The organism is Flavobacterium sp. (assembly GCF_052437795.1).
GTDB lineage: Bacteria > Bacteroidota > Bacteroidia > Flavobacteriales > Flavobacteriaceae > Flavobacterium.
In genome coordinates, this window is the sequence record NZ_JBQVPA010000001.1 from 900239 (window position 1) to 1014223 (window position 113985).

Annotated in this window: 119 protein-coding genes and 2 pseudogenes (2 of these 121 only partly in view); 66 read left to right on the forward strand and 55 right to left on the reverse strand. The window is 42.5% G+C overall.

Going from position 1 to position 113985, the window contains the following annotated elements:
• Positions 1-175, forward strand: the 3' end of a protein-coding gene (locus ACT6R0_RS04380) for a DUF6155 family protein (protein WP_444651647.1). 338 nt of this gene lie to the left of the window's left edge; the window shows 175 of its 513 coding nt (coding positions 339-513); the start codon falls outside the window, past its left edge; the stop codon is at positions 173-175.
• Between the two features lie 80 nt (positions 176-255).
• On the opposite strand, the gene nfi is transcribed toward ACT6R0_RS04380, so the two are convergent.
• Complete coding sequence (nfi, locus tag ACT6R0_RS04385) at positions 256-978, reverse strand: deoxyribonuclease V (RefSeq protein ID WP_444651649.1); 723 nt, start codon at positions 976-978, stop codon at positions 256-258.
• Between the two features lie 141 nt (positions 979-1119).
• On the opposite strand from nfi, the gene ACT6R0_RS04390 reads away from it, so the two are divergent.
• Positions 1120-2676, forward strand: a complete 1557-nt coding sequence (locus ACT6R0_RS04390) for a DEAD/DEAH box helicase (protein WP_444651651.1) — start codon at positions 1120-1122, stop codon at positions 2674-2676.
• Here ACT6R0_RS04390 and ACT6R0_RS04395 read toward each other — a convergent pair.
• Complete coding sequence (locus ACT6R0_RS04395; protein ID WP_444651652.1) at positions 2662-3873, reverse strand: DUF763 domain-containing protein; 1212 nt, start codon at positions 3871-3873, stop codon at positions 2662-2664. The genes ACT6R0_RS04390 and ACT6R0_RS04395 overlap by 15 nt on opposite strands.
• A 234-nt stretch (positions 3874-4107) precedes the next feature.
• On the opposite strand from ACT6R0_RS04395, the gene ACT6R0_RS04400 reads away from it, so the two are divergent.
• From ACT6R0_RS04400 to ACT6R0_RS04415, 4 genes are all read left to right on the forward strand, one after another.
• Positions 4108-4299, forward strand: a complete 192-nt coding sequence (locus ACT6R0_RS04400) for a hypothetical protein (RefSeq protein WP_444651654.1) — start codon at positions 4108-4110, stop codon at positions 4297-4299.
• 20 nt (positions 4300-4319) lie between these two features.
• Entirely contained in the window at positions 4320-4727 is a 408-nt protein-coding gene (locus ACT6R0_RS04405) for a hypothetical protein (protein WP_444651656.1), read from the forward strand.
• Positions 4728-4793: 66 nt separating this feature from the next.
• Positions 4794-5735 (forward strand): cation diffusion facilitator family transporter, encoded by a 942-nt coding sequence (locus ACT6R0_RS04410; protein ID WP_444651658.1) that lies wholly within the window; start codon positions 4794-4796, stop codon positions 5733-5735.
• A 128-nt stretch (positions 5736-5863) separates the two neighbouring features.
• A complete protein-coding gene (locus ACT6R0_RS04415; RefSeq protein WP_444651660.1) occupies positions 5864-7054 on the forward strand; it encodes a cytochrome-c peroxidase in 1191 nt (396 codons plus the stop codon).
• Here the strand turns inward: ACT6R0_RS04415 and ACT6R0_RS04420 are convergent.
• A complete protein-coding gene (locus tag ACT6R0_RS04420; protein WP_444651661.1) occupies positions 7038-8360 on the reverse strand; it encodes a GAF domain-containing sensor histidine kinase in 1323 nt (440 codons plus the stop codon). The genes ACT6R0_RS04415 and ACT6R0_RS04420 overlap by 17 nt on opposite strands.
• Positions 8361-8538: 178 nt before the next feature.
• Between ACT6R0_RS04420 and ACT6R0_RS04425 the strand changes: the two genes are divergently transcribed.
• The 3 genes from ACT6R0_RS04425 (at position 8539) to ACT6R0_RS04435 (ending at position 11423) form a co-directional block, all read left to right on the forward strand.
• Positions 8539-8817 (forward strand): hypothetical protein, encoded by a 279-nt coding sequence (locus ACT6R0_RS04425; protein ID WP_444651662.1) that lies wholly within the window; start codon positions 8539-8541, stop codon positions 8815-8817.
• 478 nt (positions 8818-9295) lie between these two features.
• Positions 9296-10744 (forward strand): glycoside hydrolase family 30 protein, encoded by a 1449-nt coding sequence (locus tag ACT6R0_RS04430; protein WP_444651664.1) that lies wholly within the window; start codon positions 9296-9298, stop codon positions 10742-10744.
• A 205-nt stretch (positions 10745-10949) separates the two neighbouring features.
• Positions 10950-11423 (forward strand): hypothetical protein, encoded by a 474-nt coding sequence (locus tag ACT6R0_RS04435; protein WP_444651666.1) that lies wholly within the window; start codon positions 10950-10952, stop codon positions 11421-11423.
• A gap of 53 nt (positions 11424-11476) precedes the next feature.
• On the opposite strand, the gene ACT6R0_RS04440 is transcribed toward ACT6R0_RS04435, so the two are convergent.
• From ACT6R0_RS04440 to ACT6R0_RS04455, 4 genes are all read right to left on the reverse strand, one after another.
• Complete coding sequence (locus ACT6R0_RS04440) at positions 11477-12853, reverse strand: glycoside hydrolase family 16 protein (protein ID WP_444651668.1); 1377 nt, start codon at positions 12851-12853, stop codon at positions 11477-11479.
• A gap of 48 nt (positions 12854-12901) precedes the next feature.
• On the reverse strand, positions 12902-13555 hold the full coding sequence (locus ACT6R0_RS04445; protein WP_444651670.1) for a hypothetical protein: 654 nt from the start codon (positions 13553-13555) through the stop codon (positions 12902-12904).
• Between the two features lie 113 nt (positions 13556-13668).
• Positions 13669-14133 (reverse strand): acyl-CoA thioesterase, encoded by a 465-nt coding sequence (locus ACT6R0_RS04450; protein ID WP_444651671.1) that lies wholly within the window; start codon positions 14131-14133, stop codon positions 13669-13671.
• 87 nt (positions 14134-14220) lie between these two features.
• Positions 14221-14808 carry a Crp/Fnr family transcriptional regulator gene (locus tag ACT6R0_RS04455; RefSeq protein WP_444651673.1) on the reverse strand — a complete coding sequence of 196 codons (588 nt, stop codon included), beginning with the start codon at positions 14806-14808 and terminating at the stop codon, positions 14221-14223.
• A gap of 77 nt (positions 14809-14885) precedes the next feature.
• On the opposite strand from ACT6R0_RS04455, the gene ACT6R0_RS04460 reads away from it, so the two are divergent.
• Genes ACT6R0_RS04460 through ACT6R0_RS04470 form a run of 3 tightly spaced genes read left to right on the forward strand, consistent with a single transcriptional unit; the run spans position 14886 to position 19508 of the window.
• Positions 14886-16184 carry an anthranilate synthase component I family protein gene (locus ACT6R0_RS04460; RefSeq protein ID WP_444651675.1) on the forward strand — a complete coding sequence of 433 codons (1299 nt, stop codon included), beginning with the start codon at positions 14886-14888 and terminating at the stop codon, positions 16182-16184.
• A 28-nt stretch (positions 16185-16212) separates the two neighbouring features.
• The gene (gene tilS / locus ACT6R0_RS04465) at positions 16213-17523 is read left to right on the forward strand and encodes a tRNA lysidine(34) synthetase TilS (protein WP_444651677.1); all 1311 of its coding nucleotides are present in this window, start codon (positions 16213-16215) and stop codon (positions 17521-17523) included.
• A gap of 2 nt (positions 17524-17525) precedes the next feature.
• Positions 17526-19508 carry a cytochrome c biogenesis protein CcdA gene (locus tag ACT6R0_RS04470; protein WP_444651678.1) on the forward strand — a complete coding sequence of 661 codons (1983 nt, stop codon included), beginning with the start codon at positions 17526-17528 and terminating at the stop codon, positions 19506-19508.
• A 28-nt stretch (positions 19509-19536) separates the two neighbouring features.
• Here the strand turns inward: ACT6R0_RS04470 and ACT6R0_RS04475 are convergent, their stop codons facing one another.
• The 3 genes from ACT6R0_RS04475 to ACT6R0_RS04485 form a co-directional block, all read right to left on the reverse strand.
• Positions 19537-20898 (reverse strand): FAD-dependent oxidoreductase, encoded by a 1362-nt coding sequence (locus ACT6R0_RS04475; protein ID WP_444651679.1) that lies wholly within the window; start codon positions 20896-20898, stop codon positions 19537-19539.
• Between the two features lie 76 nt (positions 20899-20974).
• Complete coding sequence (locus tag ACT6R0_RS04480) at positions 20975-21352, reverse strand: PH domain-containing protein (protein ID WP_444651680.1); 378 nt, start codon at positions 21350-21352, stop codon at positions 20975-20977.
• Between the two features lie 79 nt (positions 21353-21431).
• Entirely contained in the window at positions 21432-22451 is a 1020-nt protein-coding gene (locus tag ACT6R0_RS04485; RefSeq protein WP_444651682.1) for a T9SS type A sorting domain-containing protein, read from the reverse strand.
• A 98-nt stretch (positions 22452-22549) separates the two neighbouring features.
• Here ACT6R0_RS04485 and ACT6R0_RS04490 point away from each other — a divergent pair.
• Positions 22550-23398: pseudogene (locus ACT6R0_RS04490) on the forward strand (YifB family Mg chelatase-like AAA ATPase); the annotation flags it as partial.
• Positions 23399-23498: 100 nt separating this feature from the next.
• On the opposite strand, the gene ACT6R0_RS04495 reads toward ACT6R0_RS04490, so the two are convergent.
• From ACT6R0_RS04495 to ACT6R0_RS04510, 4 genes are all read right to left on the reverse strand, one after another.
• Positions 23499-24158 (reverse strand): hypothetical protein, encoded by a 660-nt coding sequence (locus ACT6R0_RS04495; RefSeq protein WP_444651684.1) that lies wholly within the window; start codon positions 24156-24158, stop codon positions 23499-23501.
• Positions 24159-25196 carry a hypothetical protein gene (locus tag ACT6R0_RS04500; RefSeq protein ID WP_444651686.1) on the reverse strand — a complete coding sequence of 346 codons (1038 nt, stop codon included), beginning with the start codon at positions 25194-25196 and terminating at the stop codon, positions 24159-24161. It lies immediately after the preceding gene.
• 63 nt (positions 25197-25259) lie between these two features.
• A complete protein-coding gene (locus tag ACT6R0_RS04505; RefSeq protein ID WP_444651688.1) occupies positions 25260-25538 on the reverse strand; it encodes a hypothetical protein in 279 nt (92 codons plus the stop codon).
• Between the two features lie 17 nt (positions 25539-25555).
• Positions 25556-25771, reverse strand: a complete 216-nt coding sequence (locus tag ACT6R0_RS04510; protein ID WP_444651689.1) for a hypothetical protein — start codon at positions 25769-25771, stop codon at positions 25556-25558.
• A 162-nt stretch (positions 25772-25933) separates the two neighbouring features.
• On the opposite strand from ACT6R0_RS04510, the gene ACT6R0_RS04515 reads away from it, so the two are divergent.
• From ACT6R0_RS04515 to ACT6R0_RS04525, 3 genes are read left to right on the forward strand one after another with little or no spacing between them, the layout of a single operon-like run.
• Positions 25934-26410 carry a LexA family protein gene (locus ACT6R0_RS04515; RefSeq protein WP_444651690.1) on the forward strand — a complete coding sequence of 159 codons (477 nt, stop codon included), beginning with the start codon at positions 25934-25936 and terminating at the stop codon, positions 26408-26410.
• Positions 26410-27855: a Y-family DNA polymerase gene (locus tag ACT6R0_RS04520; protein WP_444651692.1), complete on the forward strand. Its 1446-nt coding sequence runs from the start codon at positions 26410-26412 to the stop codon at positions 27853-27855. The genes ACT6R0_RS04515 and ACT6R0_RS04520 overlap by 1 nt, the downstream gene beginning before the upstream one ends.
• A gap of 47 nt (positions 27856-27902) precedes the next feature.
• A complete protein-coding gene (locus tag ACT6R0_RS04525) occupies positions 27903-28577 on the forward strand; it encodes an SOS response-associated peptidase (RefSeq protein ID WP_444651693.1) in 675 nt (224 codons plus the stop codon).
• Positions 28578-28618: 41 nt separating this feature from the next.
• Here ACT6R0_RS04525 and ACT6R0_RS04530 read toward each other — a convergent pair whose 3' ends face one another.
• From ACT6R0_RS04530 to ACT6R0_RS04540, 3 genes are all read right to left on the reverse strand, one after another.
• Positions 28619-28930 carry a hypothetical protein gene (locus ACT6R0_RS04530; RefSeq protein ID WP_444651695.1) on the reverse strand — a complete coding sequence of 104 codons (312 nt, stop codon included), beginning with the start codon at positions 28928-28930 and terminating at the stop codon, positions 28619-28621.
• A 68-nt stretch (positions 28931-28998) separates the two neighbouring features.
• Positions 28999-29850 (reverse strand): hypothetical protein, encoded by an 852-nt coding sequence (locus ACT6R0_RS04535; protein ID WP_444651697.1) that lies wholly within the window; start codon positions 29848-29850, stop codon positions 28999-29001.
• Complete coding sequence (locus ACT6R0_RS04540) at positions 29831-31312, reverse strand: hypothetical protein (protein WP_444651699.1); 1482 nt, start codon at positions 31310-31312, stop codon at positions 29831-29833. The genes ACT6R0_RS04535 and ACT6R0_RS04540 overlap by 20 nt, the downstream gene beginning before the upstream one ends.
• A 632-nt stretch (positions 31313-31944) precedes the next feature.
• Between ACT6R0_RS04540 and ACT6R0_RS04545 the strand changes: the two genes are divergently transcribed.
• The 21 genes from ACT6R0_RS04545 (at position 31945) to ACT6R0_RS04645 (ending at position 51819) form a co-directional block, all read left to right on the forward strand.
• Complete coding sequence (locus tag ACT6R0_RS04545) at positions 31945-32211, forward strand: hypothetical protein (RefSeq protein WP_444651700.1); 267 nt, start codon at positions 31945-31947, stop codon at positions 32209-32211.
• 36 nt (positions 32212-32247) lie between these two features.
• Entirely contained in the window at positions 32248-32802 is a 555-nt protein-coding gene (locus ACT6R0_RS04550) for a M15 family metallopeptidase (protein ID WP_444651702.1), read from the forward strand.
• A 55-nt stretch (positions 32803-32857) separates the two neighbouring features.
• A complete protein-coding gene (locus ACT6R0_RS04555) occupies positions 32858-34021 on the forward strand; it encodes an ATP-dependent Clp protease proteolytic subunit (RefSeq protein ID WP_444651704.1) in 1164 nt (387 codons plus the stop codon).
• 31 nt (positions 34022-34052) lie between these two features.
• A complete protein-coding gene (locus ACT6R0_RS04560) occupies positions 34053-34973 on the forward strand; it encodes a hypothetical protein (RefSeq protein WP_444651706.1) in 921 nt (306 codons plus the stop codon).
• 79 nt (positions 34974-35052) lie between these two features.
• Positions 35053-35622: a hypothetical protein gene (locus ACT6R0_RS04565; protein ID WP_444651708.1), complete on the forward strand. Its 570-nt coding sequence runs from the start codon at positions 35053-35055 to the stop codon at positions 35620-35622.
• A 75-nt stretch (positions 35623-35697) separates the two neighbouring features.
• Positions 35698-35946 carry a hypothetical protein gene (locus ACT6R0_RS04570; protein WP_444651710.1) on the forward strand — a complete coding sequence of 83 codons (249 nt, stop codon included), beginning with the start codon at positions 35698-35700 and terminating at the stop codon, positions 35944-35946.
• Complete coding sequence (locus tag ACT6R0_RS04575; RefSeq protein ID WP_444651711.1) at positions 35946-37082, forward strand: hypothetical protein; 1137 nt, start codon at positions 35946-35948, stop codon at positions 37080-37082. Before ACT6R0_RS04570 ends, ACT6R0_RS04575 begins: the two co-directional genes overlap by 1 nt.
• A complete protein-coding gene (locus tag ACT6R0_RS04580) occupies positions 37066-37593 on the forward strand; it encodes a DUF6712 family protein (RefSeq protein ID WP_444651713.1) in 528 nt (175 codons plus the stop codon). Before ACT6R0_RS04575 ends, ACT6R0_RS04580 begins: the two co-directional genes overlap by 17 nt.
• On the forward strand, positions 37593-39455 hold the full coding sequence (locus tag ACT6R0_RS04585) for a phage upper tail fiber protein (RefSeq protein ID WP_444651714.1): 1863 nt from the start codon (positions 37593-37595) through the stop codon (positions 39453-39455). Before ACT6R0_RS04580 ends, ACT6R0_RS04585 begins: the two co-directional genes overlap by 1 nt.
• A 2-nt stretch (positions 39456-39457) precedes the next feature.
• Positions 39458-40294 carry a hypothetical protein gene (locus ACT6R0_RS04590; protein ID WP_444651715.1) on the forward strand — a complete coding sequence of 279 codons (837 nt, stop codon included), beginning with the start codon at positions 39458-39460 and terminating at the stop codon, positions 40292-40294.
• Between the two features lie 238 nt (positions 40295-40532).
• Positions 40533-40766, forward strand: a complete 234-nt coding sequence (locus ACT6R0_RS04595) for a hypothetical protein (RefSeq protein WP_444651716.1) — start codon at positions 40533-40535, stop codon at positions 40764-40766.
• Positions 40767-41009: 243 nt separating this feature from the next.
• Positions 41010-41564 (forward strand): hypothetical protein, encoded by a 555-nt coding sequence (locus tag ACT6R0_RS04600; protein ID WP_444651718.1) that lies wholly within the window; start codon positions 41010-41012, stop codon positions 41562-41564.
• Entirely contained in the window at positions 41564-42751 is a 1188-nt protein-coding gene (locus tag ACT6R0_RS04605) for a terminase large subunit (protein ID WP_444651720.1), read from the forward strand. Before ACT6R0_RS04600 ends, ACT6R0_RS04605 begins: the two co-directional genes overlap by 1 nt.
• The gene (locus tag ACT6R0_RS04610; RefSeq protein ID WP_444651721.1) at positions 42739-43335 is read left to right on the forward strand and encodes a hypothetical protein; all 597 of its coding nucleotides are present in this window, start codon (positions 42739-42741) and stop codon (positions 43333-43335) included. Before ACT6R0_RS04605 ends, ACT6R0_RS04610 begins: the two co-directional genes overlap by 13 nt.
• On the forward strand, positions 43335-43736 hold the full coding sequence (locus ACT6R0_RS04615) for a hypothetical protein (RefSeq protein WP_444651723.1): 402 nt from the start codon (positions 43335-43337) through the stop codon (positions 43734-43736). Before ACT6R0_RS04610 ends, ACT6R0_RS04615 begins: the two co-directional genes overlap by 1 nt.
• A 2-nt stretch (positions 43737-43738) precedes the next feature.
• Positions 43739-44206 carry a hypothetical protein gene (locus ACT6R0_RS04620; RefSeq protein WP_444651725.1) on the forward strand — a complete coding sequence of 156 codons (468 nt, stop codon included), beginning with the start codon at positions 43739-43741 and terminating at the stop codon, positions 44204-44206.
• The gene (locus ACT6R0_RS04625) at positions 44203-45321 is read left to right on the forward strand and encodes a hypothetical protein (protein ID WP_444651726.1); all 1119 of its coding nucleotides are present in this window, start codon (positions 44203-44205) and stop codon (positions 45319-45321) included. The genes ACT6R0_RS04620 and ACT6R0_RS04625 overlap by 4 nt, the downstream gene beginning before the upstream one ends.
• A complete protein-coding gene (locus ACT6R0_RS04630) occupies positions 45321-46877 on the forward strand; it encodes a hypothetical protein (protein ID WP_444651728.1) in 1557 nt (518 codons plus the stop codon). Before ACT6R0_RS04625 ends, ACT6R0_RS04630 begins: the two co-directional genes overlap by 1 nt.
• Positions 46878-46899: 22 nt before the next feature.
• Positions 46900-50295, forward strand: coding sequence for a hypothetical protein (locus ACT6R0_RS04635; RefSeq protein WP_444651729.1), 3396 nt, complete (start codon positions 46900-46902; stop codon positions 50293-50295).
• 331 nt (positions 50296-50626) lie between these two features.
• Complete coding sequence (locus ACT6R0_RS04640) at positions 50627-51112, forward strand: HNH endonuclease (protein ID WP_444651730.1); 486 nt, start codon at positions 50627-50629, stop codon at positions 51110-51112.
• Complete coding sequence (locus ACT6R0_RS04645) at positions 51112-51819, forward strand: sigma-70 family RNA polymerase sigma factor (protein WP_444651732.1); 708 nt, start codon at positions 51112-51114, stop codon at positions 51817-51819. The genes ACT6R0_RS04640 and ACT6R0_RS04645 overlap by 1 nt, the downstream gene beginning before the upstream one ends.
• Position 51820: 1 nt before the next feature.
• Here ACT6R0_RS04645 and ACT6R0_RS04650 read toward each other — a convergent pair whose 3' ends face one another.
• Complete coding sequence (locus ACT6R0_RS04650; protein ID WP_444651734.1) at positions 51821-52906, reverse strand: hypothetical protein; 1086 nt, start codon at positions 52904-52906, stop codon at positions 51821-51823.
• Between the two features lie 376 nt (positions 52907-53282).
• Between ACT6R0_RS04650 and ACT6R0_RS04655 the strand changes: the two genes are divergently transcribed.
• The 3 genes from ACT6R0_RS04655 (at position 53283) to ACT6R0_RS04665 (ending at position 54506) form a co-directional block, all read left to right on the forward strand.
• Positions 53283-53630, forward strand: coding sequence for a hypothetical protein (locus ACT6R0_RS04655; protein ID WP_444651736.1), 348 nt, complete (start codon positions 53283-53285; stop codon positions 53628-53630).
• Between the two features lie 72 nt (positions 53631-53702).
• Positions 53703-53879: a hypothetical protein gene (locus ACT6R0_RS04660; protein WP_444651738.1), complete on the forward strand. Its 177-nt coding sequence runs from the start codon at positions 53703-53705 to the stop codon at positions 53877-53879.
• A 3-nt stretch (positions 53880-53882) separates the two neighbouring features.
• Positions 53883-54506: a recombinase family protein gene (locus ACT6R0_RS04665; protein ID WP_444651740.1), complete on the forward strand. Its 624-nt coding sequence runs from the start codon at positions 53883-53885 to the stop codon at positions 54504-54506.
• A gap of 21 nt (positions 54507-54527) precedes the next feature.
• On the opposite strand, the gene ACT6R0_RS04670 is transcribed toward ACT6R0_RS04665, so the two are convergent.
• From ACT6R0_RS04670 to ACT6R0_RS04690, 5 genes are all read right to left on the reverse strand, one after another.
• Positions 54528-54851, reverse strand: coding sequence for a helix-turn-helix domain-containing protein (locus ACT6R0_RS04670; protein ID WP_444651742.1), 324 nt, complete (start codon positions 54849-54851; stop codon positions 54528-54530).
• 4 nt (positions 54852-54855) lie between these two features.
• A complete protein-coding gene (locus ACT6R0_RS04675) occupies positions 54856-55056 on the reverse strand; it encodes a hypothetical protein (protein WP_444651744.1) in 201 nt (66 codons plus the stop codon).
• Positions 55057-55128: 72 nt separating this feature from the next.
• A complete protein-coding gene (locus tag ACT6R0_RS04680; RefSeq protein ID WP_444651746.1) occupies positions 55129-56037 on the reverse strand; it encodes a hypothetical protein in 909 nt (302 codons plus the stop codon).
• A 149-nt stretch (positions 56038-56186) separates the two neighbouring features.
• The gene (locus tag ACT6R0_RS04685) at positions 56187-56636 is read right to left on the reverse strand and encodes a hypothetical protein (RefSeq protein ID WP_444651748.1); all 450 of its coding nucleotides are present in this window, start codon (positions 56634-56636) and stop codon (positions 56187-56189) included.
• 23 nt (positions 56637-56659) lie between these two features.
• On the reverse strand, positions 56660-57076 hold the full coding sequence (locus ACT6R0_RS04690) for a hypothetical protein (RefSeq protein WP_444651750.1): 417 nt from the start codon (positions 57074-57076) through the stop codon (positions 56660-56662).
• A 103-nt stretch (positions 57077-57179) separates the two neighbouring features.
• Here ACT6R0_RS04690 and ACT6R0_RS04695 point away from each other — a divergent pair, with 103 nt between their 5' ends.
• Complete coding sequence (locus ACT6R0_RS04695) at positions 57180-57404, forward strand: helix-turn-helix domain-containing protein (RefSeq protein WP_444651752.1); 225 nt, start codon at positions 57180-57182, stop codon at positions 57402-57404.
• Positions 57405-57412: 8 nt separating this feature from the next.
• Here the strand turns inward: ACT6R0_RS04695 and ACT6R0_RS04700 are convergent, their stop codons facing one another.
• The 3 genes from ACT6R0_RS04700 to ACT6R0_RS04710 all read right to left on the reverse strand — a co-directional run bounded on the left by ACT6R0_RS04700 (position 57413) and on the right by ACT6R0_RS04710 (position 60121).
• Positions 57413-57589, reverse strand: coding sequence for a hypothetical protein (locus ACT6R0_RS04700; protein ID WP_444651754.1), 177 nt, complete (start codon positions 57587-57589; stop codon positions 57413-57415).
• Positions 57590-57671: 82 nt separating this feature from the next.
• Positions 57672-57953 carry a hypothetical protein gene (locus ACT6R0_RS04705; protein ID WP_444651756.1) on the reverse strand — a complete coding sequence of 94 codons (282 nt, stop codon included), beginning with the start codon at positions 57951-57953 and terminating at the stop codon, positions 57672-57674.
• A gap of 449 nt (positions 57954-58402) precedes the next feature.
• Positions 58403-60121: a recombinase family protein gene (locus ACT6R0_RS04710; protein ID WP_444651758.1), complete on the reverse strand. Its 1719-nt coding sequence runs from the start codon at positions 60119-60121 to the stop codon at positions 58403-58405.
• Between the two features lie 121 nt (positions 60122-60242).
• Between ACT6R0_RS04710 and ACT6R0_RS04715 the strand changes: the two are divergent.
• From ACT6R0_RS04715 to ACT6R0_RS04725, 3 genes and pseudogenes are all read left to right on the forward strand, one after another.
• Positions 60243-60950, forward strand: a pseudogene (locus ACT6R0_RS04715) (YifB family Mg chelatase-like AAA ATPase); the annotation flags it as partial.
• Positions 60951-61021: 71 nt separating this feature from the next.
• Positions 61022-61861: a hypothetical protein gene (locus tag ACT6R0_RS04720; RefSeq protein WP_444651760.1), complete on the forward strand. Its 840-nt coding sequence runs from the start codon at positions 61022-61024 to the stop codon at positions 61859-61861.
• Between the two features lie 4 nt (positions 61862-61865).
• Positions 61866-62096, forward strand: coding sequence for a hypothetical protein (locus tag ACT6R0_RS04725; RefSeq protein WP_444651762.1), 231 nt, complete (start codon positions 61866-61868; stop codon positions 62094-62096).
• A gap of 52 nt (positions 62097-62148) precedes the next feature.
• Here ACT6R0_RS04725 and ypfJ read toward each other — a convergent pair whose 3' ends face one another.
• The 4 genes from ypfJ to panB all read right to left on the reverse strand — a co-directional run bounded on the left by ypfJ (position 62149) and on the right by panB (position 66555).
• Positions 62149-62997 carry a KPN_02809 family neutral zinc metallopeptidase gene (ypfJ, locus tag ACT6R0_RS04730; protein WP_444651763.1) on the reverse strand — a complete coding sequence of 283 codons (849 nt, stop codon included), beginning with the start codon at positions 62995-62997 and terminating at the stop codon, positions 62149-62151.
• Between the two features lie 467 nt (positions 62998-63464).
• Positions 63465-64808: a hypothetical protein gene (locus ACT6R0_RS04735; protein WP_444651765.1), complete on the reverse strand. Its 1344-nt coding sequence runs from the start codon at positions 64806-64808 to the stop codon at positions 63465-63467.
• A gap of 152 nt (positions 64809-64960) precedes the next feature.
• Positions 64961-65650, reverse strand: a complete 690-nt coding sequence (locus tag ACT6R0_RS04740) for an RluA family pseudouridine synthase (RefSeq protein WP_444651767.1) — start codon at positions 65648-65650, stop codon at positions 64961-64963.
• Between the two features lie 86 nt (positions 65651-65736).
• Complete coding sequence (gene panB / locus ACT6R0_RS04745) at positions 65737-66555, reverse strand: 3-methyl-2-oxobutanoate hydroxymethyltransferase (protein WP_444651769.1); 819 nt, start codon at positions 66553-66555, stop codon at positions 65737-65739.
• A 130-nt stretch (positions 66556-66685) separates the two neighbouring features.
• Here panB and ACT6R0_RS04750 point away from each other — a divergent pair, with 130 nt between their 5' ends.
• Positions 66686-67123 (forward strand): nuclear transport factor 2 family protein, encoded by a 438-nt coding sequence (locus ACT6R0_RS04750; protein WP_444651771.1) that lies wholly within the window; start codon positions 66686-66688, stop codon positions 67121-67123.
• An 88-nt stretch (positions 67124-67211) separates the two neighbouring features.
• On the opposite strand, the gene ACT6R0_RS04755 is transcribed toward ACT6R0_RS04750, so the two are convergent.
• Both ACT6R0_RS04755 and ACT6R0_RS04760 read right to left on the reverse strand, forming a co-directional pair.
• Positions 67212-68636, reverse strand: a complete 1425-nt coding sequence (locus tag ACT6R0_RS04755; RefSeq protein WP_444651773.1) for an L-serine ammonia-lyase — start codon at positions 68634-68636, stop codon at positions 67212-67214.
• Between the two features lie 106 nt (positions 68637-68742).
• Positions 68743-69384, reverse strand: a complete 642-nt coding sequence (locus tag ACT6R0_RS04760) for a hypothetical protein (RefSeq protein ID WP_444651775.1) — start codon at positions 69382-69384, stop codon at positions 68743-68745.
• A gap of 89 nt (positions 69385-69473) precedes the next feature.
• Between ACT6R0_RS04760 and ACT6R0_RS04765 the strand changes: the two genes are divergently transcribed.
• The gene (locus ACT6R0_RS04765) at positions 69474-69905 is read left to right on the forward strand and encodes a leucine-rich repeat domain-containing protein (RefSeq protein WP_444651777.1); all 432 of its coding nucleotides are present in this window, start codon (positions 69474-69476) and stop codon (positions 69903-69905) included.
• 133 nt (positions 69906-70038) lie between these two features.
• On the opposite strand, the gene ACT6R0_RS04770 is transcribed toward ACT6R0_RS04765, so the two are convergent.
• Both ACT6R0_RS04770 and ACT6R0_RS04775 read right to left on the reverse strand, forming a co-directional pair.
• Positions 70039-71340 (reverse strand): cryptochrome/photolyase family protein, encoded by a 1302-nt coding sequence (locus ACT6R0_RS04770; protein WP_444651779.1) that lies wholly within the window; start codon positions 71338-71340, stop codon positions 70039-70041.
• Complete coding sequence (locus ACT6R0_RS04775; RefSeq protein ID WP_444652314.1) at positions 71322-71792, reverse strand: SRPBCC family protein; 471 nt, start codon at positions 71790-71792, stop codon at positions 71322-71324. The genes ACT6R0_RS04770 and ACT6R0_RS04775 overlap by 19 nt, the downstream gene beginning before the upstream one ends.
• 147 nt (positions 71793-71939) lie before the next feature.
• Between ACT6R0_RS04775 and ACT6R0_RS04780 the strand changes: the two genes are divergently transcribed.
• Positions 71940-72794: a DUF2911 domain-containing protein gene (locus ACT6R0_RS04780; RefSeq protein ID WP_444651780.1), complete on the forward strand. Its 855-nt coding sequence runs from the start codon at positions 71940-71942 to the stop codon at positions 72792-72794.
• Between the two features lie 553 nt (positions 72795-73347).
• On the opposite strand, the gene ACT6R0_RS04785 is transcribed toward ACT6R0_RS04780, so the two are convergent.
• From ACT6R0_RS04785 to ACT6R0_RS04820, 8 genes are all read right to left on the reverse strand, one after another.
• Complete coding sequence (locus ACT6R0_RS04785; protein WP_444651782.1) at positions 73348-75066, reverse strand: sodium:solute symporter; 1719 nt, start codon at positions 75064-75066, stop codon at positions 73348-73350.
• Positions 75067-75240: 174 nt separating this feature from the next.
• Complete coding sequence (locus tag ACT6R0_RS04790; RefSeq protein WP_444651784.1) at positions 75241-77841, reverse strand: PIG-L family deacetylase; 2601 nt, start codon at positions 77839-77841, stop codon at positions 75241-75243.
• Between the two features lie 52 nt (positions 77842-77893).
• Complete coding sequence (locus ACT6R0_RS04795; RefSeq protein ID WP_444651786.1) at positions 77894-78430, reverse strand: mechanosensitive ion channel domain-containing protein; 537 nt, start codon at positions 78428-78430, stop codon at positions 77894-77896.
• Positions 78430-79014, reverse strand: a complete 585-nt coding sequence (locus tag ACT6R0_RS04800) for a Maf-like protein (RefSeq protein WP_444651788.1) — start codon at positions 79012-79014, stop codon at positions 78430-78432. Before ACT6R0_RS04800 ends, ACT6R0_RS04795 begins: the two co-directional genes overlap by 1 nt.
• Positions 79007-79900 (reverse strand): UbiA family prenyltransferase, encoded by an 894-nt coding sequence (locus ACT6R0_RS04805; RefSeq protein WP_444651790.1) that lies wholly within the window; start codon positions 79898-79900, stop codon positions 79007-79009. The genes ACT6R0_RS04800 and ACT6R0_RS04805 overlap by 8 nt, the downstream gene beginning before the upstream one ends.
• Positions 79901-79976: 76 nt before the next feature.
• Positions 79977-80504 carry a KdsC family phosphatase gene (locus tag ACT6R0_RS04810; RefSeq protein ID WP_444651792.1) on the reverse strand — a complete coding sequence of 176 codons (528 nt, stop codon included), beginning with the start codon at positions 80502-80504 and terminating at the stop codon, positions 79977-79979.
• On the reverse strand, positions 80497-81246 hold the full coding sequence (locus ACT6R0_RS04815; RefSeq protein WP_444651794.1) for a Rossmann-like and DUF2520 domain-containing protein: 750 nt from the start codon (positions 81244-81246) through the stop codon (positions 80497-80499). Before ACT6R0_RS04815 ends, ACT6R0_RS04810 begins: the two co-directional genes overlap by 8 nt.
• Positions 81247-81429: 183 nt before the next feature.
• Positions 81430-83355 carry a M1 family metallopeptidase gene (locus ACT6R0_RS04820; RefSeq protein ID WP_444651796.1) on the reverse strand — a complete coding sequence of 642 codons (1926 nt, stop codon included), beginning with the start codon at positions 83353-83355 and terminating at the stop codon, positions 81430-81432.
• Positions 83356-83755: 400 nt separating this feature from the next.
• Here ACT6R0_RS04820 and ccsA point away from each other — a divergent pair, with 400 nt between their 5' ends.
• The 4 genes from ccsA (at position 83756) to menD (ending at position 89660) form a co-directional block, all read left to right on the forward strand.
• Positions 83756-86926 (forward strand): cytochrome c biogenesis protein CcsA, encoded by a 3171-nt coding sequence (gene ccsA / locus ACT6R0_RS04825; RefSeq protein ID WP_444651798.1) that lies wholly within the window; start codon positions 83756-83758, stop codon positions 86924-86926.
• A gap of 188 nt (positions 86927-87114) precedes the next feature.
• Positions 87115-87702, forward strand: a complete 588-nt coding sequence (locus ACT6R0_RS04830; RefSeq protein ID WP_444651800.1) for a glutathione peroxidase — start codon at positions 87115-87117, stop codon at positions 87700-87702.
• 2 nt (positions 87703-87704) lie between these two features.
• Positions 87705-88004 (forward strand): hypothetical protein, encoded by a 300-nt coding sequence (locus ACT6R0_RS04835; RefSeq protein ID WP_444651802.1) that lies wholly within the window; start codon positions 87705-87707, stop codon positions 88002-88004.
• Positions 88005-89660 (forward strand): 2-succinyl-5-enolpyruvyl-6-hydroxy-3-cyclohexene-1-carboxylic-acid synthase, encoded by a 1656-nt coding sequence (gene menD, locus ACT6R0_RS04840; protein WP_444651804.1) that lies wholly within the window; start codon positions 88005-88007, stop codon positions 89658-89660.
• Here menD and ACT6R0_RS04845 read toward each other — a convergent pair.
• A complete protein-coding gene (locus ACT6R0_RS04845) occupies positions 89644-90039 on the reverse strand; it encodes a hypothetical protein (RefSeq protein ID WP_444651806.1) in 396 nt (131 codons plus the stop codon). The two genes, menD and ACT6R0_RS04845, sit on opposite strands and share 17 nt — an antisense overlap.
• Before the next feature lie 216 nt (positions 90040-90255).
• Between ACT6R0_RS04845 and ACT6R0_RS04850 the strand changes: the two genes are divergently transcribed.
• Positions 90256-91089, forward strand: a complete 834-nt coding sequence (locus ACT6R0_RS04850) for a CvfB family protein (RefSeq protein ID WP_444651808.1) — start codon at positions 90256-90258, stop codon at positions 91087-91089.
• Positions 91090-91157: 68 nt separating this feature from the next.
• Positions 91158-91988, forward strand: a complete 831-nt coding sequence (gene ygiD / locus ACT6R0_RS04855) for a 4,5-DOPA dioxygenase extradiol (protein ID WP_444651809.1) — start codon at positions 91158-91160, stop codon at positions 91986-91988.
• Here the strand turns inward: ygiD and ACT6R0_RS04860 are convergent, their stop codons facing one another.
• Together ACT6R0_RS04860 and ACT6R0_RS04865 are read right to left on the reverse strand one after the other, a co-directional pair.
• Positions 91989-93203 carry a sterol desaturase family protein gene (locus ACT6R0_RS04860; RefSeq protein WP_444651811.1) on the reverse strand — a complete coding sequence of 405 codons (1215 nt, stop codon included), beginning with the start codon at positions 93201-93203 and terminating at the stop codon, positions 91989-91991.
• Between the two features lie 184 nt (positions 93204-93387).
• On the reverse strand, positions 93388-94131 hold the full coding sequence (locus ACT6R0_RS04865) for an SDR family oxidoreductase (protein WP_444651813.1): 744 nt from the start codon (positions 94129-94131) through the stop codon (positions 93388-93390).
• 102 nt (positions 94132-94233) lie between these two features.
• Here ACT6R0_RS04865 and ACT6R0_RS04870 point away from each other — a divergent pair, with 102 nt between their 5' ends.
• Complete coding sequence (locus ACT6R0_RS04870) at positions 94234-94578, forward strand: winged helix-turn-helix transcriptional regulator (RefSeq protein ID WP_444651815.1); 345 nt, start codon at positions 94234-94236, stop codon at positions 94576-94578.
• Positions 94579-94632: 54 nt separating this feature from the next.
• Entirely contained in the window at positions 94633-95655 is a 1023-nt protein-coding gene (locus ACT6R0_RS04875) for an LLM class flavin-dependent oxidoreductase (protein ID WP_444651816.1), read from the forward strand.
• Positions 95656-95718: 63 nt separating this feature from the next.
• Here the strand turns inward: ACT6R0_RS04875 and ACT6R0_RS04880 are convergent, their stop codons facing one another.
• Positions 95719-96894, reverse strand: a complete 1176-nt coding sequence (locus tag ACT6R0_RS04880) for a serine hydrolase domain-containing protein (RefSeq protein ID WP_444651818.1) — start codon at positions 96892-96894, stop codon at positions 95719-95721.
• A gap of 225 nt (positions 96895-97119) precedes the next feature.
• Between ACT6R0_RS04880 and ACT6R0_RS04885 the strand changes: the two genes are divergently transcribed.
• From ACT6R0_RS04885 to ACT6R0_RS04910, 6 genes are all read left to right on the forward strand, one after another.
• Positions 97120-97962, forward strand: coding sequence for a 1,4-dihydroxy-2-naphthoyl-CoA synthase (locus tag ACT6R0_RS04885; RefSeq protein ID WP_444651820.1), 843 nt, complete (start codon positions 97120-97122; stop codon positions 97960-97962).
• 78 nt (positions 97963-98040) lie between these two features.
• Entirely contained in the window at positions 98041-98565 is a 525-nt protein-coding gene (locus tag ACT6R0_RS04890; protein ID WP_444651822.1) for a PH domain-containing protein, read from the forward strand.
• Positions 98558-100063, forward strand: coding sequence for a PH domain-containing protein (locus ACT6R0_RS04895; protein ID WP_444651824.1), 1506 nt, complete (start codon positions 98558-98560; stop codon positions 100061-100063). Before ACT6R0_RS04890 ends, ACT6R0_RS04895 begins: the two co-directional genes overlap by 8 nt.
• Positions 100064-100152: 89 nt before the next feature.
• Complete coding sequence (menA, locus tag ACT6R0_RS04900; protein WP_444651826.1) at positions 100153-101061, forward strand: 1,4-dihydroxy-2-naphthoate octaprenyltransferase; 909 nt, start codon at positions 100153-100155, stop codon at positions 101059-101061.
• Positions 101062-101192: 131 nt separating this feature from the next.
• On the forward strand, positions 101193-101870 hold the full coding sequence (locus ACT6R0_RS04905) for a metal-dependent hydrolase (protein WP_444651828.1): 678 nt from the start codon (positions 101193-101195) through the stop codon (positions 101868-101870).
• Between the two features lie 119 nt (positions 101871-101989).
• The gene (locus ACT6R0_RS04910) at positions 101990-103024 is read left to right on the forward strand and encodes an o-succinylbenzoate synthase (RefSeq protein WP_444651829.1); all 1035 of its coding nucleotides are present in this window, start codon (positions 101990-101992) and stop codon (positions 103022-103024) included.
• Positions 103025-103040: 16 nt separating this feature from the next.
• Here the strand turns inward: ACT6R0_RS04910 and ACT6R0_RS04915 are convergent, their stop codons facing one another.
• The gene (locus ACT6R0_RS04915; RefSeq protein ID WP_444651831.1) at positions 103041-103835 is read right to left on the reverse strand and encodes an alpha/beta hydrolase; all 795 of its coding nucleotides are present in this window, start codon (positions 103833-103835) and stop codon (positions 103041-103043) included.
• A 56-nt stretch (positions 103836-103891) separates the two neighbouring features.
• On the opposite strand from ACT6R0_RS04915, the gene ACT6R0_RS04920 reads away from it, so the two are divergent.
• Together ACT6R0_RS04920 and ACT6R0_RS04925 are read left to right on the forward strand one after the other, a co-directional pair.
• Entirely contained in the window at positions 103892-104293 is a 402-nt protein-coding gene (locus ACT6R0_RS04920) for an excinuclease ABC subunit B (RefSeq protein WP_444651833.1), read from the forward strand.
• Positions 104294-104307: 14 nt separating this feature from the next.
• On the forward strand, positions 104308-104859 hold the full coding sequence (locus tag ACT6R0_RS04925) for a redoxin family protein (RefSeq protein ID WP_444651835.1): 552 nt from the start codon (positions 104308-104310) through the stop codon (positions 104857-104859).
• A 3-nt stretch (positions 104860-104862) separates the two neighbouring features.
• On the opposite strand, the gene ACT6R0_RS04930 is transcribed toward ACT6R0_RS04925, so the two are convergent.
• The 6 genes from ACT6R0_RS04930 to ACT6R0_RS04955 all read right to left on the reverse strand — a co-directional run bounded on the left by ACT6R0_RS04930 (position 104863) and on the right by ACT6R0_RS04955 (position 110218).
• Positions 104863-105603: an alpha/beta hydrolase gene (locus tag ACT6R0_RS04930; protein WP_444651837.1), complete on the reverse strand. Its 741-nt coding sequence runs from the start codon at positions 105601-105603 to the stop codon at positions 104863-104865.
• Entirely contained in the window at positions 105603-106202 is a 600-nt protein-coding gene (locus ACT6R0_RS04935) for a hypothetical protein (RefSeq protein ID WP_444651839.1), read from the reverse strand. The genes ACT6R0_RS04930 and ACT6R0_RS04935 overlap by 1 nt, the downstream gene beginning before the upstream one ends.
• A gap of 71 nt (positions 106203-106273) precedes the next feature.
• Positions 106274-106705 carry a hypothetical protein gene (locus ACT6R0_RS04940; protein ID WP_444651841.1) on the reverse strand — a complete coding sequence of 144 codons (432 nt, stop codon included), beginning with the start codon at positions 106703-106705 and terminating at the stop codon, positions 106274-106276.
• Between the two features lie 11 nt (positions 106706-106716).
• Entirely contained in the window at positions 106717-107091 is a 375-nt protein-coding gene (locus ACT6R0_RS04945) for a hypothetical protein (protein WP_444651842.1), read from the reverse strand.
• Positions 107092-107246: 155 nt separating this feature from the next.
• Positions 107247-107960 (reverse strand): hypothetical protein, encoded by a 714-nt coding sequence (locus ACT6R0_RS04950; protein ID WP_444651844.1) that lies wholly within the window; start codon positions 107958-107960, stop codon positions 107247-107249.
• Positions 107961-108046: 86 nt separating this feature from the next.
• Entirely contained in the window at positions 108047-110218 is a 2172-nt protein-coding gene (locus ACT6R0_RS04955) for a DPP IV N-terminal domain-containing protein (protein ID WP_444651846.1), read from the reverse strand.
• Positions 110219-110340: 122 nt separating this feature from the next.
• On the opposite strand from ACT6R0_RS04955, the gene ACT6R0_RS04960 reads away from it, so the two are divergent.
• Positions 110341-110721, forward strand: a complete 381-nt coding sequence (locus ACT6R0_RS04960; RefSeq protein WP_444651848.1) for a YidH family protein — start codon at positions 110341-110343, stop codon at positions 110719-110721.
• A 63-nt stretch (positions 110722-110784) separates the two neighbouring features.
• Here the strand turns inward: ACT6R0_RS04960 and ACT6R0_RS04965 are convergent, their stop codons facing one another.
• Positions 110785-112005: an aminotransferase class I/II-fold pyridoxal phosphate-dependent enzyme gene (locus tag ACT6R0_RS04965; RefSeq protein ID WP_444651850.1), complete on the reverse strand. Its 1221-nt coding sequence runs from the start codon at positions 112003-112005 to the stop codon at positions 110785-110787.
• A gap of 169 nt (positions 112006-112174) precedes the next feature.
• Between ACT6R0_RS04965 and ACT6R0_RS04970 the strand changes: the two genes are divergently transcribed.
• The gene (locus ACT6R0_RS04970; RefSeq protein ID WP_444651852.1) at positions 112175-112630 is read left to right on the forward strand and encodes an Lrp/AsnC family transcriptional regulator; all 456 of its coding nucleotides are present in this window, start codon (positions 112175-112177) and stop codon (positions 112628-112630) included.
• Between the two features lie 91 nt (positions 112631-112721).
• Positions 112722-113498, forward strand: coding sequence for an OmpA family protein (locus ACT6R0_RS04975; protein ID WP_444651854.1), 777 nt, complete (start codon positions 112722-112724; stop codon positions 113496-113498).
• Positions 113499-113590: 92 nt separating this feature from the next.
• Here ACT6R0_RS04975 and ACT6R0_RS04980 read toward each other — a convergent pair whose 3' ends face one another.
• Positions 113591-113985, reverse strand: partial view of an agmatine deiminase family protein gene (locus ACT6R0_RS04980; protein ID WP_444651856.1) — the final stretch only. Its footprint extends 673 nt past the window's final position; the window shows 395 of its 1068 coding nt (coding positions 674-1068); the start codon falls outside the window, past its right edge — the gene reads right to left on this strand; the stop codon is at positions 113591-113593.

The window sequence follows — 113985 nt, forward strand, 5'->3', positions numbered from 1 at the left end:
CTCATCCTTTTATAAAAGCATACTTAACTCTTATAAACAGGTGGTCGACTATGTAGCTGTAAATGGTATGGACACTAACTTCAAAGACCGCATTGCCGCCGTTAAGGACGAAGCATTACGCCAATATTGGGAGAACAGGATGGAGTTCGAAAGGATATGGGATAACTATGAGTAAGCCTTCTATCCCCCAAAGGATGGATTTGCCACCGTTGCTTTAAAGGATCGATTGGAGTTCCCCCTTTGTGGGTTAGGGGCTTAAAACAGTAATCCCTGAACATTCTCCTCATAATACCCTTCCTTTAATTTTCCTACCCTGAACAGATTTACTTTTTCATGGGCAATGCGCGTGGGCTCGGGGATGCGGTGCTTCAGTACGCATTTCTCCATAATGGCAAGGCTGTCGGGCACAGAGACCTTATGCCCGGGCGAAATGTAAACGGGCTTTACGCCGGTCTTGGTTCGCAGTGCATATCCCATCACTTCGTTATAGCTGGATATGGGGCTCATGCTCATCCTGTCGAGGCCGAGCGGGGCATAGTTCCCGAACAGCATGTTCTTAGCGCACCCTATCGCGGCATGGCCGGCCAATACCCCAAAATGCGATGCGATCCCCATTCTCCGGGGATGGGTTACACCCTGCCCATCGAGGACAATGAGGTCGGGTTTTTGCGGCAGCTGCTCCCAGGCCTTCAGCAATGCGGGCACTTCGCGGAAGCCAAGGTATTGTGGTACGTAGGGAAATTTGGTTTCGCCGATCACCAGGGAATAGGAGAGGAGCTGCATATCGGGATAGGAGAGTACCACAATGCCGGCATATACCGTATCACTATCTTTATTGTGCGAAATGTCGCCGCCTGCTATTGTGGTTATTTTTTTATTTTCGGTTATCAGCGAAACGCGGTGGCGCATCTCGTTCTGTATTTCGGTGGCTTCGGGTATTGAAGTCTCGTCATAATTCAGCATAATTACCTCCTTCATTTTTGTAAATTTAGTTATAATTAGCTGAATAATAACCTCGTTCGAAGATCTTTGCTTCAAAAATAATTTTATAATAATCTTTATGATTTCCTAAACAATTAAATCAGGGTAAATATATATTTTTGGGGATTGACACTACACATGGAAAGAGACGAGGCGGAGGACAGGAAAGAGCTGTACCATTATCAGCAGGAAGATATCGATGCGATTTTTGAAAAGTTTGAAGGGAAGCCCGACAACTATCACTTATTGTACCAATTACCTACAGGAGGCGGCAAGACCGTGATATTCTCTGAGATAGCGCGCCGCTTTGTTGCAAAGTATGATCGAAAAGTACTTGTGCTTACCCACCGTATCGAGCTGAGCAAGCAGACATCGGCCATGCTCAAGAGCTTTGGCGTGACCAATACCATCATTGACAGTGCCGTAAAAGACCTGCCCAACCACAATGAATTTGACTGTTATGTGGCGATGGTAGAGACCCTCAACAACCGCCTCAAGGATAAGAAATTCCATATGGATTATGTTGGCCTTGTGATCGTCGACGAAGCGCACTACAACTCCTTCCGCAAGCTGTTCACCTATTTCAAGAATTCACTATTCCTTGGCGTTACCGCTACACCGCTCAGCTCTAACATCGAATTGCCCATGTACGAGACCTACAATGAGCTGATAGTGGGTGAGCCGATACAGTCACTTATTAACAAAAGTTACCTGGCAAGGGCTGTGATGTATGGATATGATGTAGAACTTACGTCACTGAAGCTCGGTATCAACGGCGACTATACCGTAAGCTCTTCCGACGAATTGTATTCTCGTTCCTCCATGCAGGACCTGCTGGTGCAGTCGTATGAAGCGCGAGCCAAAGGAAAGAAAACCCTCATTTTCAACAACGGTATCAATACATCGCTGTATGTATACGAAACATTCAAGGCGGCCGGGTTACCCATTAAGCACCTCGACAACCGAACGCCGGATATTGAACGTAAGAAGATACTAAGCTGGTTCCATAAAACACCCGATGCGATACTTACATCGGTTTCCATACTTACCACCGGGTTCGACGAGCCAACGGTAGAGGCCATTATACTCAACAGGGCCACACGCTCACTTACGCTTTACTTCCAGATGATAGGCCGCGGCTCGCGAAAGCTGCCCGGCAAAGATATATTCACGGTGATCGACCTGGGCAATAATGCGCAGCGTTTCGGCCTGTGGAGCGACCCGATAGACTGGCAGTACATCTTTAAAAACCCCGAGCAGTTCCTGGAGAACATCCGTACCGATGCCGAGATAGAAAGCTACCACGTATACAGCATGACCGAGGAGGTGCGTGCCAAATTTGGCAAAACACTTGATGTTACCTTTGACGTTGAAGAAGAGTACCGTAAAGCTGTAGATGAGCAAAGGGAAAAGCCAAAGGTAGTGATCGAGCATTCCATCCGCCAGCACGCGTTCATGTGCATCGAGAACTCTGAAACGGTATCCGAAGCCCGAAAGCTGGCCAAACTGCTTGATGGCGACGTGGAATACCGCGTAAAGAAATATGCAAAGCTGCTATCCAAAACCACTAAGAACTACCGCGAATGGCTTATCGAGGATTATAAGAACCGGCTAATTGTAATGATCGGCCGCATCTTCCATAAATTCAAAGAGGGTGAGGATGATGAGCAGCCTATTGAATTAAAAAAGCTGTAGCTGATAGCCTTCATTTCCTTTTGGAGGTTTTGCTTCACCGAATATAGTGCGCCCACCATATTTATAAGACTCATCGCGTTCCTTTTGGATAAGCGCGTCGAAATTATCATTGGGCGTAAAATCTTTCTCAGCCTCCCATGACAATTCTGAGAGCTTTTTTATGGCCTGCATTTTATCGCCATTCCCGATCTTGGCCCTGTGTATCGCTGTTTGCAGCATTGCTATGGTCTCATCGAAAACTTTTATGGGAACAGGAAAAGGATGGCCATCCTTTCCGCCATGTGCAAAAGAAAAACGTGCGGGATCGTTAAAACGGGTCGGGGTGCCGTAGATCACTTCGCTTACCAATGCTATCGATTGTATGGTCCTCGGCCCCATTCCTTTAAGCATCAATAGCCCTTCAAAATCTTCGGGTTTGTTCTCATGTGCCAGCCAAAGCATCGCACCCAGGCGCTTCATGTTGACATCCTTCATTCTTACATCGTGGTGGTCGGGCATTTTCAGGTGGTTCAATTCTCTAAGTATCCTTTCAGGATGCTCATTGGCTATCAGCAAGGACTTTTCGCGTGTTGAAGCAGCTTCTGCGGCGGTAAGGTTGAGGATCTTTCCTCGATCTTCGCCATAAATAAAGGTATGTGGCTCATTAACGAATGACTTGAGGTTTTCGCTATGCCAATGATAACGGCGCGCTGTACCTGTAGCATTGTTCATTCCCTGTTGTATCACACACCAGTCACCTTTGGCATTCACAATAAAATTATGCTGGTATAATTGGAAGCCGTCCTGTATCGCGGTATTATCTACTTTAGCGGTAAGCCTGCTCAGCCCGGCAAGTTCAGAGCCGTTAAGTCCGGTGCTATTGCCTACCGACAACAGTTCGTCAGGGGTTTTCATGGAATGTTTTCCCTTACCACCGCAAATGTAGATCCCTAATTCCTTCGCGTGGGGATTTACCGATCGTTTGAGGGCACCGAGGACTGACGTAGTAATGCCCGAAGAATGCCAGTCCATACCCATTACTGCACCGAAACTCTGGAACCAGAAAGGGTTGGCGAGTTTGCTAATGACATCCGACGTAGAAAATTCCATTGCAATAGTTTCGACGATGGCCAGTCCGAGCTTTGCCATTCTTTCGGAAAGCCAAGGGGGGACCTGCCCTCCGTGCAGAGGGAGGTCGGCAGAACCGGAACGCTTCATTGTTAAATTATTTTCAACAAATATATGAAAATAATATCATTGACTGATTTATTCTCAAATAGTCGATATTGATGGACTTATAGATATGTTTTTCATAATGCACTGTATGTCAATTGTATGCTGAGTGTGGAATATTTGGCATTTATTTAATACTAAATTGTGCGATACTTACAATTAAAGTGAGTAATTTAGGAAAACATAAAACGCCTGTTAACCTATACAAATTATAATGCCATGGAACGTACAATTACACATGACAACAGCCTGAATGCATACAATAGTGTGTCCTATCAGGATGCTGTATCTGAATTTGAAAAAGAAGTAAAAGAGGAGGAACTGTCCTGCAGCCTCCTGTTAAAAAACCTTTTAAAGACCAATCTCAGGCTCACAAAGCTTAATGAGATAAGCATGGTACTATTTTTCTAAGAATTTAAAAAAACTTTGTTATGGAAGATCGGACAAACAACAATGAAAATGAAAACGAGAACGCGGCAAGCCGTGACGCAATGAACGCGGAAGATCTGGTACGCGATAATGAAAGATCGGGTGATCAGCCTGAGAACGGACGCGATAACGAAGATGGCGATACTGATAAATACCTTGCTATTGAACAGCCGGGCGTATCGTATACAAAAGAGAACGACCCAACCCTGAATTCAGACCATGCCGACTTTGGCAGTGAAAGCCGCGAAAAGGAATGGAACGACATGGGCGGCAACAGCAAAAACTCCGACGCTTTTAACCAGGACGATTACCTGCTCGAAGATAACATTGACCTTGATGAGGACCAAAATCAGTCCATATCGAGCGACGATGACGACTTCGAGGAAAGCAACGAGCGCTACACTAATTAGGCCATCAACAAAATTATATATTTCAGGTCCCCGGTATCATAAGGTATTGGGGATTTTTTTAACCTTATGACAGGAAATTCTAAAATTGCGATCTATGGCGCGCTTGCTGCTAACCTTGCTATTGCGACAGTGAAATTCATAGCAGCCTCGGTAACGGGCAGTTCGGCAATGATAAGCGAAGGCATACACAGCGCGGTAGACAGCGGGAACTCCTTATTGCTGCTACTGGGAATGAAGCGCAGCCAGCGCCCGCCCGACAGGGGGCATCCGTTCGGTCATGGCAAGGAGATCTATTTTTGGTCACTCATTGTTGCCATTCTCGTTTTCTCACTTGGTGGGGGCATGTCAGTGTATGAAGGTGTCAGCCATTTGCAGCATCCGGTCGAATTGCGTGATCCGTTTTGGAATTACATTGTACTAATCGCATCAATGCTGTTCGAAGGGGCTTCCCTTTTTTACGCGGTCCGCGAATTCAACAGATCCAGTGGCGGGTCAGGCTTTTTCCGTGAATTGAGCATGAGCAAGGATCCCGGGCTTTTTGCGGTGATATATGAAGAAAGCGCAGCTATTGCAGGATTGCTCATTGCATTGCTCGGCGTGTTCCTTGGGCATTATTTCAATGAGCCGATGTTCGATGCCATCGCCTCGATGCTAATAGGAGTAGTGCTTATATTCGTAGCGATAACGATGGTGAGGGAAAGCAAAGGGCTGCTGGTGGGTGAGAGCGCTAACAATGAGATCGTAAAGGGGATCTACGATCTGGTGAATTCAGAAGTGAAAGTAGAAACGCTCTATTTTCCGTTAACAATGCACCTTGCCCCAAATGAGATATTGCTTGCGTTGGATGTGGAGTTCAAAAAGGAGATGACAGTAGAGGAATTGTTCGATTCCGTAAACGACCTTGAAGAAAAAATAAAGCAGGCGTTCCCAAGCGTAAAGAAAATTTACATCGAGGCAAAAAACTTTGGCGGAAGGCAAAGGCCGTGGCAGATCGAGACAGTAGATTGATACCTTCTGAAGAAATATATGATAGATCGTCTTCTGCTTATTTAAGATAGTTATCAACTATATCGTTGTAGTAAATGTGATCTTAACATAGTCTAACGGAAGTCAGGGTATATTTGTAGCAACCAGCTATGAAATTACACCACTGCCTATTACTGTTGCCCTCGCTACTCTTCTTATCCTGTTCGGATGAAAAGGACTATGTACCGCGCGGTACCACGAACCCCTTAGAGATCCTGGACCTGCCTGCAGTAGCTTACGATTATAACGAACAGCTTCCGGGATATTTTTTTCTAAACGACGGTGGGCCTGTGCCGAGTTCTGTCAATGGCATCGATAACACACCTGCCCACAATCCCATTACCAATGATGGCGCTACACTGGGGAGGGTGCTTTTCTACGATAAGAACCTGAGCCTTAACCGAACCACGGCGTGCGGGTCCTGTCACAGGGCAGAGAAGGCCTTTGCCGATTCAAGTCCCTTTAGCCACGGGCTTTACGGGCAGCCCACAAAGCGGAATTCCATGACTTTGGTAAATGCCCGCTTTTACCAGCGAGGGCGTTTTTTTTATGATGAACGTGCGGCATCATTGGAAGATCAGGTGATCATGCCCATACTCGACCATACCGAGATGGCGCTTGATCCGGGGCAGATCCTTCAAAGGGTAGCAGAACAGCCCTATTACAAGCAGCTGTTCATAAAAGCATTTGGCAGCAATACTATTACCAGTGAGCGCATAGAAAAGGCGCTGTCGCAATTCATAAGGAGTATGGTAAGCCATAATTCCAAGTACGATGCAGGAAGGGCGCAGGCAGCAAACATGCGTGAACCTTTTGCGAATTTTACCGCAGAGGAGAACCGGGGCAAGGACCTTTTCCTGAAGCCATTTTCTGAGGGAGGCGTGAATTGCTATGCCTGCCATACTACCGAAGCATTCGTATCACACAATATCGGGCCGATAAATAATGGCCTCGATGCCGCATCCGGTACCGATCTGGGCGCTTATGGGTTTTATACATCCAGCCCGGAAATGACAGGCGCATTCAAGATACCAACATTACGCAATATTGTGCTCACCGGTCCGTATATGCACGATGCCCGCTTTACTACCCTTATGCAGGTTATCGAACATTACAATAGCGGGGTGAAGGACCATCCGAACCTTTCGCCATGGCTGAAGGGAGATGACGGGTCGGCACGCCAGCTCAATTTAAGTGAATATGATAAGCTTGCGCTGCTACGTTTTTTATACACCCTTACCGACCAAACCATAATGAGCGACCCGAGATGGCTGGATCCTTTTATTAATCAGCATCTGTAGCAGCAAAAGGAATGTATATTTCGAATGTTGCTCCAATGCCGGGCTCGCCTTTCGCAACGATAAAGCCTTTATGGTTCTCAACAATCTTTTTTACGATAGCAAGTCCGATACCTGTTCCCTGGTATAATTCCTTATCATATAACCGCTGAAAAACTTCAAATATCTTATCACTGTATTTTTGGTCGAATCCGATACCGTTATCCGAAAGTTTAATCAGGCAGTAGTCTTTTTCGGCATCAAGGAAAAGAGCACCAAAATGATCCCCCTTAGCAGTAGAACAACTGATCTTTATTACGGGCGAACGGTGAGGATCAGAAAATTTAAGGGAATTGCTGATCAGGTTATATAACAGTTGCCTGAACTGGAATGGAACAATATCAAGACTATAGGTCATGCCGATCTCTACAACAGCATTTTTATCCTTAATGTCTCCTGCGATATCTGATACTACCTGTGATATGATCACGGATAGGTCGGTATGTTTGAATTTCTGTCCTGCAGCCCTGCTTCGGGAGTAGGCGAGAAGGTCATTGATGAGTGCCTGCATGCGTTGGGCTGCTTCCCGCATTCGCCGGAAATAGTCCCTGCCTCTTTCAGAAAGGTTATGGCTTTCCTTTTCAACGATTATTGAGGCTATGGTTTGTATTTTTCGTAAAGGTTCCTGAAGGTCATGACTGGAAATGTAAGCAAATGACTCAAGGTCCTTGTTCATTTTCAGGAGTGAATCATTATTTTTAGCAAGTTCTGCTGTACGTTCTGCCACCTTTTTTTCAAGCACATCATTAAATGCCTTCTCCTCCTGCAGCATCACGCCGCTTTCCCGCACTGATTCCACAGCATATAGGTGAAAGGCGATGAGGTCAGCGAACAGTCTGAACATTTGCGTTATGGCAGGTGAGCTGACTTCGTGTGGGTAGGGATCGATAGCGCAAAGCGTTCCAAAAAAGCTGCCATCGTGTTTTCGGAGGATCGGGACCGAGATATAGCTTTGGAAACCATACATACCAGGCGTATGATGGTCTTTAAAGAGAGGATCTTCTGCAACATGGTCGATTATCACACCAATGCCGGAGTTACGTATTTCATTACAAATGGTGGTTTTTATCTCCAGTTCATCACCGGGTTTGAGGCCAAACCCAATATCATCCCGCACGCTGCAGGTTACCCAGCGATCCTCCGTTACCCTTGCGACAGCTGCAAAGCCCATACCTGTAGTGCTGCAAATTACATCGAGCAGTGATGGGATTATATCAATTTGCCGGATATCATCTATATCTTTTTGAAGATCCGCTGCCGTTGTTGTCATAGTATGATTTATGACGCTAAGATATGAAATTAAAAGAATTCGTAAATTGCCTTATAGATGACACCTTTTAAATTAACGTACCCGTAGAAATTACCTGTTTTACAAAAACAGGTAATTTCTACCTGTGCCATGCCATTGTGTTTACTGAAATTTACATACTGAAATTAATGCTTTTGATATGATAAATTTTACCCCCGATGTATTAAGGCACTCTGCCAAATGGACGACTGCCGAAGAAACCTGCATTTCTATCACAGGTTTCCCTGAAAGTGTAGAGCTGAATGTGAACGAAGGATACGAAGTGATACACTTTATATGCCGCTATATGTCCTGCCGCGGATGGCTGGCCGAAGCAACCTTCCAGAATATAGAGTCTGCCATAAAAACAAGGCTGCCGTTCGCCGTGCGCTCACATAAGGATATAAAAGACTGGCTGGATAGCAGTTTCAGGAGATAGGTATGTGTGATTTTACAAGACAAGACCTGAAGCAGGAGTATATATGGCGTACAAAGGAGGATGATGTTAAGAAAATAACCGGTTTTCCAGCCGACGTTATCTTGAACTGCACCCAGGGATATGAGATACTTTACTTTATTAATCGCTATATGGAGCATATAGGCTGGTGTACATTGGTGTCTTTCAACAATATTGAGTTAATCATCAAATCGAGGCTGCCTTTTGGTAAGCGTACGCATAAGGATGTGAAAGAATGGTTAGATAACCTCTTACAGAGGTAATTGTGTGTTTCTTTTTTTAAGTGGTCAGAGCACGGTGAAAGCCGTGCTTTTACTTTTAAAAGCTGTTATATTTTCAATAAACGATCTACTTACAGTGGATCCTGATAAAAATCATCCGGCACTGGTGTTAAAGTCGTACAATGCCAGCGGGCAGTTCGCAAAATGTCCTATTTTTAGCAGTTCAAAGAAACATTTACATGAAAAAATTACTAGCCATTTTTGGCTTATCTGCCCTTACGTTATTACAGTTCAGCTGCTCATCATCTTCTGATGGTGACAGTTCCCCAACAGATCCTACTGATGATACACCAGGGCCCGGCACCAATGAGGTCGACTTCTGGCTGACGAATAATTCGGGTTCCGTAAGGCTTGCCAAACAAACAACCGTGCTCGATTTTGGTACTGTAGCTAATCCGCAGCCTACCATTGAAGTTTCCGATACATCGGTATTTCAAACCATTGACGGTTATGGATATACACTTACGGGTGGCAGCGTCGAAGTGATCAACAGCCTTAATGCTTCGAGAAAACAGGAACTGTTGCAAGACCTTTTCAATACCACTACCGGCATTGGTGTAAGCTATCTCAGAGTAAGCATTGGAGCATCCGACCTTAATTCGGCGCCATTTACTTATAATGACCTTCCGGCAGGCCAAACCGACCCAACGCTCGCAAGCTTCAGCCTGAGTAATGACACGGCGGTCATAGGCCTTTTGCAGGAAATACTTGCCATTAACCCAAACATCAAGATCGTGGCTACCCCATGGAGCGCACCGGTCTGGATGAAGGATAACGGCAGCTTTGTGGGCGGCAGCCTCCAGACGCAATATTACGACGAGTACGCGCAGTATTTTGTAAAGTACATTCAGGGCATGCAGGCGCAGGGCATAACGATCACTGCTATAACCCCGCAAAATGAACCACTGAACCCGCATAATAACCCAAGCATGGTGATGCAGGCAGGGGAGCAGGCCAACTTTATAAAGAATGCTCTTGGGCCTGCATTTCAGGCAGCGGGCCTTTCTACCAAGATCATTGCTTACGACCATAACTGCGACCTCCCGTCATACCCATTGACTATCCTTAACGACCCCGGGGCAAACCCGTTCGTGGATGGCTCGGCATTCCACCTGTATGCCGGCGACATTAGCGCGATGACTACCGTACACAACGCACACCCGAATAAGAATGTTTATTTTACGGAGCAATACACCTCCGCGACCGGCAGCTTTGGCGGTGACCTGAAGTGGCACCTGAAGAATGTGCTGATAGGGTCGATGCGCAACTGGAGCAAGAACACCCTTGAATGGAACCTGGCTAGCAATGGCAGCTGGTCACCGCACACCAACGGCGGCTGTTCTGACTGTAAAGGTGCCATTACCATTACCAGCAGCGACACTTACGTGAAAAATGTAGCTTACTATGTAATAGCCCATGCGTCTAAATTCGTGCCTGCAGGTTCGGTACGCATAGCGAGCAATATTACGGGCAACCTACAAAACGTAGCCTTTAAGACACCCGAAGGTAAAAAGGTATTGATCGTGGAAAATGACGGCACTACAACAGAATTCTTCAACATAAAATATAATGGTGAATGGGTAAGGACGAGCCTGGAGCCGGGCGCTGTAGGGACGTATGTCTGGTAGGTCTTTATTTTCCAAAAAGAATAAAAAGCACGGCGAGAGCCGTGCTTTTTATTGATATACAATGCTATAGGATGTTCTTTATAGGTCGAAAACTTAACATTGGGTGATCGTAATATTATCTAATTTTGTTAACTGTTAATTTACAATGAATTAATAGTAGCATTAAAACAGAAAAGACGTTTATAATAAATCAAATAGAACAAGAATGAGACAGCCCGCAAAGAAAGCCCCGGAAGCACAGGAAGAGAATGTAACTGAAAATACCGTACCTGCTACGGACGTGAACACCACGACAGAGAATGCCGCGCCAGCGGAAGTACCTATTGAAGAAAAGCCAAAACCGGTTCGCAGGCCAAGGCCAGCTGCTAAAACAGAAGAAACAGAGGCCGCCCCTGCTGAAGCTACTGAAACTGCTGCCCCTGAAGTAACTGCTGCAGAAGAGGCGCATGCTGCACCAACAGTAGAAACTACAGAGATCAAAGAGAAAAAAGAGAAGAAGTCCAAGTCTGATAAAAAGAAAAGATCTAAAAAAGATAAGGACAAGAAAAAGAAGAAGAAAAAAGCTAATGCTAAAAAGAAGGCAAAGGCTAAAAAACAAAAGGAGAAAGCAAAAGCAAAAAAGAAAGAGAAGAAAAAGACTAAAGCTAAGAAGAAGTCAAAAGGCAAAAAGAAAAAATAAGTGAAAAAAAGCGAGGTGTTGAGCCTCGCTTTTTTTATGCTTTGAAGTGAACTCTATTGATATACACGGATATAATCCACCTCCATCGAAGATTGTACAAAATTAGGGTCGATGGCACCGCCAAAGTTGCCGCCCATGGCCACGTTCATGATAAAGAAAAAGTTGTGGTTGAATGGAATGGCAGCGCTATTAGCAACGGAGTGTATCTGGTTGCCATCGACAAAAATACGGATGATGTCCTCATTCCAAATTACTGAATAGTCATGGAACTGGGTTGATACATTCGGGATGATGGAGCTGCCACTATTAGCATTCCCACCCGAATGCCCCGGATAATGCAGTGTGCCGTGTATCCTGTTCTGCTGGTTGCCCACGTGTTCCATAATGTCTATTTCGCCGCAGGCAGGCCATGCCTGGGTAGCGTAGTTTTGTCCCAGCGTCCAGATCGCAGGCCAGGTGCCGCCGCCCACAGGAAGTTTGGCGCGTATTACCGCACGGCCGTATTTAAAGCTGTATTTTCCATCGGTTACAAGTCGGGCAGAAGTATAGGCCTGCCCCTGATAGTTTTCTTTTTTTGCGGTAATTATCAGCTTACCATCAGCGACCACAACATTTTCTGGACGGTCGGTATAGTATTGTGACTCGTTATTGCCCCAGCCGCCTGCGCCGAGGTTGTAACCCCATTTAGAAGGATCAGGCGCTCCGGGGGTATTAAACTCATCAGACCACACAAGCGTGGTAAAATTCTCATTGGCAGGTACATCGGGCGGAGTTGTGGTAAAGGTGTGGTAGATGGCTTTTGAAGCATCGTTGCCAAATACCGCCCTGACCTTCAGCTTATCATTGGTGACCGAAAGGATCTCGTATGTGCTTTGCCCTACATAATATCCCATGAAGCCTTCGTTAGCGATGGTGATCTGCTTGCCTGTTGTGCGGTTTGCAACGCCACTCTGTGTTACATAAGAATCGGAATCCCCAACAGAAACCGTTTTAGTGCCGGCAGTGTTATATGGCAGGCATTTGTCTGTAGTGACAGGACCCTCATTGGAGGTAATGTAACTGCTGTTGAATAAGGTATTGCCGCCATTATTCAGGGTAAGCTTCAATTGGCCGCCCTCAAGGGTAAAATTAAGCGAAGTGCTGTACAGGCATCCCGTATCTTCATTGTTGGCGTATTGGAACGGCGTGGCCTGGTTAATGTTGCCGTAAAAATTAACCGCATTGTCGGTCGAGTTGCTGCCAAGCCCAAGGTGGCCCGTTTCGCCTGCGGCCCAGTACCACGTTCGCGATGAGCCGCCCGAAAGCGTGTTGATGATAGCCTGGTTGGGGTCGGTAGGGTTGCCGTTGCCATCGCCATCGCTGCTGCTACAGCCCGCAAACGTGAACAGCACCGCAAAGGCCACTACGGCTTTGTAAAATTTCTTTCTCATAATTTTGAATAGTTTGAGTTTGGAAAAGGCTAATATAGGCAAATATGGTTAATCAGTTAGGATCACTTTTAATTGCGGCATCTTACATATCATCATATCAACACCTGCTATATTGCCTTTAATTTGATTAATTAGCAATTCAGTTCCTTTTTTTAATTTTTTAATCCTCAAAATGGCCTGGTCATTCATTTCTGATCCTAACACCTCAATGTGACGGTTTTTCTTTTCATTAAATAAGAAGATCGTAAAACCTTTTACATCAGATTCCCTTATAAAAGGAACAGTTGGCATCGACAATGTCAATTTTGCATCTATGAGATCTTGTTTTGTCATTTCAAACATACAGTGATAACAATACTCACCTCTGTAAAGTGCAGCCTCAACCATAGGAATGCCTAAAATTTTAAATATCTTCTCTTCATGCAATATTGAGCCATCTTCCATCATGGCTTCAATTGTTATTGTCGTTTCGTGGCCGGAACGTCCGTATAAAATATAATTGCCTACACTGTCAACTTTTACCAAGGCTGAATCTTTAGCCGTGGCGTTAAACGATCTGGAACCCGGTACAGCGATCTTAATGGGGTTTTCGATGCCACGATAGATCACATTCATTTTTTCTGCGGAAATGACAGATATGTTCTTATCATTTTGACTGAAGCCGACAAATGGCAGCAGTAAAAAAATGAGAATATGCTTCATGATGTTGTTTTAAAAGATAACGCAATATACCATGATCTATGTATGTCCCAAAAATAAAAAAGCTTCCGGCACGATACCGGAAGCAGTATTAAAAACGGGAGACTAACACAGATCTATCTCCTTAGCGATGCCAGCCTGTCACTCATCGTGGCGAACTGTTGTAATGTTTTAATTTCCATTGGTTTGGCTATTTCCCTGAACCATTCAGGATGGCTGTCGCGCTTGCCTGTCTGCATATTGATATGAATGAATTTTGTCCACAGCAGTGCCTTGAGCTGCTGCTCCTTTTCGTCCCACATGGCTATTTCGACCAGCAACGAGTCATCGGAATATTTTATGAGGCTGCTATGGATACACACCATTTCGCCATAGTTGGCAGGGGCAAGATATACTATCTCATGATGGGCGACCATCCAGCCGGAACCTTTTTTGTACAGGCTATCCATGGGAATGCTGTAGAATTCCTGTAAATGATCCTCACGGGCATTGAGCATGTAGTTGATGTAGGCGGAGTTGTTAAGGTGCCTGAAGGAGTCGCAGTCGTTGAACCGTATCCTGTAAAATGTCTTTAATTCCATAGTGATCTGTTTTGATAACGCAAAGTTGGCCCATGCGCAAACCATTTCCTTTGACATTTATCAAAAACAACACCCCGAAACTATCAACTATAAACCCTGAATTGTTTTAGCCCTTATCCTGCTTAGCGTTTCCTGAGTAATGCCAAGGTAGGAGGAGATGTGCCCAAGCGAAACCCTTTGCAGCAGCCATGGATCAACAGCAAGCAGATTGCTGTAGCGTTCCTGTGCCGACATGAATTGCAATTCACTGAGTCGCCGGTGCATCTCTACCATTTCCTGGGTAATAAGGTAGCGTCCCAGGCGCTCGACCTCGTGGTAGGCATCATATAGCTTTTCGAGTTCGGCATACGGCAGCGACCATATCACGGAATCCTCCAACAGCTCTATCTGCCTTCCGTCGGGCGTATTGGTCACATAGCCGCTCATAGAGCAGGTAAAAGAATTCTCGCCCCTGAAGCGGTCGGTAACCTCCTTGCCGTCTTTCAGGTAAAAGGTACGTGCCAGGCCTTTTTCGATGTAATAGACACTACGGCAAATGTCGCCGCAGGGCACCAGGACATAACCTTTAGGGAGGGACTCTTTTTTAATAAGTGAAAGCAAAGCCTGCCTGCCCTCCGTGCTGAGGGTGACAAATGGGGCTATGCTGTCGAAAAAGCTTGTGGTGGTAGTTGCCATAGGGCAAAATTAGTAAAATTAAATCCATGGTTAATATACGTTATCTTTACTATTTTTGAAGCGCTAAATAATCCCGATTGAGAACTTATTCAACCTTTACATTACAAGATACAGCTTCCTTTAAAAAAAAGCTCCTGCAATGGGCGCAGCAGTTCCGTGAGGTGGTGTTCCTGGACAGTAACAGCTATGAACAAAAGCATACATCGTATGATGCCGTGCTGGCCCTGGATGGGCTGACCTCCATAAAGACCGACCATCACAATGCGTTTGAGGAACTGAACGAATACCAGCAGATCACAAGGGACTGGCTGTTCGGGTATCTTTCCTACGACATGAAAAATGACGCCGAGGACCTGCGATCCGGCAACCACGACGGGCTGGGGTTTCCTGACATGTTCTTTTTCCAGCCGAAAAAGCTTTTTTTGCTGAAAGGGAATGAACTGGAAGTACAGTATTTACGAATGTGTGATGATGAAATTGTATCGGACTTTGAAGAAATTATAAGTTATGAATTACGAGTTACCCCAACAACTGACAACCAACAACTGGCAACCATAAACCAACGCATATCGAAAGAAAGTTATCTGGATAAAGTAGGGCAGATGCTGACGCATATCCACCGGGGAGATATTTATGAGGCGAACTTCTGCATGGAGTTTTATGCCGAAAATGCGGTTATCGATCCGCTGATAACATACGAAAAGCTCAATGCCATCTCCGAACCTCCGTTTGCCGTTTACTTCAAAAATCACAAGCACTACCTGATGTCGGCATCACCCGAGAGATACCTGCGCAAAGAAGGGAGCAAGATCGTCACACAGCCTATAAAAGGTACGGCAAGGCGCAGTGCCAATGCTGATGAGGATAATGCGATTAAGCTTGCCCTTGCCGCCAATGAAAAAGAACGCTCAGAAAATATTATGATCGTCGATCTGGTACGCAACGACCTGTCCCGTACCGCTGCGAGAGGATCGGTTGCAGTGGAGGAACTGTGCGGCGCGTACACGTTCAAACAGGTACACCACCTCATTTCGACCGTAGTGTCCCGTTTTGAAGAGGGGAGCAGGCCGGTAGATGTCATACGCACTACTTATCCTATGGGCAGTATGACCGGCGCGCCAAAGATCTCGGCCATGCAGATCATCGAAAGGCTGGAAGAGACCAGGCGCGGGCTGTACAGCGGGGCAGTAGGTTATTTTAGCCCGGATGGCGACTTCGACTTTAATGTAGTTATCCGCAGCATACTTTATAATGCTGAAAAGAGTTATGTTTCTTTTTCTGTAGGAAGTGCTATCACTTCGAAAGCCAGTCCAGAAATGGAATATGAGGAATGCCTGTTGAAAGCGAAAGCGATGAGAACTGTTCTGGAAGGATAGCATTCAGGAAAATTCCTTACTTTTGGGAATGCTTTCGAAATTAAAGAATCACCTAGATATTGCGCTTCCATTTTTAAGAGAAAGGAAATTGCTCCTGGCAGTTTCAGGAGGGCTTGATAGTATGGTACTATCCGATCTGTTAAGGCAATTAAATTACGAAATTTCTATAGCGCACTGCAACTTCAACCTGCGCGGGAATGAAAGCGATGGTGATGAGGATTTTATTGCCCAATATGCTGAAGAAAATAATTTACATTTTTTTGTAACACGTTTTGATACAGAAACTTTTGCGTCCGATCATAAACTATCTATTCAGATAGCTGCAAGGCAATTGCGTTATCTGTGGTTTGATGAACTATTGCGTGAAAATAATCTTGATCATCTACTTACCGCACATCATCTTGATGACTCGATAGAAACGTTTTTGATCAACCTGACACGCGGAACAGGACTTGAGGGACTAACGGGCATCCCACACCAGAATGGGAAAATTATTCGCCCGTTATTGCCTTTTACCCGCGATGAAATTCTGGCATATGCCAAAGAGAATAATATACGATGGAGGGAGGACAGCAGCAACGCGTCCAATAAATACCTGCGCAACAAACTACGCCATGATGTGCTTCCGTTGCTTAAAGAACTCAATCCGGCTTTTGCCGATTCTTTCAGGCATACGCTTGAAAATCTTCAACAGTCACGGTCACTTGTTGAAGACGCCTCTGTATTGGTGTATAAACAAGTTGTATCTGAAAGGGAGAACAAAAAACACTTTGATATCGCAAAGTTAAAAAGGTTGAGCAATTACAAAGCTTATTTGTACCAATGGCTAAACCCATTCGGCTTTACAGCGTGGGAAGATATTTATGCACTGGCAGATGCCCAGTCAGGCAAGTATATTGTTTCAGGAAGTTTCAGGCTGTTAAAGGACAGGGAGGTACTGATATTGGAACTGCTTCCGGAAGGACTGGATAAAGTTTTTGAAATTCATTACGGGCAGGAGCAAATTAACGAACCGATCAGTCTATCCTTGTCAATAACCCAAACAATTAATAAAAATGCAACAAAAAAATCTATTTTTGTTGATAATCAATTAATAAATTACCCGTTAATTCTTCGTAAATGGAAAGATGGTGATTACTTTTGCCCTTCCAGAATGAACGGGCAACGGAAGAAGATCTCCAAATTCTTTAAGGATGAAAAGTTCAGCCTTAGCGAAAAGGAAAATGCCTGGCTGCTGTGTTCCGGAGAAGAGGTGATTTGGGTCGTGGGTCATCGTGCCGACGAGCGTTTTAAAGTAAGAGGAAATACAAACACAATTTTAAAAATAGAAGTTTTATAATAATGAGAAAATTAGCTTTCACCTTATTCCTGCTATTTGCTTTTGTAACTTCATGGGCGCAGGCACCCGACAAACACCCGGTAAAATGGACTTCGAAGATCGAGAAGAAGTCGGATAACGAATACATCATTACCCTTGACGGTACCATAGAAGATAAATGGCACGTATATTCGCAGTTTACCCCTGATGGCGGCGCGCTTCCGCTGGAAATTACCTTCAATAATGACAAGGATAATTTTCAAGCCGTAGGCAAGGCCGAGGAAAGCCCGTATGAAAAAGCTTTCAATAAAACTTTTGGGGTAGACGAATACTTCTGGAGCCATAATGTGCAGCTGAAGCAGGTTATAAGAACTACAAACCCAAACAACAACCTTGTGCAGCTTGACCTGTTTTACCAGGTGTGTAAAGAGGTTTGCATACAGGGCAACTTCTTTTTTGAATACGACCTGAAAAACCTTACTGCAAAAGAGGTAAAGCTATTCAGCGACCCCACTACAGCGGCCAAAGCCGAAACGCCAAAAAAGGCTGAGGAGGTTAAGCCTGCCTCCGCACCAAAAAAGGCTAAGGGAGATGACAAGGGTATAATGACCATCTTCATTGTAGCATTTTTCTCAGGTTTCGCGGCGTTGCTAACACCATGTGTATTCCCAATGATACCAATGACGGTGAGCGTTTTTACCAAGGCCAGTAAAACCAGGGCACAGGGTATCCGTAATGCCATATTTTTCGGCTTGTCGATCATTATAATCTACGTATTGTTAGGTTCGATCGTGACCGCATTGTTCGGGGTAGATTCACTTAACAGGCTATCTACCAATGTGTGGTTTAACCTGATATTCTTTGCACTACTTGTGTTCTTCGCCATATCGTTCCTTGGTGGGTTCGAGATCATGCTGCCTAACTCATGGGCCAATAAAGTAGACCGCCAGGCCGACAGGGGAGGATTTGTAGGTATATTGTTCATGGCGCTTGCACTGGCTATCGTATCGTTCTCATGTACAGGACCTATAGTAGGTACATTGCTGGTTGAAGCCGCATCGAAAGGCGGACTGGCACCTGTAATTGGTATGGTCGGCTTTTCATCGGCACTTGCTTTGCCGTTCATGCTTTTCGCTATGTTCCCGGGCTGGATGAACTCGCTGCCAAAATCAGGCGGATGGCTTAATACGGTAAAGGTATCGCTAGGTTTCCTGGAGCTGGCACTGGCCTTTAAATTCCTTTCCAAAGCCGATCTTGTAACGCAGTCGCATTTGTTGGAAAGGGAGATATTCCTTGTAATTTGGATCGCCGTATTTGGCGCATGGGCCCTATACCTTTTCGGGAAGCTTGTACTGCCTCATGATACACCGGTATCCTACATATCGGTAGGACGATTGCTGACAGGTTTATTAATACTTTCTTTTACCATATACCTCATTCCGGGACTTTGGGGAGCGCCGCTGAAACTGATCAGCGGATTTCCACCTCCATTACGCTACAGCGAAAGCCCTGACGGTGTGGGTCGCAGCAATATAAGCGGAAGCCTGCCGGAGGGTGCGAAACTGGTAGGTAAGGACATTATGGCATTTGAGGATTACGACAAAGGACTCGCTTACGCAAAAGAAGTAGGCAAACCGGTAATGATAGACTTTACAGGATATGGCTGTGAGAACTGCCGTAAGATGGAAGACAACGTATGGTCGGATGACCGTATCCATAGTATTTTGAAAGACGAAGTAGTGCTTATTTCTCTTTATGTCGATGCTACCGAAGAACTTCCTGAAGCACAGCAATACAGGTCAGAAACGACCGGCAGGAAAGTAAAGACCGTGGGCAATAAATGGTTTGAATTCCAGGTGAAAAAGTACGGAGCTGCCGCACAGCCGCTATATGTGGTTATTGACCACGAAGAGAACAATCTTAATGAGCCTGTAGGATATACTCCTGATGTGGAAGAATACCTGCAATGGCTGAAGGATGGGGTTGCGAAATTCAATAAAGAGTAAAAAACCAGCGCGCGTTCAGCGCCCTTTTTTATATCTCATTGATAATCTTGCGTGCCGCCGTTTGAACCGGGTCCCAAACAGGGGAGAAGGGTGGGGCGTATGACAGGTCGAGGTCGATGATATTCTGCAATGTCAGGTTGTGGGTCAATGCCGTTGCCAGTACGTCGATGCGTTTGGCAGCGCCCTCTTCACCTATGATCTGTCCGCCAAGCAACCTGCCACTATTCTTTTCAGCCAAAAGCTTTACAGTGATATTTTTTGCGTTTGGATAGTAATGTGCCCTTGTTTTACTGGCAATGATACCGGTTACGTAATCGATTCCCAGCTTTTTTAATTCCTTTTCCAGAAGCCCCGTGCGCCCGATCTCGTAGCTGCATACCTTGCATACCGCCGTACCTACACCGCCCGGAAAGAGAAGATTTTCGCCCGCAATGTTGCTGCCGGCTACAACGCCGGTTTTGTTGGCTAAAGTGCCCATGGCAATGTACACGTGCTGTTTACTCACAAGGTGCAGTGTTTCGGTGCAGTCGCCTGCGGCCCATACGTCAGCAATATTTGTCTGCATGTGCGCGTTGACCTTTATCGCGCCTTTTACGCCCAGCTCAATTTTCGAATCTTTAAGGAATGCCGTATTTGGCGATGTACCCATGCCCAGCACCACAATATCGGTTGGGATAGATTGCTTATTGGTTACGATCGCCTTAATGCAGTTGTCTTCCACATCAAACGAAACCAGTTCTTCACCAAGGTAAAGGGTTACTCCCAGTTTTCGCATTGCATCGGACACGATCTCGCCCATGTCGGGGTCAAGGGTATTCATTACCTGGCTGCCACGGTTTATAAGGCTTACCTTTAATCCCCGTATCAGCAAAGCCTCAGCCATTTCCAGTCCTATATAGCCTCCGCCAATAATGACTGCGGTTTTTGGCTTTACATTTTCAATGTATTTCTCGAGATTGATTCCGCTTTTAAGCGTCGAGATCCCGAAGATATTTTCCGAATCATATCCTTTCATGTCGGCCGGGCAATAAGCCTTTCCTCCTGTGGCAATAAGCAGTTGTCCATAATCCTGCCAAAATTCCAACTGCTTTGTTTTATCCAGGACTTTAATGCGCTTACTGTCGGTATCGACTTCAAGTACCAAATGTTCGGTACGCACATCAATGTTGAATTTATCCCTGAATTTTTGCGGGCTGCGTACAATTAACTCATCAACGGTCTTTACTGTTTCCGAGATAAAATACGGGATCCCGCAGGCCGAATAGGAAGTGTATTGTGATTTTTCGAATACGATGATCTCACGGTCAGGCTGTTCGCGGCGTACTTTCGATGCAGCCGACATCCCCGCCGCGTCGCCGCCGATTATTACAAATGTATCGTTGTTTATCATGATCTCAAATTACAAAAAAAATAGCCGGAATGTTGCGGATCCCGGCTAAAAAGAAATAAAACAGGTTTAGTATGATCTATTTCAATATGTACTGGCTGATCAGTTGGTATACCTCGTTGATATTATTGTCTTTGCCAAATTGCTTTTTGATCGGCACGCTTTCCCCGCGAACCCATATTTTCAGTTCGGCATCAAGGTCAAGAAGTCCGGCGCTTTCCTTAGAAAATTTATTAATATTGCCATAAGGAATAGAAACATAATCCACTTTGGATCCGGTAATGCCCTGCTTGTCTACAAGGATGAGCCTTTTATTGGTGAACACGAACATATCGCGTATCAGCTTGTACGCTTTTTCGATGTTCTCTCCCTGAATGAGTATCGGCTTGAATTCGTCCCTGATCTTGTCGATAGAAACTTCAGAGGCATTGCCGAGTATGGCGTTGAATAATCCCATTTTGCTTTGTTTTGGTTTAAGAGGTTAAATTAGGTAAATGTTTTTTAATCGTAACAAATTTATGGTGTAATTATGAATTTTATTTAATGATAATTTTATTGATCAGTCTAATTCCGTCAGTACAAATGATCTCAAGAAAATAACATCCTGGTGATATCCCTGTGACATTCATAGTATCTTTATCATTAAATGTTTTTGCCTTCTGTCCTACAATATCATAGAGCGTAGTTTGAATAATTTTGCTCTTTTCAAAATTTGTGGAAATAATATTGATCGTTTCTAAAACCGGATTGTTAGTCAGGATATAGGGCTTAACAGATGTAGGATCATTGTGATCTAATTCACTCGGATCATAATATGCGGCTGCTCCATTTATATTGTAGGTATTAGAGTTAAAATTAAATTGACAGCCTGTTTCCAGCGCAACATGATCTTCCATATCAATTTCATATAGCTTTACTGCCAATAGTCCGTTATTCATCAAATAGTAAGCTTTTGAATGTCCTTCAAAACTTATACTGAACGCAGCCATTACAGGCATTGGCAGGGTCATGAAAATGCTGCTTTCGGCAGGATCTGACAGATTAACTTCTAATAAATGGTATAGGGTGTCATCCTGATAATTTTCATATACAGTAAGAAAAAGCTTGCCTTCATAAAAGAACATATCGCCTGCAGCATTCATATTTCCCAGATCACCTAAAACAGAAAATGTCCCTGAAACGATATTGTATCGGTGCAATTGATTAAAGACAGCAGCATAGACATTCTCAGGATCTGCCGTTAATGAAGATATCATATCATTAAATGAACCAAGGAATTCACATGAATTTTCGTCATTCATATTGCGGCGATAGAGGCTTCCGCCGGCGGTGACGTAATACATATTCTCTGAATTATCCATTGCAATATCAAAATAAGTGTCCTCTCCCCATTGTGATAAATTATTTGTTGGAGTGCAGGTATAAATTGGAGATGCAATGCAGGAAGCGATGTCTGCATCAAAGACGGTAGACCTGCTACCGCTATAGAAATAAAATTCCTGAGCGTAGCAGTTGTTAATAAAGGCAAATAATAGTAAGGCAAATATTTTAGTCATAATTGTTGTTTTTTAAGAGTCATATTTTTTTAAAAAGGTTGCGTCTAATTTTAGTGGCTCAGGAAATTTTCCTTATTTTCACTCTCTAAATTTTCTATATGCTGATAAAAGTTTTCGGGAGCGCCGTGTTTGGGGTAGAGGCCACTACCATTACCGTTGAAGTGAATGTTGATAAGGGTGTAGGCTACCACTTGGTCGGGCTTCCGGACAATGCTGTGAAGGAAAGCAGCTACCGCATTGCAGCCGCGCTAAAGAACAACGGCTACGCGATGCCCGTAAAGAAATTCACCATCAACATGGCACCCGCCGACCTCCGCAAAGAAGGCTCAGCATACGACCTGACATTAGCCGTAGGGATCTTAGCCGCCACAGGGCAAATAAAGCCTGATGAAGTGGATAAGTACATCATCATGGGCGAATTATCGCTTGATGGCAGCCTCCAGCCCATTAAAGGCGTGCTGCCGATCGCCATAAAGGCCAAGGAGGAAGGCTTTAAAGGATTTTTCCTGCCGAAGCAAAATGTAAAGGAAGCGGCCATTGTTACCGGCCTGGATGTTTACGGAATAGAAAATGTAAAGGAGGTCATCGACTTTTTTGAAGGTGATGGCACATTGGAGCCAACCGTGATCAACACGCGTGAGGAGTTTTTTAAGAACCTGGACTTCCCGGAGTTTGATTTCAGCGACGTCAAAGGCCAGGAGAGCATTAAACGCTGCATGGAAATTGCTGCGGCGGGTGGGCATAACATCATTCTGATAGGGCCACCGGGATCAGGGAAAACAATGCTCGCCAAGCGCCTGCCCAGTATACTGCCACCAATGACCCTGCGTGAAGCTTTGGAAACGACCAAGATACACAGTGTTGCCGGAAAGATAAAGAACGTAGGCCTGCTTAACCAAAGGCCGTTCAGAAGTCCCCATCACACGGCAAGTTCTGTTGTAGTGGTTTAATGTGTGACAAGGTGTCCACACTGTTTGCTAATGATACAAGTGTAGTGATTTTATAGTATATGGACAACTCCTTAACATACTATAAAACTATTTTAAATTAAAATAGTTTTATGCATAATGCCAAAGATGCCGCAATGAGAATGATAAATAATATGCTTAGAATAACTTTTGTCTTTGAGGGGTAAATACCAATAGGGAGGGTTTTATATTCAGCATACTCTTTAAAATATACAAAGTATGTTAAAATGGACCAGCCAATCAATCCAATTGTAGATATAAAAATACCGAACATTAGAAATCCTGAACAGTAATTATCATAAACTGTTTGTTGAGCTTTAAGGCGTTCTATCCTTTTTCTATTGTTTTCTTTTTCAATTACTTTCTTCTCTTGGTCAATTACTTTTTTTTCAATTTGATTCGAAATTTCTACAGTTTTACTTTTAAGTTTATCAGATTTTGCAATAAGAGATTTCTTTGCGTTATAATTTTTAGTATGTCTAATTAACTTTTCAATGTTTGCTTGTTCTACACTGTCAATTAGCACCTTTTCATATGCCGTTTTACATTCATCTTTTAATATACTAATATCTTTATTTAGAAGAGCAATTCCATTATTATGCTCAACAATCTGTATATCCAATTCATTACTTTTTTGCAAAGGATATAGCAAACCAACCAATATCAGTATTAAACCATTAATAAAAAATAGTTTAAATAAATTTTCGGTACCCGTAAAAAAATTGCTTAAAACTTGCATTTATTCATTTTGACTTTTTACTACTCCTTTTATTTTATTTAAATAGTATTTAGTTTCAACAATGGTATCGTAGTCTATCTCTGCAAACTCAGTTAAAGCCACCTTTTGGTCATGCGTCAGCGTGTCATTTTCATCAATATTGTTAGCAAGCAAATGTTTATTATAATCAATTTCTGCTTGTACTTCTTGATGCGTAGCGACGCTTTTTAATTCTCCGTGAGAACAAGCAGTTGCTAAAGGGATTGCAAGTAATATCGCACCTAGTAATATTGAACGTCCCTTATTATTGTAAATGAATTCTATATTACCTGGCGACTGTAAATTCAACTTAATAGAGTTATCTGTAAGATTTTCTCCGAGATTGAATGCAGCATTTATATCTTCTGTAAGCTTTCGGACACCAGACATTACACCATTTAACGCGTCATAATTTATATCGTCTGTTGAATATACTTCTACGACCAGATGCGACCTATCATTTTTAACAAAAATGTTTTTTATAACTTTATCAATGTAATCTGAATAAATATTTAAATTACTAACAGCATGTTTGGAATAAATAATCTTATAAAAGATTGTATCAAGTTCTGATAGTTCTTTAGTGATAATCCAATTTACTTTTCGCCTCTTGTGAAAGTCACAATCTTGGTCATTATATTCTTCATATATTTCATTATCTGCAACATATCCAAAGGTTAAATATTGCGAGCCCGAGCTAGGAATGATTATTAAATCCCCCTCCTTTAGTTCACTAAATCTTTTAATTTTATTATAGACCTCTGTAATTTTACGTTTACCTTCTGTTGAATTTGGGTCATATAGTTGATTATTAGAATTGCGCTCGTTTTGAGAAATTTTTAATCTAATTTGGGTTGGCGTTTTCGTTTTCCAATCGTTTAGCGTAACATAGTTCCAATTTATTCCGATAAATCCTTTTGTTCTAAATGGATGATAGTTTTTTCCTTTACTAGTTCTGATGAACCAGTAATTTTTTTCACTCTCAAGTTCATCAAACTGTTCAATTAGGTCTTCAAACATTTCGGGTGTAATATAAAATTAAATTTAAAAATACTTTTAGTTATAATATGAAGGCTAAAATGACTAGAAACATTTAAATCCTTCAAAATTTTGGCAGAGGTACTGTACAGCCTTGCCCTCATCATCAAAATATTCGAAAACCTCAGAATTATCATCAGTATTAGCATTTAATAATGATGCGTTAATATAAAAACTATCTTTATTTTTATTTGTTGAAATGTGAACGAAATATTCTTGCCCATCAATTTTAGATGCTGATGTATTATGACAAGAGCCATCATTACACGTTGCACAGTCGCTTTCAAAATTAAAAGTTAACCCTAGTTCCTCAAAAGTTTTCATAAAAAATGTTTGTTTAATTAATCCTCGTAACCGCATAGTGTTCTTCCCTTTTTCTTCGCTGCATCCAGTGAGACCTTTTCGATTTCAGTTGAACAGTTTTTCAAACCTCTACAATTGTCTTTCAGGTGATATTTGAATGACTTGGGTCCGTTACAGATGTAGACATCATTTGCGGTTGGGGTAAATGTAGAAAATAGTAATCCAACAACTAAAGATAGTAATAGTGATTTCATTTATTTGGTTTATTGGGTATTACAAATGTATAAACATATTCATTCCAACCAAATTTTTTTTAACATTTCAACTTTCAGGATAGTGATAACAGTTAATGTTAATAAAATTATCTACCATTAGAAAATAATCTTATATATCTTTGTTGAGGAAATTGATTAATGATGTCGGTAAATATATTTATTACATACTTTGACCAAAGTGTGGCGTGTGGTTTTGCAAGCCCTGCTAATGATTACCCGCATGAATCAATCAATCTCAATGATTTACTGAATATTGACCCAAATGAAACTTTTATGATTACGGAAGATAATGTGTGTAAGCCTGTCGATATGAATGATGCATTGAATAGTAATCCCCATGCGACCTTCCTCATAAGGGCTAATGGTGATTCAATGAAAGATGCAGGAATACTAAATGGCAACTACGTAGTGGTGGACCGTAGCAAGGGTTACTACCCAGGTTGTATAGCTGTTTGCGTGTTCAACAATGGGTTTACAATAAAGCGTGTGTATATGGAAAATGGTATCACAAAACTAGTTTCTGCTAATAAGGATTTTGATGATGTGATTCTAAGTGAAGGAGATAATTTGATTATCTGGGGTCTAGTGACTTGGGCACTGAATAAAATGATAAAATAATGACTTGGTTTGCTCTTATAGATTGTAACAATTTTTATGCATCCGTTTTTCGGGTGTTTGAGCCGTGGGTTATGAACTCACCCATCATTGTATTGTCCAATAATGACGGCTGTACAATTGCTAGAAGCTATGAAGCAAAGAACTTGGGAATTAAGATGGGTGAGGTTTATCACTTGAATATTGAGAGGTATAAACAGCTAGGGGTGGAGATACGCTCATCCTGTTATGCACTATTTGGCAATATGTCGGATAGGGTGATGGGAATACTTTCAAAATACACTGATGCAATCGAAGTCTACAGCGTGGATGAAAGCTTTTTGAAGTTGAAAGGCTTTGATGAATACTTTGATGTAAAGTCATATATGCAACAAGCAGTTGCGGAAGTCCTGCAATGTACAGGTATACCAATCTCTGTAGGACTTGCTCCCACAAAGGCCTTGGCAAAGGTCTCAAATAAGGTAGCAAAAAAATTCCCAGAACTTACAGGTCATGTACATTGGATAAATACCGAGGAACTGCGTGTGAAGGGCCTTAAATGGACCAAGATTGAAGATGTTTGGGGTATTGGACGTAAGCATACTTGGAAGCTTATAACCCTAGAGGAAAGAGAAGTGCAAACAACTCCGCTTATGCATGTTGATACATGCAGGAGAAAGAATATTGAGAGAGCTTATGACTTTACTCTTCTTGATAGGGCATTCGTAAGGCAGGAGTTTACAGTAGTCGGAGAGAGGCTGCATAAGGAGCTGTGCGGAATACAAGCGTTGGACTTAGAGATTGAGGAGCCAAATGATAATATGAATTGCGCACGAAGCTTTGAGACCTTCCTTCATAAGAGAGAAGATATATCAGAACAGCTGTCCAGCTATGTTGCTCACGTGTGCCGCAGACTTAGAAAGCAAAGAAGGCTTTGCAATCAGATTTCGGTATTTATTGCAACAAGCCAGTTTGTGAACAACAAACGGCATAAGGACATCAGGGTAAAGTTGCCTTACAGCACCAATTCTCAATTCGAGATAAACTATTATGCGCAAGCGATGCTAAGGGCAATATATGCATCGGGATTCTCTTATGTGAAGGCTGGCGTTACCCTCAGCAAGCTCGTGCCAGACGACACAATTCAGGTTTCCCTTTTCCAAAATAGAAATGAGCGCCATCCAAAGCTAATGAAGGTATTTGATAAGATGAACCGCAAATATGGAGAGAATACCCTTATGGCGGCATCCCAGCCACAAAAGACGTTTAATATGCGCCAAAACTTTATGCGACCAGAGTGGACCTGTAAGATTGCTGATGTGCTTGAGATTAATATGGACTTGGCGCACTCGATTGGTAACGGAACTGGTATTGCTAAGGTTATCAATTATGCTGTAAAGGATTATCCACCAATGATACAAGAAATGGAAGATAATCTCTTTAGTGTAGAAATGGACAATGTGGCTTGATTATTGATTAAAACGGTGAGAATGAAGTTGAATATAATGAAGATGGTATGTGTAGAAATGCAAGACCTGGGCAAGATGCTACCCAGATTGAAATAGAATTTGATGCTAGGTTCCACAGGGCAGAAACTTTGGACTACAAGAAGCACTTTGTAAACGGACATGAGCATTTAAGAATGCCTATAATCTGCGATAAGGCCCCTGATAAGGTTCTGATGGCTCTTTGGGGTTTGATTCCAAATTGGGCATCAAATATGACCTACGAAGACTTTTATAAGATGCAGATGAGAGATAAGAAAGATACTCTCATGGCCCGTATAGAAGATATTGATAAAACCACTTCTTATAGGGACGTGGTTGGCAACCGCTGTCTAATCCTTTTGGAAAGTTTCAAAGAGTGGCAGCACGTTCCACGAATTAAGAAGGTTGAAAAGATTCCCTACGAAATTGGCCGCCCCGATGGAAAGCTATTTGCCGTTGCAGGTCTTTACAGCGTTGTCAATGGCAAACTCTCCTTCACACTCCTTACAACCGAGGCTAATGCTATGATGGCTGAGATTCATAACAGTGCAAAACGTATGCCTGTCGTATTAAACAAGTTGGAAGAAAAGACTTGGTTGGGAGGCGCACCTCGGGAGCAGTTCTATGATAGGAGCAATATTCAGCTTGTTGCAACTCCTGAGAATCAGCAGCCATCACAGTCTGCAAGTATAATTTACCTATAGAAGTATAAATTGAAAAGGCCAACGATGATTGGCCTTTTCAATTATTCCTTGAAGTTGAGGGTTTCTAAGGATAAAGAGTATTTTTCACATAAATCTTCCAAATCTTTCAACTCACTTTTGATTGATGGCTCAAACATCATCAACAAGTCAAGAAAGACAGTTTTACCTCCGACACGTTCAGGAGCGTCAACTTTTAAAATATAATTATCGCTATTTAAGCCATTATCTACCAAGTAATGATACAAGTGTTGTCTCATTTGCTTTTGAAGCCTTGAAACGGCTCTGAGGCTGTAGTTCTCCTTATCAACTGGCACATGAACACCACCAAAAAAAGTTGATGGTGTTGGGTGCATGGGTATATGTCTCTATCGTAAGAGTCCTGCCTTGGAATTGCCACTTATGGACCTTGGCTCGTATCTTTCTATGCGCTTCTTTTATCATCTATAAATTTCAAAATATTTTTATAAATTTTATAATCATAACATTCATTCTTGCCACCGAAAAATGGGTGGTTTGGATAGTATTTGTGAGAGTGTGGTAATACTCTTTCTAATAATAGGCTCTCCCATCCTCTTGCCTCGAAACCATCTTTAAAATCGTATTCTTTAAATTCAATCGGTCTATAATTTTGGTCTTTAAAACGAATTGAAACACTATGTGAAGTAACCCCGATTTTACAAAACGTCTCCCCAAAACCTGCAAGTATAGCCACATATAGTTTATGAGGTTTTAAACCTCTTTCATATTCTTCCTCTTTCAAATCAACCTCCGTTAGAGGCATATTTTTGATTGTCGTTTCTACCAAGTTTTCAATTGCGAAATTTCTATCATTACCATCTTTGAAAGTAACAGCAATAATATCTTCAACAGAATTGAATGTGCAATACATCAATTTAGCAAAGTCCAAACTTTGCTTGATGCATCCCTTTAAATTAACGGTGATAGGTCTTAGGTAATCAGACATCACTCTCCCACCTTTTGATACTATTACCTTCTGTTTTGTTTCGTACCAAACTTCACGCATCAAACAAACGAAAGTTGAATACTCTTGCACTGTGAAAAATTCTGGTTTTTTTATTAGTATTTCACGGAGTTGATTAACCTCCTTTATATTGATGTGCTTTACTTCCTTTATTTGCTTATATAACATTGTGTATTCACCACTAAGGGCAACATCATTTTCAAATTTCTCTCTTCCAAGAGAGTGTATAAACATAGCAGATTGCTGTTTTGTTAGTTTTAAAATCGCCTTTTTAAGCGGTTTTCCTGTCATCTAAATAAATCGTTTCAAAAATCTCGTTATTGTCATCATAATCATCCTCTGAGATAAACCAGCTTTCATTGTCATCCTCAACATCTTCTTCTCTTCCCTCAAGGAGATAGATGTAATGGAAGGAAGGGCAAACACCAAAGACATCCTTAAATGTTTCGGTTAGTATTTGCAAAACCCTTGGTGCTGTTGTCTCTCCAACTATCAGGCTATCATGAATTGTAAGAGGTATGATGTTCTCATCCTTACATTTATTCATAATTGTTTTGGTGATAAAGTCACTCTCCATATTCTGCATTTGCAGGGAAAGTGTATTGTTTTCAACCCTGTTGGTATCATCTATATAACCCATTATCGTTGGAAAGATGGACCTGAACACACTCTTTTCCTTTGCAAATGATGCCACCCTAGAAAAGAAAATTTTGAAAATTTGTTTCTTAGCAAATTCCCTCTCATCCTTTGCATCAGCTAGGGGCTTGGTGCCTGTAAGGGTTCTATACCTCTCGGCAAATGTTTCATACAGCAACCCCTGTGTTACCATTTTGCTGTACTCAGTGAGTTCATCTTTGTTTATCCCCTTCTTACCAATCAAGGCGGTGTACATGAAGAAAGGTTGGCTGGTCTTGATGTCAATATTAATTAGGTTTTCATCGCTTATAATGAACTTTCTCAGATAAGATGGGAGTGAGGTTAAGTTGGTGAATAAACGTCCGTTGGTTGCGCTCTTTTTAAAGAATAAGAAACCATCGGCTATGCTATTAACATGAAGCTGGGAGAGCATCATACGGTGCATTATGCTGAAAAAAGCCTTTCCACCCTCCTTGTTAAGAATCATTCCCCTGAACATAGCAAAGTTACCCTTGCTATCAATGAGGTTATCAATAACTTCATTCGAATATTCCAAGCCCAGTTCTTTGGTTAACTTTTTTATCTCATCAACGGTCTTTTCTCTTATGGCTAGCTGTGCATTTTGCTTGTCTATCTTAAATGATTTGAAGAAAGACATCTGTTGTTCAGCAAGGTCTTTAACCTTTTCTTTTCGCATACCTTTTCTAACGTTAGAAATGTTCTTATTGATTGTTTTATCAGTAATAACCACCTCCATCTTTTTACTTAACAAGTCACTTGGAATACGGTAACTCTTGCTAAATGAATTTGTATCACTATTTAAATAATGATGATTGATGATTACCAAGCCATTTTCTTCAAGAAACGCTAAGCCCTTGGTGATGTTATCTGTTTTACTAATTAGCTGTCGAAATGTCTTATAGTTGATGTTTACAAAACCATAAGCTTGTGCCAATTTACTTTTCTTGTAGTAGAGTTGTTTGCGATATATCATATCAAGCAAACAATACAAGTCATCTTTTCTTTTGTAGTATAATCCCTCTAGGATAGTGTTGATACTTTCAGGAATGTATCTTACCTCTTGTTGCTGAGCTTTCTCAGTCTTTTTTGTTTTCAATTTTTATCCTGCTTAACAATTCACCCAACATGGGGTGATTATTCTTATCCTGCTTGTTTGTCTCGGTGCAGGAGCTGGGGGTAATTAATCCCCAGCAACCGAGGTTTGATATAGAAGTATTCTCTCCTTTAATATAAATATGTAGATTAAGTGAAAAGTGCTAAATACTTTTCATTTTTTTATCTTTTTCTTTAAGAAGTTGGGAATAATGCAAATATACAGAATTTTTAACCACATTGCAAGTCGGATTCAATATAATTTTAACATTAATAAGGATAAGAAAAATCAGTGTTAAGCCCTTATTTTACTGGTGGTTTGGAGAAAAGGGGTGTAATAGGAGCCCTTGGCCTTCGAAATCCAAAACTTCGCCTCCTATTACACCCCTTTTTTCGTTAAGCCCTTATTTTACTGGTGCTAACACTGATTTTTGTATTCTAATATTAGAAATTATTATGACAATTAACCCCTGTCATATGTGACTTAAAAGTATGAATAAATCTTCCCAAACCCTTGCATTTACTGACTGTTTCAGAGATTCATAAATTCCGCATATCATCTGAAAAGTAGTGTCCTATTTTATTTTTCCTCTATACAGGTCCTTTGCTGTATTATTAATCAAATATAAAATAGAGATGAGTTATTTATCAAGATTAGATTCGGCATTAAGGTTTAAAAATTTGGGTGATGACTGTGAGGTTCTAATAGTACTATTTCAAGTTTTGGAAAACGAAGAGTTGTCAGCTGAGCAAGAAAAGTATATTAATGAGTTAGCATTACGGCTTGAAGCTTCTGAATATATCAGGTATAATCCAATCAAAATTAATTATCCTAAGCTCCGAAGATTTCTAGATACAGGAGAAGAATTGTATTCCTACTTAGAGCAAATAGGGATAGAATAAACTTTACATTCATGAGTATTGCGCTATCCTTTCTACATGGATTTAATAACATTAGAAAGGATAAAATTACTGCATCCAGCCGTCAGAAAAGAGGTTTTGGATACATATACCCACGTTAACCAAAAACTTCTTGGTAAGGGTGTTAGATTGCGTTTTGCATACACCCTAAGAACCACTAAAGAGCAGGATGAACTATATGCTCAGGGCCGTACCAAATTATTTGATAATAATGGAAGAAGATTAGGAATTGTAACAAATGCCAAGGGAGGCCAGAGCATTCACAACTACTCTTTAGCGTTTGATATTGTTCTACTATTAGACAAAAATGGCGATGGTGTATTTGAGGCTGCAAGCTGGGACACTAAGGCTGATAATGATAAGGACGGGACCGCTGACTGGATGGAAGTGGTCAACTACTTTAAGAGCAAAGGATGGGTTTGGGGAGGTGACTGGAAAGGTAAGTTGGTTGATGCGCCACACTTCGAGAAAACATTTAATCACACTTGGAGAACTCTGAAAGCAAAGGTTGATAAGGGAGATGTGATTAGAGAGGTAATCGGAGGTGTAGAATATATTTATCCAAAACTTTAAAATAATCACACGAAGCCCTTTACTTTCAGCCTGTTTGACAGTATAGTTCTAATATATGATTGGAACAATACACATAACGGGAGTAATTGGTGAAGATACCAACCTTCTAGATATAATCAGGCAAGTCAAAGCTCAAAAAACTGCAACGGAATTCATTGTAAAGATTGATTCTGTTGGCGGTTATGTTGATGCTGGATTTGATATATATGATTATTTAGTAAACCTTCCTCAAAACGTTACAACATACGCAACACAAGCGTACAGCATTGCCAGCGTAATCTTCATGGCTGGTTCAATTAGAATAGTCCCTGAAAATGCTGAACAACCTTTAATGGCCCATTTACCATGGGCTGAATTTAAAGGTTCTCACAGCGAGGTTATGGCTGATTTAAGCATACTTAAGAATGCTGAGGATAGACTTTTAAAATTTTATAGTGAACAGCTTGAAATTGACAAAAGCACCCTTCAATCATTACTGTCTACAGATTGTTTTATTAGCTCAACCAAAGCGATTGAATTGGGTTTTGCTACAACAATACAGCCAGCTCAACGAGCCGTGGCAATGATTACAAATAACAAAGAAAAAGAAGAAGAAAGTTTGATGAACAAACTAACAAAAGAGTTCCAGAGAAGATTCAACAAGGCAATGGCATCACTAAGTGGTGTGAGAGCGGAATTGGTACTACAGGATTCTACAGGTGTTGAAGTTGTTTTCCCTGAGCTTGCTCCGAACGATGTTCCAGAGCAAGGTGAGAAAGCTACGATTGACGGAAAGCCAGCAGAAGGTAGTCATGTAATGCCTGATGGCTCCACTATCACATTCGAAGGTGGTGTTTTAAAAGAGATTTTACCAGCCGAGCCAACAGAAGATGAGAATGCTCCACAAGATGCTGAGGGTGATGCTCCAACAGAAGATGAACAAGCCGATGACAAGGATGCAAGAATTGCAGAATTGGAATCTGAGAATGAGGAACTGAAAGCAAAGATTGCTGAACTGGAAGGCTCAAAAGCAGAAGAAACCACTGAGACCGATAACAAGATGCTTGAAGTGGTGGCAATGGCCGCTGAGAAGGTAAATGAGTTACAGGGCAAGTATGAAGCCCTAGCAAAACAAGTTGGTAGCGATTACCAACCCAACAATAAAAAGGAAGCAAATTCCACAGTTAAGGCAAGTGCCGAGCAGATGAACAGAGCTTGGGCCATCCTTAACTCAAAATAAGAATAACAAGAAGTATAACTTTTAAATATAAATGGCTTATGACGTTTCGCAATTAGCGAATTATGTAAATGAACAAAATTTCCCAATTCTAAGGAAATCTATTTTCGGTAGTAAAACTATTGAGCTTTTCGATAAGCAAACAGGTATCAAGCATTCAGAAGCACTTAACTACATGGATGTTGATGCAACATTCCAAAACAATGCAGCTGGTCAAACGATACAATCAATTGGTAATACAACTTTTTCTCAAAGATATATCACTGTTGCTCCTGTAGCAGTTCGTCACGATTACGACCCGAGAGACCTTAATACAAAATATCTTAACTCTCAAGCGAAAGCTGGTAGTGCAGATGATGAAATACCTTTCGAGGGTGAAGTTATTGATGCGCTAACTGATAAAGTTGCAATGCAGAATGAAATTGCTGTTTGGAGAGGTGACATTACACTAACAGGCGCAAGTAATGTCAATCTAAATAAGTATGACGGTTTCATCAAAAAATTGGATAATGAGGTAGAAGTTATCAAGGTAACTGGTGCAACTCTAACATCAGTAAACATAGTGGCTCAGATGGATAAAATCTATGAAGCTATCCCAACGGAAATCCTTGATTCTGCCAATCTTGGTATTTTCATTGGTAGGGACCTTTACAGAACATATACACAAGCATTAAAGAATGCTAATCTTTTCCATTATTCAGTTGATGGTGGCGACACATTCACATTACCAGGTACCACAGTTAAAGTTTATGCCTTGCCAGGTCTTAACGGGACAGGTAGAGTGTATGCAGGGGAAACAAACAACTTCGTAACTGGTCACGACCTGTTAGGTGAAGATGATAAAGCCGAAGCTGGTTTCATTTTTGAGACCGAGAAGGTAAAAGTGAAACTTGCTTTTAAACTTGGTGTACAAGTGAAATTCCCATCACAAATTGTAACCTATAAGGTAGCCTAAATAATGTAGAATTGGGGGTGGCAATAGCCCCTGATTTCTAATATTAGAAAATAACATAGGATAGATATACAGATACTAAATGAGTTGTGATATAAGATTACTAAATAACATTGGCTTTGATTGTTCGAAGCCAGCAAAAGCAGGGCTTGAGACAAAAGCTTTGCTTATAAATAGAGCGGACATTGACAAAACAGCGTTAACGCTGTCTGGAGCAGCTGTCACCAATATTTCACTGACATCTGGTGCAACTGCTTATAGCATTGGCTGGGTGAAACAACTTGGTTCGACCGCATCTTCATTTGTAGCAAATGAGAACGGTCTGAATAAATTCTCCCATACCTTCAACTGCCGTATCTTCGGGCAAGGTGTTGAAGATGCCCACAGGGTGGCCGAATTAGCTAATGGGGAATATGTTCTCGTAGTACAGACCAAGTGGGGTGCGGGAACTGATGAAGCATTTAAAATTTATGGGCTAACTTCTGGACTATTCATGACCGAGGGCGCACAAAATTCAGGGGAAAGTGACGCAAGTTTCACCTTTGTTCTCGCCTCACAAGAAGGCTTCGAAGAGCAATACCATCAATACATTTGGAAAGAAGGTACTTATGCTGCTATGAAGGCAAAATTTGATGCGAGGTTGGTTGACTAACAAGATAATAAAGGAAGGAGATAAAGAAGGTGGTGGTTGTAAAGGCTACCACCTTTTTTTCTAATAGGAAGAAGAATGAGTTGTACAAAATGTAAAAAGAAAACGGCCCTCTCAGGAGCTACGGAGCCTGAAAAATTGCAGATTGAAACGGTTGCCGAGTTGGTGTCGGGATATAGATTAAGAGATGGAATTTCTTATGACCAGATAGGATTGAATAGTCCGAGTGATGCCCAAATAGAAGCATTTCTAAAGGTTAATCCAAATAGAAAAAGCCTATTTGCAGTATTACCAGATAACATGAAGATTGGAATGAGCAAAGGATAATGAAGATTAAGTTAATTGATGTAGATAATAGGCTAAATATCAAATTTGATAAGACTGAGGGCATATATAAATGGTCCGATGACAACGCATATCCGCAGCTTATCAAAAGCCTTATTGGAAGTTCAGTAACCGCTAAAAACTGTGTTGACATCAACAGCAAATATATCTACGGAAAAGGTTTTTCTAACGTTAGAAAAGATGCTCTAGTTAACAAAAGGGGGCTTACTTTAAATAAACTATTCAGACAAGCCAGTAGGGAGTTCTCAGAACAAAATAATCTGTTCTTTCATATCAATTACAATGCTTTATACCAAATTACAAGTGTTGAGTTAATACCATGTTCAGATGCTAGAATTGGAAAGAGCGATTCAACAGGTTATAGCGGAAAGATAGTAGTTTATAACAATTGGGATAGGAGTAAAGCAAAGAAGGTAGATAAGAAAGATTTTGAATTATTTGATATTTTTAATCCCAATCCTCTCGTAATCGAAGCCCAAGTGGAGGCAGCAGGTGGCTGGTCCAAATTTAAAGGGCAAATATTACACATTACAGCCGATTTCAATGATATATATAGTTTGTCAGATGGTGATTCGGTTTTAAGAGATATGAATACTGAATACATGGCTAGTGTTTTTAAAGAAGCTGGACTTACAAGGGGAAATTACGGCACACGTATCTTCATAACAAAGCCGTTCAACAATGATTATGAAAGAAATGATTTTGAGGGAACTATTCAAGATATGCTTGGGGTCGAAAGTACCAATGGAGTATTAATTTTAGAAGCTGATAAGGAAAGCGACAATCTTGATGACCAATTTATTATTAAAAATCTTGAAAGTGACTTTGATGATAAAAGAGTGGAATACACAGAGACAAGTTCAGCAAAGAAAATACGAAAAGCTTTTGGAGTGCCAGCTATTCTAATTGAGGATAACGACAATAGCATTTTCGGCAACAGCGGAGAGCTGATAATCCAAGCCAAAAAGCTCCATTGGGAAGCGAAAGAGGAAGAAAGGGCTAATATTACCGAAGCATTCCAAACAATCTTCTCAAGATGGCACGAACCAATTAATCCTGAAAATGACTGGACAATAACACCGATTCTAACATTAGAAAATAATGCAGTATCTAATTAATATTGAAGATATAAAGCTGGTAAAAGACCTAGGGAAAAAGGTTGATGAGAACAAAATTAACCCAATCATTGCCCAAGCGCACGATGACATTCGAGAATACCTTGGAATCAACTTTTATTTTGATGTGGTTGCTAATAAAGATAGTGAGAACTACCAAGACCTATTAAGTGGTAGCAGCTTTTCAATAACAGGGCAATACCCTCAAATTACCTATTATCAGGAAGGCTTAAAAGCGATGCTTATTGACCTTTTTATGTCGAGGTATATACCACAGATTAATATAAATTTTACGCCATTTGGCGCAACAGTGAAAACCGACCAAGGAAGTGAACCAGCATCTGATTCAGCACTAAGAGATAGGGCTAAGGAGCAATCACAAATGGCTGGAAGCAAATGGGAATTGATTAAGATGTACCTAACAGAAAAAACATCGCAGTTCCCAGCATATAACACCTGTTCCAATACAATAGTTACAGGTGAGAGAAAAATGAGACTTAGGAGGATAGCATAATGGTTATAATTCAAAATATTGATGACAATACTTTCTTATTCAACAATCGTAAGTATGTAAAAAAGTACCTTGTATTAAAGCTTGGTAATACTCATATAGCTATTCATAACGCTTATGATGTGAGGATGCAGCTATTGGAAAGTACGCATTATTCCCAAGTGCAGGTTGATGGTGAAATATATGATAGCCAAGAGGCCCTGATGAGCGTTTTGGCCCCGTTGCTTTTCAATAGCGGAGGGAACACCAGCGGCAGTACTCAAAATAATAAGGCTGCCTATATTCAATGCGGTATTGTTGAGGGTGAAGGTGAAATTACCCCAGCCCAACTCGCCACTTTCATCAATGCTCAGGAGTGGTCATTTGTTGTAAGTGAGACAACTACACCTGTCTTATTTGAAGCCTTAAGAACAAGCGACGGTATTACTAAAAAATACATCTTTATTTTTCTTCAAGGTAAAGGAAAATGGGGTTCTGCGAGTGGTAGCAATCCCAATCCTGTTTACTCCACATTTTTCAAATTAATTTCAGTTCAAAATCTCACACCAGATGATATTGATGAAGATGAAAATAGCCAAATCAACTATCTTGGCGAAATTGATGACGGGGATTTTGTCAATGTAGCAAATGCAACCGAGTGGGCATTTACAAGTACAACAGAGCAGTACTATTTTTCATATACTACCGATGATGTGCTTTACTTCGCACTGTTTATTGGCGAACCTGGAACTTATGGAGGTGGAAGTTTGGATACAAATGATTTCACTGAGGATGATTTTGTAATTACAACCAATTCAAGTATACCGCCAGTAGGGATACCCAACCTTCAACAAGTTCTGAACGAATCCTCTACTGCTACGACACCAAATTACATTTCAATTGCAGCAGCTGGGTTTCAATTTGGCGTGTCGGGAGTTGGCAGCATAGCACTTACACCAACTCAAACTTATTTTGGTGGGTTAAATGGGGCAATTCATTTAACTACAGGCGGAACTGAGATAAACACAGCTGGATATGGATTCCAAATATATGGTGGAGCTGGAGGGCAAATCAATACCAACCCTGCCAATGGTATATCTATCAATGGTAATGCTGGTGGAATAACGCTTAACGGTAGTTCTCAAGGAATCAACCTTAATGGTCAAGGTGGCGGCATAAGGATTAATGGGGGAAGCCAAGGCCTAACTTTAGCTGGAAGCGCAATAAAGTTTTCTGGTGAAAGCTACACAATCTTTGACAGGCCATTTAACTATTTTACAGATGTATCAAGCGGTTACACCAACAGGTCATTGGTAGATAAAGGCTATGTCTTAAGCTTGCTCTCTGGTGTGACAAGTGGAAGCAATAGTAGCTGGGGTAGTATCACAGGGACGTTATCTGCTCAAACAGACCTTCAAACAACATTAAGTACTAAAGGTAAACTATCAGGAGGAAATACATGGGTCGGTAATCAAACAGTGCAGGGTAAAATTTCTGCATCTGCTGCTACAACAGGAACTGAGGTAGTGGTATTATCTCAACTAGATAGATACTTGTATCTTGACAGTGGTTCACCAAATCTTGTAAAAAGCTGTTGGTACGGTTCTAAGTCAGAATATGAGGCTTTAGGGAGCTACGACCCAAATGTTGTATATAACATCAATAATGTAGAGTTCAGAGGCAGTTTAAGTTTATCAGCGAACGGTACAACAACCATAAGTATTTCACATGGTCTAGGTTCTACACCATCATGGTTGACCGTTGATGCAAAGAACTCAAATGCTGGGGGCTTCTTATACAAAACTGCCGACAGCACTAAAATATACATAACGTATTCATCGGCTCCATCAGGAATGCTTGAATATTGGGTGGCTTATAATTCGTAGGTATGAGTATAATAATCAACTCTAACACTTACAAGGCATCTTCCATAAAAATAGTTGATGGCAAGATATACAGCGGTAGTTATCCGTTCCAGACTGAAACCTTGACACTTCTTTCGAGAGGTAAACAGGAAGGCTTTAATCTACCAAACTTTAATTCACAAGTCACTATTGACGTTCTTATCCAACAACTGAAAAGTCATGGGATTTGGCAACAATTGGATGTGTATTATAATTTCAGTTATAATGATACTTCTCTCGCTGATTTCAGTAGGATTAACTGGAAAAGTCCATTTTCAGCATTGGCTACAAAAAATGGGGGTATGGCATACACTAACCAAGGCTGGGAAGGTAATGGGGTAGATGGGTATATTGATACAAACTATTTGACTAGTGTTTCATCAAACTACAAGTTGTCAGGTGCTACAATTGGAGGTTATGTGTATAAAGCAAATACAGCTGGGGGAGTGTCAGGCAGGATTGCCTGTGCAATTGATACAGACAGGATGACTGTAATTAACACATCCACAACCAGACACAGGATAAACACTGCTAGTAATACAAGTGTAACCGTGAATCTTAGTGGACTTGGCTACAAGATAACTACTAAGGATAATACACCTAATGCGAGGTACCACTATAATAATTCAACATTGACATCAACTACAACACCAACTGATACCGCTGATGGGAACAACAGACGATTAGGATTATTTGCCTCGGTCTCAACGTCAGTCTATGGCAATCACGGATTATCTACTTTAATCTTTGGAGGTTTCCTTTCAGAGACTCAAGTTGGTCAATTCCAAAGTTCATACAATAATTATCTTTCAAGATTATGATAGTATATAAAATTGCTAATCCTTCACTGTATCACGGTGAACAAATTGGCACAGACCACTATTGCAATATTGTTTCTGATTGTTACGGAAACAGAATTGTTTCATCTCAGCAATTCAGTCTTATGATTGAAACATGGCCTGAACTGGAATATGAAGAAATCTTATGGTGTCCTCCGTGCAGGGATGAGGAAACCGATGAAATAATCCCCTGTGATAATGAAGAATAAAATATTTGGAAATGACCGAAGTAACGACATGGCTATTGCAACAAGCCCCAGTAGTAGCCGTAATGGGTATAGTAATTTACTGGCTGGCAAAGAGACTTGAGAAGGCACAAGATGATAAGGACACACTTTCTAAAGATGTGGTAAAAATCACAGCCTTATGGGAGGAAAAATATCAAAAAGAGAGTAATAAGGATGAGAAAATTATTGAACTTCTCACCGAGATTAAAACCCTCGTTACAAAATGAATTTCTTAAAAGCTATCTTCAAGAGATGGGACAATTCAAATTATAATGAGGCCAAAAAAAGACTGGCTGATGTTCAGAAAAAGCTCGAATCAAATCCCAAAATCCTTAAATATAAAGAGATTTACATAACTGAAATTCACTACAAATAAATGATGCCCGGGATCCCGGGCATCATTTATTTGTAACAGGCTTTACTTTGAAAGGATTTGCACTATTATTTCCATATAGATGAAATAATTAATAATGGACAATGAGAAGCCAACAAGAAAAAATAGGCCAGGTCAAGGCCGCCCCTTTAAAATGAAAATTTGGGTTGAAGCACTAGCAAAAGTGATTGAGGAAAGAAAAATTGCATTTCTTACTCAAGAGGAACTTGTATTTCTTGTGAACAAGGAAATCCCAGAGAAAGACTGCCATATAACCACTAGAACATTGAGAAATTGGGCAGCAGGAAAAACCGACCCAAAAGATAATGAGGTTGCGGAGGAGTTTCTAGACCTTTTTAAAACGGCTCTAATAGAGCAGAAACTAAATATCGTAGATAACATTTTAGCAGGTGGTGACAAGAACTGGTACAGATTGGGATGGCTCGCAGAAAGAGTCTACTCAGACCAGTTTTCATTAAAAAAAATTACAGAAATCCAGCACACCAGCAACCAACCAATTATTCAAATTCAAGCAGCCGATTCAAAACAGGCCCAGCTAATTGATAGTATTATCAACGTAGATTTTGTAGAAGTTCCAAAAAAGGTAATTGAACTTACAAATGATAATAAGGAAGGTGATTATGGATTTTAATGCAAGAGGAAGCTGTTGAGAGCATTGGTCACACCAAAGCATTTACAAAGATTGCTGAATTAAGGAAAAACTTAAGAATCCTGTGTGGCGGCACATCTGCCTCAAAAACCACAAGTATTTTACAATATCTAATTCACATAGCTCAAAAAAGGGAACTAGTTATTTCCATTGTAGGGAAGAACCTTAACAAACTTAGGCGTGGTGCCTATCAAGGTCAGTACGGTTTCATTGACATCTTAAAAAAGATGGGATTATATGACCCGAAGAACCACAATCTTACCAATAACATCTATATGCTGGGAAATTCAAAGTTTGAGTTCTTTGGTGCGGATGACGAGCTTGGAAGTCGTAGAGACGTACTCTTTGTGAATGAGGGAACCGAGATTGACTTTGAGTCATTTTCCCAACTTCATATGAGAACCAATATGCTTACCCTTATTGACTTTAACCCTAAATCAGAATTTTGGGTACATACTGAACTACTTGGAAAGGTAGATTGTGATTTCCTCACACTTACCTACAAAGACAATGATTTCCTAAATGAAAAGATTGTAAAAGAGATTGAATCATGGGAGGAACTTGGTAAATCATCAGAGTATTACGCCAATAAGTGGAAAGTATATGGACTAGGAAAATTGGGGATTCAATCGGGAGGGATTTACAAAGATTGGAAAGAAATCGATGAAGTCCCAGAAGGAGCAGAACTGATTGGCAGCGGACTAGATTTCGGTTGGAATCCTGACCCTGTGGCGATGGTATCACTATGGAGATATGAAGATAAGTTGATTGTTGATGAAGTGATTTATGAAGGTGAGTTATTTAATAAAGACTTGGCTGACAAGATAAGGAAGAGCGGGGCAAATGATGCAATCATTTACTGCGATTCTGCATCACCCCAAAATATTGCAGAATTGAGAAGTTACGGTATAAATGTTCTTCCAGTAACCAAGGGTGCGGGAAGTGTTCTTTATGGTATTGGGATAGTCCAAGAAAATTACTTCCATGTCACTTCAAGGTCGAAAAACCTTATTAAAGAACTATATCAATATGTTTGGAAAACAGATAAAAATGATAAGGCGTTAAGTGTTCCCCACGGTGTGGACCATGCTTGTGATGCACTCAGATATATTTTTCGAATGAAGTTCTCTAAAAAGACCGAAAAATTCAGTTTGAAATGGAGAAGATAACTGATTACAAATTATATGATTTTCTAACGTTAGAAGATGAAAGTATCATCAATGATTATCTCCCAATACTAGAACTATTATCACCAGTTACTGAGATATTGGACCCGATACATAAAAGCCTCGGCATTGTAAAAGTTACGCCCGTTAGGTCATTAAAATTTGGTGAAGTCTTTATCCTTAGAAATCTTCTTACAGAGGGCAGCGGTCAAAGCCTCATCGAGGCGGTTGGCATTGTTACAAAGCTACCAAAAGAGACCGTCTTACAATTTACAATCATCCCATTTTACAGTATTGTTAATGGAATTTTCACGCAGCTTATTGAGGTTGATAATATGATGCAAAACGAGTTGGAAAGTGAGGATGAGGATATTGAAATGATTGAAGCCCAGGCGAGCGAAAGAATGTCCAGATTTGGAATCGTCAACACTATTGATAACCTAGCTGGAGGAGACATTCTAAAATGGAAAGCTATACAAGAACTACCCTTTATGGAAGTATTCACCAAGCTAGTGATGGATAAGACCAAGGGTGATATAATGCAGGATGTCAGAGCCATCCAAGAGAGAAACAGAAAGAATAAGTAATGCATGATTTTTTAAAAAATATAGCTGATGACAATGGCTGGGTGTTTGAATATGCCCGTCAGGACTATCTTAACCTTTATGACGATGTTGAGAGCGGCAAAGTCTACATGATGGTAGAACCGATAACCTCGGACAGCACATTCAGTGATGCAGGGAATGAAAGCCTTTCGTACAGCGGAAAGCTGTTCTTAGTTATGTCTTCCGATGTCGATGATGAATATAGCGACAAGTATGAACAGTATATTAAGCCACTTTTCTCTAATGTTAGAAATCTTTTGATTGGAGCATTCGCTTGTTCTGATTTTGATTTAAAGGTCTTTAAAACTACCGAGGTGATTAACTTGTTTGACCAGAACCTTGACGGTCTGCTAATCAACTATTCAGCTATTCAAATAAATTAAAGATGCTGAGTGAAGATGAGAACAAGAAGATACTTGAGGAGGAGATGGAAAGCATAAAAACCGACATCCTCCAATTGTATTCTAGTAGTGGAAAAAAGACTACAGGAGAGTTTGAAAGAGGGCTGCAAATTGAATATAACGGCCTGACAGCAGTGCTAAAAGGATTTACATATTTGTCGGGTAGGCGTAGTGGAACGGCTCCACCAATTAAGGCAATAGAAGACTGGATAAAAGCTAAGGGAATCAAGCCATTAGAAGATAAGCTTTCCATAAGTTCACTGGCTTTTCTAATAGCTAGAAAGATTGCTAAAGAGGGAACAGATAAGCAAAGACACCTACAGGTCTATTCCCAAGTAATCACACCAGAACGCATCCAAGGAATTCTTGACAGGGTTAGCCAGCTTAACGCAAATGCCTTTGTGCAAGAGGTAACAGCAACAATAACAAGAAGCTTTAATGAGCATCAATGATAATATTTTCAAAGGACCTTTTACCGATTAATCCTGCTTACAATGATTCTATAATTCAGTTCAGTTCTGATAGCATCACGGAGGCAACCAAAGCAATCATCACAATCGAGGGTGATAGCTTTATAACCGTACCGTTGAATGGCATTTTTACCTTCAATTTAAAAGGGATTATTACCGCTAAGATAAATACCAATCGGCTTGAAGATACTATTTTTCCTGACCTTTCAACAGGTGAAATTTCATACGCTGATGAGAATATCGGGAGAAACTTCGAGGTTGACATTGAAGTTCAAAATAATGTCACATCTGAGGTGATTACCAAGATGTATTACTTCCAAAGGAGCGTAGAGCAATTACCAAATTACAGACGACTTTCCGAGCTTCCAAGTGATGTAAAGGTGTTATTGCCAAGTGACAACTATTTGGATTATCAGGTAAAAATGACCGAAGGTTATCCGTTTGATATTGCAGTAAATGGCTTGGCCGAGGGTGACACCTACCAGCTCAAAAACATCACGACCAATGATGCTACTCCAATTTACACAGCCGCCACAAATAATGCTGTGAGGTTATTCATTTCAGATGGCGCTTTTGACACCACCAATACAAATACCCTATTCATTAGCTCCATGATGAACCACGTGGAACTTTGGGTCAATGGGTCATTCAAAGCAAACGTAAGAGTAAACAAGATAGATTCACAATGCGGAATCTACCTTAAGTGGGTTAATACAGAGGGAAGCTACAGCTATTGGTTATTTGATAGCATTTTCAAAGACACCTTGATACCAAAGACAGTTGATGAGTTGGCGGGGTCTTACGACAACCTCCAGAATCTTAATTCAGCATCATTTATCCTTGGAAAGACAGCAAGAAGAACGCTTCAACTAAACACAATTTTCGATAAGACCGAAGCAGAGTATTTGAGTGACCTTTCTATATCACCAGTTGTTTGGATGTATGCCCATCAAGTTCCATTTCAGCAGGTCCAGGACCGCTATGATTGGATAGGTGTAACTCTGAATGATGGGCAATTCCCTGTAGAAAACAAGACCAACAAGAATAAGTTTTCGACCACAATAACACTGCCCAATGTAAACACAATTACCCAATAATGCAGATATTTTTAAATGGTCAAGAGCTGGAGCTTGCAACCGATGCAAAGGTGGCAATTACACTTCAAGCCAATGACATTGCCGATATAAGCAAAGCAAATACTTCATACACAAATAAATTTGAGTTGCCTAGAACAGCTGGTAATACAAAGATATTGGAATACTTGGGTATTAATGGTTCTGCAACTAGAATACCTTATAGCCTTACCAATGTGAACCTGTTTGAAGATAGTTTACCGTTGGTTGTGAATGGCTACTGTAATATTGAACAGACATCACCAACAAGCTATAGCATGAACATCTACGGGAGTGAGAAATCTTTATTTGAGCTGTTGAAGCAATATTCAATTCAAGATATTTTTCCCGATACAAATGTTGTTTGGAGTGCACCAAATCTATTGCAGTATACGACAGGAACAACCACATTTTGTTTTCCTGTGGCGCAGTATAATGCGAATACTACCTCAAGTTCATTCATCGCTCCAAGTATTTTCACTACGACGGAAGTGATGCGCTCATCACCTCACTTCTTTGTGAAGTATATCTGGGACCAAATATTTGAAAATCTAGGCTATGTAGTTGAATATCCAATGGTGGCCGACGAAGATTTCTCTAAGCTGGTGATTCCTTCTAAGAAAGGCATCTCACACTTTCCATTTGTGAATCATGGCGACACCTTCAATGTAAAGCAACTTGTACATGATGTTGGGTGTGACGTATTCATAAGGGAGATTATGCAAAGATACGGGTTGGTTGTGAAGTGTAACGAGTTCACTAAGACAGTAACATTCACGAGGATGGAAGATATGCTTTCCACAAGCCAAGTAGTTGATTGGTCTGATAAGGTTGATAGTATTGTAAGCAGCAAGTATTCGATAGGTAGTTATGCTCAAAAGAACCTTTTCAAATATGGTGAAGATGTAGCTGATGAGAAGTTTCCTTACTTCTTTCCAGCTGAGCAGTTACAGGGGTCATTTGAAATTGATAATGCGCTGTTGCCAAGGGAAACAACAGTTCTTGAAAGCACCTTCCAGAAGTCAAAGGCGTGGGGTGAACTGACGGGGGCAACAGCTTACGAAATGCATGGAAGATTTTTCCACCCACCTGATTTTTCATTGTTTGGGCACTTCCTTTTTGATGTTTCTGAGAACACAAAGGATGAAGAAAGTACTGAGCTTTCACCTAAAGAAATTCCTTTTCAATTGATGTACTTGCAAGGTTTTCCATCACCTGCTGGAGTAGCATTTACATTTTCATCGCCATTAGGAACAACTCATACTGCGACCGTTCCTATCCGAGTATGTACTAACTATCACATTGATTGGCAGTACTACATTGATAGACATTATGGCCAGCTAAACAACCTATTCAACACGATGGAAGTTGTCAAGGTAAAGATGAACATATCCACAATCGACATATACCAATTGGACTTCTTCAAGAGAATATATCTAGAACAATTCGGTTCTTGCTTCTTCCTAAACAAGATAAGCAATTGGCAAAAGAACAAGGTCGTTGAAGTCGAGCTTGTCAAGATACCGCCCTTCGAGGCATAACACGAAAATTGATAAAACATGAGTGGCTCAACAAATAGAAATAATAAGTTTATCGATAGACACCAACGCCTTACTTACCAAGCTGAGTGAGACCAAAAAATCTATTGAACAATTACAAGCCAGCCAAAGAGAACTACAGCAGGCAGGCGAGGGGAGTAGCACCCAATTCATTCAACAAGCAGCACAATTACGCAACCTTCAACAGTCCTACAACAGGCAAATAAATGTTGTTCAGCAGTTAGAAGCAGCTAATAGAAATGCTGCAAATGCTACTGAGGCTGTCAACACAGCTTTGAGGTCAGAGATTAAAAGTATTGACCAGGCGACCGAGAATAATAAGCAATTACGAATCGTAAGGAATCAATTGAATCTTTCTACTGAGGAAGGTAGGGCAGCGTTGGAAGCAATCAATAAGAAGATTGACCAGAATACCGAATTCATCAGGGAGAACGTCTCAGCTCTCGAACAGCAGAAGATGAATATTGGTAACTATACTGATAGCATCAAAGAAGCTTTCGGAGCAATAAACCCTTTTAATGGTGGTCTTTCAGGATTTGTTGCAAGAAGCAGGGAGGCTGGCGGGGCTGGCAACCTATTGAAGCAATCGTTCTCACAACTTGCAACGGGTATTGGTGGTGTTACGAAGGCGGCTGTAGGTTTTATCGCTACGCCTCTCGGTGCTGCGATAGCTGTAGTTACAGCAGCATTTGGTGCAATGAAAGCTATTGTTGACTATAATCTTTCCTTACAACAAGCCAACAAGGAACTGAAAGCTTTTGGTGTAACCGCAAGTGAACTTTCTAATGTTAGAAATGAAATCTCAGCGGTAGCCGAAGCCTTCGACAAAGAATTTAAAGACATTGCTGCTAATGCGAATTCTCTAGCAAAAGCTTATGGAATTTCCATGAGTGAGGCGAATAGGATTATAGCTGAGGGACTTGCTAACGGAGGGGCAATGAACGAACAATATCTTGAGAGCATAGGGGAATATGACCAGCTTTTTCAGAAGGCTGGTTATTCTGCACAAGAGTTTGTGAACATTATAAATCAATCAAATGCCGAAGGTGTATTTTCAGATAAGACAGTTGATGCCATTAAGGAAATTGATATAAAGCTTAAAGAACAAGCTACTGGGACTAGGGATGCGTTGGTGTCGGCCTTTGGAGCATCGTTCTCAGATGAGATTCTGAAACAGATTAGAACAGGGGAAAAGACTACAGCGGAGGCTCTAGACGCTATAGCAAAGAAAAGCACTGAGGTTTCATTAACACAGCAACAACAAGCTGCCCTTACTTCAAACCTCGCATCTTCTGCTGGAGAAGATATTGGTGGAATAATGAAGTTATTCGATGTAGTAGGTAAGGCGGCTAACAAAACTCTTGATGAGACAGCTAAGAATCAGTTAGAATTAGTTGATGCCAATGAACGATTAAATAAAGCGCAGTCCGAACTTTTTGAAATAAATGGGTTTGGTGACATCTGGACCAACATAAAAATCGTGGCTGTTGATGCGCTTGCTTCGATGTTGGAATATATCAGCGATGTTAAGAGGGACATCCAGCCGCTAATTGACTTTGTTAGTGTTGTTTTCTCTAATGCATGGGCAAGTCTAAAAACTACGATAGGTGTTGTATTTGATTTTATTGGTGGTGGGTTCAAGGTAATCGGGAACACCGTAAGCACCTTTATCAACTTCTTCAAGAAGGTATTTCAAGGTGATTTTAGCGGTGCGATTGATGCCATTAAGCAAGGTTTTATGAGCCTTTTGAATATTGTAAGTAACACATTTGCTAAAATTAAAAACACAATCATTGACGGTATTAAAACCATCGTGAATAATATCCAACCTGTTCTGGATTTCCTTGGTGTAGATGTTGATAAGCTAAATAAAAAGCTTGAAAATTTGAAAAGCAAAAACGTTCAGGTTAAGGCATCTACATCAACAACTTCAACCACGACTTCAACTGCAAAGGAGAAGACTATTGTCGCAGATAAGGACCCGAACGCTGGTGCTAATTCCAAGGCTGCAGCCGATGCTCAGAAGAAGGCAACTGATGAAAAGATAAAGCTTATTGATGCGGAGATTAAGAAGCAAACAGAAGCCTTAAATCTTTTCATTGCTCAACAGGACATTAAAAAGAAATCGCTTGCTGATGGACTGTCATTCGAAGAGAAGCTGATGCAGAAGCGTTTGGCGATTCTTGAGACCGAAAGGAAAGCTGGAAAGAAATCGCAGGATGCTTATGAAGCTGAGAAGCTAAATATCACCAATTCCTTCGCTAAGAAGCAAGCCGAGGTAGCTGTTCAACTGGCCGCTGATGAATTGGATAACAAGAAGAAAAGTCTTGAGCATCAGAAGTTGGATGATTCCTTTTTCTCTGAGGAAAAGCTACTTAAAGCGTTTGACCTGAACAATCAATTGGCACAAGCCGAGAGGGATTTCCAACTAGTTAGAAAGGACCAAGGGGTTATCAATGAACAGGAATATAACGCAGCGGTTGACAAGATAAATGAAGAAAACCGTATCAAGAATGAGGAAGCTCAAAAAGCGAGGGATGAAGCCAAGAAGGAACAGAAAGCCATCGACCTTGAGAACCAAAGATTAATTGATGAGGAAAAGTTTCAGAGTGACCTTGAACTAGAGTTATACAGAGAAGACCAGCGTTATCAAGCAGAACTATTAGCAGCTGAAAAGACAGGGGCCGACACCACTAAGATTGAGCAAAAACACGCTATTGCGAAGAAGAAAATAGAGGATGCCAACCTTAACGCTAGGCTATCCGCATACTCAAATATGTTTGGTCAAATCTCTCAACTCCTTGGGGAGAATACAGCCGCATCTAAAGCAGCAAGTATAAGCCAAAGTGTCATCAACACCTATCAGGGGGTAACAGAGGTTTGGAGAGCCAAATCGACACTACCTGAGCCGATGGGAACAATTGCAAAAGTAGCTTCAACTGCTACGGTATTAGCTTCTGGTCTCGGAGCAGTGAAGAAGATAACAGCAACCCCAATACCATCAAAGGCCGAGGGTGGTGAGATTCCAACACTTAGAGCTGGAGTAATCAATAATGGTAGCAACATTTTACCACTTACCAATGGTGATGATACACTTGCTTATGTACGTCAAGGTGAAGTAATCTTGAACTCTGACCAACAAAGGCGTGCTGGTGGCCCTAGATTCTTTAGAAGTATTGGAGTGCCAGGCTTCTTTAATAATGGAGGAATCGTTGGAGGGTATTCTCAAATTGAAAATCTAGGACAAGGTATGAAAATCGACTATGATATTCTAGCGAGCAAAATTGGTGCGGAGGTAGGAAGGGCCAACCTACAATTGCCTTCACCTCAAGTTGCAATAAGGGATATTACCGAAGCACAATATAGTGTTGCAAAAGTAGAAGCAGGAGCATCACTTTAATTTTTTTAATATTTTTTTCTACTGAGAACCCTAGCAAATGCTGGGGTTTTCTGTTTTCAATAAAATAATTTACACTTTTTTCCAACCTCACGGTGTCTTTTCGAGAACTGCTACATATTTATAGAAAAGGACAAATATGAATGATAATAAAAAGCACTTGGATGAGGAATTGAATGATTTCCTTTTCAGGTGTTACCAGCTTAAGAAGAAAGCAAAAGCCGAATTGGACAAGCCAAACAGCCTACCATATTGGTTGGTAAGGTTACTAAAGAATAATCCCTCTCAAAAATAAGAAAAGCCGAGGGAAAGAGAAAAAGATGTTTAACGAAAGATGAAAAAGAATGCAGTAAATGAACAGTGGAAAGCCATTAAAGCTAATCAAAACTATGAAGTGTCAGACCAAGGAAGAGTAAGACACCACTACAAGAACGGGAAGGTGAAAGTTCTAGCACCGCTAACCAATGGGCAGAACGATAATGATTATCTATTCGTGATGATTGACAGTAAAAAGAACTATATCCACCACTTGGTATTAGAAGCCTTTGTCGGGGAGAAGCCAGAAGGATATGAATCTGACCACATGAACGGAAAGCAAGATAATAGATTGGTATCACTCCGTTACCTGACAATAGCTGAGAACCGTTCTCATAAGGGAAGTAAACATGGTATGTCAAAGCTTACTGAGAGATTGGTAAAGGCAATCAAAGGGCTTGCCGATATGGGAATTACTCAAAAGCAAATTGCTGACCTTTACGAGGTAAGTGCATCAACAATCAGCTCAATCATTACGGGCAAGACTTGGAATCACGTGGCCTAATGAACCAGACATATTTTAAGGAAGTTGGGGCAATTAAAGCCCTTACAAGAGAAGAACAGAACGCCTTGGTGGTAAGAGCCAAGGCTGGGGATGAGAGAGCAAAGGAGAGGCTTATTTCAAGCCATCTAAGACTGGTTATTCACTACGCAAAGGGCTTGGAGAAATACCTTGCAAAAAACGGGTCACTTACAATTGATGACCTGATATGCGAGGGAAACATTGCACTCATTGATGCGGTGAATCATCACAATCCATCAAGTGGGGCTACCCTTAGCTACTTCGCTGGGGTAGTTATAAAAAGAAGGATAATGTCTTTTATAAGCAACAATAACTCTAGTATTAGAATCCCTGAGAGAAAGCTAAAAGAACTGCTTAAGCATGATAAATTGGAAGATTCACCAAATTTTGAACAAGAGCCGAGGGAAAATAAATATCATCTACCAACAAAGGTAAATCTATTTGAATTTGAAGATAACAATGAGGATGATGAAAACAACAAAGAAATGTGGGAAAAGATTCATTTGGCCTTAAAAACACTAAAGGCGAGGGAAAGAGAAATAATTGAAATGTATTATGGCTTGAACGACCATATTAAAAGAACCCAGTTTGAAATATCTACAAGATTAGGACTATCAAAAGTAAGAGTGGGTCAAATCATAAAGAGTGTAATTATAAATTTGAAAAAATCCTTTGAATTTCGGGACTAGACTATTCATGCCAATAATCAATCTGTTCCTCGTCAATTTCAGGTTCAGCATCAATGTGGAGTTCTACTATTTCTAATTTTTCGAGATATTTAGGTTCAACAAATATTTCAAAATTCCCGTTCTGATTATAGTCTCTAGCAATCAATTCCCACTCTACGACTATCTTAGCTGTATCTAATTCAGGAAGTAAAGAAATTTTAAAATACCGATTAGTCTTTTGAATAAGTGGTGAATCTTTGACAGGATTATAAGTAATTATTTTGGAGTCATTGTCAATATCAATAAATGGTAAATGTTTATCAATTATTGGAAAATCCTCCTTGTGAATCATGGTTACACCCGAAACAAATTTGAAAGTTATATACCAATTCTCAATTACTGAACCGCCATCATTCTCCATTACAATCTCAAAATCAACATAGGACTTGTTTGTACCTCTTGGAAACAAACATGCCGTGAAGTCAAATGGGTCAAACCTAATTTGACTTTTGAATTGCTGGGATAAAATTTGTTCATGGGACTTGTCAGTAGGTTGATACTTCGTGATATTTTTAACGAATGTTGGATGAAGGGTCAATTGCTCGTTAAAATCATTAAAGGAAATATTGATACTATATCCTTTCCTTTGATTTATTCCAGTAAGATACCAATTTAAAACGTTGGTGTATTCTTCTAATAAATCAACAATATCTTCCCAACAGTACAATAAAATTTCGAATGAAGCTTCTCTGATATTTTCCAGACTTTTCAATCTGACAAATTCCTCAATTTTCACGTCCTTACTTGCAGTTGTTACTATTACGAACTTTTCAAGTTTTGGCTTGAAGGATTTTGCCTCATTAATTTCCCTCAAGACTTCCTTTGTAGTGAGTTGTGTGTTTAGATAATCATCTTTGCCTTTACACTGGATTCCCCAAAATTCGGTGCTACCCTTGGGAATACCATATACATCAACACCGCACTGTTTCTGCCCAGAGCGACCATTTTTTTTGATGGTATGTGGAATTTGCCAAATTTCGCCCCACAATTTTTTACATAGAGATTCGAAATCTTGCCAATTTAGAGGCTTGCCTACGGACTTTTTCATAGTCAAATATATAAATTCCCCATAAATATTTCCCCTCTAAAATATACGGACCCAAAAAACAAAACATCGTACCTCAACAGTCCAATCAGCAGCCATAAACCTGTAATATAGATTTTCCTTATAATAGAAAGATGCATGATAATACTATAGCTTATTATGCATCTTATTTTATGACATTACAGCAACGTATTTACTAGGATAATTTATTGAATAAATACATAATAATAGTTGTGTATTAAAATGTATTTATCTATCTTTGACTTGTTCAAATGAGGAACACAAGTACATTGAAATATTGAGACCACCACCAAATAAAAAAGGGATGCGCTAACATCCCTTCCAAAGCATCAGAGGAAACCCCTAACACATTTTACTTATGACAAATATACAAAGTTTTCTCGATACAGTAGTGGAACGTCAATTTGATGTTTCAGAAACTGAACATCTACTAAAAGCAACCAACATAAACGTCTGGTACAGCTGGGGAGTAGAAAAGATTTCCTATTACAGGAAAAAGGATTCAGGTGATGCACTAGCCCTTTGGGTTACTGGCCATCATCATACGGGTTGTCTGATTATCACTCTTGGTTGGAATGACACTTATACTTACTATCTTCTTAATCAAGATAACACTGTAAAGAAGAAAGTGACTGATGTCTATTTTGATGAACTCCAACACAGGATTGACTTGGATATTGAATACATTTCAGATTACGAATTTTAAATATTAATCGAGGTTTAAGCTAGTGCTTTGGTGATGGTGGTTATCTCAATTAAAATTTAAAATCAAAGCACCATGAGACCATTAGAAAAGTATGTGGATAATGATACACATTACATTATCTTCAATCGGGAAACGCAAGAAAAAAACATTTACCAATATGCCTATAGGCAAGCCCTTAAGCTGGGTATGAAAGTAGGGGAGTTGATATATAGAGATAGCATTTATCAAATCACATTAAAGCCGTTTTAAGCCATGAAAAAAGCGAGATATATACGTGTCAGCACAAACAGCCAATCAACGCTGAGGCAAGAGATAAAGCAGCATGAGGATGAAGAACTATTCATTGACAAAGGGGTGAGTGGAGCAGTGCCATTTAATAAGCGACCAGCAGGAAAGAAGTTATTATTTAGAATCCTGATGGATGAAATCAGTGACCTATCCGTTTCCGACCTGTCACGCTTGGGACGCAATACGCTTGATATACTGACCACCATTGACCTATTACATAATAGAAAGGTGAATATTCATGTGGACAATCTTAATGGCTTAAAAAGCCTTAATGCGGACGGTACACCCAACCAAATGTTTTCCTTCATTACAACCGTTATGAGCGGCATTTCTCAGATGGAGAGGGATAGTATTAGAGAGAGGATAAAGGATGGCATAGCGGCCAAGAAACTAGCGAATGAGTTTAAGCCAGGCGGTAGGCCAAAGGGCACCACAGAGAATGACAATGCGGTATTAAAGAAATACCCAAAGGCAGTGAAGATGATTCAGGACTATCCTGAAATGAAACAGAAGGATGTTGCTAAGGCCTGTGAGGTTGACCCACGAGTTGTGAAGAAGCTACATTTGATACTGGAGAAACAGAAGTAATTATAGTTCATAAAAAAAGCCCTAATGGGCTTTTTTTAATTCTAGGTCTGTTGGTTCAGTATTAAATACATCAAGCATATATCGCTCCATGCTGGGAGCTAAGGCTCTAAAAAGCTGTCTATTTTCTTCTGGGACACTTTCTTCATCAATACTCAAGAAGTGCAAAACAGGAACTGGTACTTTTAATACTCTGCTAAGTTCTTCGAGTGTATCAGATTGAGGCTTATAAACGCCATTAATAATTTGCGATAAAGCTGTCGTGCTTTTGCCGATTGCTTTTGCCACGTCAGCTTGCGACATTTTTCTGTTTTTGATGAACATTTTAATTACTTCACCTATTTCCATATTTCTAAGTATATTTAGAAAATTCCACCACAACGCTAATTGTCATTAGAATTCTATCCATCCACTCGGTATAAGACTTAAACCTATCAGCTTCTGTGAGTGGAAGATTATTTTTCAAGTTGGTTAGGAACTCTCTCATTTCTGGACTCATTTGGAAGTTTTCCAAAGCCCTATCGATTTCTTTTATAAATTCGTCTTTTGACATTTGTCTCTGTTTTAAAATTAAATTTGAAGGTCTTTAAAACTCGGACATTAATGCAACTCCTATCTCTTTGCTTTAATATCCTGCGGATGTTAAAGCCAGAGAGTGATAATCATCAAGATTCTTAAATATGATACTATTTATTTTTCTAAAACTTTCTCTTCTATTAATTTGAAACTGTCTAAAAACAGAACATAGTAATTTCTTAAACGACTTTACTAAAACAATAAACTTCTGTCTCTCTTTTATTTCTTCATTTAATTCAAGTAACTCAAGAATAGCTCGCAAATAACTCCAATCCAGCACTGGAGGTCTCCTACGAACGGGGTCTTCGACAATTTGTGCAAGCACTACACTATTTAAAGCGTCTATATGCTTTTGCATGCTCAAATATTGAAATGCATCAATGTTCAGGATTGGGTCATTATATCCCCTGTCTAAATCAAAATTTTCAGATTTGATTTCATCGATGAGCTTGGTTTCGATTTTTTTCTTAATTTTAATCTCTTGGAGACTAACTTCTGCAAGAAAATCGAGATGCCTAAGGTCCTTTCCTATACTACCATTATCATAATAATGAAGGATATCCGTTGGCAAACCACCACCATAAAACTTACTAAGCTTCTTTGTTTGTGAAATTATATTACCTGAGTTTCCTATTGAATCAATAGGTTCTGCCAAACCACCACCATAATATTTAACAGCTGCTGTCTTAGGCATAACAGCATCGCTCTGGGATGCATAATGAGAGATGAAATCTGGCGTCGACTTTAAAAATTCTGTCATTTTCAATTGCACCGACAAGTCATTTTCCATACCTCTTTTTAGTAAAGTTTGAACTCTGTGACCATCTTTAGACCATTTAGTTATCTCTTTATTTATAAGAATACCTTTGGTTGCCATTGAACCCATTTTTGCAAACTTCGATACCTTATCGGCGATTACTGCAATTTTTTGGATTTTTTTTAATAGTTCTGGGTCCATATTAAACTTTTTGATAGTGCAAATTTAAGTCAAACTTAAATAATAATCATCTGCATTTACTTTTTTATGTAAACTTTAACAAATTTGAGATGTTATTATATGAAAAAGGATAGCCTTTAAGCTATCCTCTTTAATACTTTTCTATATTTTTATTCGGGAATAACATGAAATTCAATCTTCAACTTTTTGTCAACGTTCTCATTGAATGCATCAAACCTGACCATCTTGTTACCATCATTAACACCCAACGTGTCCTTGTTGAAGATTTGGTAATCCAAGTAATTGTATTCATTTGGAATGAAGCCATCGGCTCTGTTAATCTTGAACCAAACTGAATCATTATTCTGAACCCAAAGGATGCTGTTCATCGGCTGTTCCACCCACTGGCCATTGCCACGCTTTTTCTTTAAAGTAATATCTGTTGCCGTGAGATATAAAGGTAAGTTGAAGCTCATGCACACAGATAAGCAAGGCATCATTCTGTAGCTCCTTGCTGGAGTAGGGGTAGGCTCAATGGGTTCTGATATTGTTGAATTGGAGTCATCTGATGAGCAGGAGTAAAGGCTCAAGACCATCATTATTATTATAATTTTTTTCATAAGTATCTTGGGGTTTAGGTTTATTAGCAGTCAACTTTTGTAACACTTTCAACTATAGCAGTACCGTTTAAGGTTGTGAAAGTTACTTCATAGCAACAAGCAGCGTCCAATATAATCTCCTTAACGGAATTGTTTAGCTTAACCTTTAGCTTATTTCCCGCCTCGCCATTTGTAAACTTCATACCCCTAACGTAGTCACCATTGGTGATTTGGTAAATAAAGCTTGATGAGGTGATTGTAGGTACAGGCAAGCCCGTTTGTTCGATACTGCCATCAATCTGCTCCATAAAGTATGTGCCTGAAATGGCGTGGTCGGCATAGATGTACAACTTGTTATCGGCAATCGGTTCTGGTTCTGTTGGATTGACAGTTGCAGAATCATCAGATGAACATCCGATAAAAAATAATGCCATTAGGCTTAATGTAAATAGTTTTTTCATATTGGTAATGAATTATGGTTATCCAGCAAATATACAAATACTACTTATAAGTAGCGATTTATATGTGGGTATTTTTATGTAGCAGTGAATATACCTTTGAGAAATGGAGCGGAAAAAGGAAATACCAGAAATTGTTTTCCAAGTAGGGGAAAAGATAAAGAGCATCATCAACGAAAAAGGTCTGAAAGTACGAGTTGTTGCGCACGATTCAGACCTTGATATTGATGTTCTAAGAAGATATATGTCAGGAAAGCAAATCATGGGGATTGATAAGCTATATCGTATTAGTGGTGCCCTAGGAATTGAAGTGGGTGAATTGTTCTCTTAGCAAAGGACCTATGTAGAAATCAAATCAGGACCTTTTAATTCTGAATATATTTCTTGAGCAGTATCTATACTCCAATTGTACATTTCGCTAATTTTCTCTAAGAGATTGTTTTCATAGGCGTATATAAATTCTTTCGGATAAATTGAAGCCCATCCTCTCAAGTTTTTTTCTGTCTGTGTTCCCATCTTTGAATAAATTAAAATTAATAGAATTACTCAGAGTTATTCTCTACGCTCTGAGTTACCTGATTTTGGAAATAATAAAAGTTTATGATGCTTTTTTGGTAATGCCAATGAACTCCATTTCATCACCGTATCCTAATGTCATTACTAGTGTTCCTTCATCTTCAAAGAAACCAGTAATATCTTCTGAAAGGTTGGGGATTGTTAGATGGTCCTGTAATATGTGTAGATTCTGTGAGCTTAGGTATGATGAAAAAGTTTCCGCAACTTCTACTCTTGTATAAAGTCTTTCACCTGTCAGAATGATTGTAAGGCTTTCTACTTCTCTAATAACTGTTGGCACGTGGATTGAATCAGATTTTTTCATTATGAAAATTTTTAAATGTTAGCGGCACTTGGAGTTATTCACTACGCCCCAAGCTACCAATCTTTTACCAACAGAATAGTTAGCTACTTGTCCTTCTTCTGAATGGACCTATCCGTTGATGGTTTCACAATTTCCTTAGGTTCGGTCTTTGTTACTTCCCCAGGCGCAGGGGAATCAGTATTCGGCTTAGGAAAAATCTTGTCATTACTAGTTTCTTTCATTGTTTAAATATTTAAATTAATACTATAAAAAAATCATCATACCCTACAATAGCGCACCTATAGCCAAAGCTAGTAGTGAGTGTGAGATATGATGATTATTTTGATGCTGCAAATATACGTCAAAATTAAATATAATGCAACAAAATCCTTAAAAAAATTATTTTACCGTGTTACAATATTGGAAATACTGTTTTATATTTACAAATAAGGCAAATTCTAATATTAGAATTATGACACGTAGAGCAATCTCTCATTGTCAATCAAATTCCAATCTTCAACATAGAAACCACCTTCAACTTCATTCAGTATATCTTCTTTCTCAACCAATAGCACACCATCCTTAAATACGGGCTCATTTTCCATCTTATGAATTGGAAGATACTTATAGGTTTTCCTGATGCTGAACTTATCTAATACTATTTTCAAAGGGGTCAGTAATACTACTCCATTAACTTGGAGGTACACCACGGCCATAATCTTGTTCACTGATAGGTCGTTGATAATTACCTTGTGAACTATCTGCTTAAAAAGAATTTCAAGCTGCTGCCTGTTATCCTTCGCATTTAATAGCATAGCCTTGGTGGTTCCATTAGAGTTCTGCTTCTTTAGCGATTTTTTCAACTCCGCTATCTTTTTCTCAAGCGTTACTACTCTCTTCTGGATATTTTCAATAGCTGATAACAATACATCATTCTTGGCTGTGAAGATTTCCTTGGATATACTACCAGCTAGGTACACATCGAGCAATCTACTCTTTTCACTTTCCTTTTCTGCAACTAGAGGTTTCTCAACTTTGAGACCAGCTTCCATCTGAGCTATTTCCGTCTCAAGGGTCTTTTTGATGTCCTTGGTATCAGTAAGATATTTCAATACAGCATCGCTATTTAAAAGTTGGTCATATACTGCACTTTCAAGTAGTGATATATTTACACCCTTGTTTCCGCAACTACCGCCTTTATAAAGCTTACTCGAACACACATATACCTTATCGCCCTTTGGCACTGGCTTATACTTGGCAAAGTAGTTTCTTCCACAACAACCACATTTGATTATATCCTTGAACAAGTATGTGTATGTGGTTAGGTAATTCCTGTGAGTCTTGGTAAGCCTAATCCTTTGGGCTTCATCCCATGTCTCAGTTGTGACAATAGCAGGGCAGGGGATAGTTTCACCCTTAAACTGGCGTTCACCCTTGTAAATGGAGTTGGTAATAATATTTAAAACCACAACATCTGACCACTTTACAGCATTTGCTGGTTTTGGTATAGCATTGTTTATCACCTTCTCACCGAAAATCTTGTTGTATTTAGTAGGAACATCTCTCTGCTGCAATATGGAACTAATTGCCTTGCTGCCTAATCCACCAACATACATACTGTATATTTCTTTCACGACTACAGCTTCTTCTTCATCAATCACAAGCATCTTGTCCTCAGCTTTGGTGTAACCGTATGCTCTCATAAGACCGCCACCAGCTTTGCCATCCCGGGCTGCCTTCAAGAGGCCTGATTTGGACCTTTGTTTCATTTGCTCGGATTCTGCATTGGCAAACTCTAGTAGAACTTGCAGGATGATGTTCACAATACCATCCCTTTTCCCATCCTTGTCCAAAGTGGCCCTTCCAAGCGATTGAATGTAAATTGGAATACCTAGGTCAGAAAGTAGGTCAATGGTTTTCCTAGTGTCACTTGGGTTTCTCCCAAGTCGTGAAATCTCTGTGACGTAGATGGATTCAATTTCTCCCTTTTCGATTGCTTTAAGCATTCTTTGCAGCTCTGGTCTATCTTCGTTTTTCTTGTAACCTGATATCTCTTCTGCAAAGATTAGGACATGAGAAGTGTTATGTCCTTGGTACATGATGACTTGGTTAAGGTCATCAACTTGTCGCTGGTAATCCTGCTTTCCACCACTTGTGGAAACACGGGCATAGATAGCTAACCTTTTCATTCTAAGGTAAAACTACACATTAATTCAATGCCCGACAAGGTGGCAACTTTAGTTTTTTTTCTGTACGCGCGAGGAATTACATCTAAAAAGATGTAATTTTGCCTCCGCAGAGTTTGCGAATGTATCATCCGTTTCCCTTGTCGGGGGAGGCAGCTATCCGCAACCGGGAGAAATTTCGCTGGCACATAATGGTGTTTTGTTTTTGGATGAACTACCCGAATTTAAGCGTGAAGTGCTTGAGGTAATGCGCCAGCCATTGGAAGACCGCGAAGTAACCATTAGCCGGGCGAAATTCACCATTACCTATCCGTCATCATTTATGCTTGTAGCAAGCATGAACCCTAGTCCCGGCGGGTATTTCAACGACCCCGATGCCCCGGTCAGCTCATCCCCGCACGAGATGCAAAGGTATTTGAGTAAAATTTCCGGCCCGTTATTGGATCGCATCGATATACATATAGAAGTTACACCCGTGCCCTTCGAGAAGCTGTCGGAAAACCGTAAAGCCGAAAGCAGCGTGGACATCCGCGAACGCGTAACCAAAGCCAGGGAGGTACAAACACTACGCTTTGAGCAGTTTGAGAACATCCACTACAACGCTCAAATGAACACCAAGCAAATACGCGAATATTGCCAACTGGACGAAACTTCGCTACAGCTTTTAAAAACCGCGATGGAGAGGCTCAACCTCTCCGCCAGGGCATATGACAGGATATTGAAAGTCTCACGTACTATCGCCGATCTGGAGGGCGCTGAGCGTGTAGGCCCACATCATATCTCCGAAGCGATACAGTACAGGAGCCTTGACAGGGATGGATGGTTGGGGTGATCATTTCAGATCTTCAACTGACTAAATAAAATTTGAAAGAATTCGTTATCTTTAGAAAACAACTGATCACCATGCGAAACCGCCATCTCATCATCAATTATGCTTTCATAACCAGCCTGATCCTATTGGCTACAAATGACCATATTTTAAAAGCTGCATTTGGGAATTGGTTTACGGGAAAGCTTTCTGACTTCGCGGGTATGGTACTGCTGCCATTGCTGTTAGTTTTTGTATTTCCAAAGCTTAAAACACATGCTATCTGGCTCAGTGCGCTACTTTTCGCTTTTTGGAAGTCACCATTGTCGGAACAGCTCATTAATTGGTATAACACCTTTGCCATCATCAGCATCGAAAGGGTAGTAGACTATACTGACCTGCTAGCTTTTGCAATATTGCCGTTACCATATTTCATAATAAATAATAAACAGTCATTACAATTCCTCCATGTCAGGAGCATTCGGCTCTCGCCAATGTATGTTGTCATTCCGTGCCTATTTGTGCTGATGGCTACTTCACCGCCACACAGCTATTATTATACACAAAGCACCGGTAATGTTGACTTTAGTAAAACCACTATAACAGTCCGTTATACACCGGACCAAATACTTGAGAAGTTAAGGAAAAACGGCCTGGTGCCAATAAGGGACATGGGAAGTGATTCGACGATATGGCCAAGGCTGCGTGCTGATAAGAACACGATCGCCTATTACAAGATACCACAGGTCATTTTGGATAAGGACACCCTGTCCGACCTGGAGTTTTCATTTGAACCAAAGGGCGATAAAACCAAGGTGTACCTGAATGCTGTGAATGTACAGAAAGACCTTACTGATGAAAAGGTGGAAAAGAAACTGCGGAAATTTTATATGAAGGCCGCTAAAAGATTTTTTAAGCAAACACTTAAAGACTGATATAATGCTAAAAGAAGAACTTGAAGAGTTATTCGGCGCCATGCCGCAAATAGTTAAGGATAAACTGCAGCCCGTTATGGATAACCTGTTGGAAAGGGCCGCTGACTTGGATGAGCACGGCTTAAAAGACCCGGATCATTATGAAGAGGAGCGTGAAGACATTATGAAGGAAGTCCACAAGGTAAAATACCTTAATGACCAGTGGCAGATCATGAGCTCTAAAAAGAATAATTAAGAAAGCCCTGCATTCGCAGGGCTTGATCATTAAAAACCGCTAGTAGGAAGACTTATAAGTTAATATTCAAATCTTTAAAAGTATCACCCTGCCTGATATCTCCGGATTCAAATCCTTTTTTGAACCAATACATACGCTGTTCTGAGGTGCCATGTGTAAATGAGTCAGGCATCACATTGCCTTTCTGTATGGCATCGTCTCCCACGGCATTGGCCGCGCTTAGGGCTTCCTCAATATCGCCGGCCTCAAGGAAATCTTTCATTTCCTGGTTGTAATGTGTCCACAGCCCGGCATAAAAATCAGCCTGCAGCTCCAGTGCGACCGACAGTTTGTTGGCGCCACGGGTATCGGTTTCCTGCTGCATTTGGGTAACTTTTTGCGATGTACCGAGTAGCGTCTGCACATGATGGCCTATCTCGTGAGCAATTACGTAGGCAATGGCAAAGTCGCCGCCTTTCGCCCCAAAGCGGGATTGCAGTTCGTCAAAAAAAGCAAGGTCCATGTATACCTTACGGTCAATAGGGCAGTAAAAAGGGCCTGATGCCGATGTCGCGCCACCGCATTCCGTTTGTACGGAATTGCGGAAAAGCACGAGGGTAGGCTCTTCATACGTACGGCCATTCTCCTCAAATATTTTGTTCCAGACATCTTCAGTGTCCACAAGGATCGCATCAACCATCTGTCCGAGTTCCTTGTCTTTTTCAGTAAGCTCAACAGGTTCGCCGCTGCCGCTGCCCATCTGCTGCATTTGATCCAGCACGGCACCGCTATCGCCACCCATGAACATATAAATAACAAATGCTATCACACCCAGTATACCGCCTCCTGCGGCCATTCCGCCGCCGGACATTCCGCGCCTGTCATCAAGATTACCGCTGGACCTTCTGCCTCCCCATTTCATAGTATATGATTTTATTAAATGAAGTTATAAAATAAAGTAGTAACCAGGTAAATTTTACAGATAATTTAGCATTTCTGTGATCTTGCCTATAACGTCAGAGCAACTGCAATAACATGCACTATTAGCAGGGAAATGCACACCAAACTTGCCCTTGTGATCTTAAATGCATTTGCCCGCCGTGAAATGAAAAAAGCCATCAGGTGGAAGATCAGGTAAAATGGGGCCGTGAAGCAGGTCATCACAAAGATCTCAAAACCTTTCCAGCCGGCCTTACCATCATAAAATATAAGATCGTACCATAAATAAAGGTAGTAGGAATACATTGCTATAACAACGGTCAGGTGGAGTATCCAGCCGTTGTTAGGATATAATTTATGTAATGGTCGATCTTTCAATATTTCATTAAATAAAACCGGCAGTAAAATTACTGCCGGTCAGATTTGTACTTCTAAAGTAAACTTTATCTATTAAAATCCAAACCTGAAACCAAAATAGGCATCGGCCTGGTCGGTATCTGTAAAGGCTGCTGAAAGCAGTGAACCAGATCCTATAAAAAAGCCACCCAGCCTGAAACCAACACCTGCGGTAAAACCGGATATTTCGTTGTGTGACAGTGGAGTATAGGCTTCAAAAAAATTACCTGAATATCGCGGTGTGATCGTTACGATGTTCTGCATCGATATCTGCTGGTTATCGTTGTCCTCATTCATTTTTTGTTGGATGTAGGCAGAGGCGAACCACTTGTTATGCAGCTTTACATCGGCATAAGCTGATATCATGGTAGGCAATTTTACCTTAAAATCAGACTGCGCGTTCGATGCGGTAAAGAACTCAGGATTGTCAAGAAGAATATCTTCCAATTCGGTAAGGCTGTCAACATCTTCAAACTGGTTCAGGTCCAGCGACTCGCCCGGCCCGACCTCAAGAGAGTAGTTACGGCTCACATTGTTATCATCCTTAAATGTCATGCTGCCCAGATTACGCACTGCAAGTCCCGCATTCAGCTTGTAACCTGTATCGTCTACATCCTTCCATTGGTAATTCACTCCAATGTCTACTGCCGATCCGTTAAGCCCTCCGGCAAAAAAGTCGGTAAAGTTGCTGCTATCGGTAAAATCGTTGGCCAGCGAACCGGAGTAGGCCACATTTACCATGCCACTGGCATCAGTAAGGTTAACATCGCCAAGGTTGTTCTGAACGGTACCCCTAAAATTCCCCGCCCCAATATTGGCATAAGACCCCGGGAAGAGTAATTTGAACGTGGCACCTGCCGAAACTTTATGTATCTCAGTATTGTAAAGGTCACGGGCAACAGATAATCCGATCTCACCCCAGGTGGTTGCGGAGGTCTTTTGATTATAATTGGCAATGATGTCGTCTACTTCCGCAACAGAGGTAACACCGTTGGTAAGCGCACGCCCCAAAGCGGGATTTACATCAATGACATCTGCTTTTATCTTGGCACCGGATGAAATGGCGAAAGCCCACTTCTCCAGCTTAAACCCGAATGCCGGGCCCAGTATCTCTACGTCGGCCCTCATGTTCACCGGCTCACTGCCCGCAAACAGCATATCTTCAAAATCTTCGTCGCTGCCGGTAAGGTCACCAAAAGTGAGTTTGTTATTGGCAATGTTGGCGCTAAAGTTAAAGATGTTAACCTCATAGGTATTTTTGAGGTTGGTCAGTTCAGCAGGGTTGATGGCTGCATTGAGGAGTCCCGTCCTTCGCGAAGTATTGATCCCCGAAAAATGTTCCTGTGCAAATACACCTGTGCTTAAAAGCCCGAAAGTTAATAGTAAAGTGTTTTTCATATATTTCTGTTATTTCACCACTAATTTAATGATTTTAAGATTTAAAAATTGATTTTAACAATTTAATGATCCTTACATCCTTTCAATTTTATGACAGCAAAGATGGACAATATATGCAGAATAAAAATACCTATAAATGGGTAGATTTATTATTATATGGCTTTCCACAGTACTTCTTCGGGTACAGGGGCAGTAATGAGGATATACTCTTTGCTAACAGGATGCACGAATGCAAGCCTGCGTGCATGCAGGTGTATGCCGCCATCGGGGTTGCTTCGGTCAGCGCCATATTTCAGGTCGCCTTTTATGGGAAAGCCTATGGCCGACAGCTGCGACCGTATCTGGTGGTGGCGCCCGGTATGAAGGGATATCTCCAGAGCAGAGTAGTTGTCCAGCTCCCTTATCACCGTATATTCCAGGCTGGCCATTTTGCTGTCCGGTACTTCCTTAAGATGTGCTTTTGAGATATTGGCCTTCTCGTTCCGTTTCAGGAAATGGATCAGGGTATCATTGCTTTTTGGCAATTTTCCCTTAACTATCGCCCAATAGGTCTTTTGGGTTTCCCTGTTCTTGAAGAGCTCGTTCAAACGTGTTAACGCTTTTGATGTGCGTGCAAAAACCACGATGCCAGTAGTGGGCCTGTCAAGCCTGTGCACCACACCAAGGAACACCTCGCCTGGCTTATCGTATTTAGCCTTAATATATTCCTTAACCACATCGCTCAGGGGCTTATCGCCGGTCTTATCGCCCTGCACGATGTCGCCAACGCGTTTATTCACGGCGATGATATGGTTATCTTCGTAGAGAATCTGCAAATTTTCTTTAGTAGAAACGATCTTCATGTGTTTTGACAATGAGAGATTTCTCCTTTCGTCGAAATGACATGCGCCGCTCCAATCTGAAATCTGAAATCTACAATCTGAAATAATTAATACTGTTCCTTTTCGCTTGGAAAATCGCTTGATTTAACATCTTCTACATACTGCCCAATGGCTTTGGTCATGCCGTCATACAGGTCCATGTACCTGCGGAGGAAGCGCGGACTGAATTCGTTGTTCATACCCAGCATGTCGTGGATCACCAGTACCTGCCCATCGACGCCGCCACCGGCACCGATGCCAATTACCGGTATGGAAATGCTTTCGGCCACTTTCTTTGCCAACTGCGCAGGGATCTTCTCTAGCACTACGGCAAAACAGCCCAGGCGCTCCAGCATTTTGGCATCTTCCATTAATTTTTCGGCTTCTGCATCTTCTTTGGCGCGTACGCTATAGGTTCCGAATTTGTATATCGACTGGGGTGTAAGCCCAAGGTGGCCCATGACAGGTATGCCCGCGTTCAGTATCTTTTTGATAGAGTCTTTTACTTCAGAACCGCCCTCCAGCTTTACCGCATGCCCACCGCTTTCTTTCATGATGCGGATAGACGAGCGCAAAGCCTCTTTAGGATCGCTTTGGTAGCTGCCGAAAGGAAGGTCAACCACTACAAGCGCCCTGATGGCAGCCCTTACAACACTCGATGCATGATAGATCATCTGATCGAGGGTTATGGGCAGGGTAGTTTCGTGGCCGGCCATTACGTTAGACGCCGAATCGCCCACAAGTATCACATCGACCCCGGCAATGTCCACTATCCTTGCCATGGTAAAATCATAAGCGGTAAGCATGGATATCTTCTCGCCATTGGCCTTCATATCGATAAGCGTGCGGGTGGTGATCCTTTTGTAATCTTTCTTTGCAACTGACATACGTGTGATTTTAGAAGATGTAAATGTAATGATTTGCCTTAAGAATTGCAGGGAAGTTCTGTTTTTTTGGGATGTGGTGTAACTTTTTATCAATGCCATCCACTAATCCTATAACCACAATTATCAACCAATGAAAAAAATAGCATTGATCATCATTACCCTTTTCGCACTGCAGCTAAAGGCACAGGAAGCCGACATCAAAAAAACGATAGCCATTTTCTTTGAAGGCCTTCATACGGGAGATACGCTGAAGATCAAATCAGTATGTTCTGATAAAATGATATTGCAAAGCATTATGGAAAATGCGAAGGGTGCCAAATTCGATCATGAGGACATTTCGGAATTCTACAAGTCAATAGCATCCATCCCGAAAGACATGAAGATCGAGGAACGCCTGCTGGATCATAAGATACAGATCGACGGCAGCATGGCACACGCGTGGACACCTTACGAATTTTACGTCAATGGAAAGCTGAGCCATAGCGGTGTGAACTCCTTCCAGCTATATAAAGATAATGGAGTATGGAAGATCGTATATATTATTGATACGAGGAGAAAAGCCAGTTAGATAGTTCTCAGTCTCAGTTTTCATATCAGCATCTGGTGGAGTAAATTCACGTGTGGGACTGAAAACTGTGACTGAGACTGAAAACTGATCAGCAATCCGCGTTGTTTACCGTAACGGCTAGCCCGCCTTCAGAGGTTTCCTTATATTTATTGTTCATGTCCTGGGCTGTCTGCCACATGGTATTGACTACTTTATCTAATGGCACTTTAGCATTTTTAGGATCGGTCTCCAACGCCAGTTCTGCGGCATTAATGGCTTTTATAGCTCCCATGGTATTGCGTTCAATGCACGGTATCTGAACCAGTCCGCCAATAGGATCACACGTCATGCCTAAATGGTGCTCCATGGCGATCTCAGCAGCTATAAGGCATTGTTCCGGTGATCCGCCCATAAGTTCGCACAGCGCCGCCGCCGCCATAGCCGACGATACGCCTATCTCTGCCTGGCATCCGCCCATGGCCGCCGATATGGTAGCGCCCTTTTTGAAAATACTGCCTATTTCGCCCGCCACCATCAGGAACTGCTTAATGTGGCTGTCATCTGCCTGGTGGTTCTCGATGACCATGTAGTACATCAGCACGGCAGGGATAACTCCCGCGCTTCCGTTGGTAGGTGCGGTCACGACACGCCCTAAAGCGGCGTTCACTTCATTCACCGCAAGGGCAAAACAGCTGACCCACTTGAGTATCTGCCTGAACTTCACTTCGGTCTTACGGATGGTTTGCAGCCATTCCTGTGGCGAGTTATAGATCGCATCGCCTATGAGCCCTTTGTGCATGTCGAACGCACGACGGCGCACATTCAGGCCTCCGGGAAGAGTTCCCTCAGTATGGCAGCCGGTATACATGCATTCGAGCATTGTGTTCCACACGCGCATGAGTTCTTTATGGATATCCTCTTCAGTACGAATGGATTTTTCGTTCTCGTAAACGATCTCTGAAATTTTCTTGTTTTCTGTACGTGTATATGCTAACAATTCATCGGCCAGGTCGATAGGGAAGGGGAAAGCGCATTTTATCTTTTCTTTCTCCTTTGCCACGGTACGCTCTTCTTTCACAACAAATCCTCCGCCTATGGAATAGAACGTCGAAACGTACTCATTATCATCTGTATACGCAGTAAATGTAAATCCATTGGCATGGAAAGGCAGGAAATTCTTGTTGAATACAATGTCTGTTGCAATGTCGAAGGGGATGTACTGCAGCCCGCCCAGGAAAATGTGGCGGTTCAGGTTAATATCGTCGATGATGTTGGCAATGTCATCGATGGGTACATACTCGGGATCGGCACCGCTAATGCCCAGCATCACGGCAAGGTCGGTAGCGTGGCCTTTACCGGTCAGCGAAAGTGAACCGTACAGGTCTACCTTAACACGGTTTACTTTTTCAAAAATGCCTTCCTCACGCAGTTCTTTAAGGAAACGCTCGGCACCACGCCATGGGCCAAGGGTGTGCGAACTTGACGGCCCAACGCCGATCTTAAGCATGTCGAAAACCGAGATACATTCATTCATAGCAACTTATGCGATTTATTGTAAAGGTACTGTTATTACAGCGCGTAAAGGTAAATAAATTGATAATACTATAACGATGTAGCGGAGGAATTGTTGATTTGGTAATTTAGTCCGTAAGTTTGATTTTTATTGTTGATGCTCGTTTCGCAGTCATATGTACCCCTGGACTAAAGTAATTTATATCGGAAATAACAATTGCAATATTTTTCTGTTTAAACCTTTTAAGTTCAGTAATTGTCACCTTGTCCAAATGCGAACCTTCAACTTCAATTGTAAACAAGTGTTTGCCTTCGTGTGAAGCATGTATTTTGAAGCCTTTCGTTACAATCGTATCGAAGTAAAGGAAATCTTTAAGAACAACAGTAATTTCAGAATCGATTAACTCTTGCTTTGATAATTCTATTACGCATTTGCTGCAGCCTTCACCATTTAATGTCCCTGTTGGGGCAGGTAAATTTTTAATTCTCAATCTTTTTGTCTCATGGAGAATAGAGTCATTTCTCATAATTGCTTCAATATCAATCTTTACTTCAACTCCCGAACCGGGGGTAATGATATATTTTCCGGCTTCATCGGTAGCCCTCATCCCGGTGGCGGTTGCTATAAATGATTTTGCTCCGGGCACAGCGATCCTGATAGGATTATCAACACCCCTGTAAACTACATTCAGCTTTTCAGCTGAAACAACAGAGATATTTTGAGATAAAGCGGCTACAGGCAGTAAAAGCAAAAAGTGAAGGAGTTTCATAGTAATAATTTTGGCTTTAAAAATAATCAAATTAATATAACAAGGTTCAAGTCGGGAAATACTATATTTGAAACCTAACCTATTTTGATATGAGATCATTATTTATTGCTGCGGCATTTGTTCTATCGGCAGCATCTTACGGACAGTGCATCAAGTGCAGTTCTTTTGAAGAAGCCCTGAAAGATCCCGCTAAAGTGAAAACCATCAGCATCAACCCAAATGTGGGTGGTGAATACCTCGAAGAAGTACCAGCAAGCATTAAGCAGTTCACTAACCTCGAAGAGCTCATGCTTAGCGACCATGGATTAATTTCAGTACCAAAGGAAATCGGAAGCCTTGCCAAGCTGAAAACATTAAGTCTTGCCGGCAATGCGCTTGAGGAACTGCCTGAAGAAATTTTCCAGTTGAAGCAATTGAAGGAGCTGATACTTTTTGATAACGCCTTTTCGGAAGAATACCTTGAAGAGTTAAAAGCCAAAGCGAAAAAAGAATTGCCTAAGACAAAATTAATGACGGATTAATTCATTTTTTCCGCTCTGTCATCGCGAGGAGGAACGACGAAGCGATCTTTATAAGTTACACTTTTAAGTGGTGGAAAGAAAGACTGCATCGTCGTTCCTCCTCGCAGTGACAGAACGGTGATTACAAGTAAATTCAACCCGCCACCGCTTCCTTATATACCCTCAATGCCCGTTCACGTGCCTCTTTATGGTCTACAATGGGTTGGTAATCCAGTTCTTGGAACTCAGGTACCCAATGCTTTATGTATTCCAGCTGCTTGTCGAATTTCTTTACCTGTTCTTCGGGGTTGAATATCCTGAAGTATGGCGCGGCATCTACGCCGCCACCCGATGCCCACTGCCAGTTGCCTACATTGCTCGACTGCTCATAATCCATCAGCTTTTCGGCAAAGTAAGCTTCCCCGCGCCGCCAGTCGATGAGCAGGTGCTTGCATAAAAAGCTGGCCACGACCATGCGCACGCGGTTGTGCATGAACCCTGTAGCATTGAGCTCCCGCATTCCCGCATCCACAATTGGATAACCCGTTCTGCCTTCGCACCAGGCTTTGAATTCAGCATCGTTATAACGCCACTTCACATTGTCATATTTTGGGCGGAAGCTTTTCGTGACCGTCTCGGGGAAATGCCACAGTATCTGCATGAAGAATTCCCTCCATATCAGTTCGTTCAGGAATGTTTCCTTTTTGCTTTCCAATGCCCTGCGTATCATTTCCCGAATGTTGACCGCGCCAAAACGAAGGTACGGGCTCAGTTTCGATGTGCCTTGTACGGCAGGAAAGTTACGCGTGTCTTCATAACTATCGATAAGTGATCGGCTGATGTCATACGGTACGGGCTTGATGTTCGATTCCTTGAAACCAATATCGTCCAGGCTCAGAAAAGGGTAGGAGTGGGAAGCGATAGTATCGGCAGTCACCTTTGTGCTGTGTATTCGCAGGGCTTCTTTTTTGAACTTCTCCTTCCATCGCTTCATGTAAGGCGTATATACTACATAGGGCGTTCCATCATCCTTAACGACTTCATCTCTTTCAAAGATCACCTGGTCTTTAAATGTAAGTAATTCAATATCATTACTCTTGAGCAATTGATGTATAGCTTTATCCCTTTTTATGGCATAAGGCTCGTAGTCGTGGTTGGTATAAACTGCTTTAATGTTATGTTCCGAAGCCAGTTTTTTGAAGACTTTTTCCGGTTCGTGATAGAAAACCGCCAGCGACCTTTTGTGTTTTTTTAGTTCCGACTGGATGCCCTCCAGAAGCTCCATAATAAAAGTTACGCGCGCATCGTCCTTTGGCAATTCGCCCAGGATGTTCTTATCGAATATAAATATCGGCAGTACTTTTTCGCCTGAATTTAATGACTCATGTAATCCGTTATTGTCGTCCAGGCGCAGATCGCGCCTAAACCAGAATATGTTTATTGGTTCACTTTCCATTCGCCAAAAAGTTCGATTAGTTTTTGTTCCCTGAATTTGAAGATCTCCTCCAGCTTCGGTTTTACCAGGAAGGGATGTGCCAGCCTGCCAAGGAATCCCATGGGCACTTTATAATGCACGATGTCCTCCATCTCGACCCCACCCGGGATCTCTTTAAGGAAGTGCTTGTGGTGCCAAAAGGCATATGGCCCATAGCGTTGCTCGTCGACAAAGAATTGCTTGTCCGCCACATGCGTTATTTCGGTGACCCATTGCAATTTGATGCCCAGCATTGGCGTTACGGTATAATGGATGATCTGGCCGGCGTACATAGGCCGGTCATCGCCTGAAAGCGTTACAAAGCCCATAGAGGGAGGTGTGATAACGGCAAGGTTTTTGGGATCTGCAATGAAATCCCAGGCTTGCTGTAAAGATAGGGGAAGCTTTTGCTTCCGGTGGAGGGTATATAGCATCGATATAAAATGAAAGCGTGAAGTTAGGAAAGGTAATTGCTGTTTGTTAGCATCACTCATGTATTTTTAACTTTTTTTAACGATCGTAAACTCATTAATCATTAATTTCGCAGGTACAAATTATTAAAACAAATAACAAAAAGCAACATGAAAAAAATATTGATCACTGCGGCCTTTGTATTGGCCTTTATGGTGAACGGACAGTCGCAGATAATGACACCGCAGGCAAGTCCTAAAGCAGTTATAGAGCAAAAGGTTGGCCTTACAGATGTTAAAGTAGAATATTCGCGTCCAAGCGCAAGGGGCAGGGCCGTATACGGGGAGCTTGTACCTTTCGGCAGGATGTGGAGGACGGGTGCTAACGGAAGTACGATCATCACTTTTAGCAGCGACGTGGTTATTGCAGGCAAGAACCTTAAAGCAGGGCAGTATGCACTGTTCACGCAGCCTAAGGCAGACAACTGGGACGTGATCTTTTATACAGAAACAACCAACTGGGGACTTCCTGAAAAATATGACGATAAGAAAGAAGCGCTAAGGGCTACCGTTAAGCCGGAATTCCTTTCGCGTCCTGTAGAAACGTTCACCATCGGCATTAACGGCCTTGACAACGACTTCGCGTTCCTTGAGATCGCATGGGAAAAGACCATGGTAGCACTTAAGTTCGAAGTGCCTACAAAACAGACAGCCATGAAGAGCATCGAGACTGCCATGAGCGGCCCGTCGGCAAATGACCTGTTCTCTGCTGCACAATACTACTACCAGTCGAACGGCGACCAGAATAAAGCTTTAGTCTGGATGAACCAGGCCCTTGCCAAATTTCCGGCCAACGAAGCACCATTTTACTTCCTTAGGCAAAAATCGCTTATCCAGGCTAAAATGGGCGACAAGAAAGGCGCTATCGAAACAGCAAAGCTTTCGCTTGCCGCTTCAGAAAAAGCAGGTAACGCTGACTATGTAAAAATGAACAGGGACTCTATCAACGAGTGGAGCAAAAAATAATTTGTTTATCTATTGTTTGAAAACGGCTGCCGGAAGGTGGCCGTTTTTTGTTGTGTTACCCGGAAGTAGATCTATATTTGTGATCGATTTATTAAGCCATTATGATCATCAAGATCCTTTTTACATTATTTGTTTTTGGAGTCAATTTTTTGATCTTCAGGAAAATCAATCAACTAGCACTGAAGCCGTTTTGGGTAATAGCCATCACTGTTTATGGTGCATTGATAAGTTTACTAAACTGTTTCTTAGAGATATTGCCAAGTGGATCGATCTTCTTTCTAATTGTCTTTTCTGCATCATTGATCATCCTCGATGCAATGAGCAGGAGGTATAGTGTTACTAAAAGAACTAATTTGGTTGTAGCCGAAAAGTATCAGGCAATTAAATATTATATTGTAAAAAAGGTCTTTATAATAATGGTAAGTATTTTTCAGCTACTGCTAATTTGGTCTCCGACAATGTTTAAGAAAATGACTACCCGGCCACCACATCATAAGGTAAATACGATGACTGACAGGTACTAGTATTTTGCCGGACGATTGTCCATAAGCCCTTATAAGGCTGCTTCAAATTCTTCCTTATCCTTCCCAAAAACCTTCTGTAATACCAACCCGATCACTATCGTCAGAGAGGCCCCAATTACATTCAGCCACAGGTAGCTCAATATTTCATTGAGGTATACATATTGTATGTATATGCCAATTACTAACGTCTGCGTAATGACCGCGCTCCAGAACATTGCCTTCGCACGGATGTATTTGATATAGAACGCCACAAGGAATACGCCCAGCACTGTACCGTAGAATATGGAGCCTATGATGTTGACCAACTGGATAAGGTTTTCGAACAGTGTACCAAAGCAGGCGAAGAGTATGGCAATAACCCCCCACATAAAGGTAAACTTCTTGGTCATGTCGACAAAATGCTTGTCGGTTTTTTCGCCTTTCACGTGGCGTTTGTAAATGTCTATGGTGGTGGTTGATGCCAGTGCGTTAAGCCCTGACGCGGAGGATGACATCGCCGCCGAGAATATCACCGCCAATAATAATCCAATAAGTCCTTGTGGCAGGAAGTTAAGGATGAAATACAGGAATACGTAATCTTTGTCATTGGTCTCGGCATTATTGTCGGCCGACTTGATAAGGTCTTTAGCTTGGTCGCGGAGGTCTTTTTCCCTTGTGTTGAGCGCGACCAGTTTGTTATGCAGTTCCCTGTTGTCATAATCCTGTCCAAGCTGGTGTACATACAGCAGGCTTATCTCTTCTTTTTCGGCCTCGACATTCTTTAGCTGGCCTTCAAGCTTTTGATAATCGGCTTTATATTCCGAATTATTAATGATTTTGGTATTATTCGGGTTAAAGTGCAGCGGAGCCGAGTGGAACTGGAAGAATACGAACACCATAACGCCTATTAATAGTATGAAGAACTGCATGGGCACTTTCAACAGTCCGTTCATGATAAGCCCCATCTGGCTTTCGCGGATAGACTTGCCCGAAAGGTAGCGCTGCACCTGCGACTGGTCGGTACCAAAGTATGCCAGCATAAGGAAGAAACCTCCGGCAATACCGCTCCAGATCGTGTAACGCTCTTCGGGGTCAAAAGAGAAATTGAGTATGTCCAACTTTTTATTGGCTCCCGCAATGTGCAGTGCATTCGAAAATGTAAGGTCTTCCGGCAAGTAGTGCAGTATCGTAAAAAAGGCGAATGCCATGCCTGTCATGATCACGAACATCTGTTGCTTGTGGGTCACGTTCACGGCCTTAGTTCCGCCGGTAACGGTATAAATGATTACCATTACACCAATGAGCAGGTTCATCAGGTTAAGGTTCCAACCCAATAATGATGACAATATAATGGCAGGGGCGTAAATGGTAAGCCCTGTGCCGAGCCCACGCTGTATAAGGAAGATCACCGACGCAACTGTACGTGTTTTCACGTCAAAGCGCTGCTCGAGGAATTCGTAGGCCGTAAATACCTTCAGTTTGTGGAAAATGGGGATGAACGTAATGCAGATGACCACCATGGCCAGTGGGAGGCCGAAGTAGAACTGCACGAACCCCATACCGTCGTGATAGGCCTGCCCTGGCGTGGACAGGAACGTAATGGCACTGGCTTGCGTGGCCATTACCGAAAGGCCAACGGTCCACCACGGGGTTTCATTATTGCCCAGTATGTATTCGTTAACGTTCTTGCTGCCCTTGGTTTTTATGACGCCATACCCCACAATGAAAAGGAGCGTTGCCGAGAGTATGATCCAGTCGTATAACTGCATATCAGAATATTTGCATTAGGAAGTAAAAGATCACAATGTAGATCACGTTGAGCAGCAGCACCAGCGAGTAGCTCTTTTTCCACGTTGACGGATTTTTCATTCTCTTTATTTTTCTATTATTATTTTTTATTCGGGTCGTAATGGCAATAGTAAATTGTCAATATAAATTGTTCATTATTTGCCAAGTCCTATAATGTTCGCCATCAGTCTATATGCTCCGGAAACGCCCTCAGGCAGTTCGCGGAAAAAGCTCAGGCCGGTATAAATATAGTAACCTTTGCCATATTTCGCTACAAGCAGGCCGCCTTTTTTGGCTTCCTCACCTTTATCGTGCGATGACAGTATTGGCACGAACTCCGGTCCCCACTGGTCAGGATAGTACAATCCCTGTTCCTGTACCCAGCCCTTAAAGTCCTTATCCGATAATTTGTTCGGGTAATTTAGCACGGGGTGCGACGGGTCAAGGAATGTTACCCTGGCATTTTCTTCAGTAACCCTGTCACGCGAAATACGGAGAGGGTAAGGGGCTAGCTCTTTTATGGCAAGGTCGCCAGTAGTATTGTACTGCACCACCATGTTACCGCCGTTCTTAACGTAATCGAACAGTATTTGTTGTTTAAACACCAGTGCATCCAACACATTGTACGCACGTATGCCCAACACCACGGCATCAAAACCTTTCAGGCTTTCCGCAGAAATGCCTTCCGGTGTTAGCAATGCCACTTCATAGCCCATCTGCCTGAGGCTTTCGGGTACGTTATCGCCCGCACCCATGATGTAGGCTATCTTTTCACCGCGTATTTTCAGGTCGGCTTTGGTAAATTTAGCGGTAGACGGCATCAACACCTGCTGCGATACAATGTGAGGGTACGTGATCATTATAAGTTCACGGTCGTATTCCTTTCCGTTGATAACCGCAACACTTTTCGCTGTAGCTTCAGTGGGCGTTGTAGGTGGTGTCACTTCAAATACTACCGTTGTCCCGCTGCCTTTGCGCGACAGGTCAAAAGGTATGGAAGCGGGCGTAACTTTCCAGCCATTCGGCAGCTCAAATTTCAGGTCACCTTTGCAATTGTCAATACCTGCCTGTATGCGGATGCTTACCGTTTGCTTTTTGTTGTTGGTGAACAGCTGTACTTTGTTCAGTATTTTGGTCGTAACAGCGGGAATAATGTCCAGCGGCTGGTATACTTCGCCCATAACCGGGTCGTTATACTTGTAAACGATCTCCCTTCTGAACGGTATCGAAACATTACCGATGCGGACATTGAAATCTACGAACTGCTCCCTGATGATGTCCGGCATGCCTATTTTTTGCAGGTCGTCCACGCGGTACATACCCGATGTGCCTTTCTCGGCAAGCCAGTAAGGAGAGGTATAGTTGGTGTTTTCTTTTATCCGGATGTCAATTTCGCCCGACTGGTTCACATTGTTATCAAGTGGTGTTGTAATGTCTTTTTGCCCGGAAATTGATTCCAGTACCATCTGGATAGCACTACGATTGATGGCCTCCCATTTTACTTTCAACGGACTTCCCGGTGTTACGGCCTGCTGTTCAGCAACGGCCTCAAGATATAATCCGCTACAGATCGCAATAATGTTCTTTATTTCCTCCTGCTTAATGGCAACCCAATGCTTATCCTCTAACTTTCCGATCATCACATACACTTCGACGAGTGCGGGAACGGAAGCTGACGGGTTTTTAAAATCGAAATTTTTTAATATTGTGGCAATGGTATCGCCTACAGGCTTGCCGCCTTTAACACGGTTCCAGGTGGTATCTATGCCTTCAAAAAGGTTTTGTTTGTCCTTCAGGTCATCACCTTTTATCAGTTCGAGGTATTCCATGTCGTCACCACGCTGCCCTGTAGAGCCAAACCCCTGAGAGCGGTGCTTGCTGCGGCTAAGTGCGGCTATCTCCTGGTTCGATCTTCCTAATAACGGGTTGTACACACCTGTTTGCAAGTTGATAAGTTTTGACTTATCTGCTTTCTCAAAATTCTCCTTGCTTCCAAAAAACCACCACGAGGTATTGAACAACAAACGATCTGGCCGCCATGTCTTTACATATTCAAGCTGCTTTGGTTCATATTTGGGATCAGCCGCCAGGTCCCATGCTTCCTGCGTGAGCATGGCCGAAGATGTATGGTGCCCGTGGGTCGTACCCGGCGAACGGTGATCGAAACGGTTGATAATCACATCGGGCCTGAACTTTCGGATCACCCAAACCATGTCCTGCAAAACTTTTCCTTTTTCCCATATTTCCAGCGTCTCATCGGGCATTTTAGAATAGCCGAAGTCGTTAGCGCGGCTGAAGAACTGCTCGCCGCCATCTACCTTGCGTGCCTCTATAAGCTCCTGCGTACGTATAACGCCCAGCTGTTCGCGGAGTTCCAGGCCAATGAGGTTCTGCCCGCCGTCGCCGCGCGTTAGCGAAAGGTACCCCGTGCGTGCGTGCTTTTGATTGGCCAAAAATGAAATGAGCCTGGTATTCTCATCGTCCGGGTGGGCTGCGATGTAAAGTGCCGTACCAAGGAAGTTGAGCTTTTCAAGCTTGTTATATATTTCTGCCGAAGTGGGCTTGGAAGGTTGCGCAAAGCTGAGGGTAAAAGAAAATAAGAATGTAAAAACAAACAGGTTTATTTTGTTACTAACCACATAGGGGCATAGGTGGGATAGCTTTTTTTGAGGAAGGCATATTTTTACATAGCTTTTGAAGCTTTGCTTCAATCTCTGTATGCTTTCAATGCACAGATCGATAAATCCTTTTTTCATCCTAAAAGCTATGTGCCTATATGGTTCAATTTTTAAAAGATACTTCATGGTATTAATCGTAAAATTCTTTGTCCTCGCGGGTTATAGGCACGATGCTCACACCTTTTTGCAGCAACAGACTGTTGGGATAGGTAATGAGTTCGCCCTCGCGGGTGCGGAGTATGGTATGGAATGTCTTAATGTCCTCTATCTGGGCTTCAATGGGGAAGTCCTTATCATGTATGCGGATCACATCACCTATTCGGAACGGATAGGTAAAAAAGATGATGATGCCCGAAGTAATGTTGCTGAGTATCGACCATTGTGCGAAGAAAGCCACGCCAATAACGGTCAGCGCCCCGGTAATGAAAGCAAATAGATCGTTCGTACGGATACTCCAAACGGAAATGATGATGACGGTAAAAAGAACGAACATTGCAATATCTATGTACTTGGTGATAAGATTAGTGCGGTGTTCAGATAGGTGCGCCTTACGGGCGTATTTCTTTGTAAGCCATTTGATCAACAGGCTCAATGCAATAAATACTATTACAGTTATAACTGTCCGTAGTATCTCTGTGTAATAAATATGTTGTTTAAATTCCTCCATTAAGCAAATTTACTCAAATGTTGGTAGACTTTATCTACCGGCATGCCTACAACATTGGCATACGAGCCTTCGATCTTCGCGATCGCCACCAGCCCGATCCATTCCTGGATGCCATAAGACCCTGCTTTATCAAAGGGTTTATAATTGTCAAGATAGTATTTTATCTCATCGTCCGATAGTGTGTTAAAGGTGACTTTAGTTGTTTCGTTGAATACCTGGGTCTTGTCGAGGTTTTTTATACATACCGAAGTGATCACCTCATGGGTATTCCCCGAAAGTGCTTTTAGCATTGCAAAGGCGTCGTCATGATCTTTTGGTTTGCCCAGTGCCTTGCCGTTATACCATACAATGGTGTCACTGGTTATGAGTATCTCATCATCCGAAAGCGTATCGTCCATGCTTTTTGCCTTAAGCTCAGCAAGGAAATCAGTTATCTCAGCGCCCTGTAATGTATCGGGGTAAATTTCCTCCACATCTTTGAGACGGACCTCAAACGGCACGTCGAGCTCCCTCAGGAACTGCTGCCGGCGTGGCGAACCTGAAGCCAGAACGATCTTGTGATCCTGTAGTTTTTCCCTAAGCATTGTATTTGATATTGAAGGTTATTACTGCAATGGAAACTGACGTGAACAACAGTACAAGCTTGATCACGGTTACCAGCTGCGCGAAGTCTTTCTGTGTTTTCGAGTTCCACAGCTTAATGGTAAAATAGATGATCGGCCCGAGCAGGAACAGTAGGCAGAAGCCCATGGCCCAAAGCAGGTTGATAAGGTAGGTATTAACATAATACAGTACCATGGTAATTGGAAGGATCGTTAATCCGCACACGAGTTTAATGGTACGGTCTTTACCCAAAGCAATGGGCAGCGTGTTGATCCCGGAGTTGTAATCCTCATCAGAATTAGCCAGGTCCTGTGCAAACGTAAGGAGCAATGCTATGACAAACACAAACAGCGCATAGTCCAACAGCAGGCTGAACAATGTACCCAGCACAGGCTGTGTTTCCGGCATAAGCAGCGGGTAAAAGTTGAAGATCCCGATCGCTACTATTGGCAATGCCGTAGCGATCGAAATGAGGATGTTGCTTATTAGGATAGTCTGCTTAAGGCTTGTGGCATAAATGTAGAGCGTTGCCGCGGCTACCACCACGATACCGGAGTACAGCGGAATGCCCACCAGATTAGCAATGTAATACGAAAGCCCTACGCCTATGATTGTAAGCACAATGTACAGGTTATAGCTTTGCGCTTCCGAAATGTCATATTCCTTGTGTCCTATACCGGCCGTGTTGTTTATAAAAAATCCGCCCGCTGCGATAAAAACGCAGGAGAAGGCGAGCAGTGCATACTGCCAGTCGTTCAATGCAGGCATTATTGCTTCCTGCGCCGATATGAACCCGTAGCGGAAAATGAACAGCGATAACGCCAGGATGATAAGGTCGGGTATGTTGAGTAATTTGATGAACTTCATTTATATTTATTCGGTTATTTGTAGATTTGATTATTGGCAGATGGGGGTTTGTGATCTGTTAGTTATTTGGATCAGATCAGTCGTATCTGGCATTAAAATGCTCCATCCATTTTCCCTGCACCTTCATTACCTGTTCGATAACATCGCGCACACAGCCGGCGCCTCCATTCTTGTGCGAAATGTAGCGGCTTATTGCCTTGATCTCCGGAGCGGCATCCTGTGGGCATGTGGGCAGGCCAACCAGCTGCATCACGTGGTAATCGGGAATGTCGTCACCCATATACAACACCTGTTCGGGCTTAATATTGTAGATGTCTATAAATTCATCAAATGTCTCCACTTTATTCGGTACACCCAGGTAAATATCGGTTATTCCAAGGTTGCGAAGGCGTATGCGCACGCCTTCATTCAGTCCCCCCGATATGATGCATACCGTATATTCATTCTCTACAGCGGCCTTCATGGCATACCCGTCGCGTATGTTCATGTTGCGCAGCATTTCGCCGGTAGGGGTTACGTGTATAGTGCCATCTGTCAGCACGCCGTCCACATCAAAAATGAATGTGGTAATATTGTTCATCAGTTCTTTATAGCTTTCAGCCATTATCCTGTATCGATTGGGTTAGTATTTTGTAGATGTTCCTTTGATTATCATCCTTCAGGAGATCAAGGTGCCTTTCAATGGTTTTTTGGTCGTGGCGTATTGCCGGTCCCGTCTGTGCCTGAATAGGGGAGAGTGTACTCACTTTATCCGCGGTCTCTGTTATCAGCGGGTTCAGGATATTAAACGGAATGTTATTCTCCTGACAGATAGCATTGCCCAATGCATACATATGGTTGGAGAAATTGCTCACGAATACCGCGGCTACGTGCAGTGCCTGCCTTTGTTTGGAGTCGATGCTGTAAACGGTTTTCGATAAGGCATCCGCCAATGTTCTGAGTAATGCATAGTCGTTTTCAAATTCACTTTCAAGGCACAGCGGCACTTTACTGAAGTCGATCGCCTTGTTTTTGGAGAAAGTCTGCAATGGGTAAAATACCCCCCGGCGGTTCTTGCCATCGAGTTGGTCCAGTGCCACGCTGCCCGAAGTATGAACCACTAACTTTCCTTCAAATGGCAGCTGTGAGGACACCTCCGCGATGGCATCATCCGTTACCGAAATGATATAAACATCGGCATTGGCAAGTTTTTCCAAAGAAGAGGTGATCTTTTCTCCAGGAAGATCTGTCAGTTTTTCGGGATCACGTGCGTATAGCTGCACCAGCATTGCCTGCCCGGTCGTATCGATGGCTTTGGCAAGGTGCTGCGCTACATTTCCCGACCCGATTATGACTACTTTTAACATGACGGCTAAATTATAAAAAAACTTTCAGGAATTAGAAGCGCTGCGCTTGAAGTTATTTCACTAAGATCCGCAAGAGTTTCCATTGCAAGCAGTGTTCCGGTTACTCAATAATTAAAGGACTTTGTGCCTTCTTTGCGGATCTTTGCGGAAATAAAACAAAAAAGCGGCCGAAGCCGCTTCCCATTATTCTTTAACCCATTTGTTGTCTTTAAGGTCAATGTCCGGAACTACTTTCATCGGGTCTATTTCAACCGACTTAAGTTTCTTGTCCGACCTTACCAGGAATTTCCATTCTTTGGTACGCATCCAGGTCTCGACAGGAAGGGTACGCATCTCAATGGTATCATCGGCATAAGTTATCTTGAATACTACCGGCATTGGGATCTCCCCTTTGTTCACGAATTTAATGATGGCCGAACCTTCTTCCTGCTCTACGTCCAAAATGCCAAGATTGATGTTGCCGTTCTCTATGAACCACCCTTTCCAGAACCAGTTCAGGTTCTCGCCGGCCGCGTTATCCATCGCATTGAAGAAATCCGAAGGCTGCGGGTGCTTGAAAGCCCAGTTTTTGATGTAGGAACGGAAAGCATAGTCGAAACGGTCGTGGCCCAGTATGTATTCCCGTAGCATTATCATTCCCGTAGCGGGCTTGTAATAAGCGGTGTAGCCAAGGTTCATGTTCTTGGCAACATCAGGGTAAGTAGAGATTCCTTCACGCCCTTTCCATTTAAAATAATGCACACGGTTCTGCGCTTTGGCAATATCAGTAGGGTATTCGCCATTATTAAAATCCAGTGTGCTGTAGTAGTTGATAAAGGTATTGAAGCCTTCATCCATCCACGCATAGCGGCGCTCGTTAGACCCTACGATCATCGGGAACCAGTTGTGCCCGAATTCGTGGTCGGTAACATCCCAAAGGCTTGCGCCCGAAGCGCCTGCCTCACAGAACGATACACCGGGATATTCCATGCCGCCCGCATTAGAAGCTACGTTCACAGCATTAGGGTAAGGGTATTCAAACCACATTTTTGAATAATGCTCGATAGATGCCTTTGTATATTCGGTCGAACGGCCCCAAGCGGTGTTAGCTTTACGTTCAGCAGGGTAAGCCGACTGCGCCATACCTTTCCTTCCGCTCGGAAAGTTGATGCGCGCGGCATCCCATACAAATGCCTTTGAGGTAGCAAAAGCCACATCGCGGCTGCTGGTCATTTTAAAATGCCATGTTGCCTTACCGCTTTTCATAGGGCGGGTAATGGCGGTATTGCCTACCTCGTCAGGTGTGATGAGGTATACGGTCTGGTCACTCTTCTTTGCCTCTTCCAGGCGGGCAAGCTGCTGCCTGGTAAGTACGTCCTTGCCGTTCACAAGTTCGCCTGAACCCACAACGATATGATCGAATGGTACCGTGATCTTATAATCAAAGTTGCCATACTCCACATAAAATTCACCTGCGCCAAGGTAAGGCTCCACGTTCCAGCCTACAACATCATCATATACTGCTACACGCGGATACCATTGTGCAAGGGAGTAGATCGTTCCCTTTGGCGTTTTCAGCTGGCCCATCCTGTCCATGCCCGACTTTGGTATCCTGTATTCAAAGTTCATCGAAACGATCGCTTTCGCCCCCGGCTTCAGCGGCTCATTCAGGTATACCTGCATCCTCGTATCGCTGATCAGGAATTTATCTGATGATGATTTTTCGGTCTTAGCCGAAAGATTGGTTATAGTAATGCCTCCATCGGTATCACCCGAATAGCGGTTGCCCGCAATGGGTGTGGTGAGCGTACCGCGCGAATCGGGAGTGAAACGGTTTTGCTCTACGTACATCCATATATATTCCAGCGTTTGCGGGCTGTTATTATGGTAGGTCATGGTCAGCTTGCCTTTAAGAACATTGTTCACATCGTCAATTTCGGCCTCAATAGCATAGTCGGCATTGTTTTGCCAGTATTTAGGGCCGGGCACGCCCGATGCTGCGCGGTACTCATTGCCGCGGCGGTACATCACGTCGTCAAATTCCGACTGGTTGTTCTTATTGGCGGGTTCCTGTGCGAAGGCGATGGTCCCGGTAAGTCCCAGCAGTAGTACAAGTTTGGGTATTCTCATGTAAACGTTACGTTATTGTTGGTTAATTCATTTTTGGGAAACGTCAAATATACCTAAGTTCTGATTAATTAGAAAAAATATTTCACAGAGAAAGCCTGTGAGGTAATGAAAGATCAGGACCACACACCCTCAATCCCTCTCAAGAAGGGAAGAACTTCACTCATGACGACAAAACCGTGCGATCCTTACGTTTGAGTAAGCACGTTCGGGTGTTCAGGTGTCAGGGTTGTGTCAATATTGCATTTTAGATCAAAAGGCTTTTATCTTATATCATGAGTTAATAAAATTTAGTACAATTCGTGCAATTAGTGGTTCATTTTCCAGTATTTTTGCACCAATTTACACTCAACGTTCCACACTCATGGATAAAATAATTTCGTTCTTTTCCTCAACCCGTTTAATGGCAGTACTTTTCCTGGTTTTCGCCTTTGCCATGGGGATCGGCACCTTTATTGAAGATGCATACAATACCGAGACCGCCCGCCTTTTTATTTACAACGCCTGGTGGTTTGAATTGATAATGTTCCTGTTCGTTGTTAACTTTATAGGCAACATTAAGCGTTACCAGCTCCATAAAAAAGAAAAATGGGCCACGCTGCTCCTTCACCTTTCCTTTATATTTATTATCGTTGGCGCGTTCGTAACACGTTACATCAGTTTTGAGGGAGTTATGAACATCCGCGAAGGCGCGACCGAAAAACAATTTTATTCCGACAAGGCCTACCTTACCATTTGGGTAGATGGCGAATACCAGGGCTCGGTGCAGCGACGTACTTTTGAAGAGCCTTTGCTATTCAGTGCCGCTGAGTTTTTCAATTCCAATGACTTTACCATAAAGAGCGATTTCAACAAGATCCCCTTTGAAGTTGACTATAAAGATTTTAAGATCGGCGCCAAAGATACTTTGGTGGCCGACCCGAAAGGCGATGAGTACCTGAAGCTGGTAGAAGCAGGAGGAGGCAGCCGCCACGAGCATTACCTGAAGGCCGGCGAGGTACAGAACATCCATAACATCCTGTTTGCCTTCAACGCACCAACAGAGGGTGCCATTAATATCACTAAGACAGCCGATGGTTATACCATAAGACCTCCCTTTGACGGTAACTTCATGCGCATGGCCGACCAGATGAAAGGCGAGGTTGCCAAAGACACGGCACAGCCCCTGATGATGCGTTCGCTTTACACCCTTGGCGGCGCTATGTTCGTTTTCCCGGAGCCTTCGCTCAAAGCCAGGAGGGACTATGTTTCCGATAATAACTTTAAGAGCAAGGAACAATCGGCACTTACGGTTACTGTGAAGTCGGAAGGGGAGGAGCGCGAGGTAACGCTTTTGGGCGGAACAAAAAGGATAGGTACTCCGGTTTCGATTAAAATCGGCAAACTGGATTATACACTTTTGTATGGCAGTAAAATATATGACCTGCCATTCAATGTTAAGCTGAACGACTTCATTGCCAAAAAACACCCCGGATCGGAAACCAGCTTCGAGTCGTTTGAAAGCAAGGTAACACTGTCCGGTCCTGAGAAAGAAGATAACTTTGACTACCATATTTACATGAACCACGTGCTCGACCACAAAGGCTACCGCTTTTTTCAGGCTTCGTATGATGCCGATGAAAAAGGCACGGTACTTTCCGTAAGCCATGATTTTTGGGGAACATGGATATCCTATATTGGCTATTTCCTTCTTTACATAGGCCTTATGGTGATACTGTTCGATAAGAATACCCGCTTTGGCGACCTGAAGAAAAAACTGGACAAGGTAAAGGCTAAGAAAGCGAAGCTGGCAACGGTTATCGCATTGTTCCTAAGCATCGGCGCCTTCGCTCAGAATGGCCATATCCATGAGCGAATGAGCCAAAAGCAGATCGATTCGCTACTGAACAAATACAAAGTAAGCGAGGAGCATGCTGAGAAATTCGGGCGACTCATAATACAGGATGGTGACAGGATGAAGCCTGCCAATACTTTTGCATCGGAACTATTGCGCAAAGTAAGCAAGAACGATACCTACAACGGCATGAATGCCGACCAGGTGCTGCTTTCGATGGCATTGATGGACGAAGTATGGTACAACGTGCCGATACTTTACCTTCAAAGAGGCAATGACAGTATCCGTAAAGTGCTTGGCCTTCCTAAAGATGCCAAATATGCCGCGTTTGCAGATTTCGTTGACCAAAAGACGGGAAGCTATAAACTGACATCGATACTGGTGGAAGCCAACCGGGCGAAAGAGCCAAATAAATTCGAGCAGGATTTCCTTGATATCGACAGGCGGCTGACATTACTGAATTGGGCCATTTCTGGTGAGGTGTTCCGCGTGTTGCCTGTGCCCAATGACAAAGGCAACAAGTGGATAAATTACCGCGAAGCTACCGAAGGCAAGATCAAAGGGCTTGATACGGTTAAGAATATCATACCTTTCTACCTGCAAAGCCTTGGAGAAGCGGTTGTTACAGGTGACTACAAACTACCCGACAGCCTGTTGGAGGGGCTGAAAAAGATACAGCACGAGCAGGCGAAGGATATCATGCCATCGGATGATAAAGTGGAGGCTGAGATATTATATAATAAGTATGATATTTTTAAGAAATTGTATTCGTATTATATGCTTGCCGGTATTTTGATGATGCTATTTGTCATCCTCAAAATATTCAGGGAACGAAAATGGTTAAGAATCGCCGTAAATATATTCTATGGCATCATTATGCTTCTTTTTGTGCTGCACACCTTAGGCCTCATTGCCCGATGGTATATTTCCGGCCATGCGCCGTGGAGTAATGCCTATGAGTCGGTTATCTATGTTGGTTGGGCAACAGTATTGTTCGGGTTCCTCCTGAGCGCATTCAGCTACCAGCCTGTTTATAAGTTGACCGCCATACTAAAAGCGTTTTTTGGCCTTTCGGAAAAGCACAGGTCAGAGCTTACAGTTGCTTCTTCGGCATTTGTTGCGGCCATTGTGCTTTGGGTAGCACATCAAAGCTGGACCGACCCCGAAATTGGCAACCTTGTACCGGTACTGAATTCGTATTGGCTGATGATACACGTGGCGGTTATCGTGGCGTGCTATGGGCCGTTTACCCTGGCCTTCATGTTGGGCATCGTAGCCATGCTTCTGATGGTATTCACCAATAAGGACAACAAGGAAAAAATGGACCTGAACATAAAAGAGATCACCTACATCAACGAGATGGCGCTTACCGTAGGCCTCGTAATGCTTACCATAGGCAACTTCCTTGGAGGGCAGTGGGCTAATGAAAGCTGGGGCCGCTATTGGGGCTGGGACCCTAAGGAGACCTGGGCGCTGGTAAGTATCATGGTATATGCCTTTGTGATACACATGCGTTTCGTGCCTTTGTTCAGGAGCCGATGGACGTACAGTTTCTTCAGTGTACTCGCTTTTGCATCGATACTGATGACGTATTTTGGCGTGAACTTTTACCTTACCGGATTGCATTCCTATGCGAGCGGAGAGGTAAGGACACCGATGTACTTCCTATACATGGCGCTGGGCGTATTTGCTTTGGGGATCGTTTCGTACATACAGTTCAGGAAGCATTTGAGGAAGTAGGAATAATCAGGATTAATTTAACCACATACATACGTAGGCTCATAGTTTTATTGAAAAGGCATGTTTGAGGGACAGATAGGGTGAAGCACAGCTTCACCTATGTTTGAATATGTATCCTTTTTATGCCAATATTACCTATGTGCCTATGTGGTTAAAAACCTTTTCGTAATTTTATATAAAAATAACCGATGAAAAACATAGCATTACTGGCGTGTGGGATGCTGCTGCTCTTTAGCTGCCAGAACCAGGCACAGACAAAAACTGCGAAAGCGACCGAAAAAACAAAAACCATGGGAAAAGAAACCATTTATCAGTATAAAGTGACCGACCTAACAGGCAAGCAGTTTGATCTCGCGTCCCTGAAAGGCAAAAAAGTAATGATCGTAAATACAGCCTCAAAATGCGGTCTTACGCCACAGTATAAAGACCTTGAGGCGCTTTATAAAGAGTATAAGGATAAAGGGCTTGTGATCATCGGCTTTCCTGCCAACAACTTTGCCGCCCAGGAGCCGGGTACCAGCCAGGAGATCGCTGAATTTTGCCAGATGAACTATGGCGTTACTTTTCCTATGATGGAAAAGATATCGGTAAAGGGTGATGACATGGCGCCGTTATACCATTTCCTGACAGAAAAAAGCAAGAACGGCCTGCAGGATAGCCAGGTAGAATGGAATTTCCAGAAATACCTTATCAATGAAAAGGGCGAGCTTGAAAAAGTGATCGGCCCGCAGACACTGCCTACAGATCCACAGGTTATCGACTGGATCAAAGCCTAACTGTGTCAGGGAACAATAATTTTCCCCATATCCTTACGGCATCGTCTACGCTGCTGGGGCTTTGCTTTGTGGTGCTTACATCGATGCATGTAACCAACTCAAGGGAGGCTTCGCTCATTGATGAGTTTACTGCCGGAGCCATCATAATGTTCATGGCCAGCAGCATCTTGTCATACCTTTCCATGCGCAGTTTGAAGGAAGCGACATCTAAATATGAGAAGATAGCCGACGTGGTTTTCCTGACGGGGCTTATCTTTTTATTCGTAACTACAATGCTCATTGCATTTAATGTAATTAAGTAAATGACCTATCCTAAAATACCTTTGGCACAAAGCATTATCGAAATTTGCCTTGCTAAAGGAGTTAATGATATAGTGATCTCGCCGGGATCGCGCAACGCACCGCTTACCATAGGTTTTGCCAACAATCCTGACTTTACCTGCTATAGTATTGCCGACGAAAGGTGCGCCGCATTTTTTGCCATGGGCATTGCACAGCAAACTAAAAGACCGGTGGCCGTAGTATGTACATCGGGATCGGCATTGCTGAACTACTATCCTGCAGTAGCTGAAGCATTTTACAGCCAGATACCCTTGGTGGTCATTTCTGCCGACAGGCCGCATGACAAGATCGACATTGGTGACGGCCAGACCATACGCCAGGAGAATGTATATGCCAACCACATTCTTTATAATGGTAACCTGCTGGAGGAGGCATCCGAAGAGAACGACAGGAAAATAAACGAAGCCATAAATACCGCAGTAATGCAAAAAGGCCCTGTGCACATCAATGCACCGTTCGAAGAGCCATTGTATGAAACGGTTGCGGAACTGTCAGTTACTCCAAATATAATTGACCTACCGCTAAAGAAGACCGGTTTTGAAGATCTGGATCCGTATGTAGAAAAATGGAATGCTGCCAAAAAGAAACTGGTATTGGTGGGTGTGAATGACCCCAACACCATTGACAGGGCTATCATAGAACAGTTGGCGAATGACCCCTCGGTAATTGTGATGACCGAAACACCTGCCAACCTCTACCACGAGAGGTTCTTAGGGAGCATCGATACGATAATAACCCCATTTAAGCACGAGGACTTTGAAGCATGGCGGCCTGATATACTGCTTACTTTCGGCGGGATGGTGGTTTCCAAAAGGGTAAAGGCATGGCTGCGGAAATATGCTCCGGCAGAACATTGGCATATTGATACCCTTAGGGCATACGATACTTTTGGCGCACTGACCAAACATTTTGTGGTAGAGGCTAATGAATTCCTTAACGATCTCCTTCCGAAAACGCGAACTGTTGAAAGCAATTATAATCAAAAGGCGCAGGAACTAAAGGCTTTCCGTAAACTGAAGCACGATGAATACCTGGCAAAAGTGATATTCTCTGATTTCAAGGCATTTGACCTTATATTACCTGCCCTGCCTCAAAACTCGCAATTACAGATAAGCAACAGTGCTTCGATACGATATGCGCAGCTTTTTGAAATGCGCAGCGATATTGAAGTGTTCTGCAACCGGGGAACGAGCGGGATAGATGGCAGTACCTCGACAGCGGTGGGCGCGGCAGTAGGAAGCCAAAAAGAAACCGTACTGATAACCGGCGACGTAAGTTTTCTATACGACAGCAACGCACTTTGGAACAATTATATCCCGAAGGACTTTAAGATCATCGTGATCAATAACGGTGGGGGAGGGATCTTCAGGATATTGCCGGGCCATTCGGAAAATGAGGTTTTCAATACCTATTTCGAAACGGCGCACCACCTGAACGCCGAACATTTGGCGAAGATGTATGGGTTTGGCTACCAGTCGGCATCGGATGAGTTGTCGTTAAAAACGGCTTTGCCTGCCTTCATGGAAAGATCAGGACAGCCTAAAATACTGGAGGTCTTTACGCCGATGCGGGAAAATGATGGGGTGTTGCTGGGGTATTTTAGGGAGTTGGTTTAAATTTGATCTTGTTTTTGTGCATCCAAAGCGCACGAATGGATTCGAAGTAATCACTTTGGAATGCGATTGTGATTATCTCATCAATTCGGAAAGGAAAATCATAAGCTTCTTCAACTTTCCCTTCTGTATCAATAGAGTCTATGATTAAATCATTGCCTTCAACAACATTTATCCTGCCATAAAACAATTCCGTTTCATCCTCATCCTGAAATTCAAACAGACCAAATCTGTCTTGTGACCATTTTAATACTCCAATGGTATCTGAAAATTCGAAATCAACAGGCATATCAATCTTAATTTTCCTCAATTTCAGAACTCGTTCTATTTGTTTTTCTTTAGCTGAATTGATACGCTTTAGGACAAATTCTTTTCTAAACAATTTATAACCATCGAGTACATAATCTGCGGGTATGTGTTTTACTAAATCCAGTCGCTGTTTTCAGATAAAACAACTCCGGTTTGTGGTTGCTCCCAAAAATCAATTTTAAATGATTCTACTTTCATATTTTTAAATATTCAAATGTAGACTTTAAACTAATATTACAGAATATTTCTGTTTACAATCTTCGTACATTTGTCATTGAAAATTACTCCAATGATCGAGATAGGAAAATACAATACGCTTAAAATAGCGCGCGATACCAAAGTAGGACTATACCTTACTGATGGCCAGGAAGACATACTGCTGCCCAACAAATATGTACCAAAAGAGTTTGAAGTAGGGGAAGACCTGATCGTATTCATATACCTTGACCACGAGGAGCGTAAAGTAGCTACCACGCTGGAGCCCTACATATTGCTAAATGAATTTGCGCTGCTTCGTGTGAACTATGTGAACAAGTTCGGTGCTTTCCTCGACTGGGGTTTGGAGAAAGACTTGTTTGTTCCTTTCCGTGAGCAGGCAAGGCCAATGGAAAAAGGTAAGCGTTATCTTGTGTTCATGTATATAGACCATGAAACGCAAAGGCTTGCCGCGACCAGTAAGATCAACCAGTTCCTGGATAACAGCGAGCTAACCGTTGCCGAGGGTGACGAGGTAAGCCTGATCGTATCGCACATAACAGAAATTGGCATCAACGTCATAATCAATGAGCTTCACAAAGGGCTGATGTACAAGGGCGAAGTATACGAAGACCTGCGTACCGGAGACCGGATAACGGGATACATCAAAACGATACGGCCTGACAACAAGATCGATGTGACACTTCAGAAACCGGGCCATGAAAGTATTGAGCCTAATGCTGAAAAGGTACTCGACGAACTTCGTGCCAGCCGCGGCTTTCTCCGCCTGAACGACGACAGCCATCCGGAGGATATTAAGACTGTTATGAAAATGAGCAAGAAAAGCTTTAAAAAAGCGATCGGCACACTATATAAGCAAAAACTTATCGAGATAAGGGAAGACGGTATTTATTTGGTAAAAGAATAGTTTACAGTTGCAGTTCTCAGTGTTTGCTGAGCAACCCAAAATCCTGAACTCCAAACCCGGAATTGAATATGTCACTACATAATTTCCAGAACTGGTCGGACAGCCTTAACGAACAGGATGAAAAACATCCGGTGCTCTTCATTGGCCATGGTTCTCCCATGAACGGGATCGAGGATAACGAATTCTCGCGATCGTGGCGGGAAATGGGACAGCAGATCTCGCGTCCAAAGGCAGTACTGGTAATTTCGGCGCATTGGCTGACGCGGGGTACGTTCGTTACCGCAATGGAGCAGCCTAAAACGATCCACGATTTCGGCGGATTCCCGCAGGCATTGTTTGATGTGCAATATCCCGCTAAGGGCAACCCGGAACTAGCTAAGGAAACTGCGAAGCTGATAACCTCGACCAATGTTGGCCTTGACCACGATTGGGGCCTTGACCATGGTACCTGGACAGTGGTACGACACATGTACCCCGATGCCGACATACCGGTGTTGCAACTCAGCATCGACTATGACCGGCCTGCCGAATACCATTATAATTTAGCTAAGGAGATAGCGGCGTTACGTAAAAAGGGTGTATTGATCATCGGCAGCGGCAATATGGTCCACAACCTGCGGATGGTCGACTGGCGCAGGCTTAGTGAACCTGATCATGGTTTCGACTGGGCTGTGGAAATGAATACTATCTTTAAAGAGAAAATTGGCAACGGCGACCACAAGGCACTGATCAATTACCAAAAGCTGAATAAGGCGGCAACATTAGCGATACCTACTCCTGATCATTATTATCCGTTGCTGTATACTTTGGGCCTGCAGGATAACAAGGACGAAATAAGCTTTTTTAACGACCGTCTTGTAGGGGGTTCACTGAATATGACGTCTGTAAAAATAGGGTAGCTATTTAACCTGTAACACATACCCCTGGTACCATTTGCCAAGAGAAAAGATCTTCTCAGCGGCTGCTATGATGAATATCGGCAACAATAAAAGATCGGAATAGCCTTCGGAATATAAGATATAACTGGATAGCAATGCCACCCTTGCATATTCGAGATAATAGATCCACTTGCGCTGTTCGAGCAAGGCTCCGCAATTGATGAGGGTGATCAGTACGAATGATACGATAAAGAGCTTCTCCAAAGCGTTTTCAGAATCAAAATAATACGTCAGCCATGTGAGCATCAGTACGCTCAAACCGATCTGGAAAGAAAGATAGCCTTTGAATTTGAGTTCCTTCAACTTTAATTTCCGGTCCTGCAGGAAGCGTTTTTCAAGCTCCGGCCGGATATCCTGGTCCATGGTGGCAGGGCTGCCGAAAAACGCATTCCACTTACCTCTAAAAGAAGCAGCTCTTTTAAACGATTCCCAGATCTCAAAATAATAATGAAAATGCTGCCAAAGGAAACTGTGGCTTTTAAGCGGGTGGGTGAGGCCATATTTGGGCTGTTCCTCCTCAGCCTGAAAGGTGCCGAACAACTTGTCCCAAAACACGAACATATCGCCGTAATTCCTGTCGAGGTATTTTTCGTCAGAGGCATGGTGTACACCGTGGAGCGATGGTGTGATGAAGATGTATTCCAGCCATTTGATCCGGCCTACTACCTGTGTATGCGTAAAAAATGAATAAGCACCGTGCACCAACAGCATGGTAATGACCATAGTAGGGTGGAAGCCCAAAAGTGGCAGCAGGCACCAAAAACCGGTGCGTATAACCGCCTGTATGGTAGTGATCCTTGCAGAGGCCGTAAGGTTGAACTCCTCGCTATGGTGGTGTACAATGTGTGCTGCCCAAAAGATGTTCACCTCGTGCCCAAGGCGATGGTACCAATACCAAACAAGGTCGGTTGCCAGTATGAGCGCGATCCATACCATCCAGTTCGCAGGTATGCTGAATAGGGCATAATTATCATACACCCAATAATATGCACTGTAAAATGCACCTGCCACGAACAGGTTAATCAGCCTTTCGGCAATGCCTATGCTGATGTTGGATACGGAACTTTCATATTTAAACAGGTGTTCCTTCTTCTTTTGTTTTGCGACAGCATATTCCAGATAGAGGAATATAAAAAAGGCTGGCATCGCGAACGCGAGATAATTCAGATCTTCCATACAAAATTTTTGTACGGTAAAAATACAATACTCTATTAATTTAGTAGAGTATTAAAAGTTAAAATTGTCAATAGAATGTGGTTGATAAGATCAAAGACATGATGGACTAATGTAAATTGATGATCATTAAATAAAAAAGGCGGAATGTCATTGTCTTCCGCCTTAATATCACATTTAATACTTTTTACTTCCTGCTATAGGTAAGGTAACCGCCATCAACGGCAATATCTGCACCGCTAATGAAGCTTGCCGCGTCCGAGGCCAGGAAGAGCACTGTGTTCGCAATTTCGTCGGCAGTACCAAGGCGGTTGAATGCTGTGGATGCTGCCAGGTTTGACTTGGCATCGTTATCGGCTACAGAATCCAGTCCCGGTGTCTGAATAGGGCCGGGGCTTACGATGTTCACACGTATCTTTCTTCCCGCCAGCTCATTCGCAGCGATCTCAGCGATCTTATTAATAGCTCCTTTTGTAGCCGAATAAACGCTGGTCCCGATCCCTGCGGATGTTGCAACTACCGAAGACGTGAATAGCACCGATGAGCCATCTGCCAAATGCGGCAATAGCTTTTGAAGCGTAAAGAAATGGCCTTTTACATTGGTATTGAATTGTGCATCAAAATCAGCTTCGGTCACCTGTTCAATAGGGCCGAAAGTGGCAATAGCGGCATTCAGGTAAAGCACGTCGAGTTTGTTGCCGCTTTCTATTACATATCTCTCAAGCACCGCCACCCCTTCCATATTTGAAGTATCAGATACCAGCGTTTTTAGGTTGGGGCTGTTGATCTCTTCTGATGCTTTTTGAAGGTTGGTAGCGCTTCTTCCCGTGATCAGAACATTTGCACCTGCGTTTATGAATGCTTTTGCGGTGGCAAGACCAATACCGGTACTGCCACCAGTTATAACTACATTTTTGTTTGCTAAACTCATTTTAAAGGTTTTTAATTTATGTTGCAAAGTTAATGTAGTGTTATTTATTATTGTAACTTTGTAACTAAAAGTAACAGTAACTTTAGAGTAACAAGGTAACTTATGACAGAAAGCGTGTGCCACAAGAAAGAGATCATAGCTATTCATGATACGATGGATGTACTGGGCGGCAAATGGAAAATATCAGTTATATCGACTATGTGTTATTACAACCAAAGGCGGTTTACAGACATCCTGAACGACCTGAACGGTATTTCCAATAAGCAGTTGAGCAAGGAGCTGAAAGAGCTTGAGCAGAATAAACTCATTAAGCGAACGGTTTTGGATACCCAGCCCATTTCGGTCCAGTACAACCTGACAGAGTATGGCTTGTCGCTAAGAAGCCTTATTAATGACCTTGCCGACTGGGGTGTTAAGCACCGCCAGGTTATCATAGGAAATAAGTAAAGCCGTAAGGGTTTTAATTTATATCATTTTGAATTATTAATCAGTGAGAGATCTATGAAAAAAATAGGATTTTTATCATTTGGACATTGGGCAGATCATCCTTCCTACCAGGCACGTGCCGCTTCTGATACGTTGCTCCAGTCTATTGATCTGGCTGTAGCTGCCGAAGAGATCGGTATCGACGGCGCTTACTTTAGGGTGCATCACTTCGCACGCCAGCTGGCATCACCTTTTCCGCTGCTTTCGGCCATTGGTGCCAAAACAAAGCAGATAGAGATCGGTACGGGCGTTATCGATATGCGGTATGAGAATCCGCTGTATATGGTAGAGGATGCCGGTGCGGCCGACCTGATATCAGGAGGACGCTTGCAACTTGGTATCAGCCGCGGATCGCCGGAGCAGGTGATCGAAGGTTGGCGCTATTTTGGTTACGAACCTGAGCAGGGAGAAAACGATGCTGATATGGGCCGTAAAAAAGCGCTGGAATTTTTGGAACGATTGAAAGGTGAAGGTTTTGCGCAGCCCAACCCGAACCCCATGTTCCCCAATCCGCCGGGGCTATTGCGTCTCGAACCGCATTCTGAAGGCCTGAGGGAACGGATATGGTGGGGTGCGGCATCGAACGCTACAGCAGTAAGGGCAGCAGAGAACGGCATGCACCTGCAAAGCTCGACACTTAAGTTTGACGAAAGTGGTAAACCATTCCATATCCAGCAGGCGGAACAGATACGCTTGTACAAAGATGCCTGGAAAAAAGCCGGGCATAAGCGTGAAGCAAGGGTTTCTGTAAGCCGTTCGATATTTGCTTTGGTCAATGACCAGGACAGGTATTATTTCGGACAGCAGGGAAAAGCAGCTGACAGCTTTGGGTACATCGAAAGTGACAAGAGGGCCATATTCGGTAAAAGCTATGCAGCCGAACCGGATAAACTAATAAAGGAACTTGAAGAAGACGAAGCTATTAAGGAAGCAGATACATTGCTGTTGACTATCCCGAATACTTTGGGCGTGGACTACAATGTGCATGTACTTTCGGTAATTATGGAACATGTTGCCCCTGCATTGGGCTGGCGTTAAGCACACTTGTAACTAAAAAAGCGAACCGCCTGGGAAAATTTTTCCAGGCGGTTCTTTTTTGTTTTATTCAGGCGAGTCGTCCTTGTCCTCCTTTATCGGGTATTTGCCGAATAAAGGCGAAAGCTTCCATGTTTTATAAGGCTTATAGGAGAATTTGTTGGACAGCGCGATCATGGTTACCGTATCTTTTTTCAGGGTAACATAGGACGATGTGTTGCCATGCCACCAACCGTTGTGGTAAAATACTTTTTCTCCTGTCTCCCATTCGTGCAGGCGTATGCCAAGGCCGTAATTCTTCACGCCTTTATGCTCATAGCTGTAACCCTGGAACACCTGTTTTTTAAGCTTTGGGTCTATGAATTTATCAGAATAGCTGGCAAGGTCGAATTTCAGCAGGTCGCGCGGGGTGGAGTAGATGTTCTTGTCGCCATATACATCGTCAAGGAAATCAAAACCATATAATACACCGTTGCCTTTGTAAGAGAGGCTTACTTTATCTTTATCTTTTTCATAGTCAAAAACAAAAGTGTTCTTCATGTCCAGCGGATCGAAGATCATTTTTTTCATGGCATCCCTGTAGTTCATTTCGGTTACCTTTTCGATGATAAGGGCCAGGATGGCATAGTTGGTATTGCAATAGCCAAATTTTTTATCCGGCTTGAAATACAGGTTAAATTTATGCTCTGCCAACAGGTCGAGTATGTCCTGGTTGTGGAGCATGCTGCGATCCCATATGGCGCGGTCATCACTGAAGTATGCGTAATTCGGTAACCCGCTGCGGTGGTTGAGCAGCATTTTTACCGTGATCTCTTCATATGGGAATTCGGGGAGCAGGGTGTTCACTTTCTGGTCGAGATCTAGTTGCTTCCCGTCAACCAGCTTCAGTACAAGGGCAGCTGTAAGCACCTTGCTTACCGAAGCGATATGTATGGGGGTATCGGCAGTGATCTCTGTTTTCTCCTTACGGTTGGAAAAGCCTCCGTAATTCTCGTAAAGTATCTTACCGTTCTTTGCAATAAGAAAACCGCCGCTCAGGTCGTCCTTGGGCCAGTTCTTGTTGTAAAACCGCTCGATATCGTTGCCTTTCTGCTTGATGTACTTATCACTCAGCTTGTTAAAGTCAACGTGAAAAGGCGAAAGGTTTTCTGTATCAGTATTTTCTGCAATGTGCTTGTCTTCCTTTTTGCATGAAAGCACAAGCAGCAATAGTATATATAGTGAAGGTCGTAAAAATCTCATTCTGTAAAAAGCGTAAACCGCAAATATAGGGAAACCAACCTTTTTGAAGAGCCTTTTAAAAGAAGGTTAACAGTTAAAGATCGCATTTTTTACCGGTGTAAAAGTTAATCTTTTGAATGCAAAGTGGTTAAAGTCAGCATTTCGTTTTAAATCCTGAAGCTGCCTTCTAATTTTTATTGGCGAATGCAAAAAATGCCTTATTTTTACGGGAAATAACTCTTTCTGATGAACAAGATAAACTGGAAAACCGTAAAGGAATTTGAAGATATAACCTATAAAAAATGCAATGGCGTAGCGCGGATTGCCTTCAACAGGCCCGATGTGCGCAATGCCTTTCGCCCGAAGACCACAGCTGAGCTTTTTGAGGCCTTCATCGATGCGCGTGAGGATACCTCGATAGGTGTCGTATTGCTTTCTGCCGAAGGGCCATCCTCTAAAGATGGTGTATATTCTTTCTGTAGTGGCGGCGACCAGAAAGCACGCGGGCAGCAGGGCTATGTAGGCGACGATGGCATGCACAGGTTAAACATCCTTGAGGTACAGAGGCTTATACGTTTCATGCCTAAAGTAGTTATTGCCGTGGTTCCCGGCTGGGCTGTTGGCGGAGGGCACAGCCTGCATGTAATATGCGATCTTACCCTTGCCAGTAAAGAACATGCGATCTTCAAACAGACCGATGCCGATGTGACCAGCTTTGACGGAGGTTACGGCTCCGCTTATCTTGCCAAGATGGTCGGGCAGAAGAGGGCTCGCGAGATATTCTTCCTGGGGCGAAATTACTCGGCGCAGGATGCTTACGAAATGGGAATGGTAAATGCCGTTATCCCACATGCCGAACTGGAAGACACTGCCTACGAATGGGCGCAGGAAATACTGGCAAAATCACCCACATCCATCAAGATGCTCAAATTCGCCTTTAACCTTACCGACGACGGCATGGTGGGCCAGCAGGTATTTGCCGGCGAAGCTACCCGCCTTACCTACATGACCGAAGAAGCAAAAGAAGGCCGCGATGCTTTCCTTGAAAAAAGGAAGCCTAACTTTAAAGATATCAAGTGGATACCTTAAACGGTTTTATGGTTTATTGTTACTGGTTGCATACGTCGCCGAACTATAAACAATAAACTCAAAACAATAAACATTTAAATGGAAGATTATACAAACGAAACCATAGATACCGCTTCGTTACCACGCTTTGAGGACGTGGAGCTTACGCCTTTACAGCCCTCATATATCAATGTTATACGCTTGAATATCGGCATTACTTTTGGCATCATTGCTATTGTATGCGGCGCAGGTTTCTATTTTATTGAGGAATTGCAGCCTTACTGGCTGCCGGTAGCCATTAACTATACAGCCATATTATTGCTCACGATATTCATTGCTACCGTACGTTTCAGGAACAGCGGCTTTGCGTTCAGGAAGCACGATGTCATTTACCGCAACGGGGCAATTGCCATCACCACCACTATAATCCCTTACAACCGTGTGCAGCACGTAGCTATTGAGGAAGGCTGGCTTTCGCGGAAGCTGGGCCTTGCCGAGGTCGACATTTTTACGGCAGGCGGCCAGAAAAGCGACATCCAGATCCCTGGAATAGATAAAGACCAGGCCGAACGCATCAAGCAACTGCTGATGGGCAAGATCCTAAAAGAGGAAACTGATGAATAATGATTTCAGCCAACCTCAAAGGCAGTCGCTTGTTGGTGTAGTGGTAATGTTCGGCAATACCCTGCAAAAGATGGTGCGTGCGCTTTGGCCAATACTCATCGTATGGATCTTTAGATTCCAGGACCTTAATAAGCTGCATTTGTTGATAGGTGTTGGTGTTTTTTTCATAATTATCGGCATTTTCGCCTACCTCAGGTATCTGAACTTCACTTTCTACCTTGATGAGGAAAATGAAGAGTTCATTGTAAAAGATGGTATCATCAATAAAAGCAGGCTGGCCATTCCGTTAGATAAGATACAGCAGGTAAACATCAACCAGTCACTCATACAAAGGATAATTGGAGTGCATGCACTGGAAGTTGATACCGCAGGATCAGGCAAGCAGGAAGTCTCTATCAAGGCTATACCCCATGAACTTGCCCTCGCACTAAAATCACGCCTCCATACCGGCGGGCGCAGAGTTGCTGCTACTGATGAAGACTCCCAATTAGATGAAGGGATAGGGAAGAAACAGGCATTCATCGAGATAAGCCTGCTAAGCCTTTTAAAAACAGGCATCACTTCAAATTACGCGCGTACATTCGCACTGCTTTTGGCATTTGTCATTACCACATCGCAGCACATTGACGAGTTTTTAGAATTCTCAGGGTACAATTTTTCGGTCGATGAATACATCACCGCCGAAATGGTGCTTAAATTCCTGACATTCATAATTGTTGGCGTGATGGTGCTGATACTGGTGATCAACCTTGCCCGTACCATCATTAAATTCTTTGGCTACCGCATTACGAAACAGGATGGTTCGTTGTTACTTTCCTACGGGCTCATCAATACCAAAAGCACCATACTGAAGCCTGAAAAGGTACAGATAGTCAGGGTCACACGTAATTTTTTTCAAAAGAAGCTCAACATACGCGACCTGCACATCCGCCAGGCCAGTAACATGGAGGGAAGCGCCAAGGATCAGAAAAAAACAGCAATAGAAATACCGGGTTGCGATGAGCGGGAAAAAGACATCCTGCTGCAATTCATCTTTGGCAGGATACCGGATCGGGGTGTGATGCTAAAGCCCAACTTCAGGAAAATGATCTTCCCAACTTTCTTTTGGCTGGTCATTCCGCTAAGCGTTTACTTTTGGTCGGCCTACATGTACGAACCTGAGTTGTATAATATCATCCTGTTGGTCCCGGTTTATGTCTTATTCGTTATGGGGGTCATTTATTTTGGCTTCCGGAACAGCAGGCTTTTTGTGAATAATGATTTCATCATAAAACAGGGGGGTGCATGGGATATTGATAATGATTTTCTGGAGCCACACAAGATACACACCGTTTCGCTCACCCAGTATTTTTGGCAAAAGGGGTCGGATGTAGGAATAGTTTCGCTTCACACAGCCGGGGGCACGATCACTTTTGGCTTAGCTAATTATACCCGCCTGAAGCAGCTGGCCAATTACTGGCTTTATCAGGTGGAGACAACGGAGAAGCATTGGATGTAGTTTATATCGTTAGATATTGGATCGCAAGATCTTAGACATTACGGACAAATTACCAAATCCACGAATAACTAAATTAACGAATAAAATAAATGTCAAATATAAAAGCATGGCTGCAAGCAGCACGGTTACGTACACTGCCGCTATCAGTTTCAGGGATATTGGTGGGGAGTTTTTATGCTTACGCCCAGCCGGATATTATTTTTAAAGGGGCAATACTTGGCTTTGCACTCCTGACAACCCTTGGGCTGCAGGTGCTCTCCAATTTTGCCAATGATTATGGCGACGGTGTAAAAGGTACTGATAACGAGAACCGGATAGGGCCCCAACGTGCCATACAGAGCGGAGCCATTACTGTAAACGCGATGAAAAAAGGCATCATCACCACGTCGGTACTCACACTGGCCTCTGCAATAACACTCATCTACGTTTCGTTCGGGCAGGAGAATTTTGCCTACTCGTTATTCTTTTTCTTTTTAGGCTTGGCTTCGATCGCTGCCGCGATAAAATATACAGTGGGCAATTCAGCGTACGGATACCGGGGATTAGGCGACGTGTTCGTTTTCATTTTCTTTGGGTTGGTAAGTGTGATCGGGTGTTACTTTTTGTTCGCTAAAGAAGTCGACAGCTTAGTGGTCCTCCCGGCCATTTCGATAGGTTTACTGAGCGTTGCGGTGCTCAACCTTAACAATATGCGCGACCAGGTATCTGATTCGATGTCGGGCAAAAATACGCTGGTAGTACAAATGGGCGCAAAAAACGCCAAGGTGTACCATTTTACGGTCATTATCACAGCATTGAGCCTTACGCTTGCATTTGCTATCCTCAATAACTTCAGTCCGGTACAGTATTTATTCTTACTTTCGTATGTGCCTTTCGTGTTGCATTTGAAGACCGTGGCAAAAAATACCGTGCCCCGCGACCTCGACCCGGAATTGAAAAAAGTAGCACTGGGGACTTTTTTCCTGTCAGTACTACTTTGTGCAGTATTCCAGTTTTAAAAGAAGTTGATTTGTTGATGCGTTGATTTGGTTATTTGCCAGAGACGTTACCAACGACCAACAAATAACCAATTAACCAAATCAATAAATAACCGAATCAACTTATAAACAGATAAACACATAAACTAAAAATGAAAATCACCTATTACGGTCACGCAAGCCTCGGTATCGAGGTAGCGGGAAAGAACATTATCGTAGATCCTTATATTTCAGCCAACGAACTGGCTGCCCACATCGACATCCTGCAGCTTAAGGCTGACTATATCCTGATAACCCACGCACATGGAGACCACATTCTGGATGTAGAGGCTATCGCGAACAATACAGGCGCGACCATTGTTTCCAACGCGGAGATCGCCGGATATTACCAAAACAAAGGATTCAATACGCACCCGATGAACCACGGCGGCAGCTGGCAGTTCGACTTCGGGAAAGTAAAATATGTAAATGCGGTTCATTCAAGTTCCTTCCCCGATGGAACTTATGGTGGCAACCAGGGTGGCTTCGTGGTCGAAAGTGAGCACAAGAATATTTACATTGCGGGCGATACAGCGCTTACTTATGACATGAAGTTGATACCCCTGCGTACCAAGCTCGACCTTGCGATATTACCGATCGGCTCCAACTTTACTATGGATGTAGAGGATGCTATCATTGCATCTGATTTCGTGGAGTGCGACAAGGTGCTTGGCTATCATTATGACACTTTTGGCTACATCAAGATCAACCATGAGGAAGCCATCAAAAAATTCTTTGATAAAGGCAAAGATCTGATGCTGTTGGAAATAGGAGATTCTATAGAATTATAAATTTGATATTACGAATTACCCAACTTAAAGTTTTGAAGACATTGCAGGTTGCGGTAAATCCAAGATCTGTGTAATTCGTGGCGTTATATTTATCTGCATCATCCGCGTTCCAAGCTCAAATGAAATCATCTTATAAAAAACACATCCTCAAATTCAAACGCCCAAGCGGTACATCCCGGGGTGTGATGAACGAAAAGGAGACCTGGTTCATAATAATTGAAAAAGACGGCAAGCGCGGGATAGGCGAGTGCGGGCTGCTGCGTGGGCTGAGCATTGACGACCGCCCGGACTATGAGGAAAAAATCCATTGGGCGTGTGAGAACATCCATTTGGGTGAAGAGGTCCTTTGGAAGGAATTGATCGAATTTCCGTCGATACAATTCGGTGTCGAAGCGGCATTCCGCTCTCTTGGATCGGAGACACCTTACCTGTTATTCCCTTCTGCTTTTACGAAAGGGGAGGAGGATATCGCTATAAATGGGCTGGTCTGGATGGGCGGGGAAGCTTATATGAAGCAGCAGATCGATGATAAGCTGGCCAATGGTTTTAACTGCATAAAGCTTAAGATAGGGGCAATTGATTTTGAAAAAGAACTGGGGCTTTTGCGGTTTATCCGTTCCAGTTTTTCCGCAAAAGAGATAGAGATCAGGGTCGATGCCAATGGTGCTTTTACCGAAAACGAAGCTTTAGATAAGTTGAGGCAATTGTCAGCATTTCAATTACATAGTATTGAGCAGCCTATCAGGCAGCATCAGATCGAAGCGATGACCAGGCTATGCAAAGATACCCCATTGCCCATTGCCCTGGATGAAGAGTTGATCGGGGTGTTTTCTTTTACTGAAAAGGAAGCGCTACTGCAAAAGATACAGCCACAGTACATCATATTAAAGCCAAGTTTGGTAGGCGGCTTTCATGGTACACAGGAATGGATCGATCTTGCCGAACGATACAATATCGGCTGGTGGGTCACATCGGCGCTGGAAAGTAATATTGGCCTCAATGCGATCGCGCAATGGACATTCCTTCAAAACAGCCCCATGCCACAGGGACTGGGGACAGGTGCTTTGTATACCAATAATTTTGATTCACCGTTGGTGGTAAAAAACGGAAAGCTTTGCTATGATACGAAATTAGAATGGATAGTGTCCTTGTGACATCAACCCGGGAGGGTTACTCAAACAACCAGATGAAAGCATTCGGGAACTCCTTTGCCCACAGTGCCTCATTGTGCTTGCCTCCGGGAATTACCTTTTTATACAGGTGCTTCTTGTTCTTTATTTTCCCTGAGATGATGCTGAACATCCTGTCAAGGTCGGGTACCATGTTCTCGTCCTCATTATCTCCTGCCATGAAGTAGACTTTCGCATCGATCTTTTCTGATCGTTCCGCATAGGCATAGATGTCTTTCGAAAACCAAAAAGAAGGGGAGAAGACGATAGCTTTTCCGTATACTTCAGGGTATTTTAGCACAGCATACAGTGACACCAGACCGCCCAATGAGCTCCCGCCGATGGCCGTGTCCTTTTTATCGGGTTTGGTGCGGTAATTCTCATCGATATAAGGTTTCAATGTCCCGGCAATGAATTCAAGGTAAATGTCTGCATCGCCACCGCCGTATTTTTCATTGGGAAAGGGTGTAAGTTCGTTCAGCCGCCTGTCGCCGCCATGCGCAATTCCTACCACGATCACAGGTGCTTTCAGGCTGTCAAGAGTTTCTTCAATGTGCCATTCACCTGCAAATGATGCCGCCTTATCAAACAGGTTTTGCGCGTCATGCATATAGATGACAGGATATTTTTTTTTCGTATCGCTTTGGTATACCTTCGGCAGGTATACCCAAATTTTCTTTTCCACATCCAGCTGCGGAGAATACAATGAGAATTCCGATACATTGGCCGATGCGGTGCTTTGTGCCTTCATCCCGAAAGAGATGAACAATGCGATGAAAAAAATATATGGTTTCATATTTTCGTTTGCTTTTTTAGGGTCAATGGAATATATTAGCTAAAAATAGTAATTCAATGAACACGTACGAAGAAAAATTAAGCTTATTGTCTGAAATGATCGCATTCGCCAAGATCGACGGACAGGTACACGAAAGAGAACTGGCGTTCCTCTCCATCGTAGCCTCACAGCTTAAGGTCGACAAGCCTGTTTTTGAAAGCCTTTTTGAACATCCTGCAGATAAAGTCGTGCTCAAGACCGAACACCAGCGCATACTGCAATTTTACCGCCTGGCACTCCTGATGCATGCCGATGGTGTGCTTCACAACAATGAGCAGGTAGCCATCCGTGAACTGGGCATCAACATGGGCCTGAGCCCTTTTGCCATGAAAAGCGTGCTTACCGAAATGCAACGTTCCCCAACGGGATTAATAGACCCGGATATGCTTTTGGCACTATTCAGGGCACAGCAAAACTAAACGAACAATACCTTATGAAGAAAATTTACTTGTTGCTTACATTTGTTTGTACACTATCATGTTATTCCCAAAGTTTGGAAACGGCCAAAGAAAACGTAACTGAAGTTACCGCCGCGTCCCTAAAAAATATCGCTGCAAAGTCTTCAAAAAAGTATACGCTGTTCTACACATTCGGAATTTGGTGCGAACCGTGCCGCCTGCATTTGCCTACAGCCATTACCCTGGCTAAAGACCACGACCTGGATCTTTATGTTATTGTTGTCGATGCGCAAACCAGCGATAAGGCCCAAAAGGCTTTTGAGTACTTAAAGCAACAAAGTAAGGATATTAAGATCGCCGTGCTGAGCGATGCGGCCTATGGCGAGAAAACCAAAAAGAGGAACACAAAATTCGTTGCTGAGATAACACCATCCCGGTTTGAAAACATTGATGATTTTTCCAAATACATCCTCCTAAACCAAAAAGGTGAGGTGATGATGGTAACGAATTATAAGGATAATGAAGGCAACGACTGGAAAGACGATTCTAAAATGGTAAAGCAGCGCATCGTGCCGTTACTGAAATAGTCATTATCCTATCAGCCACAAGTAGGCTTCCTTAAATTCTTTTCGCCAAAGTTTTTCGTTGTGATGGCCACCGTGCACAATCTTTTTATATACCTTGCTCCTGTGTGTCACCTTGCTTAGCAGCAACAGCACCATACGTTCCAGATCAGGTATCATGGCACTGCTTTCGTGGTCTCCTGCCATAAGGTAAATACGTCCATCGATACTATCGACGGTATTCATCAGATCATAAATTTCCTCACTGAACCAGAACGATGGCGAGAACACCCCGGCATTGCCAAATACCTCGGGGAATTTCAGCAATGCATAAAAGGAAATTAGCCCCCCAACAGAACTCCCGAATATTGTAGTGTGTTCTTTATCAGTAAGTGTATCGTATTTTTTGTCAACATAAGGTTTAAGTGTGTTGATAATAAAATCAAGGTAATCGTCGGCATGGCCGCCCCCATATTTTTCGTTGGGATAGGGTGTCATTTCGTCGATTCGATGAGTGCTCCCGCCATGCTCAATTCCGATAATTATGGCTTCCGAATGCAGATCGTTCAGCTTTTCTTCGAGGTGCCATTCCCGCTTGGGCGATTCGCCGTGGTCAAACACCCGTTGCCCATCGTGCATATAAATAACGGGATAGCGCCTGTCACCGCCATAAGCGTAGGGCAAGTATACCCAAATATTTTTAGTACGGCCCAGCTGCGGAGCTTCAATGGTAAATTCGGCTACTGTGCCTTTTTCAGTATTCTTCATCACGAGCAAAAAGCGGTTTTAAAGTCTTGTGTTGTGGCCGCTTTTAATGCGCGGTAAGGTGTGGATATTTGCGAGAAGCTGCAGTTTTTGCACTTTTCAGTAGCCCCGTTCTTAATGTATCGTATGACCAGGTCGTCCTTTACGTAATAGCGCTGCTCGAGATTCATGTCGCAGCCTTCGCACGCAGGGCCGCCTTCAACGAAGTCATAGAAAAAGAAAAGCTTGCCATCTTTATAATAAAATTCCGATCTCTGGTAATGGTCGCCCACCGTACCGTAATCCACTATGGCCTTTACTACATTTTTTCCCTCGTAGTAATAATCGATCTTCATTAACTCATCGCATTGATAGGTGTATGACTTTTTGGTAAGCTTAGCGGCGTTGATGCGGGTAAATTCCCCTTTGATAGAAGATATTGGATCAGATGTGCTTACGCTATCGTTCACAGGCAGGGCTTGTTCTTCCGGCCGCGTGTCTACGGTAGGAACAGAGTCGGTTGATGTTGATGTAACGCTTTCCTTTTCCTGGCTTTCTTTGCAGGAAAATAAGCAAAATAATGCACATATTAAGGCTGATCGCACTAATGATAAGGATCTCATAGAAATAGGTTTATTTTATGAAATTACTTCAAACCAATCGCAATGCAGTCGTTTTTACCGAAACTTTAACCTTAGGACAGTATGTCATTTTCTGTCTTTTTCAGCAACCCTTCTCCAAACCGTTTCGTAATTACGCCGAACGGATAGTAATGTTCACTTATCCATTTGCCATTCCTGTATATGAATTCCAGCCGTGAAAACTCCACGCTGTCACTAATGATCAGGTTGTCGCCTTCGGCCGGTGCATAGTCAAAGTCAAAACAATTATGCGAATTGAGTTCACTCTCCACAAATTCATGTGTAAGGCCGTTCGATAATATCCCAACGGGCATCATGTACCTGCCCATTTCGTTGCCGTCCGATTCCCCCAGATATTTATGAAGTGTCCAGATGTATTCTTTTTTAACAGGCACAAAGTCCCTTTTTTTAACTTTCTTCTTTGTTATTACAGGCTTAGGAACTTCGCATTTACAGAGTATGAAGCCTTTCTCAAGATCGCACATTTTTACAAAATTTATTTTTCTTTCACATACGTAACAACTTCATCTTTCAGGTCGCCCCATCCGGTCCAGTACTCTTTAAGCTTCAACGTTTTTCCGTCATAGCTAAGTATTTCAAAGATCATTACGCGTGGCGGCAGTTTTGGGTCGGTGCGCTCTTTTTCGACAGTGAAAAATTTCTTGTCATCGATCCATTTTATCCGGAGTTCCCAGGGCGAGCAGCCTATCTCATTGATAAATGTCGCCGAAGTCTCGCTGTTGAATTTCAGTCCCGCACAGCTTGCCCCTTCCATAATGAACATCCCCAAAGGTTTCTGTGCTTTTTTGGTTTGCGCGTTTCCTGCCAGCCCTCCCAGCATGCAGGCAATGAGTAAAATATACAGTTTCATGGTAACTTAGTTGATAACACTAATTTACGGAATTTTAATTTGCAGGAGCGAAAGGGATGGGTTTTCCGGCAGTTTTCATTCCTGCTTTCCGGTATATTCCCGCAGAAAAAGCGGGAATGCCGCTGCTATCAGGGCTAAGGTGAGAGGGAGTGTATTTATTTGCAGAGATAGATTTTTATCTGATTTTCAAAAATATCTATGTAACAGCTACGAAGCCAGGTACCTTCCTTTATGTAGAAGAGCGCAGCGTTATGACCATTCTTTGTTATTTTTACATCATTTGTGATCACTATAGGCCAATTGTTCAATTTTTGTATTTTCTTTAAATAGGCTTTTTCAGTCACTGCTATATAGCTTTCATTCGCAAATGTATCGAAAACAATATGATACAACTTTAGTTTATACACGAAGCTCAAAACAATAGTTTTATCTGCGTCAGCACTTAATAGTTTCATCCCGCTCCTGGAATCACGTGTGTTATGAAATACCGAGTCATTTGCTTTTGTTACAAGTTGCGTTGGGTCATCAATTTCATATATATTATAAAAACCGCTTAAATGAGGTAGTGAAGCGGTAAGATAATACTTTGAATTTAATTTATTTATAATGACAGGGCAGGTAGCGCTTGCAACTGTGACAGTATTATTTTTTTTATTTTTAAAGTATACTTCACCACCAAACTCTCCATGACATTCAGTAGTCACTGTATAATTTTCATCTTCATAAAAATAAGGACTATAATGTTCAAGCTTGTGAAATCCAAGTTCATTCGGAGAGTCATTGGTTTGAAAGGTTTCTACTTTAAAAATATCTACCTGGGCAGAAAGCAATGTAGTGTAGCATAATAGCAAAAGCAGGTAATATTTCATATTAATGATTTTTATAGCAATGCCAAAATAACTCAAAATATTTGATCTCTAAAACAAAAAACGGGAGCCTCTAAGCCCCCGTTCCCTTATTTTTTTAAGTACGTATCAAAATACTCCGCTATCTTCTGGTTCAGGTGGATCCTGTCCTTTCCGCGAACGTTATGCTCGTGCGTAGGGTAGAGGAAGTAATCTACCTGTTTGCCTGCCGCAATGCACGCTTGTATGAATTCCATACTGTGCTGCTGTACGACCACAGGGTCCTGTGCGCCATGAATTACCAACAGGTAGCCTTTCAGCTTGTTGGCTTTGGCTGTTGTCATAGTGCTCATGTAACCTTCAGGATTTTCCTGCGGGGTGTCCATGTAGCGCTCGCCGTACATGATCTCATAGTATTTCCAGTCCACTACAGGGCCACCGGCAACGCCAACTTTAAATGTATCTCCATGGTCCAGCATCAGCGAAGTTGCCATGAACCCGCCAAAGCTCCAGCCATACACACCTATCCTGTCGGAATCCACGAACGGTTTGCCTTTCAGGAACTCCACGCCCTTCATCTGGTCGGCCATCTCGTTAACTCCCAGGTTGCGGTGCACTACGTGCTCAAAATCGCGCCCGCGGGCATCGCTGCCACGATTGTCCAGCGTGAATACCACATAGCCCTGCTGCGCCATGTAGTAGTCGAACAGGCCTGTGCCGCCCAGCCAGTCGTTGGTCACTAATTGTGCGTGCGGGCCACCGTACACATATACCATTACAGGGTATTTTTTTGAAGCGTCGAAGTTTACAGGGTAAATGATCCTGCCATTCAGTGGGGTTTTGCCATCGGCAGCGGTTACCGTTACCAGTTCCATTTTAGGCAGTACGGTTTTCCCGGTGTAAGGGTTTTCTGCTTTAAGCAATGAAGTCGATTTGTTATTTTTCAGGTTGATGATGTTCACATCATTTGGAGTGGTAGTATTGCTGAAGCTGTCGAAAGCCAAAGTCCCATCCGTGCTTACGATCGCGGTGTGCGTGCCCGATGCCATAGTTACCTGCGTAGTTTTGCCCGACTTCAGGTCCACTTTATACAGCTGCCTGTCCAGTCCTTTATTTGCCGTGCCAATATAAAAAACCGTTTTGCCGTCAGCAGTGAGATCCAACAGCTGTTGTATGACCACATCTTTGTAGCCAAGCTTTTTCAGCTGTTTGCCATTGGTATCATAAAGGTACAATTGCTCATAACCGTCCTTCTCGCTGCGGTACAGGAACTGGTTGTTATTGCCGGGAACGAACGTCAGGTCGTGCAACGGCTCTACATACGTTTTGGCTTTTTCCTCGAATAATGTCTTTACAAGATCACCCGTAGCGGCATTGTACTGGTTAAGCTTCAGGTGGTCCTGGCCACGGTTAAGGAGCCCAACGTAAACAAATTTACTGTCCGGTGACCAGGTCACCGTTGTGAGGTACTGCTCTTTAGGTTCGCCTGTCTTAAGCATTACGTTGTTCTTAGATGCAGTGTCATAAACTACAAGTGTTACCTCTTCGCTCTTTTCGCCTGCCATTGGGTATTTTATATCCTTATTCTCGGCAATACGCGTGTCCCATTGTGTGAGTGGGTAGTTGGCCACCATGGTCTCATCCTTGCGATAGTACAACAGCTTTTTGCTGTCCGGGCTCCACCACATCCCTTTATTGATTCCGAATTCCTGGCGGTGCGTGTAGTCGCTGCCATTCACTATGCCTTTATCCTGGTCGGTGGTAACTTTCGCTCCACCTTGTCCTGAAATAATAATATTGTTATCCATCAGCCAGGCTATGGCAGTGCCATCCGGCGAAAGCGCCTGGTTTTTACCATCCGGCGAAAGATCAACGCCGCTTTTTACGGTTTTCGATATTACGTCGAAAAGAACGACGTACATTTTGTTCTTGCCTGCTATTTCAAGCTGAAGTGTGTTGGCATCCTTCCATTGGTAGTTGTATGGAAATATCTGCAGGGCAAAAGTATCGCTGCCAAATTTGTTTTTCATTGCTGAAGCAACTTCTTCTTTAGTTACCAATGCGGCTTCTGCCCAATTACCGGCCTCGGTGCGCTGCATCAGCTTTTGGTAACTGTCGTCAAGATAGGTAATAGCCTTCATGTTCTTTCGCCAAAGTGGCGATACAAGACTTTTGGGTGCAAACTCCTGGTAGCTGCCATAGGTGGCCTGCTGTATGGTCAGGTTTTGCTGTGCGGTTGCTGCCATTCCCGCGAGGAGGAAGGCGCAGACTAATTTTCTCATAGGATATGTTTGTTGTTCTTCGGGCGAATTTAAGCATTGTAAACCCGTTCCCGAAACTTTATATTGGGAATTAGTAGCCGATCTTGTAAATTCGTTTCATAATTCCGCAATTTTTTTTGATAATGCAAAACATCGACGACCAGACCCTTGCCCGCGAACTATTATCCAACGAACGTACATTTCTGGCATGGGTGCGCACCGGTATTGCCATTATGGCGTTTGGCTTCGTGGTGGTCAAGTCGGCCATGTTCGTTGAGGACCGTACCATCACCGGGGCAGAAGGATCAATTATTCCGGGTGAGCTGTTCACTGCGATCGTGGGAATCGTGCTGGTTGTGGCCGGCTCGCTAATTACTACTGTATCCTACTTCCGTTACAGGCAGACTACAAGGCAGCTGCGGCAGGGTATTTATCACCATTCATCAGGAATACTTGCGATGGTAACACTTGGGGTATTGCTCGTGAGCGTATTGCTTATCGTGTATTTGATAAGGACGCTGTAGAATAAAAAATAAACCCCAAAGATCTTTGAATTCTTTAGGGTTATCATATAGTGGTCGGTTTGTTTAAACAGTTTCAGCTTTTGCCAGCACACCTACTGCCTCCATGCATTCCTTCATCATTTGATAGGTCCTTTCAATATCATTGTCAAGCCCGATAGAGAAACGGATAAGCCCGTCGGTAAGTCCCATTTCCTTTTGCTCTTCCATTGGTATCTCGCTCGATGTCGATGAGCCCGGTGCGCTGAATAATGTTTTGTAAAAGCCAAGGCTCACGGCAAGGTAGCCCAGGTTGCGGTGCTGCATCAGTTCCATCAGCTCATTAGCTTTGTCAAGCGAACCGGCATCTATGGTCAGCATTCCTCCAAAACCATACTCAGGATTGATCATGCTCTTGTACAGGTCGTGGCTCGGGTGGCTGGCAAGTCCCGGGTAAACAGTCTTAAGTCCGTCGTTCTCAAAGCGTTCAGCAAGGTATTGTGCGTTGTGGCTGTGCTGCTTCATACGGATGTGCAGGGTGCGCAGGTTCTTCATGATGCTCGCCGCGCGCAGGCTGTCCATTGTAGGGCCAAGCAGCATTGCCGCGCCGTCATTCACATTGCGGAGCGCATCAATAAATTCCTGTGTGCCGCATGTTACGCCGCCTACAGTATCGCTGCTTCCGTTAATGAATTTAGTCAGGCTGTGTATTACCACATCGGCGCCCAGTTTTGCCGGGGCTACCGAAAGCGGGGAAAAGGTATTGTCTACCAACAGCTTCAGGTTATGTTTTTTGGCAATTTTAGCCAATGATCCGATGTCGGCTACTTCCAGGAGCGGGTTGCTCACTGTTTCGCAGAAGATGACCTTGGTGTTTGGTGTGATCGCCGCTTCTACGACATCCAATTTAGTGATGTCTACAAAAGATGCCGTTATGCCCAGTTTTGGCGTGAAATTCTTAAGGAAAGCGTACGTTCCGCCATATATTGTTCGGCTTGATATAACGTGGTCGCCGGCCCCGCAAAGCTGAAGCAGTGCCGTGGTGATAGCTCCCATGCCCGATGCGGCAACGTTAGCTGTTTCTGTACCTTCCATCGCTGCCAGTGCCTGGCCCAGGTACAGGTTGCTGGGGGATGCATGGCGTGAGTAAAGGTAGCAGCCTTCGGCATTCCCTTCAAACGCGTCAAACATCGTTTTTGCTGTAAGGAAAGTATAGGTTGATGAGTCGGATATCGATGGGTTAACACCACCGAATTCCCCGAAATATTGCAGGTCCTGTATCTTATTTGCCGGATCGAAAGTTTTCATAAGGTAAAATTTTGTCGTTTGTTCGTTTCGCCAAAGAGAGTGAATTGTAGATTTAAAGTCAATGATAATCCATATATTTAGATTATTTTTCTATGAATATTGATTTTTGTAGATTATTTTTCGTTACTGCAAATTAAATTTATCAAATTTGACGAAAATTTTTCATGCTATGTTAGATACTACAGACAAACAGCTGCTCGCTCTGTTGCAGGAAGACAGCACCCAAACCACTAAACAGCTTTCAATAAAGCTCAGGCTTTCCGTAACAGCGGTTTATGAACGTGTTAAACGTCTGGAACGCGACGGCATCATCAATAAATATGTAGCTGTTGTCGACAGGAATAAGGTAAACCGTGGATTTGTTGTCTTTTGCCATTTAAAGCTGGCACAGCATACAAAAACCTATATAACTAAATTTGAGCAGGAGGTAACACAACTGGATGAAGTGCTGGAATGCTACCATGTAAGTGGTGATTATGACTACATCCTGAAAATTTATGTAGCCAATATGGAGGAGTACCGCGAGTTCATGGTGACAAAGCTTACCACATTGCAACACATCGGCAGTACGCACAGCACCTTTATGATAGGGGAGGTCAAGAATACAAATGTTATTGCGGTGTAGCTTTGCAGCATTTTGCAGGTTGATCCCGTAAATGCCAAAATAAAAATATTACACCAACGTTGTACTACCAAACTTACACCAACTATAAAAAATGAAACGCTTATTACAGTTATTTGTCTGTTCGTTTTTTCTTCAGGTTTCCGGGCAGGAAAAATTTACCATTTACTTTGACTTTGACATTGATGAGACAAATGCAGCGTCCGGAACAAACCTGGAAACCTGGATAAGTACTCATAAAGATGCTGAAGTAATTAAAATTTACGGATATGCCGACAGCGTTGGAAATGCCCTTTACAACCAGGACCTTTCGGAACGCAGGGCATTGTATGTATATGAAATGCTGAAGGAGGGGAATATTGCCCTCGATAGTGTTGAGGAAAAAGGTTTTGGCGAGACTGAGGCCTTTTCCGTCAATAGGGCAAAAGACCGAAAAGCGGTACTGTATTTTAGGCAAAAGCCGAAAACCGTGCTTAAAAAGCCTGAGGTTAGCGAGTTTACTAAAAAAGTCACTGTAGCAAGGAAGGGTGAGAAGATAAAATTACCTGACCTACACTTTTTGAACAATTCAGGACAGGTCCTTCCGGAATCCAGGCCTATACTTTTTGAGCTGCTTGCCATTATGAAAAATAACCCTGATCTGAAGATCGATATTCAGGGACATATTTGCTGTATGGTGAAAGAGCAGAAGGAAATTTCTAAAAAAAGGGCTGTAACCGTTTATGAATTTTTAGTCCGCAACGGGATCGATAAAAACAGGCTGTCCTATCAAAGCTTTGGTAGCAGCCGTCCGGTATATGCACTTCCTGAAAAAAGTGAAGCTGAAAAGGTAGCCAACAGGCGGGTGGAAATAGAGATTCTTGAGAACTGATATTTCAGATTTCAGATTGAACTACACTCGTTCCCTTAAAGTACTCATTCAAAAGTATGAGTGGGAAAAAATCTGTAATCTGTAATCTGAAATTACAAAGGCTCCTGCTGGCTAAGGCAATGGAAGCTGCCCAGTCCCCATATGAGGTCGGTAGAGTCTATCCCGATAACCTCTCTGTCAGGGAAACATTTGCGCAATATATCAAGTGCTTTCGCATCGTTCACCTCATCATTGAATATGGGAACGATCACGCTTTTGTTAGCAATGTAAAAATTCGCATATGAAGCAGGAAGTCTTTGGTCTTCATGAACCACGGCTTTAGGCATTGGCAATTCCACTATGTTAAGGGGGCTGCCATCCTGCAATTTCATGGTTTTAAGCAACTCCAGGTTCTCCAGCAGCAGGTGGTAGTTCTCGTCGTTCTCGTCTTCCTCAACAACCGTAACCACTGTATTTTCGTTTACAAAGCGGGTAATATCGTCGATAT

Coding starts and splice junctions, on each gene's coding strand:
- nfi (WP_444651649.1), bottom strand. CDS start 978: ATGAAGGAGGTAATTATGCTGAATTATGACGAGACTTCAATACCCGAA.
- ACT6R0_RS04390 (WP_444651651.1), top strand. CDS start 1,120: ATGGAAAGAGACGAGGCGGAGGACAGGAAAGAGCTGTACCATTATCAG.
- ACT6R0_RS04395 (WP_444651652.1), bottom strand. CDS start 3,873: ATGAAGCGTTCCGGTTCTGCCGACCTCCCTCTGCACGGAGGGCAGGTC.
- ACT6R0_RS04400 (WP_444651654.1), top strand. CDS start 4,108: ATGGAACGTACAATTACACATGACAACAGCCTGAATGCATACAATAGT.
- ACT6R0_RS04405 (WP_444651656.1), top strand. CDS start 4,320: ATGGAAGATCGGACAAACAACAATGAAAATGAAAACGAGAACGCGGCA.
- ACT6R0_RS04410 (WP_444651658.1), top strand. CDS start 4,794: ATGACAGGAAATTCTAAAATTGCGATCTATGGCGCGCTTGCTGCTAAC.
- ACT6R0_RS04415 (WP_444651660.1), top strand. CDS start 5,864: ATGAAATTACACCACTGCCTATTACTGTTGCCCTCGCTACTCTTCTTA.
- ACT6R0_RS04420 (WP_444651661.1), bottom strand. CDS start 8,360: ATGACAACAACGGCAGCGGATCTTCAAAAAGATATAGATGATATCCGG.
- ACT6R0_RS04425 (WP_444651662.1), top strand. CDS start 8,539: ATGATAAATTTTACCCCCGATGTATTAAGGCACTCTGCCAAATGGACG.
- ACT6R0_RS04430 (WP_444651664.1), top strand. CDS start 9,296: ATGAAAAAATTACTAGCCATTTTTGGCTTATCTGCCCTTACGTTATTA.
- ACT6R0_RS04435 (WP_444651666.1), top strand. CDS start 10,950: ATGAGACAGCCCGCAAAGAAAGCCCCGGAAGCACAGGAAGAGAATGTA.
- ACT6R0_RS04440 (WP_444651668.1), bottom strand. CDS start 12,853: ATGAGAAAGAAATTTTACAAAGCCGTAGTGGCCTTTGCGGTGCTGTTC.
- ACT6R0_RS04445 (WP_444651670.1), bottom strand. CDS start 13,555: ATGAAGCATATTCTCATTTTTTTACTGCTGCCATTTGTCGGCTTCAGT.
- ACT6R0_RS04450 (WP_444651671.1), bottom strand. CDS start 14,133: ATGGAATTAAAGACATTTTACAGGATACGGTTCAACGACTGCGACTCC.
- ACT6R0_RS04455 (WP_444651673.1), bottom strand. CDS start 14,808: ATGGCAACTACCACCACAAGCTTTTTCGACAGCATAGCCCCATTTGTC.
- tilS (WP_444651677.1), top strand. CDS start 16,213: ATGCTTTCGAAATTAAAGAATCACCTAGATATTGCGCTTCCATTTTTA.
- ACT6R0_RS04470 (WP_444651678.1), top strand. CDS start 17,526: ATGAGAAAATTAGCTTTCACCTTATTCCTGCTATTTGCTTTTGTAACT.
- ACT6R0_RS04475 (WP_444651679.1), bottom strand. CDS start 20,898: ATGATAAACAACGATACATTTGTAATAATCGGCGGCGACGCGGCGGGG.
- ACT6R0_RS04480 (WP_444651680.1), bottom strand. CDS start 21,352: ATGGGATTATTCAACGCCATACTCGGCAATGCCTCTGAAGTTTCTATC.
- ACT6R0_RS04485 (WP_444651682.1), bottom strand. CDS start 22,451: ATGACTAAAATATTTGCCTTACTATTATTTGCCTTTATTAACAACTGC.
- ACT6R0_RS04495 (WP_444651684.1), bottom strand. CDS start 24,158: ATGCAAGTTTTAAGCAATTTTTTTACGGGTACCGAAAATTTATTTAAA.
- ACT6R0_RS04500 (WP_444651686.1), bottom strand. CDS start 25,196: ATGTTTGAAGACCTAATTGAACAGTTTGATGAACTTGAGAGTGAAAAA.
- ACT6R0_RS04505 (WP_444651688.1), bottom strand. CDS start 25,538: ATGAAAACTTTTGAGGAACTAGGGTTAACTTTTAATTTTGAAAGCGAC.
- ACT6R0_RS04510 (WP_444651689.1), bottom strand. CDS start 25,771: ATGAAATCACTATTACTATCTTTAGTTGTTGGATTACTATTTTCTACA.
- ACT6R0_RS04515 (WP_444651690.1), top strand. CDS start 25,934: ATGTCGGTAAATATATTTATTACATACTTTGACCAAAGTGTGGCGTGT.
- ACT6R0_RS04520 (WP_444651692.1), top strand. CDS start 26,410: ATGACTTGGTTTGCTCTTATAGATTGTAACAATTTTTATGCATCCGTT.
- ACT6R0_RS04525 (WP_444651693.1), top strand. CDS start 27,903: ATGTGTAGAAATGCAAGACCTGGGCAAGATGCTACCCAGATTGAAATA.
- ACT6R0_RS04530 (WP_444651695.1), bottom strand. CDS start 28,930: ATGCACCCAACACCATCAACTTTTTTTGGTGGTGTTCATGTGCCAGTT.
- ACT6R0_RS04535 (WP_444651697.1), bottom strand. CDS start 29,850: ATGACAGGAAAACCGCTTAAAAAGGCGATTTTAAAACTAACAAAACAG.
- ACT6R0_RS04545 (WP_444651700.1), top strand. CDS start 31,945: ATGAGTTATTTATCAAGATTAGATTCGGCATTAAGGTTTAAAAATTTG.
- ACT6R0_RS04550 (WP_444651702.1), top strand. CDS start 32,248: ATGGATTTAATAACATTAGAAAGGATAAAATTACTGCATCCAGCCGTC.
- ACT6R0_RS04555 (WP_444651704.1), top strand. CDS start 32,858: ATGATTGGAACAATACACATAACGGGAGTAATTGGTGAAGATACCAAC.
- ACT6R0_RS04560 (WP_444651706.1), top strand. CDS start 34,053: ATGGCTTATGACGTTTCGCAATTAGCGAATTATGTAAATGAACAAAAT.
- ACT6R0_RS04565 (WP_444651708.1), top strand. CDS start 35,053: ATGAGTTGTGATATAAGATTACTAAATAACATTGGCTTTGATTGTTCG.
- ACT6R0_RS04570 (WP_444651710.1), top strand. CDS start 35,698: ATGAGTTGTACAAAATGTAAAAAGAAAACGGCCCTCTCAGGAGCTACG.
- ACT6R0_RS04575 (WP_444651711.1), top strand. CDS start 35,946: ATGAAGATTAAGTTAATTGATGTAGATAATAGGCTAAATATCAAATTT.
- ACT6R0_RS04580 (WP_444651713.1), top strand. CDS start 37,066: ATGCAGTATCTAATTAATATTGAAGATATAAAGCTGGTAAAAGACCTA.
- ACT6R0_RS04585 (WP_444651714.1), top strand. CDS start 37,593: ATGGTTATAATTCAAAATATTGATGACAATACTTTCTTATTCAACAAT.
- ACT6R0_RS04590 (WP_444651715.1), top strand. CDS start 39,458: ATGAGTATAATAATCAACTCTAACACTTACAAGGCATCTTCCATAAAA.
- ACT6R0_RS04595 (WP_444651716.1), top strand. CDS start 40,533: ATGACCGAAGTAACGACATGGCTATTGCAACAAGCCCCAGTAGTAGCC.
- ACT6R0_RS04600 (WP_444651718.1), top strand. CDS start 41,010: ATGGACAATGAGAAGCCAACAAGAAAAAATAGGCCAGGTCAAGGCCGC.
- ACT6R0_RS04605 (WP_444651720.1), top strand. CDS start 41,564: ATGCAAGAGGAAGCTGTTGAGAGCATTGGTCACACCAAAGCATTTACA.
- ACT6R0_RS04610 (WP_444651721.1), top strand. CDS start 42,739: ATGGAGAAGATAACTGATTACAAATTATATGATTTTCTAACGTTAGAA.
- ACT6R0_RS04615 (WP_444651723.1), top strand. CDS start 43,335: ATGCATGATTTTTTAAAAAATATAGCTGATGACAATGGCTGGGTGTTT.
- ACT6R0_RS04620 (WP_444651725.1), top strand. CDS start 43,739: ATGCTGAGTGAAGATGAGAACAAGAAGATACTTGAGGAGGAGATGGAA.
- ACT6R0_RS04625 (WP_444651726.1), top strand. CDS start 44,203: ATGATAATATTTTCAAAGGACCTTTTACCGATTAATCCTGCTTACAAT.
- ACT6R0_RS04630 (WP_444651728.1), top strand. CDS start 45,321: ATGCAGATATTTTTAAATGGTCAAGAGCTGGAGCTTGCAACCGATGCA.
- ACT6R0_RS04640 (WP_444651730.1), top strand. CDS start 50,627: ATGAAAAAGAATGCAGTAAATGAACAGTGGAAAGCCATTAAAGCTAAT.
- ACT6R0_RS04645 (WP_444651732.1), top strand. CDS start 51,112: ATGAACCAGACATATTTTAAGGAAGTTGGGGCAATTAAAGCCCTTACA.
- ACT6R0_RS04650 (WP_444651734.1), bottom strand. CDS start 52,906: ATGAAAAAGTCCGTAGGCAAGCCTCTAAATTGGCAAGATTTCGAATCT.
- ACT6R0_RS04655 (WP_444651736.1), top strand. CDS start 53,283: ATGACAAATATACAAAGTTTTCTCGATACAGTAGTGGAACGTCAATTT.
- ACT6R0_RS04660 (WP_444651738.1), top strand. CDS start 53,703: ATGAGACCATTAGAAAAGTATGTGGATAATGATACACATTACATTATC.
- ACT6R0_RS04665 (WP_444651740.1), top strand. CDS start 53,883: ATGAAAAAAGCGAGATATATACGTGTCAGCACAAACAGCCAATCAACG.
- ACT6R0_RS04670 (WP_444651742.1), bottom strand. CDS start 54,851: ATGGAAATAGGTGAAGTAATTAAAATGTTCATCAAAAACAGAAAAATG.
- ACT6R0_RS04675 (WP_444651744.1), bottom strand. CDS start 55,056: ATGTCAAAAGACGAATTTATAAAAGAAATCGATAGGGCTTTGGAAAAC.
- ACT6R0_RS04680 (WP_444651746.1), bottom strand. CDS start 56,037: ATGGACCCAGAACTATTAAAAAAAATCCAAAAAATTGCAGTAATCGCC.
- ACT6R0_RS04685 (WP_444651748.1), bottom strand. CDS start 56,636: ATGAAAAAAATTATAATAATAATGATGGTCTTGAGCCTTTACTCCTGC.
- ACT6R0_RS04690 (WP_444651750.1), bottom strand. CDS start 57,076: ATGAAAAAACTATTTACATTAAGCCTAATGGCATTATTTTTTATCGGA.
- ACT6R0_RS04695 (WP_444651752.1), top strand. CDS start 57,180: ATGGAGCGGAAAAAGGAAATACCAGAAATTGTTTTCCAAGTAGGGGAA.
- ACT6R0_RS04700 (WP_444651754.1), bottom strand. CDS start 57,589: ATGGGAACACAGACAGAAAAAAACTTGAGAGGATGGGCTTCAATTTAT.
- ACT6R0_RS04705 (WP_444651756.1), bottom strand. CDS start 57,953: ATGAAAAAATCTGATTCAATCCACGTGCCAACAGTTATTAGAGAAGTA.
- ACT6R0_RS04710 (WP_444651758.1), bottom strand. CDS start 60,121: ATGAAAAGGTTAGCTATCTATGCCCGTGTTTCCACAAGTGGTGGAAAG.
- ACT6R0_RS04720 (WP_444651760.1), top strand. CDS start 61,022: ATGCGAAACCGCCATCTCATCATCAATTATGCTTTCATAACCAGCCTG.
- ACT6R0_RS04725 (WP_444651762.1), top strand. CDS start 61,866: ATGCTAAAAGAAGAACTTGAAGAGTTATTCGGCGCCATGCCGCAAATA.
- ypfJ (WP_444651763.1), bottom strand. CDS start 62,997: ATGAAATGGGGAGGCAGAAGGTCCAGCGGTAATCTTGATGACAGGCGC.
- ACT6R0_RS04735 (WP_444651765.1), bottom strand. CDS start 64,808: ATGAAAAACACTTTACTATTAACTTTCGGGCTTTTAAGCACAGGTGTA.
- ACT6R0_RS04740 (WP_444651767.1), bottom strand. CDS start 65,650: ATGAAGATCGTTTCTACTAAAGAAAATTTGCAGATTCTCTACGAAGAT.
- panB (WP_444651769.1), bottom strand. CDS start 66,555: ATGTCAGTTGCAAAGAAAGATTACAAAAGGATCACCACCCGCACGCTT.
- ACT6R0_RS04750 (WP_444651771.1), top strand. CDS start 66,686: ATGAAAAAAATAGCATTGATCATCATTACCCTTTTCGCACTGCAGCTA.
- ACT6R0_RS04755 (WP_444651773.1), bottom strand. CDS start 68,636: ATGAATGAATGTATCTCGGTTTTCGACATGCTTAAGATCGGCGTTGGG.
- ACT6R0_RS04760 (WP_444651775.1), bottom strand. CDS start 69,384: ATGAAACTCCTTCACTTTTTGCTTTTACTGCCTGTAGCCGCTTTATCT.
- ACT6R0_RS04765 (WP_444651777.1), top strand. CDS start 69,474: ATGAGATCATTATTTATTGCTGCGGCATTTGTTCTATCGGCAGCATCT.
- ACT6R0_RS04770 (WP_444651779.1), bottom strand. CDS start 71,340: ATGGAAAGTGAACCAATAAACATATTCTGGTTTAGGCGCGATCTGCGC.
- ACT6R0_RS04775 (WP_444652314.1), bottom strand. CDS start 71,792: ATGCTATATACCCTCCACCGGAAGCAAAAGCTTCCCCTATCTTTACAG.
- ACT6R0_RS04780 (WP_444651780.1), top strand. CDS start 71,940: ATGAAAAAAATATTGATCACTGCGGCCTTTGTATTGGCCTTTATGGTG.
- ACT6R0_RS04785 (WP_444651782.1), bottom strand. CDS start 75,066: ATGCAGTTATACGACTGGATCATACTCTCGGCAACGCTCCTTTTCATT.
- ACT6R0_RS04790 (WP_444651784.1), bottom strand. CDS start 77,841: ATGAAAAAAGGATTTATCGATCTGTGCATTGAAAGCATACAGAGATTG.
- ACT6R0_RS04795 (WP_444651786.1), bottom strand. CDS start 78,430: ATGGAGGAATTTAAACAACATATTTATTACACAGAGATACTACGGACA.
- ACT6R0_RS04800 (WP_444651788.1), bottom strand. CDS start 79,014: ATGCTTAGGGAAAAACTACAGGATCACAAGATCGTTCTGGCTTCAGGT.
- ACT6R0_RS04805 (WP_444651790.1), bottom strand. CDS start 79,900: ATGAAGTTCATCAAATTACTCAACATACCCGACCTTATCATCCTGGCG.
- ACT6R0_RS04810 (WP_444651792.1), bottom strand. CDS start 80,504: ATGGCTGAAAGCTATAAAGAACTGATGAACAATATTACCACATTCATT.
- ACT6R0_RS04815 (WP_444651794.1), bottom strand. CDS start 81,246: ATGTTAAAAGTAGTCATAATCGGGTCGGGAAATGTAGCGCAGCACCTT.
- ACT6R0_RS04820 (WP_444651796.1), bottom strand. CDS start 83,355: ATGAGAATACCCAAACTTGTACTACTGCTGGGACTTACCGGGACCATC.
- ccsA (WP_444651798.1), top strand. CDS start 83,756: ATGGCAGTACTTTTCCTGGTTTTCGCCTTTGCCATGGGGATCGGCACC.
- ACT6R0_RS04830 (WP_444651800.1), top strand. CDS start 87,115: ATGAAAAACATAGCATTACTGGCGTGTGGGATGCTGCTGCTCTTTAGC.
- menD (WP_444651804.1), top strand. CDS start 88,005: ATGACCTATCCTAAAATACCTTTGGCACAAAGCATTATCGAAATTTGC.
- ACT6R0_RS04850 (WP_444651808.1), top strand. CDS start 90,256: ATGATCGAGATAGGAAAATACAATACGCTTAAAATAGCGCGCGATACC.
- ygiD (WP_444651809.1), top strand. CDS start 91,158: ATGTCACTACATAATTTCCAGAACTGGTCGGACAGCCTTAACGAACAG.
- ACT6R0_RS04860 (WP_444651811.1), bottom strand. CDS start 93,203: ATGGAAGATCTGAATTATCTCGCGTTCGCGATGCCAGCCTTTTTTATA.
- ACT6R0_RS04865 (WP_444651813.1), bottom strand. CDS start 94,131: ATGAGTTTAGCAAACAAAAATGTAGTTATAACTGGTGGCAGTACCGGT.
- ACT6R0_RS04870 (WP_444651815.1), top strand. CDS start 94,234: ATGACAGAAAGCGTGTGCCACAAGAAAGAGATCATAGCTATTCATGAT.
- ACT6R0_RS04875 (WP_444651816.1), top strand. CDS start 94,633: ATGAAAAAAATAGGATTTTTATCATTTGGACATTGGGCAGATCATCCT.
- ACT6R0_RS04880 (WP_444651818.1), bottom strand. CDS start 96,894: ATGAGATTTTTACGACCTTCACTATATATACTATTGCTGCTTGTGCTT.
- ACT6R0_RS04885 (WP_444651820.1), top strand. CDS start 97,120: ATGAACAAGATAAACTGGAAAACCGTAAAGGAATTTGAAGATATAACC.
- ACT6R0_RS04890 (WP_444651822.1), top strand. CDS start 98,041: ATGGAAGATTATACAAACGAAACCATAGATACCGCTTCGTTACCACGC.
- ACT6R0_RS04895 (WP_444651824.1), top strand. CDS start 98,558: ATGAATAATGATTTCAGCCAACCTCAAAGGCAGTCGCTTGTTGGTGTA.
- menA (WP_444651826.1), top strand. CDS start 100,153: ATGTCAAATATAAAAGCATGGCTGCAAGCAGCACGGTTACGTACACTG.
- ACT6R0_RS04905 (WP_444651828.1), top strand. CDS start 101,193: ATGAAAATCACCTATTACGGTCACGCAAGCCTCGGTATCGAGGTAGCG.
- ACT6R0_RS04910 (WP_444651829.1), top strand. CDS start 101,990: ATGAAATCATCTTATAAAAAACACATCCTCAAATTCAAACGCCCAAGC.
- ACT6R0_RS04915 (WP_444651831.1), bottom strand. CDS start 103,835: ATGAAACCATATATTTTTTTCATCGCATTGTTCATCTCTTTCGGGATG.
- ACT6R0_RS04920 (WP_444651833.1), top strand. CDS start 103,892: ATGAACACGTACGAAGAAAAATTAAGCTTATTGTCTGAAATGATCGCA.
- ACT6R0_RS04925 (WP_444651835.1), top strand. CDS start 104,308: ATGAAGAAAATTTACTTGTTGCTTACATTTGTTTGTACACTATCATGT.
- ACT6R0_RS04930 (WP_444651837.1), bottom strand. CDS start 105,603: ATGAAGAATACTGAAAAAGGCACAGTAGCCGAATTTACCATTGAAGCT.
- ACT6R0_RS04935 (WP_444651839.1), bottom strand. CDS start 106,202: ATGAGATCCTTATCATTAGTGCGATCAGCCTTAATATGTGCATTATTT.
- ACT6R0_RS04940 (WP_444651841.1), bottom strand. CDS start 106,705: ATGTGCGATCTTGAGAAAGGCTTCATACTCTGTAAATGCGAAGTTCCT.
- ACT6R0_RS04945 (WP_444651842.1), bottom strand. CDS start 107,091: ATGAAACTGTATATTTTACTCATTGCCTGCATGCTGGGAGGGCTGGCA.
- ACT6R0_RS04950 (WP_444651844.1), bottom strand. CDS start 107,960: ATGAAATATTACCTGCTTTTGCTATTATGCTACACTACATTGCTTTCT.
- ACT6R0_RS04955 (WP_444651846.1), bottom strand. CDS start 110,218: ATGAGAAAATTAGTCTGCGCCTTCCTCCTCGCGGGAATGGCAGCAACC.
- ACT6R0_RS04960 (WP_444651848.1), top strand. CDS start 110,341: ATGCAAAACATCGACGACCAGACCCTTGCCCGCGAACTATTATCCAAC.
- ACT6R0_RS04965 (WP_444651850.1), bottom strand. CDS start 112,005: ATGAAAACTTTCGATCCGGCAAATAAGATACAGGACCTGCAATATTTC.
- ACT6R0_RS04970 (WP_444651852.1), top strand. CDS start 112,175: ATGTTAGATACTACAGACAAACAGCTGCTCGCTCTGTTGCAGGAAGAC.
- ACT6R0_RS04975 (WP_444651854.1), top strand. CDS start 112,722: ATGAAACGCTTATTACAGTTATTTGTCTGTTCGTTTTTTCTTCAGGTT.